103 protein-coding genes, 1 pseudogene and 1 riboswitch (1 of these 105 only partly in view) are annotated in these 113,178 nt (G+C 60.5%); of the genes and pseudogenes, 53 read left to right on the forward strand and 51 right to left on the reverse strand.

Going from position 1 to position 113,178, the window contains the following annotated elements; all coding sequences use genetic code 11:
- Positions 1–650 carry the 3' end of a DUF2207 domain-containing protein gene (locus EDE09_RS02770; protein WP_132408920.1) on the forward strand. Its footprint begins 1,273 nt before the window's first position, so only the last 650 of its 1,923 coding nucleotides appear in the window; the start codon falls outside the window, past its left edge; it ends in the stop codon at positions 648–650.
- Positions 651–739: 89 nt separating this feature from the next.
- On the forward strand, positions 740–3,067 hold the full coding sequence (gene glyS, locus EDE09_RS02775) for a glycine--tRNA ligase subunit beta (RefSeq protein WP_132408736.1): 2,328 nt from the start codon (positions 740–742) through the stop codon (positions 3,065–3,067).
- A gap of 57 nt (positions 3,068–3,124) precedes the next feature.
- Here the strand turns inward: glyS and EDE09_RS02780 are convergent, their stop codons facing one another.
- The 4 genes from EDE09_RS02780 to EDE09_RS02795 all read right to left on the reverse strand — a co-directional run bounded on the left by EDE09_RS02780 (position 3,125) and on the right by EDE09_RS02795 (position 7,375).
- Positions 3,125–4,960: a methyl-accepting chemotaxis protein gene (locus EDE09_RS02780; protein ID WP_132408738.1), complete on the reverse strand. Its 1,836-nt coding sequence runs from the start codon at positions 4,958–4,960 to the stop codon at positions 3,125–3,127.
- A 213-nt stretch (positions 4,961–5,173) separates the two neighbouring features.
- A complete protein-coding gene (locus EDE09_RS02785) occupies positions 5,174–5,677 on the reverse strand; it encodes a plant virulence effector HPE1-like domain-containing protein (RefSeq protein WP_132408740.1) in 504 nt (167 codons plus the stop codon).
- A gap of 102 nt (positions 5,678–5,779) precedes the next feature.
- Complete coding sequence (purD, locus tag EDE09_RS02790) at positions 5,780–7,051, reverse strand: phosphoribosylamine--glycine ligase (protein ID WP_105373297.1); 1,272 nt, start codon at positions 7,049–7,051, stop codon at positions 5,780–5,782.
- A gap of 114 nt (positions 7,052–7,165) precedes the next feature.
- Positions 7,166–7,375, reverse strand: coding sequence for a hypothetical protein (locus tag EDE09_RS02795; RefSeq protein ID WP_105373296.1), 210 nt, complete (start codon positions 7,373–7,375; stop codon positions 7,166–7,168).
- A 224-nt stretch (positions 7,376–7,599) separates the two neighbouring features.
- Between EDE09_RS02795 and EDE09_RS02800 the strand changes: the two genes are divergently transcribed.
- The 3 genes from EDE09_RS02800 (at position 7,600) to ubiA (ending at position 12,330) form a co-directional block, all read left to right on the forward strand.
- Positions 7,600–9,897 (forward strand): Tex family protein, encoded by a 2,298-nt coding sequence (locus tag EDE09_RS02800; RefSeq protein ID WP_132408742.1) that lies wholly within the window; start codon positions 7,600–7,602, stop codon positions 9,895–9,897.
- Positions 9,898–10,057: 160 nt separating this feature from the next.
- Complete coding sequence (locus EDE09_RS02805; RefSeq protein ID WP_132408744.1) at positions 10,058–11,311, forward strand: cyclopropane-fatty-acyl-phospholipid synthase family protein; 1,254 nt, start codon at positions 10,058–10,060, stop codon at positions 11,309–11,311.
- 68 nt (positions 11,312–11,379) lie between these two features.
- Complete coding sequence (gene ubiA / locus EDE09_RS02810) at positions 11,380–12,330, forward strand: 4-hydroxybenzoate octaprenyltransferase (protein ID WP_105373293.1); 951 nt, start codon at positions 11,380–11,382, stop codon at positions 12,328–12,330.
- 84 nt (positions 12,331–12,414) lie between these two features.
- Here the strand turns inward: ubiA and EDE09_RS02815 are convergent, their stop codons facing one another.
- Positions 12,415–12,981: a DUF6101 family protein gene (locus tag EDE09_RS02815; protein ID WP_105373292.1), complete on the reverse strand. Its 567-nt coding sequence runs from the start codon at positions 12,979–12,981 to the stop codon at positions 12,415–12,417.
- 293 nt (positions 12,982–13,274) lie between these two features.
- Between EDE09_RS02815 and EDE09_RS02820 the strand changes: the two genes are divergently transcribed.
- Complete coding sequence (locus EDE09_RS02820; protein WP_132408746.1) at positions 13,275–15,863, forward strand: DUF1217 domain-containing protein; 2,589 nt, start codon at positions 13,275–13,277, stop codon at positions 15,861–15,863.
- Here the strand turns inward: EDE09_RS02820 and EDE09_RS02825 are convergent.
- From EDE09_RS02825 to EDE09_RS02840, 4 genes are read right to left on the reverse strand one after another with little or no spacing between them, the layout of a single operon-like run.
- Complete coding sequence (locus EDE09_RS02825) at positions 15,860–16,264, reverse strand: LysR family transcriptional regulator (RefSeq protein WP_132408748.1); 405 nt, start codon at positions 16,262–16,264, stop codon at positions 15,860–15,862. The two genes, EDE09_RS02820 and EDE09_RS02825, sit on opposite strands and share 4 nt — an antisense overlap.
- Entirely contained in the window at positions 16,261–17,706 is a 1,446-nt protein-coding gene (locus tag EDE09_RS02830; protein ID WP_105373289.1) for an FAD-binding oxidoreductase, read from the reverse strand. Before EDE09_RS02830 ends, EDE09_RS02825 begins: the two co-directional genes overlap by 4 nt.
- A 15-nt stretch (positions 17,707–17,721) precedes the next feature.
- Complete coding sequence (locus EDE09_RS02835; RefSeq protein ID WP_132408750.1) at positions 17,722–18,699, reverse strand: L-threonylcarbamoyladenylate synthase; 978 nt, start codon at positions 18,697–18,699, stop codon at positions 17,722–17,724.
- A 34-nt stretch (positions 18,700–18,733) separates the two neighbouring features.
- Positions 18,734–19,330 carry a DUF6656 family protein gene (locus EDE09_RS02840; RefSeq protein WP_132408922.1) on the reverse strand — a complete coding sequence of 199 codons (597 nt, stop codon included), beginning with the start codon at positions 19,328–19,330 and terminating at the stop codon, positions 18,734–18,736.
- Positions 19,331–19,498: 168 nt separating this feature from the next.
- Positions 19,499–19,714, forward strand: a riboswitch (cobalamin riboswitch).
- 95 nt (positions 19,715–19,809) lie between these two features.
- Between EDE09_RS02840 and EDE09_RS02845 the strand changes: the two genes are divergently transcribed.
- The 3 genes from EDE09_RS02845 (at position 19,810) to EDE09_RS02855 (ending at position 22,298) form a co-directional block, all read left to right on the forward strand.
- Positions 19,810–21,054: an aromatic ring-hydroxylating dioxygenase subunit alpha gene (locus EDE09_RS02845; protein WP_132408752.1), complete on the forward strand. Its 1,245-nt coding sequence runs from the start codon at positions 19,810–19,812 to the stop codon at positions 21,052–21,054.
- Between the two features lie 117 nt (positions 21,055–21,171).
- Positions 21,172–21,594 carry a BA14K family protein gene (locus tag EDE09_RS02850; protein ID WP_132408754.1) on the forward strand — a complete coding sequence of 141 codons (423 nt, stop codon included), beginning with the start codon at positions 21,172–21,174 and terminating at the stop codon, positions 21,592–21,594.
- Positions 21,595–21,791: 197 nt separating this feature from the next.
- Positions 21,792–22,298 (forward strand): BA14K family protein, encoded by a 507-nt coding sequence (locus EDE09_RS02855; RefSeq protein ID WP_132408756.1) that lies wholly within the window; start codon positions 21,792–21,794, stop codon positions 22,296–22,298.
- Positions 22,299–22,321: 23 nt separating this feature from the next.
- Here EDE09_RS02855 and EDE09_RS02860 read toward each other — a convergent pair whose 3' ends face one another.
- Positions 22,322–23,314: a transporter gene (locus EDE09_RS02860; RefSeq protein ID WP_132408924.1), complete on the reverse strand. Its 993-nt coding sequence runs from the start codon at positions 23,312–23,314 to the stop codon at positions 22,322–22,324.
- A 209-nt stretch (positions 23,315–23,523) separates the two neighbouring features.
- On the opposite strand from EDE09_RS02860, the gene EDE09_RS02865 reads away from it, so the two are divergent.
- From EDE09_RS02865 to EDE09_RS02880, 4 genes are all read left to right on the forward strand, one after another.
- Complete coding sequence (locus EDE09_RS02865) at positions 23,524–25,305, forward strand: acyl-CoA dehydrogenase (RefSeq protein WP_132408758.1); 1,782 nt, start codon at positions 23,524–23,526, stop codon at positions 25,303–25,305.
- 12 nt (positions 25,306–25,317) lie between these two features.
- Entirely contained in the window at positions 25,318–26,076 is a 759-nt protein-coding gene (locus tag EDE09_RS02870) for a crotonase/enoyl-CoA hydratase family protein (protein WP_105373284.1), read from the forward strand.
- Positions 26,077–26,156: 80 nt separating this feature from the next.
- Positions 26,157–26,456, forward strand: coding sequence for a hypothetical protein (locus EDE09_RS02875; protein ID WP_132408760.1), 300 nt, complete (start codon positions 26,157–26,159; stop codon positions 26,454–26,456).
- 82 nt (positions 26,457–26,538) lie between these two features.
- Positions 26,539–28,629: a methyl-accepting chemotaxis protein gene (locus EDE09_RS02880; RefSeq protein ID WP_132408762.1), complete on the forward strand. Its 2,091-nt coding sequence runs from the start codon at positions 26,539–26,541 to the stop codon at positions 28,627–28,629.
- Between the two features lie 44 nt (positions 28,630–28,673).
- Here EDE09_RS02880 and EDE09_RS02885 read toward each other — a convergent pair whose 3' ends face one another.
- Together EDE09_RS02885 and EDE09_RS02890 are read right to left on the reverse strand one after the other, a co-directional pair.
- Positions 28,674–29,918: a class I SAM-dependent RNA methyltransferase gene (locus EDE09_RS02885; RefSeq protein WP_132408764.1), complete on the reverse strand. Its 1,245-nt coding sequence runs from the start codon at positions 29,916–29,918 to the stop codon at positions 28,674–28,676.
- The gene (locus EDE09_RS02890) at positions 29,915–30,670 is read right to left on the reverse strand and encodes a TlyA family RNA methyltransferase (protein WP_132408766.1); all 756 of its coding nucleotides are present in this window, start codon (positions 30,668–30,670) and stop codon (positions 29,915–29,917) included. The genes EDE09_RS02885 and EDE09_RS02890 overlap by 4 nt, the downstream gene beginning before the upstream one ends.
- A 153-nt stretch (positions 30,671–30,823) precedes the next feature.
- Between EDE09_RS02890 and EDE09_RS02895 the strand changes: the two genes are divergently transcribed.
- Together EDE09_RS02895 and EDE09_RS02900 are read left to right on the forward strand one after the other, a co-directional pair.
- On the forward strand, positions 30,824–32,764 hold the full coding sequence (locus EDE09_RS02895) for a methyl-accepting chemotaxis protein (protein ID WP_132408768.1): 1,941 nt from the start codon (positions 30,824–30,826) through the stop codon (positions 32,762–32,764).
- Positions 32,765–32,871: 107 nt separating this feature from the next.
- Complete coding sequence (locus EDE09_RS02900; RefSeq protein WP_132408770.1) at positions 32,872–33,867, forward strand: DUF4424 domain-containing protein; 996 nt, start codon at positions 32,872–32,874, stop codon at positions 33,865–33,867.
- Positions 33,868–33,876: 9 nt separating this feature from the next.
- On the opposite strand, the gene dxs is transcribed toward EDE09_RS02900, so the two are convergent.
- The 9 genes from dxs to EDE09_RS02945 all read right to left on the reverse strand — a co-directional run bounded on the left by dxs (position 33,877) and on the right by EDE09_RS02945 (position 43,718).
- Entirely contained in the window at positions 33,877–35,796 is a 1,920-nt protein-coding gene (gene dxs / locus EDE09_RS02905) for a 1-deoxy-D-xylulose-5-phosphate synthase (protein ID WP_132408772.1), read from the reverse strand.
- Positions 35,797–35,897: 101 nt separating this feature from the next.
- Positions 35,898–36,821: a pirin family protein gene (locus tag EDE09_RS02910; RefSeq protein ID WP_132408774.1), complete on the reverse strand. Its 924-nt coding sequence runs from the start codon at positions 36,819–36,821 to the stop codon at positions 35,898–35,900.
- 101 nt (positions 36,822–36,922) lie between these two features.
- Positions 36,923–38,038 carry a hypothetical protein gene (locus tag EDE09_RS02915; RefSeq protein WP_132408776.1) on the reverse strand — a complete coding sequence of 372 codons (1,116 nt, stop codon included), beginning with the start codon at positions 38,036–38,038 and terminating at the stop codon, positions 36,923–36,925.
- Positions 38,039–38,213: 175 nt separating this feature from the next.
- Complete coding sequence (locus EDE09_RS02920) at positions 38,214–38,573, reverse strand: DUF1850 domain-containing protein (RefSeq protein ID WP_105373274.1); 360 nt, start codon at positions 38,571–38,573, stop codon at positions 38,214–38,216.
- Positions 38,570–40,678 (reverse strand): TRAP transporter permease, encoded by a 2,109-nt coding sequence (locus EDE09_RS02925; protein ID WP_105373273.1) that lies wholly within the window; start codon positions 40,676–40,678, stop codon positions 38,570–38,572. Before EDE09_RS02925 ends, EDE09_RS02920 begins: the two co-directional genes overlap by 4 nt.
- Before the next feature lie 175 nt (positions 40,679–40,853).
- Complete coding sequence (locus EDE09_RS02930) at positions 40,854–41,789, reverse strand: TAXI family TRAP transporter solute-binding subunit (RefSeq protein WP_105373308.1); 936 nt, start codon at positions 41,787–41,789, stop codon at positions 40,854–40,856.
- A 184-nt stretch (positions 41,790–41,973) separates the two neighbouring features.
- Positions 41,974–42,513 carry a GrpB family protein gene (locus tag EDE09_RS02935; RefSeq protein ID WP_132408778.1) on the reverse strand — a complete coding sequence of 180 codons (540 nt, stop codon included), beginning with the start codon at positions 42,511–42,513 and terminating at the stop codon, positions 41,974–41,976.
- Positions 42,514–42,528: 15 nt separating this feature from the next.
- Positions 42,529–42,783 carry an exodeoxyribonuclease VII small subunit gene (locus EDE09_RS02940; protein WP_105373271.1) on the reverse strand — a complete coding sequence of 85 codons (255 nt, stop codon included), beginning with the start codon at positions 42,781–42,783 and terminating at the stop codon, positions 42,529–42,531.
- A 2-nt stretch (positions 42,784–42,785) separates the two neighbouring features.
- On the reverse strand, positions 42,786–43,718 hold the full coding sequence (locus EDE09_RS02945; RefSeq protein WP_112801512.1) for a histone deacetylase family protein: 933 nt from the start codon (positions 43,716–43,718) through the stop codon (positions 42,786–42,788).
- Between the two features lie 131 nt (positions 43,719–43,849).
- Here EDE09_RS02945 and EDE09_RS02950 point away from each other — a divergent pair, with 131 nt between their 5' ends.
- On the forward strand, positions 43,850–44,248 hold the full coding sequence (locus tag EDE09_RS02950; protein WP_245505057.1) for a thioesterase family protein: 399 nt from the start codon (positions 43,850–43,852) through the stop codon (positions 44,246–44,248).
- Here EDE09_RS02950 and EDE09_RS02955 read toward each other — a convergent pair whose 3' ends face one another.
- From EDE09_RS02955 to EDE09_RS02965, 3 genes are read right to left on the reverse strand one after another with little or no spacing between them, the layout of a single operon-like run.
- The gene (locus tag EDE09_RS02955; protein WP_105373268.1) at positions 44,249–44,812 is read right to left on the reverse strand and encodes a biotin transporter BioY; all 564 of its coding nucleotides are present in this window, start codon (positions 44,810–44,812) and stop codon (positions 44,249–44,251) included.
- Between the two features lie 31 nt (positions 44,813–44,843).
- Positions 44,844–45,449, reverse strand: a complete 606-nt coding sequence (locus EDE09_RS02960; RefSeq protein ID WP_132408780.1) for an energy-coupling factor transporter transmembrane protein EcfT — start codon at positions 45,447–45,449, stop codon at positions 44,844–44,846.
- Complete coding sequence (locus EDE09_RS02965) at positions 45,446–46,123, reverse strand: energy-coupling factor ABC transporter ATP-binding protein (protein WP_132408782.1); 678 nt, start codon at positions 46,121–46,123, stop codon at positions 45,446–45,448. Before EDE09_RS02965 ends, EDE09_RS02960 begins: the two co-directional genes overlap by 4 nt.
- A gap of 107 nt (positions 46,124–46,230) precedes the next feature.
- Here EDE09_RS02965 and EDE09_RS02970 point away from each other — a divergent pair, with 107 nt between their 5' ends.
- The gene (locus EDE09_RS02970) at positions 46,231–47,421 is read left to right on the forward strand and encodes a winged helix-turn-helix domain-containing protein (RefSeq protein ID WP_132408784.1); all 1,191 of its coding nucleotides are present in this window, start codon (positions 46,231–46,233) and stop codon (positions 47,419–47,421) included.
- Positions 47,422–47,437: 16 nt separating this feature from the next.
- Here EDE09_RS02970 and glgB read toward each other — a convergent pair whose 3' ends face one another.
- The 3 genes from glgB to EDE09_RS02985 are packed head-to-tail and all read right to left on the reverse strand — an operon-like array spanning position 47,438 to position 56,220.
- Positions 47,438–49,645 (reverse strand): 1,4-alpha-glucan branching protein GlgB, encoded by a 2,208-nt coding sequence (glgB, locus tag EDE09_RS02975; RefSeq protein WP_132408786.1) that lies wholly within the window; start codon positions 49,643–49,645, stop codon positions 47,438–47,440.
- Positions 49,645–52,950, reverse strand: coding sequence for a maltose alpha-D-glucosyltransferase (gene treS / locus EDE09_RS02980; RefSeq protein WP_132408788.1), 3,306 nt, complete (start codon positions 52,948–52,950; stop codon positions 49,645–49,647). Before treS ends, glgB begins: the two co-directional genes overlap by 1 nt.
- A gap of 15 nt (positions 52,951–52,965) precedes the next feature.
- Entirely contained in the window at positions 52,966–56,220 is a 3,255-nt protein-coding gene (locus EDE09_RS02985) for a maltotransferase domain-containing protein (RefSeq protein ID WP_132408790.1), read from the reverse strand.
- A gap of 221 nt (positions 56,221–56,441) precedes the next feature.
- Here EDE09_RS02985 and EDE09_RS02990 point away from each other — a divergent pair, with 221 nt between their 5' ends.
- Positions 56,442–57,443 carry a Gfo/Idh/MocA family oxidoreductase gene (locus tag EDE09_RS02990; RefSeq protein ID WP_105373261.1) on the forward strand — a complete coding sequence of 334 codons (1,002 nt, stop codon included), beginning with the start codon at positions 56,442–56,444 and terminating at the stop codon, positions 57,441–57,443.
- Between the two features lie 15 nt (positions 57,444–57,458).
- Here the strand turns inward: EDE09_RS02990 and ribB are convergent, their stop codons facing one another.
- The 3 genes from ribB to EDE09_RS03005 form a co-directional block, all read right to left on the reverse strand.
- Positions 57,459–58,559: a 3,4-dihydroxy-2-butanone-4-phosphate synthase gene (gene ribB, locus EDE09_RS02995; RefSeq protein ID WP_105373260.1), complete on the reverse strand. Its 1,101-nt coding sequence runs from the start codon at positions 58,557–58,559 to the stop codon at positions 57,459–57,461.
- 12 nt (positions 58,560–58,571) lie between these two features.
- The gene (gene aroC, locus EDE09_RS03000; protein WP_105373259.1) at positions 58,572–59,669 is read right to left on the reverse strand and encodes a chorismate synthase; all 1,098 of its coding nucleotides are present in this window, start codon (positions 59,667–59,669) and stop codon (positions 58,572–58,574) included.
- Between the two features lie 129 nt (positions 59,670–59,798).
- Positions 59,799–62,510, reverse strand: a complete 2,712-nt coding sequence (locus EDE09_RS03005) for an EAL domain-containing protein (protein ID WP_132408926.1) — start codon at positions 62,508–62,510, stop codon at positions 59,799–59,801.
- A gap of 390 nt (positions 62,511–62,900) precedes the next feature.
- Here EDE09_RS03005 and EDE09_RS03010 point away from each other — a divergent pair, with 390 nt between their 5' ends.
- Positions 62,901–63,161, forward strand: coding sequence for a DUF1344 domain-containing protein (locus tag EDE09_RS03010; protein WP_132408792.1), 261 nt, complete (start codon positions 62,901–62,903; stop codon positions 63,159–63,161).
- A 47-nt stretch (positions 63,162–63,208) separates the two neighbouring features.
- Here EDE09_RS03010 and EDE09_RS03015 read toward each other — a convergent pair whose 3' ends face one another.
- The 4 genes from EDE09_RS03015 to EDE09_RS03030 form a co-directional block, all read right to left on the reverse strand.
- A complete protein-coding gene (locus EDE09_RS03015; RefSeq protein WP_105373256.1) occupies positions 63,209–63,796 on the reverse strand; it encodes a histidine phosphatase family protein in 588 nt (195 codons plus the stop codon).
- Positions 63,797–63,818: 22 nt separating this feature from the next.
- Positions 63,819–64,637 (reverse strand): enoyl-ACP reductase FabI, encoded by an 819-nt coding sequence (gene fabI, locus EDE09_RS03020; protein ID WP_132408794.1) that lies wholly within the window; start codon positions 64,635–64,637, stop codon positions 63,819–63,821.
- Positions 64,638–64,779: 142 nt separating this feature from the next.
- Entirely contained in the window at positions 64,780–65,859 is a 1,080-nt protein-coding gene (locus EDE09_RS03025) for a DnaJ C-terminal domain-containing protein (RefSeq protein ID WP_132408796.1), read from the reverse strand.
- 239 nt (positions 65,860–66,098) lie between these two features.
- Positions 66,099–66,557 carry an RT0821/Lpp0805 family surface protein gene (locus EDE09_RS03030; protein ID WP_132408798.1) on the reverse strand — a complete coding sequence of 153 codons (459 nt, stop codon included), beginning with the start codon at positions 66,555–66,557 and terminating at the stop codon, positions 66,099–66,101.
- Between the two features lie 56 nt (positions 66,558–66,613).
- Here EDE09_RS03030 and pdxH point away from each other — a divergent pair, with 56 nt between their 5' ends.
- Entirely contained in the window at positions 66,614–67,234 is a 621-nt protein-coding gene (pdxH, locus tag EDE09_RS03035; RefSeq protein WP_132408800.1) for a pyridoxamine 5'-phosphate oxidase, read from the forward strand.
- A 9-nt stretch (positions 67,235–67,243) separates the two neighbouring features.
- On the opposite strand, the gene EDE09_RS03040 is transcribed toward pdxH, so the two are convergent.
- The gene (locus tag EDE09_RS03040; protein WP_132408928.1) at positions 67,244–68,284 is read right to left on the reverse strand and encodes a polysaccharide deacetylase family protein; all 1,041 of its coding nucleotides are present in this window, start codon (positions 68,282–68,284) and stop codon (positions 67,244–67,246) included.
- A 108-nt stretch (positions 68,285–68,392) separates the two neighbouring features.
- The gene (locus EDE09_RS03045) at positions 68,393–69,184 is read right to left on the reverse strand and encodes a sulfite exporter TauE/SafE family protein (RefSeq protein WP_132408802.1); all 792 of its coding nucleotides are present in this window, start codon (positions 69,182–69,184) and stop codon (positions 68,393–68,395) included.
- 126 nt (positions 69,185–69,310) lie between these two features.
- On the opposite strand from EDE09_RS03045, the gene EDE09_RS03050 reads away from it, so the two are divergent.
- Positions 69,311–69,619, forward strand: a complete 309-nt coding sequence (locus EDE09_RS03050) for a pyrophosphatase (RefSeq protein WP_132408804.1) — start codon at positions 69,311–69,313, stop codon at positions 69,617–69,619.
- Here the strand turns inward: EDE09_RS03050 and EDE09_RS03055 are convergent.
- The 3 genes from EDE09_RS03055 to EDE09_RS03065 form a co-directional block, all read right to left on the reverse strand.
- On the reverse strand, positions 69,600–70,046 hold the full coding sequence (locus EDE09_RS03055) for a VOC family protein (RefSeq protein WP_132408806.1): 447 nt from the start codon (positions 70,044–70,046) through the stop codon (positions 69,600–69,602). The genes EDE09_RS03050 and EDE09_RS03055 overlap by 20 nt on opposite strands.
- On the reverse strand, positions 70,043–71,458 hold the full coding sequence (gene tldD / locus EDE09_RS03060) for a metalloprotease TldD (RefSeq protein ID WP_112801548.1): 1,416 nt from the start codon (positions 71,456–71,458) through the stop codon (positions 70,043–70,045). The genes EDE09_RS03055 and tldD overlap by 4 nt, the downstream gene beginning before the upstream one ends.
- A gap of 76 nt (positions 71,459–71,534) precedes the next feature.
- Positions 71,535–72,173 carry an invasion associated locus B family protein gene (locus tag EDE09_RS03065; protein WP_245422951.1) on the reverse strand — a complete coding sequence of 213 codons (639 nt, stop codon included), beginning with the start codon at positions 72,171–72,173 and terminating at the stop codon, positions 71,535–71,537.
- Between the two features lie 407 nt (positions 72,174–72,580).
- On the opposite strand from EDE09_RS03065, the gene coxB reads away from it, so the two are divergent.
- The 14 genes from coxB to EDE09_RS03135 all read left to right on the forward strand — a co-directional run bounded on the left by coxB (position 72,581) and on the right by EDE09_RS03135 (position 83,670).
- Positions 72,581–73,465: a cytochrome c oxidase subunit II gene (coxB, locus tag EDE09_RS03070; protein ID WP_132408808.1), complete on the forward strand. Its 885-nt coding sequence runs from the start codon at positions 72,581–72,583 to the stop codon at positions 73,463–73,465.
- Between the two features lie 17 nt (positions 73,466–73,482).
- A complete protein-coding gene (ctaD, locus tag EDE09_RS03075) occupies positions 73,483–75,186 on the forward strand; it encodes a cytochrome c oxidase subunit I (protein ID WP_132408810.1) in 1,704 nt (567 codons plus the stop codon).
- Positions 75,187–75,254: 68 nt separating this feature from the next.
- Entirely contained in the window at positions 75,255–76,211 is a 957-nt protein-coding gene (gene cyoE, locus EDE09_RS03080) for a heme o synthase (protein WP_132408812.1), read from the forward strand.
- A complete protein-coding gene (locus tag EDE09_RS03085) occupies positions 76,208–76,348 on the forward strand; it encodes a hypothetical protein (RefSeq protein ID WP_162712486.1) in 141 nt (46 codons plus the stop codon). Before cyoE ends, EDE09_RS03085 begins: the two co-directional genes overlap by 4 nt.
- A gap of 9 nt (positions 76,349–76,357) precedes the next feature.
- Positions 76,358–76,963: a cytochrome c oxidase assembly protein gene (locus EDE09_RS03090; RefSeq protein ID WP_132408814.1), complete on the forward strand. Its 606-nt coding sequence runs from the start codon at positions 76,358–76,360 to the stop codon at positions 76,961–76,963.
- 49 nt (positions 76,964–77,012) lie between these two features.
- A complete protein-coding gene (locus EDE09_RS03095; RefSeq protein WP_105373242.1) occupies positions 77,013–77,891 on the forward strand; it encodes a cytochrome c oxidase subunit 3 in 879 nt (292 codons plus the stop codon).
- A gap of 72 nt (positions 77,892–77,963) precedes the next feature.
- Positions 77,964–78,725 carry an SURF1 family protein gene (locus tag EDE09_RS03100; RefSeq protein ID WP_245505068.1) on the forward strand — a complete coding sequence of 254 codons (762 nt, stop codon included), beginning with the start codon at positions 77,964–77,966 and terminating at the stop codon, positions 78,723–78,725.
- Positions 78,726–78,785: 60 nt separating this feature from the next.
- Positions 78,786–79,151, forward strand: a complete 366-nt coding sequence (locus EDE09_RS03105; protein ID WP_132408818.1) for a DUF1304 domain-containing protein — start codon at positions 78,786–78,788, stop codon at positions 79,149–79,151.
- Between the two features lie 4 nt (positions 79,152–79,155).
- The gene (gene ispH / locus EDE09_RS03110) at positions 79,156–80,184 is read left to right on the forward strand and encodes a 4-hydroxy-3-methylbut-2-enyl diphosphate reductase (protein ID WP_132408820.1); all 1,029 of its coding nucleotides are present in this window, start codon (positions 79,156–79,158) and stop codon (positions 80,182–80,184) included.
- 129 nt (positions 80,185–80,313) lie between these two features.
- Positions 80,314–81,294 carry a homoserine kinase gene (locus EDE09_RS03115; RefSeq protein WP_132408822.1) on the forward strand — a complete coding sequence of 327 codons (981 nt, stop codon included), beginning with the start codon at positions 80,314–80,316 and terminating at the stop codon, positions 81,292–81,294.
- Positions 81,291–81,731, forward strand: coding sequence for a ribonuclease HI (gene rnhA / locus EDE09_RS03120; protein WP_105373238.1), 441 nt, complete (start codon positions 81,291–81,293; stop codon positions 81,729–81,731). Before EDE09_RS03115 ends, rnhA begins: the two co-directional genes overlap by 4 nt.
- 21 nt (positions 81,732–81,752) lie before the next feature.
- Positions 81,753–82,481 (forward strand): class I SAM-dependent methyltransferase, encoded by a 729-nt coding sequence (locus EDE09_RS03125; protein WP_132408824.1) that lies wholly within the window; start codon positions 81,753–81,755, stop codon positions 82,479–82,481.
- A 3-nt stretch (positions 82,482–82,484) separates the two neighbouring features.
- On the forward strand, positions 82,485–83,294 hold the full coding sequence (locus tag EDE09_RS03130) for an endonuclease/exonuclease/phosphatase family protein (protein WP_165924100.1): 810 nt from the start codon (positions 82,485–82,487) through the stop codon (positions 83,292–83,294).
- A 67-nt stretch (positions 83,295–83,361) separates the two neighbouring features.
- Positions 83,362–83,670: a Dabb family protein gene (locus EDE09_RS03135; RefSeq protein ID WP_105373235.1), complete on the forward strand. Its 309-nt coding sequence runs from the start codon at positions 83,362–83,364 to the stop codon at positions 83,668–83,670.
- Positions 83,671–83,734: 64 nt separating this feature from the next.
- Here EDE09_RS03135 and EDE09_RS03140 read toward each other — a convergent pair whose 3' ends face one another.
- Positions 83,735–84,220, reverse strand: a complete 486-nt coding sequence (locus tag EDE09_RS03140; protein WP_112801563.1) for a peroxiredoxin — start codon at positions 84,218–84,220, stop codon at positions 83,735–83,737.
- 93 nt (positions 84,221–84,313) lie between these two features.
- Entirely contained in the window at positions 84,314–85,159 is an 846-nt protein-coding gene (locus tag EDE09_RS03145) for a protein-disulfide reductase DsbD domain-containing protein (RefSeq protein WP_112801565.1), read from the reverse strand.
- A gap of 162 nt (positions 85,160–85,321) precedes the next feature.
- On the opposite strand from EDE09_RS03145, the gene EDE09_RS03150 reads away from it, so the two are divergent.
- The 3 genes from EDE09_RS03150 (at position 85,322) to EDE09_RS03160 (ending at position 87,470) form a co-directional block, all read left to right on the forward strand.
- Positions 85,322–85,927, forward strand: coding sequence for a YqgE/AlgH family protein (locus EDE09_RS03150; RefSeq protein ID WP_112801710.1), 606 nt, complete (start codon positions 85,322–85,324; stop codon positions 85,925–85,927).
- Between the two features lie 96 nt (positions 85,928–86,023).
- Positions 86,024–86,215: a CsbD family protein gene (locus EDE09_RS03155; RefSeq protein WP_105373231.1), complete on the forward strand. Its 192-nt coding sequence runs from the start codon at positions 86,024–86,026 to the stop codon at positions 86,213–86,215.
- A 91-nt stretch (positions 86,216–86,306) separates the two neighbouring features.
- Positions 86,307–87,470, forward strand: a complete 1,164-nt coding sequence (locus EDE09_RS03160; protein ID WP_132408826.1) for a putative zinc-binding metallopeptidase — start codon at positions 86,307–86,309, stop codon at positions 87,468–87,470.
- A gap of 32 nt (positions 87,471–87,502) precedes the next feature.
- On the opposite strand, the gene EDE09_RS03165 is transcribed toward EDE09_RS03160, so the two are convergent.
- Positions 87,503–88,657: an acyl-CoA dehydrogenase family protein gene (locus EDE09_RS03165; RefSeq protein WP_132408828.1), complete on the reverse strand. Its 1,155-nt coding sequence runs from the start codon at positions 88,655–88,657 to the stop codon at positions 87,503–87,505.
- A gap of 203 nt (positions 88,658–88,860) precedes the next feature.
- On the opposite strand from EDE09_RS03165, the gene EDE09_RS03170 reads away from it, so the two are divergent.
- Positions 88,861–89,556 (forward strand): helix-turn-helix domain-containing protein, encoded by a 696-nt coding sequence (locus EDE09_RS03170; protein ID WP_205839355.1) that lies wholly within the window; start codon positions 88,861–88,863, stop codon positions 89,554–89,556.
- Positions 89,557–89,558: 2 nt separating this feature from the next.
- Here the strand turns inward: EDE09_RS03170 and EDE09_RS03175 are convergent, their stop codons facing one another.
- From EDE09_RS03175 to thrC, 4 genes are read right to left on the reverse strand one after another with little or no spacing between them, the layout of a single operon-like run.
- Positions 89,559–92,468 (reverse strand): EAL domain-containing protein, encoded by a 2,910-nt coding sequence (locus tag EDE09_RS03175; protein ID WP_112801571.1) that lies wholly within the window; start codon positions 92,466–92,468, stop codon positions 89,559–89,561.
- A complete protein-coding gene (locus EDE09_RS03180) occupies positions 92,465–93,076 on the reverse strand; it encodes a GNAT family protein (RefSeq protein WP_112801573.1) in 612 nt (203 codons plus the stop codon). The genes EDE09_RS03175 and EDE09_RS03180 overlap by 4 nt, the downstream gene beginning before the upstream one ends.
- A gap of 44 nt (positions 93,077–93,120) precedes the next feature.
- Complete coding sequence (locus EDE09_RS03185; RefSeq protein ID WP_132408830.1) at positions 93,121–94,419, reverse strand: pitrilysin family protein; 1,299 nt, start codon at positions 94,417–94,419, stop codon at positions 93,121–93,123.
- Positions 94,420–94,448: 29 nt separating this feature from the next.
- The gene (gene thrC / locus EDE09_RS03190; protein ID WP_207914805.1) at positions 94,449–95,849 is read right to left on the reverse strand and encodes a threonine synthase; all 1,401 of its coding nucleotides are present in this window, start codon (positions 95,847–95,849) and stop codon (positions 94,449–94,451) included.
- Between the two features lie 127 nt (positions 95,850–95,976).
- Here thrC and EDE09_RS03195 point away from each other — a divergent pair, with 127 nt between their 5' ends.
- Complete coding sequence (locus tag EDE09_RS03195) at positions 95,977–96,546, forward strand: PilZ domain-containing protein (RefSeq protein WP_112801577.1); 570 nt, start codon at positions 95,977–95,979, stop codon at positions 96,544–96,546.
- Between the two features lie 13 nt (positions 96,547–96,559).
- Here EDE09_RS03195 and EDE09_RS03200 read toward each other — a convergent pair whose 3' ends face one another.
- Positions 96,560–97,249, reverse strand: a complete 690-nt coding sequence (locus EDE09_RS03200; protein WP_112801579.1) for an HAD family hydrolase — start codon at positions 97,247–97,249, stop codon at positions 96,560–96,562.
- Positions 97,250–97,387: 138 nt separating this feature from the next.
- Here EDE09_RS03200 and EDE09_RS03205 point away from each other — a divergent pair, with 138 nt between their 5' ends.
- From EDE09_RS03205 to EDE09_RS03215, 3 genes are all read left to right on the forward strand, one after another.
- Positions 97,388–98,050 carry a GntR family transcriptional regulator gene (locus tag EDE09_RS03205; protein ID WP_132408834.1) on the forward strand — a complete coding sequence of 221 codons (663 nt, stop codon included), beginning with the start codon at positions 97,388–97,390 and terminating at the stop codon, positions 98,048–98,050.
- A 191-nt stretch (positions 98,051–98,241) separates the two neighbouring features.
- The gene (locus EDE09_RS03210; protein ID WP_132408836.1) at positions 98,242–98,826 is read left to right on the forward strand and encodes a biotin transporter BioY; all 585 of its coding nucleotides are present in this window, start codon (positions 98,242–98,244) and stop codon (positions 98,824–98,826) included.
- A gap of 1 nt (position 98,827) precedes the next feature.
- Entirely contained in the window at positions 98,828–99,301 is a 474-nt protein-coding gene (locus EDE09_RS03215) for a DUF1284 domain-containing protein (RefSeq protein WP_132408838.1), read from the forward strand.
- Here the strand turns inward: EDE09_RS03215 and EDE09_RS03220 are convergent.
- Entirely contained in the window at positions 99,234–99,935 is a 702-nt protein-coding gene (locus EDE09_RS03220; RefSeq protein WP_132408840.1) for a winged helix-turn-helix domain-containing protein, read from the reverse strand. The two genes, EDE09_RS03215 and EDE09_RS03220, sit on opposite strands and share 68 nt — an antisense overlap.
- A 71-nt stretch (positions 99,936–100,006) precedes the next feature.
- Between EDE09_RS03220 and EDE09_RS03225 the strand changes: the two genes are divergently transcribed.
- The 3 genes from EDE09_RS03225 to EDE09_RS03235 all read left to right on the forward strand — a co-directional run bounded on the left by EDE09_RS03225 (position 100,007) and on the right by EDE09_RS03235 (position 101,974).
- Positions 100,007–100,336 (forward strand): NIPSNAP family protein, encoded by a 330-nt coding sequence (locus EDE09_RS03225; protein WP_132408842.1) that lies wholly within the window; start codon positions 100,007–100,009, stop codon positions 100,334–100,336.
- Positions 100,333–100,680, forward strand: coding sequence for an antibiotic biosynthesis monooxygenase (locus EDE09_RS03230; RefSeq protein ID WP_132408844.1), 348 nt, complete (start codon positions 100,333–100,335; stop codon positions 100,678–100,680). Before EDE09_RS03225 ends, EDE09_RS03230 begins: the two co-directional genes overlap by 4 nt.
- A gap of 163 nt (positions 100,681–100,843) precedes the next feature.
- Positions 100,844–101,974: a site-specific DNA-methyltransferase gene (locus EDE09_RS03235; protein WP_132408846.1), complete on the forward strand. Its 1,131-nt coding sequence runs from the start codon at positions 100,844–100,846 to the stop codon at positions 101,972–101,974.
- Between the two features lie 112 nt (positions 101,975–102,086).
- Here the strand turns inward: EDE09_RS03235 and EDE09_RS28545 are convergent.
- Positions 102,087–102,185 (reverse strand): annotated as a pseudogene (locus EDE09_RS28545) (HAD family phosphatase); the annotation flags it as partial.
- Between the two features lie 92 nt (positions 102,186–102,277).
- On the opposite strand from EDE09_RS28545, the gene EDE09_RS03245 reads away from it, so the two are divergent.
- On the forward strand, positions 102,278–102,502 hold the full coding sequence (locus EDE09_RS03245) for an antitoxin MazE family protein (RefSeq protein ID WP_112801596.1): 225 nt from the start codon (positions 102,278–102,280) through the stop codon (positions 102,500–102,502).
- Complete coding sequence (locus EDE09_RS03250) at positions 102,499–102,876, forward strand: type II toxin-antitoxin system PemK/MazF family toxin (protein WP_132408848.1); 378 nt, start codon at positions 102,499–102,501, stop codon at positions 102,874–102,876. Before EDE09_RS03245 ends, EDE09_RS03250 begins: the two co-directional genes overlap by 4 nt.
- A gap of 23 nt (positions 102,877–102,899) precedes the next feature.
- Here the strand turns inward: EDE09_RS03250 and EDE09_RS03255 are convergent, their stop codons facing one another.
- Together EDE09_RS03255 and mutY are read right to left on the reverse strand one after the other, a co-directional pair.
- Positions 102,900–103,514, reverse strand: a complete 615-nt coding sequence (locus EDE09_RS03255; protein WP_132408850.1) for an HAD family phosphatase — start codon at positions 103,512–103,514, stop codon at positions 102,900–102,902.
- Between the two features lie 19 nt (positions 103,515–103,533).
- A complete protein-coding gene (mutY, locus tag EDE09_RS03260) occupies positions 103,534–104,637 on the reverse strand; it encodes an A/G-specific adenine glycosylase (RefSeq protein WP_132408932.1) in 1,104 nt (367 codons plus the stop codon).
- Positions 104,638–104,798: 161 nt separating this feature from the next.
- On the opposite strand from mutY, the gene EDE09_RS03265 reads away from it, so the two are divergent.
- From EDE09_RS03265 to EDE09_RS03285, 5 genes are all read left to right on the forward strand, one after another.
- The gene (locus tag EDE09_RS03265; RefSeq protein WP_112801602.1) at positions 104,799–105,323 is read left to right on the forward strand and encodes a DUF721 domain-containing protein; all 525 of its coding nucleotides are present in this window, start codon (positions 104,799–104,801) and stop codon (positions 105,321–105,323) included.
- A gap of 145 nt (positions 105,324–105,468) precedes the next feature.
- Positions 105,469–106,173 carry a DsbA family protein gene (locus EDE09_RS03270; protein WP_132408852.1) on the forward strand — a complete coding sequence of 235 codons (705 nt, stop codon included), beginning with the start codon at positions 105,469–105,471 and terminating at the stop codon, positions 106,171–106,173.
- A 36-nt stretch (positions 106,174–106,209) separates the two neighbouring features.
- The gene (locus tag EDE09_RS03275) at positions 106,210–109,671 is read left to right on the forward strand and encodes a chromosome segregation SMC family protein (protein ID WP_132408854.1); all 3,462 of its coding nucleotides are present in this window, start codon (positions 106,210–106,212) and stop codon (positions 109,669–109,671) included.
- Between the two features lie 363 nt (positions 109,672–110,034).
- A complete protein-coding gene (gene ppdK, locus EDE09_RS03280) occupies positions 110,035–112,707 on the forward strand; it encodes a pyruvate, phosphate dikinase (protein WP_132408856.1) in 2,673 nt (890 codons plus the stop codon).
- A complete protein-coding gene (locus EDE09_RS03285; protein WP_132408858.1) occupies positions 112,704–113,135 on the forward strand; it encodes a GNAT family N-acetyltransferase in 432 nt (143 codons plus the stop codon). Before ppdK ends, EDE09_RS03285 begins: the two co-directional genes overlap by 4 nt.
- Positions 113,136–113,178: the final 43 nt, after the last annotated feature.

The following is a 113,178-nucleotide window of genomic DNA, read 5'->3' on the forward strand; positions in this document are numbered from 1 at the left end:
TCTTTATCGGCGGTTTTGCCGTGAGTTTCGGAAAGGGAATGAGGCGCGGTTCTTCCCTGCTGTCGAAGGTCGTTTCGGTCGTGATCCTCGGTTTCATCGGCCTGGTCGCTTTGTCGATCGGGTCGGCGGTGATGGTGGCACTCCTGTCCGAAATGACGGGCAACGATCATTGGCCCGTCCTGGTGGCCGTCGGCGGTATCGTTCTTGTCAACGTGATGTTCTTTTTCCTGATGGGCGCGCCGACGCCGCTCGGCCGCAAGCTGATGGACGGCATCGAGGGCCTGCGCACCTATCTGACACTTGCGGAACAGGACCGCATGAACATGGCGGGCGCACCGACCATGTCGCCGCAGCATTTCGAAAAGCTTCTGCCCTATGCGGTGGCACTCGGCGTGGAAAAGCCGTGGAGCCGCGCCTTTGAAGCATGGCTCGCAACGGCCGCGGGTGCCGCAGCGGCTTCCTATGCACCTGGCTGGTACAGCGGCAATTCCCATTCGAACTTCGGCGACCGCATCGGTGGCTTTGCCTCCTCGATGTCTTCCACCATCGCTTCGACCATCCCCGCGCCGAAATCCTCCTCGTCCTCGTCCGGCTTTTCGGGCGGCTCCTCCGGTGGCGGCGGAGGCGGTGGCGGCGGGGGAGGGTGGTAGGCCACTTTCCCCAATACCCCTGATGACTTTTTGCGGTGGGCTTGCTAAGGCCACACCCTGTTGAACAATCATCAAAAAGTTGATTATCGATGCCCGATCTGCTTCTCGAACTCCGCTCGGAGGAAATCCCGGCCCGCATGCAGCGCAAGGCGGCGGGGGATCTCAAAAAGCTCGTCACCGACGCGCTGGTGGAAGCGGGGCTGACCTATGAAGGTGCACGCGAATACTGGACACCGCGTCGGCTCACCCTCGATATCCGGGGCCTGACGGCGCGTTCCGCCGATCAGCGCGAGGAGATCAAAGGACCGTCGACCAAGGCGCCGGAGCAGGCCGTTCAGGGCTTCCTGCGCAAGGCGGGTCTTTCTGCCGTTTCCGAGGCGCAAGTCGTCAACGATCCGAAGAAGGGTGATTTCTACGTCGCGGTCGTCTCCAAGCCGGGCCGTCCGGCGGAACAGATCATCGCCGAGGTGATGCCCGGCATCATCCGCAATTTCCCCTGGCCGAAATCCATGCGCTGGGGCGCGGCTTCCATGCCGAAAGGCGCGCGGTTCTCCGGCGTCGAGGGCAAGGGGTCGGAAAGCCTGCGCTGGGTGCGCCCGCTGCAGTCGATCGTCTGCATGTTCGGCCCGGAACACGAAGAGACGCAGGTCATTCCCTTCGAGATCGATGGATTGGTCGCCGGCAATATCACCTACGGCCACCGTTTCCATGCGCCCGAGCCGATCATGGTGCGCCGCTTCGAGGACTATGTGGCGAGCCTCGAAAAAGCGAAGGTCATGCTGGATGCCGATCGCCGGAAGGATGTGATCCTTCATGATGCGCGCGACCTCGCCTTCGCCAACGGCCTCGATCTGGTCGAGGACGAGGGTCTGCTGGAAGAGGTCTCCGGCCTTGTCGAGTGGCCGCATGTGCTGATGGGTGAGTTCGAGCAGGATTACCTCGAAATCCCCGCCGAAATCATCCGCCTCACCATCAAGACGAACCAGAAATGTTTCGTCACGCGGCCGCAAGGCGGGGAGGGGCTGTCGAACCGCTTCATCCTCGTCTCGAATATCGAGGCGAAGGACGGCGGCAAGGAGATCATCCACGGCAACGGCAAGGTGGTGCGCGCGCGTCTGTCGGACGCCAAGCATTTCTGGACCCGAGACCAGGGCGACCTGCCGGACCTCGAGACGCTGAAGGACTCGGCCGAGAAGTTTGGCCTCAAGCTCGACAAGCCGCTGGACCAGCGCATGGCGAAGCTCGACGCGCTGAACGTTACCTTCCATGCCAAGCTCGGCACCCAGGGTGAGCGCGTGGCCCGCATCCGGGCGCTGGCTAAGGAATTGGCTAGGGTCACGGGCGCCGATCCGGCATTGGTGGATCGCGCCGCTGTACTCGCAAAAGCTGATCTTCGCACCGAAGCGGTCGGCGAGTTCCCCGAACTGCAGGGCCTGATGGGCCGCCGTTATGCGCTGCTCCAAGGCGAAAACGCGTCCGTCGCGGCTGCGATCGAGGATCACTACAAGCCGCAGGGCCCGTCCGACCGCGTGCCGGACGACAAGGTGGCAATCACCGTGGCGCTCGCCGACAAGCTCGACACGCTCGTCGGCTTCTGGGCGATCGACGAAAAGCCGACGGGTTCGAAAGACCCGTTTGCTCTACGGCGTGCGGCGTTGGGCGTGGTGCGCATTCTGTTGGAGCGGAAGGTGAGGCTCGCTCTCCTTGAGCCATGCCAATTTGTAAAGCAGCAGTTCTTTTACGCCAAAATCGTGGATGAATCGAAAAAGCAACAAGAACTCACGAAGGAATTGGTTCAACTTGGTGTTCAGGGAGCAGAAGACATAGGGAGCGCGCCAGCCAGAGGCGAGTATGGCCAAGTTTTAGATGTTAAAGGCCAGTGGATTTATCGAGATGTACTCGACCTCCTCTCCTTCTTCCACGACCGCCTCAAAGTCTACCTCCGCGACCAGGGTGCCCGGCACGACATCATAGATGCGGTGCTGACGCCTGACGCTGACGATCTCCTGATGGTCGCGCGCCGCGCCGAGGCGTTGACGGCCTTCATCACCTCGGAAGACGGCAAGAATCTGCTGGCCGGCACCAAGCGCTCCGTGCAGCTGCTCGCCGCCGAGGAGAAGAAGGGCACTGTGGTTGCCGATGGCGTGGCAGACGAACTGCTGCGGCTCGATGCGGAAAAGGCGCTTTGGTCGGCGATCCAGTCGGCATCGCGGGGAGCGTCGGAAGCTATTGCCCAGGAAGATTTCCGCTCGGCCATGGAGGCGCTCTCGAAGCTCCGTGCGCCAGTCGACCGGTTCTTCGAAGAGGTGCTGGTCAACGACGAAGATGCGGCGATCCGCGCCAACCGCCTGGCGCTTCTGAAGGCCATCCGCGAAGCAACGGCGACGGTCGCCGACTTCTCCAAGATCGTCTCGTAACAAAAAGGCCGCCAGGCTTTCGCCCGACGGCCCGCGGCCCCCAGCCCTGAGGGTCCGTTAGCTTGCCTTGCGCATCTTCTGCGCAGTGTGACGAAGCGCGCTTGTGCCGCCGTCATGCCCGACGCGGAAGCTGCGGATCAGGCTGAGCAGCTCATCGGTATCGGTCGCCAGCGCTTCGGCGGAAGCGGTCGTCTCTTCCGCCATTGCCGCATTGTGCTGGGTCGCTGCGTCGAGCTGGTTCAGCGAGGATGAAATCGACCGCAGCGTCGTATCCTGTTCGGATGCCGAATGGGCGATCTTGCCGACGATCTCGCTCGCGTCCTTGACCTGACTGGAGATGCGTTTCAGTGCCTCGCCGGCTTCGCCCACGAGCCGGACCCCGTTCTGCACCTGACCGGAAGAGCGGGAGATCTGGTCCTTGATCTCCTTCGCGGCCGCTGCGGAGCGCTGTGCAAGCTCGCGCACTTCCTGGGCGACAACTGCAAAGCCCTTGCCGGATTCACCTGCACGGGCGGCTTCGACGCCGGCGTTGAGCGCCAGGAGGTTGGTCTGGAAGGCAATCTCGTCGATCACGCCGATGATCTTTGAAATCTCGCCCGACGAATGCTCGATGCCGCCCATGGCTTCGATCGCCTGGGCAACGATCTGGTCGGAGCGGGTGGCCTCAGTGCTGACCGAGCCGACACGCTGCGCCGCTTCATGGGCACCTTCGGCCGTATGACGCACGGCAACCGTCAGTTCGTCGAGGGCTGCGGAGGTCTCTTCAAGGTTTGCCGCCTGGCGCTCGGTGCGCTGCGAGAGCTCGTTTGAGGCGCGGCGGATTTCTTCCTTCGAGCCGCTGATGTCGATGCCCTTCGCATTGACTTTCGCCATCGCGGCTTCGAGCTGCCCGAGGGCTTCGTTGAAGTTGTGGCGCAGCGCTTCGTAACGCGGCCCGAGATCGCCGCAGCGGATGGTCAGATCGCCGGTGGCGAGAGCTTCCAGCGCCTCCCCGATCGTTGATACGACGCGGGCCTGTGCCACAGCGTCCTGCTGCTGCATGTCGAGGTTCTGCTGGCGCTCGCGGTCCAGCTCCAGCTTCTGCTTCTCTTCCCGCTCCGCCATGGCGTGGCGCTCGCGGATTTTCTCCTGCAGCGCCTGTGTGGCACGCGCCATCAACCCGACTTCGTTGGCCATTTCCGTGTGCGGAATGGTGATGCTCACATTCTCGTCGGCAACGGCTTCCAGCGCGGAATGCACCGCCGCCAGAGGCTTGGTGATATTGCGGATGACGAGGACTGCGACCCCGAGCGCCGCGAGGAATGCAACGAGACCGAAAGAGACGACCTCCATGATCGTCTGCTGGATCTTGGCTTCGAGATCGTCCACGTAGACGCCAGTAGCGACCACCACGTCCCAAGGCTGGAACATGTTGGAGTAGACGGCCTTCTTGTAGACCTGATCGCTCGACAGGCCCGGCTTTTCCCAGTGATATTCCGTGATGCCGCCGCCTGCCTGTGCATTCGCGACGATTTCCTCCCGGAAGAGCTTGCCCATCTTGTCGGGTTGACCCTTTTGGGCGGTGCCGACGTTCTTGGAATTGAAGTGGAAGGTCATGACGATGTCTTTCGTCATGCCGAAAATATAACCTGCCGGCTCGAACTTGATGGCGGCGACAGTGGCGTAAGCCTGGGTCTGTGCCTGTTCGCGGGTCAGCTTGCCCGCCTTTTCCAGTTCGTAGTAGCTCTGAAGAATGGAGATCGCCGATTCCACCTGCGTGCGCAGCATGTCGTAGCGCTCGGCGTAGATCGAGGCGATCGAGGTGCGGATCTGGTAATAGGTCACAGTGGCGAAGGCCACCATAAGGACCGCCACGACGGTCAATAACTGATGAGAAATTTTTAGGTTCTTCATGTTCGCGCGCTTTCACCCGGCCGGATCTCCTGACGGAGCCGGGGCGGAGTAGATGGTCGGAGGGGAATTGCGCTTCCTGCGCTGGTCGCGTGCTCGCATTGCACGAAGCGACCATGCGTCTAAATGATTGAATAAATTTTAATTATCAGGCCAGGATCTGGCACTGGTAGATGGCCGCTGCATTCGACTCGCGGAAGGCGGTCTTGGCTGCAATCAGCGAAGCCGAAGTTCAAACCCATCAAAAGATAGGGGAACGGGAGCCATGGCTGCCTGATCGACTTTCTGTTGAGCTGGACCGATAACCGCCCCGGTTGTCGCCTCGATATCGATGCCATCCTTGGAAGCTTCGATCGTGGCGAGCTGGGTTTCCGTCGAAACCTGGGATGTGGTCTGGAGCGTGGCGACGGCCCTATCTTCGATCATCCACTCTGGAAGTTTGCTGACATGGATGACCGGCGAGCCGCCCAACCAGGCTTCGGTGCGAACGAGCTTCTTCTCGCCGTTGATATCGACGATTTCCATCTTCTGGGTCCCCTGCGCGAGCTCAGGCACCTTGTAGGTGGGCTCTTTCGCTTTCCGCGTAACGTCCGGGCAGTCGGCACAGCGTTTTTCGACAATGCTGGGGCTGGATGGATGCACACCGCCGACGGGCGTAATGGAAGATGCAAAAGTTGCACTGCTGGCAAACACGAGAGCCGTAGTCAGAACAAAACGCATAACCGGAATCCTTCCCTGATCGGCGGGAGGGTAGCGCGGTTTCCTTTCGATCCCGTCAGGACAATCGGTAAATTTTGAATGAATCCCGGGGAGGGGGCGGGCTTAACTCTCTTCGCGCGCCACCGCCTGCCAGCCGATATCGCGACGGCAGAAGCCGTTTTGCCATTCAGTTCGGTCGACCAGCGCATAGGCTCGCGCCTTGGCTTCGGCGACTGTTTTGCCCATGGCCGTCACATTGAGAACCCGTCCGCCGGTCGCTACCAGTGCGCCGTCCTTCAGAGCCGTGCCTGCATGGAAGACTTTTTCACCGGTAGATGTCTGCGGCAGCCGGCTGATCGGTGTGTTTTTTTCGTAGGCTCCGGGATAGCCCTTCGACGCCATGACCACAGTCAGAGCGACGTCATCGCTCCACTCGGCGGAGACCTGATCGAGCGTTCCGGTGGCAGCGGCATAAAGGAGCTCAAGCAGGTCGCTTTTCAGCCGCATCATCAGCACCTGGCATTCCGGGTCTCCGAACCGCACGTTGTATTCGATCAGTTCCGGACCCTTTGCCGTAATCATCAGTCCGGCGAAAAAGACGCCCGCGAACGGGTAGCCGCTTTCCGCCATGCCGCGGATGGTCGGCTCGATGATCTCCTTCATCGTGCGGGACACCATCTCAGGCGTCATCACCGGCGCCGGCGAATAGGCGCCCATGCCGCCGGTATTCGGCCCCGTATCGCCGTCGCCAACGCGCTTGTGATCCTGCGCGGTTGCAAGCGCCAACGCCGTCCTGCCGTCGGAGAGGCAGAAGAAGCTTGCCTCTTCGCCATCGAGAAAGGCTTCGACCACGACTTCCGCGCCGGCTGCGCCGAACGCGCCATCGAAACAGTCGTCGATTGCGGCAAGTGCTTCATCGACCGTCATGGCAACGGTGACACCTTTGCCCGCCGCAAGGCCGTCCGCCTTGACCACGATCGGCGCGCCTTGCTGCTGCACGTAGGCCTTGGCCTCGGCGGCATGTGAAAAGCGGCGATAGGCGCCTGTAGGAATGTCGTAGCGCGCGCAAAGATCCTTGGTGAAGCCTTTCGAGCCTTCCAACTGGGCGGCAGCAGCCGATGGACCGAAAACCATGATGTTCTCGGCGCGGAGGGCATCGGCAAGGCCGGCGACGAGCGGTGCCTCAGGACCGACCACGACAAGATCTATCTTCTTTTCGTGACAGAAGGCTGTCACGGCTTGGTGATCGTCGATATCGACCGCCACGATGGTAGCATGTTCCGCAATGCCGGGATTGCCGGGAGCGGCATAAAGTTGGGTAAGTTTCGAGGATTGGGCAAGCTTCCAGGCCAGCGCGTGCTCGCGTCCACCGGAACCGATCAAGAGAACCTTCATGTCTCGCCCTCGTTTTCTAACCTGACCGGCGGTTAAGGGGCGGGACGGCAAAGGTCAAGTGCCGGGCCACGAGATGCTCTATCATCTCGTGGCCCGGCCGCTGCGATCAAGCCTCTAACGGCGCGACGGTGTCGAGGCCTTGCCTCGCCGAATGTTCAACGTCGTCTGGAAGATCATTCGGTTTCGGTACGCAAGGAAGGGTACCGGCTCGTCTCTTGAGGACGCATTGGCGAGTTTTTCGTCCAAATAGGAAATGGCGGCCTCGAGCTCTTCATCCGCAACCGCCGTGTCGAACGCCAGCACTCTGGCAGCTTTCTTGGGCATTCATACCTCCATTCCTGGCCGCATCATGCGGCGGCTGGAATTTAGGTGCTGATTGCGGCGGGTGAGAGAGTCCCCGTTCTTTTCCACAGGTCCATGGTTAGCGGTCTTCCAACGCCCGTCCCGCTTTGGCACATCCTCGGCAACTTGTGGACCTGTCGCGGCCCACGTTGCCTTGCCACAAACTTTCACTATGGTCACGCCTCCAGTTTTCAAAGAGGACGTTCATGGCCGCCGATATCCGATTCCTTGCCGCCGCGATCGCTGCGGAGATAAACGCCCGCCCCGAGCAGGCCGCCGCCGCAATCGGGTTGATTGACGATGGCGCAACCGTGCCCTTCATCGCGCGGTACCGCAAGGAAGTGACCGGGGGGCTCGATGATTCGCAGCTGCGGACGCTCTCCGAGCGTCTGGTCTACCTGCGTGAGCTGGAAGCGCGCCGATCATCGATCGTCGAATCGATCACGTCGCAGGGCAAGATGACGGAAGAGCTTGGCGCGAAGATTGCGAAAGCCGCGACCAAGGCCGAGCTCGAAGACCTCTATCTTCCCTACAAGCCGAAGCGCCGCACCCGCGCCGAAATCGCCCGCGAGCGTGGTCTGGGGCCGCTCGCCGATGCGATATGGGCCGATCGGACCGCCGATCCCGCAAAACTGGCGGAAGCCTACATAAAGGGTGAGGTGCCGGATCTCAAGACGGCGCTCGACGGTGCGCGCGACATCGTTGCCGAAACGATTTCCGAAAATGCGGACCTGCTCGGAAAGCTGCGGCAGCATATGCGCAATGGCGCGACGTTGAAGGCCAAGGTGGTCGACGGCAAGCAGGAGGCCGGCGCCAAGTTTTCCGATTATTTCGATCATTCCGAACGCTGGGCAACGGTTCCCAGCCATCGCGCGCTTGCCATGTTGCGCGGCTGGAACGAGGAGGTTCTGACGCTTTCGATCGAAGTGGATCAGGACGATCCGTCGCCGGTGAAACCTGCCCAGCGCATCATTGCCCTGGCTTTCGATATCCGCGACCGGGGTGCTGCGGACCGTTGGCTGATGGAAGCCGCCGGCTGGACGTGGCGCGTCAAACTCTCCGTATCGCTGTCGCTGGACCTGATGCGGGAATTGCGCGAGCGTTCCGAGGAGGACGCAATCCATGTCTTCGCCCGCAACCTAAAGGATCTGCTGCTGGCGGCTCCCGCCGGTTCACGTGCAACGATGGGGCTTGATCCCGGCATCCGCACCGGCGTCAAGGTTGCCGTGGTCGATGGCACGGGCAAGCTGCTCGAAACGACGACGGTCTATCCTTTCCCGCCGAAGAACGACATCCGTGGCACTCAGGCCGAGCTTGCTTCCCTTGTCCGCAAGCACAAGGTGGAATTGATCGCCATCGGCAACGGCACCGGCAGCCGCGAAACGGAGAAACTGGTGGCGGATATGCTCGCCAGCCTGCCGGCGCCAAAGCCGACAAAGGTGATCGTCTCGGAAGCGGGCGCATCGGTCTATTCCGCCTCGGAAACCGCCTCGGCCGAATTTCCGAACCTCGACGTGTCGTTGCGCGGCGCAGTTTCGATTGCCCGCCGCCTGCAGGATCCGCTTGCCGAACTCGTCAAGATCGAGCCGAAATCCATCGGTGTTGGCCAATATCAGCACGATGTCGACCAGACGAAGCTATCGCGCTCTCTGGACGCAGTTGTCGAAGACGCGGTGAATGCGGTCGGCGTCGACCTCAATACGGCCTCGGCCCCGCTGCTTTCACGTGTTGCCGGCCTTAGCCGGTTGATTGCCGAGGCGATCGTCCTGCATCGGGATCAGAACGGCGCGTTCGAGAGCCGCAAGGAGCTCCTCAAGGTCGCCCGGCTCGGCAACCGCACATTTGAGCAGGCCGCAGGTTTCCTGCGCATTCCAAACGGCAAGGAGCCGCTGGACGCCTCTGCCGTGCATCCGGAAGCCTATGGCGTCGCCAAGAAGATCGTCGCCGCTTGCGGCCGTGATCTCAGAACCCTGATGGGCGACAGCGCAACGCTCAAGAGTCTCGATCCCCGTAGGTTCATCGACGAGCAGTTCGGCCTTCCGACGGTCAAGGACATCATTGCCGAACTTGAGAAGCCGGGCCGCGATCCGCGCCCGGGCTTCAAGACGGCGACTTTTGCGGAAGGAATCGATGAGATTGGCGATTTGAAACCCGGCATGCTGCTGGAAGGCACGGTTACCAATGTCGCCGCCTTCGGCGCCTTCGTGGATATCGGCGTGCATCAGGATGGGCTCGTGCATGTCTCGCAGCTCGCAGATCGTTTCGTCAAGGATCCGCATGAGGTGGTCAAGGCGGGCGACGTCGTGAAGGTTCGCGTGGTCGAGGTCGATGTAAAGCGCAAGCGCATCGGGCTGACCATGCGAAAGGACGGCGGCGAGGCACCCCCCGTTTCCGGTAGCGGCGCTCGCGACAAGCCGGTCAATTCCAAATACGCGAAGACTGAAAAACAGGCCTCTCAAGGTGCATTCGGGGCGGCTCTCGCGGAAGCGTTGAAACGCAAATAGAAATCGCCAGATGCCTGCAGCCAGATTCAGGCCGTCAAACAAGATTTGACGGCCTGTCTTTTTGTGGCATTTTTGAGGTTCCAATGTGCTTGCATGTTGCGAGGAAAGTACTATTTTTCAAAAATCATAAGGCAGCCTTAGTATCTTTGGAGGTGAGTCTATGGCCTCGTCCCTTCACAATCTCTTCAGCAAGATCATCAGGATAGGAACGCTTGTCGTCAAAGGCTCAGGCGGTGAGCAGCGTTATGGCGGAGGAGGGGGGCGGTCCGTCACCATCCGGTTTACAGACGAGGCAGCCGAGCGGGAGCTTGTCGCCGACCCGCAGCTGAAGCTCGGAGAGCTCTATATGGATGGTCGGCTTCTTATCGAAGAAGGCGACATCTACGAGTTCCTGGCGCTCGTCAAGGACAACACCCTGAAGGAAGGGCTGACCTTCGGCATCCTGTTGCGCTCTTTGGCGCGGATCGCAATAACGCAGTTTCGCAGTCGCGTGCCGATCAACCATAACCGGCGCAACGTCGCCCACCACTACGATCTCAACGCCAAGCTCTTTTCCATGTTCCTCGATGAGGACTGGCAGTATTCCTGCGCCTATTTCAACCCGCCTGGAATTTCTCTTGACGAGGCACAGGTCGCCAAGAAGCGCCACATCGTGGCGAAACTGCGAGCCGAGCCTGGCCAGCGGGCTCTGGAAATCGGCTCCGGCTGGGGCGGCATGGCGATGTATCTGTCCGAGTTCTGCGGGGTCGACGTCACTGGCATCACGCTGAGTGAAGAGCAGCTCAAGGTATCGCGCGAACGGGCGGCCAAGCGTGGCCTCGCCGGCAGCGTCCGGTTCGAGCTGCAGGATTATTATTACCTGCCGCCGCGCAAATATGACCGTATCGTCTCCGTCGGCATGTTTGAGCATGTCGGGCGGCAGAACTACCGCAAGTTCTTCAACAAGGTGAATGACGTGCTGGCCGATGACGGCGTCATGGTGTTGCATTCGATCGGTCAGCCCTATCCGGCGCTGATCAACAACCCGTGGATCGAGAAGTACATTTTCCCGGGCGGCTACATTCCCTCCATCGCCGAAGTCATGCCGGCGGTCGAAAAGGCGGGCCTGCTCGTCTCCGACATCGAAATCCTGCCGATGCATTATGCCTACACGCTCCGCCATTGGCGCGAGCGCTTCATGGCTCACAAGGCGGAAGCTGCTGCCCTTTATGACGAGCGCTTCGTTCGGATGTGGGAATTCTACCTCGCAGGCTCGGAAATGGCCTTTACCCACGAAAACTTCTTCATCTTCCAGATGCAGATCGTCAAAAAGCGGACGGCGGTCCCGGACAACCGTAACTATATCCAGGAACGGGAGGCCGAGTTGAAGGCTTTCGAAGCGAGCCGCATGCCGCTGGACCAGATCGCGGGTTAGGGAAACAAGGAGCCGGCCGGGGTTGTCCTGCTTGACCGCCGGCTTGGTCGAGAGCTAGAACCTCGGCCATGACGAACGCCGACAATTTCAGCGGCCGTGTGGCCGATGCTCCTTCGGACAATTGGGTATACCGCGTGTTGCCGCGGTCGGCCTGGCCCTATGCGCAGCTCGCTCGCTGGGACCGCCCGATCGGCTGGCAACTCCTGATGTGGCCCTGTTTCTGGTCAGCAGCGCTTGCCGCCAATGCCGCGCATGACGAGGGCGTGTTTTCGGCCTCGCTTTTCCTGTTCCACCTGATCGTGTTTTTCATCGGTGCGGTTGCGATGCGTGGAGCCGGCTGCACATATAATGACCTCGTCGACCACGACATCGATATGGAAGTGGCGCGCACCCGTTCGCGACCTTTGCCGTCCGGCCGCGTGTCCCGCTTCGAAGCGAAGACATTTCTGGCCGTGCAGGCCCTGGTGGGTCTTCTTGTCCTGATTCAGTTCAACACCTTCACGATCGTGCTCGGTATCCTGTCTCTGGCAGTCGTTGCGGTTTACCCGTTTGCCAAGCGCTTTACGGATTGGCCGCAGTTTTTCCTTGGCCTCGCCTTCTCATGGGGGGCTTTGATGGGATGGGCCGCGGTATTCGGCAGCCTTTCGGCGGCGTCGATCTGGCTCTATCTCGCCGCGATCGCCTGGACGATCGGTTACGATACGATCTATGCCCATCAGGACAAGGAGGACGATGAGCTGATCGGAGTACGGTCCACGGCACGCCTCTTTGCCGAGAACACCAGGGCCTGGCTCGTCGGCCTTTATGGCTTCACTCTCGTCTTCCTGTTGTTTGCTTTCGCCGCCGCAGGCGTCGGATTTTTCGCTTATGCCGGCCTTCTGGCGGCGGCCGTGATGTTCGCCTGGCAGGTGGTAATCCTCGATATCGACAATGCCGACCAGTGCCTGAGGCTTTTCAAGTTCAACACCCGCATCGGCGCCATCCTGTTCCTTGGGCTCACCCTCTCGATAGTCCTATAGCTCAAAAAGCAAGAAGCCCGATCGGCTGACGATCGGGCTTCTTCGTTATCGCGAGAAGCGGTGGACAAAGGGACAAACAAAGCCCTAGCGGCGCGCGATAATTTCCTTGCCTTCGATCTTCATCGAGATGCCCAGGCTGCCGGTCGTCCTGCGAACCAGGAAGCGCGGCCGGCGGGCTGCGAAATAGGAGTGGCGGCGGCGCGGCTTGGCTCCTTCGGAGCGAATGTCGCCAAGGTGGGTTTCCAGCGGTCGGGCGACGCCGTCGGCCTCCACCATCAGCATGGGTATGCGGAAGGCATTCGCCCAGCTGCGCCAGTCTGCGGCGATGTCGCAGAGGTCGTGGGCGACCAGAAGCGGGATGCAAAGATCAGGGTCTTCATGATGCAATTCCAGCGTAACGGTCACTTCTCCATCTCCGTGATCGATGGCTCTTGCGGCGACGCCTTTGAAAGCCCGAGCGGGAAGTGCGACGGACAGCGGCAGGCCGCTGGCCGGAAGTATTTTGCGGAGAACGGCACCGCGCTTGTCGATGGTAATGGTGACATCTCCTGATGCCTCGCGCAGCGCATAGGTAACCTGCTGCGGGAAACGAGACGGATCGAGCCTCAGTGTCGACCCTGCCCATACGGGCTTCAGAACTGTATTGTTCATCGATATGCTACCCTTGTTTTACCTGAGAGCCGTTGCCGGTTTCTCCACGGGACTTTTGTCCTCTGATAGCCAAAGCATAGGGCGGGCCTGTTCGAGACTGCTTAAAAATTGCGGTTAAAGAAGGTTTGCCTGACCTGATGGTTAGCGAAAACGAACCGCTTTGGGTTTCCGGAATGTGAATCGGCAAAACCTGTGCGGAGGCGGGACAAGAAACGGGGGGCGAAGGAAAAGCCCCGTGCAAGGCAAGTCGGGGATGATTGCACGAGCATCATTCCGACTTGCGGGGCCAGCCCATGGTATCGACCTATCTCACCTTCGATCTCGTCAATCGCGATATCCTGAAGAGCCTGAAGCAGATCTCCGGGCAGACGACGGTCGCAAACGATACCAAGTATTACCAGGACAATATCGGCAAGGTGAAATCCGTCGATGAGTTCCTGGACAACTACCGGCTCTATTCCTATGCGATGACGGCCCACGGGCTTGACGAGATGATCTATGCCAAGGCTTTCATGAAGCAGGTGCTGGAAAGCGATCTCGGCGACGAAAACAGCTTCGCAAACCGCCTGACCGATGACCGCTATAAGAATTTCGCGGCATCCTTCAATTTCGCTTCGTCCGCGTCGGATACCGCCGTTGCCCAGTCGGGCGGCCAGATGGACGAGCTTTTCGAAACCTACGATCAGACGATCGCGGCTCAGGAAGAGCAGATCGAGGACGACACCCGCTACTTCAAGGTCATGCTGAGCGAGACGGGCAACATCAAGAACGTCGACGAATTTCTCCGCAACGAACGCCTGCGCAATTATCTCTTCACCGCCTATGGCATAGACGGAAGATACTACAACTACACAGCTATTCGAGGAGTTCTCGTCAGCGATCCGAACGATCCCGCGAGCTACTACAACACCGCCTATGGCGGTAATCTTGATCAATACAATGCGGCCAAGACGGAAGACACCGAGCTGACGGAACGGCTAAGCCTGAACGGGACGGTTCCCCAGCTGCAAAACTCCATAACGCTCGGTCAGGAAAAAAAGGCCGATCTGGAAAGTCAGATAGCGGCCAAGCAGGCGGAGCTCGATAATGGCGGCGACGCCGCGGTACTACAGCCCCAGATAAATGACCTGCAGACGCAACTGACTGCCACCAACAACCTTCTGCAGGAGGATCAGAATAAGCTCACGACGCAGCAGACACGGCTCGATGAACTGAATGCGAGGCTCGTCCCTGTCGATCAGACGGCCCAGCGGCGTGCAGAGCTTGCTGAAATCATCAATGGTACCAAGGCCGACGCAGCCTATCTCGGTGTCATGAAGGCGTTGGCGGAAGATTTCAACTTCAATGCCGACGGCACGGTGCCGGTCGGGGGCGCCGTCACGGAGGACAAGCTTGAAGCGATCATAGCGGGTTTCTTCAACAAACAGACGCGGGTGACTCATGCCGAAGCCATGTTCAATCAGCAACTGTTCGAAGAGAAAATCGCGACCGCAACGAATGTCACCGACATCACCAGCGATCCGCGTCTTCTGAAATATATCAAAGTCGCATTCAACCTCGACAAGGCGACGGTCGTCAAATCCACGATCGAGCAGATCCTCACGAGCGATCTGGATGATCCGAACAGCTACGCGAACAAGTTCGGAGCAAATAACCCGCAATATCTGGAGCTCGCCAAGGCCTTCAACTTCAATACCGACGGCACGGTCGCAGCTGGAGATGCGCAGACGACGCTGCAGAGCAGCCGCACGCGCGACTACTACATGAGCCGTTGGGACGACAAGCAGGAAAGCGACTACGAGAAGGCGGTCAGGTTCTACAAACTGGATCTGGCGGCCGTCAAATCCCTCAATGACTTCCTGAGCAGCGATGCCCAGACGAGCTATGAATTCGCACTGACCGCAGTCGGCATAGACCCGTCGTCGGTCTCCAAGCTGACTGTGAAGAACGCGCTGAAGAGCGACCTGTCCGATCCCAACAGCTATATCTACAAGTTGAAGGACGAACGGTTCCTGACGCTGGCAAGACTGTTCAACTTCAGCAAGGACGGCGAGGTCACGGCACCTGTTCTGGCCCAATCGAATTCGGCAATCACCAATGTGGCCAAGGATTACATCCTTCGCCAGACCCGCTTTTTGGAAGGCGATGAGCTGGAGGCCAAGAAGAAGAAGGCCCAGGAGGAAGCCAAGTACTACACCGACACGATACAGCGCATCGACAGCCGCGATGAGCTGCTTGCCGACCGCAAGCTCCTCGATATCCTCCTCATCTCCAAGGGCATCGATCCTGCCACGATCACCAACGATGTCCTCAATAAGGCCTTCAATTCCGACCTCAGCGATCCGAACAGCTTCGTCAACAGCCAGCCCGACAAACGGTTGGCCCAGATCGTCGGCACTTTTAATTTCGACGCGAAGGGCGATGTCGATCGCAGCACGGCCGGACGGGCTCAAAACGGCGGCGAGGTCGCGGCAACCCAAAGCCTCTATGTGCGACAGCTTCTGGAGACCCAGCAGGGCGAGGAAAATGCCGGCGTCCGCCTGGCGCTCTATTTCCAGCGCATGGCCGACACCATCACCGATCCCTACGTGATCCTCGGCGACGAGGCGCTGATGGAGTTCTTCCGCATCACCTTCAGTCTTCCTTCGGAGATAGGCAACATGGAGGTCGATCAGCAGGCAAAGCTGATCGAAAAGAAGCTCGACCTGAAAGATCTGGCGGATCCGGAAAAGCTGGAGAAGTTGGTCAAGCGCTTCACAATCATGTACGATATAGAGAACGATACATCGGCAACGGCATCGGCGGCGAGTATTCTCGGCGGCAGCTCAGGTGGGATCAGCGCGGATACGCTTTGGGCGCTGTCCCAGATCAGGATGGGTTAATCCGAGTTCTCAGCGACGCTTTGCGCATCCACGTTTGTCCCCAAGGTCTCGAAATCCGGATCGGTATTGGCGGCCAACCAGTCGAGGTCCTTCTGAATGCTGTTCCGGCTTTCCTCTTCCATCCGTCGGTAGCGTGAAAGCAGTTCCTGTCCGAAGTCCGTAAGGCCGGCGCCGCCGCCGCTCTTGCCGCCGTGGCGGGTGAAGATCGAAGGCTCGCGAAACATTCGGTTGATCTCATCGCCAAGCAGCCAGGCGCGTCGGTAGGACATGCCGATCGCGGCTCCGGCGGCGCGGATCGATCCATGCGCGGCAATGAGCTCGAGTAGCTGCGCCTTGCCAGGCCCCAGTCGCACACCGTTGTCGAGATCGATGCGGATCGTGATTTTCGGTTTCCGGCTCAAGGGATTGCCACCACCTTGTCGGGGTTCATGATGCCGGCCGGGTCGAAAGCCTTCTTGATCCGCCGCATCAGATCGAGTTCGATCGGGGAACGGACGTGAGCGAGCTCGTCCCTCTTCAACTGGCCGATACCGTGTTCGGCCGAAATCGATCCGCCCGCTGCCAGTACAATGCCGTGGACGATCTCGTTGATCTCGCGCCAGCGGCCGATGAAGGCAGCCTTGTCGGCGCCCATGTTGGCACTGATCGGCTGCGAGATGTTGTAGTGGATATTGCCGTCGCCCAGATGGCCGAAGGCGCAGATGCGTGCGCCCGGAATAGCTGCCAGTACAGCCTTGCCCGCTTCTTCCATGAAGGCCGGAATTCTGGAAACGGGTACGGAAACGTCATGTTTGATCGAGCCGCCCTCCGGCTTCTGTGCATCCGAGAGGCTTTCGCGCATATGCCAGAGCGCCTTCTGCTGGGCGACCGACGAGGCGATGACCGCATCACGGATGAGACCTGCCTCAAAACCCTGTTCCAGCAGCGATTGCACCATCGACTGCGCGGTTTCTGCCGAATCTGAGGTGGAGATGTCGATCAGCGCATACCACGGATGCGGTGCGGAGAGCGGGTCGCGAACGCCTTCGATATGGCGGGTGGCGAACTCGACGCCGATGCGGGGCATCAGCTCGAAACCGGTCAATGCCGTGCCGCAGAGGTTGGAGGCCCGTTCGAAGAGCTTCAGCGCATCCTGCGGCGAATTGATGCCTGCAAGCGCGACCTGATGCCCGACCGGCTGAGGGAAAAGCTTCAACACGGCCCCGGTGATGATGCCGAGCGTGCCTTCAGCGCCGATGAAGAGATCGCGCAGGTCATAGCCGGTATTGTCTTTCTTGAGACGCCTGAGGCCGTCCCATATCTCGCCGGTCGGCAGCACGACTTCGAGGCCGAGGCAGAGCTGGCGCATATTGCCATAGGCAAGCACCGCGGTGCCGCCGGCATTGGTGGAGAGATTGCCGCCGATGCGGCAGGATCCTTCCGAACCGAGAGACAGCGGGAACAAGCGGCCCACGGCTTCGGCGGCCCTTTGAACGTCGGCGAGGATCGCACCGCCATCCGCGACGAGGACGTTGGCAACCGGATCGACGTCCCGGATGCGGTTCATGCGCTCCAGCGAGACGATCAGATCGCTGCCGCCGCTGCGCGGCGTCTGGCCGCCGACAAGCCCTGTATTGCCGGTCTGCGGCACGACCGGCGTGCCCGTCTCGCTCGCAAGCTTGAGGATTGCCGAAACCTCCTGCGTCGTTCCCGGCTTCAACAGCATCGGCGACGAACCGACATAGAGCCCCCGGCCTTCGACGAGGTGCGGAGCGAGGTCCTTCTGGTCCCGCAGGACGTGGTTATCGCCGACGATGGCCGCGAACCGGTCGAGAAGCTCTGGCTTTGGCCCGGAAATATCCATCGGCGTCTCCTCCTTCTAGTCCCGCGGTGCCGCTGCGCGGGCCAGCCGGTCGTTGATCGCTTCGCCAAGCCCGTGATCGGGTATCGGGGTGACAGCAATGCGTATCGCACCGGTTGCGTCGGCGCGCTTCAGATAGTCGAACAGATTTGCCGCCGCCTGCGCAAGATCGCCGGAGGGGCTAAGATCAAAGACTTCCTTTGCAAGCTCGATGCCTTTTATCGGGGTGGAACCCAGCCGGATCAAGGCTTCTCCGCTTTCCACATGCTCGGCATTCAGCCGCACTGCGGCTCCCGGAGCGTAGTGGGAGGCGAGCATGCCAGGCGCCTCGATGATCGCTGACGGGCCGTCCGCCCGCGTCACGGCAAGGCCGGTTGCCTTCTCGATCTCTTCGGCTGCAACCCCGCCGGGCCTCAAGAGGCGGATCATGCCGTCCTCGACCCGCACGATGGTCGATTCCACCCCGACGGGAGCTGCCCCGCCATCGATGATCAGCTGCAACTTGCCGCCCAGATCTTCGGCCACGTGCTTCGCACTGGTCGGGCTGACCTTCCCGGATGTATTGGCGCTGGGGGCTGCAAGCGGTTTTCCAAAGGCGCTGATGAGGTCGGCGGCAAAGCCTTTAGGAAGGCGGATGCCCACTGTGTCGAGCCCCGCCGTCGCCAGTGAATGAATGCCGCTCTGCGGCTTCAGTGGCAGGATCAAGGTCAGCGGCCCCGGCCAGAATGCAGCTGCGAGCTTTCGCGAGATGGGATCGAAAACGGCGTAGCGCTCCGCCATGGCGACATCGGCCATATGGCAGATAAGCGGGTTGAAGCGAGGCCGGCCCTTGGTTTCATAGATGCGCGCGATGGCGGCGGGATTGGTGGCATCCGCTGCGAGCCCATAGACCGTCTCGGTCGGGATCGCTACGGGAAAGCCGTCCGCCAGCACCGCGCAGGCGCGCGCTATGGCGTTCTCGTGGTCCGCGGTGATGTCGATGATCTCTGCCGTCATGTCCGCTCGTCAATAGCGCGGACAGCGACCCGCTTCAAAGCTTTTTGAGGATCTCGCGAAGCGCATCGTTCGACGCGCCGAGCAGAAGCACGTTCTTGATGGCCTCCATCGGGTCGCTGGTCTGGAAAAGCAGCCCATTCTTGCGGATCGTTCGGCTGACCTGAAATGGTTGGCCTGGCTCACCTTCGATCGCGACGGCGAAATACATGCGCGAATAGGAGGTGTGGATGCGCTCGAAGAATCTCTCCTCTTCCCCGATTTCGGAAAAGAAGTTCGCGATATAGAAAGACCAGCTGACAGGCACGCGGCGTGCCAGAAGGGTCCGCGCGGCCGTCACGTGGCAATAACCGAGATGCGGGCTTCCTTCGAGCGTTCGATGGAAAACGATCTTTGGAAACTGAATGGAACGGTGAAAGGCGTTGATGCGCTCGTGGCTTTTTTCGCCGGCGGCTTCAAGCCGCTTGCCGGTTCGCTCGGCGACTTCCTCATGGCTGATATAGCGGCGTTCCTGCGGCAGCCAGATGGGTTTGTGGCGGACGATCCGTCCGGTTCTCAGAAATTCAGAATGAGCAGCGGATTTCGTTGCCGCCGGCACGGGAGGGCTTGGCGGGGGAGCTTCGAAATAGCGGATTTTTTCTTTGGCCTGCACTGGCTCCGCTCCGGTTGATGCCGGTATTTTAGAATTTAGCCGTTAATGACAGGTTTCCCTTATGCGAGGCTGGAAGGGCTTTTGGCGTCGTCGTCAATGCGGTTGTCGATGTCGCAATGTCGCCTATGCGACAGCCGGGGCGGATGCTTATATCCGCATCAAGCTCAAGGTGCCGCCCGGCTAGGGAGGGCGGAGAATTGGGAAGCCGGTCGAAGCCCGGCGCTGCCCCCGCAACGGTGGTGGAGTTTAAAGGTTTGGCTAGAGCCACTGGGAAAGAGCCGCAAGGGCCGCCCGGGAAGGCGCCGGACCAGCCCCGAAAGGGGCAACTCCTGAGCCCGGAAACCAGCCTTGGGGAAGAAACGTTACCGATCGCGGCGGGCGTTCGGGGCAGGAACCTGGCAGGCCTGAGCCGGCCGGTTTTTCCATGTCCTTCCGCATGCCCGCAAGACAAGGAAGGCAAGATGGACATTCGCAACCAGGCGCTGCGACAGCTCAAGAACCGCCGCGAAGGCTTCAGTCTCGAACAGGCGTTTTATACCGATCCCAACTATTACAAGCTCGATCTCGAGATGATCTGGTATCGCGACTGGCTGTTTGTCGGCCATGATTGCGAGCTGCCGAAGAACGGCAGCTATTTCACCCTTCAGATCGGCGATTATCCGGTTGTCGTGGTGCGCGGCCGCGATGGCCAGATTCGCGCCCTTCACAATACCTGCCGCCATCGCGGCAGCCGCGTCTGTACCAAGGAAAGCGGTTCGGCGGTACGCCTGGTCTGTCCCTATCATCAATGGACTTACGAACTCGACGGCTCGCTGTTGATCGGGCGCCATATGGGCAAGGAATTCGACAAAAGCCAGTTCGGAATGAAGAAGGTGCATTGCGAAAGCGTCGCCGGCTACATCTTTATCTGCCTGGCTCAGGAAGCGCCGGATTTCGCACCGGTCCGCGCCGCGATCGAGCCCTATATGGCTCCGCACCGCTTGTCGGAAGCTAAGGTTGCGCATCAGTCGACGATTATCGAGAAGGGCAATTGGAAGCTCGTCTGGGAAAATAACCGGGAATGTTATCATTGTGCCGGAAATCATCCGGAGCTCTGCCGCACCTTTCCGGAGGCGCCGACGGTCACCGGCGTTGCCGGCGCGATCGATGATCCCGTCATCATTGAGCACTGGCAGCGGTGCGAGGCGGCCAATCTGCCGAGCGAGTTCCGGATCTCACCCGACGGGCAGTTTCGCGTTGCCCGCATGCCGCTGATCGAGGGAGCGGAGAGCTACACCATGTCCGGCAGGAATGCCGTGCAGCGGAGGCTTTCCGACGACGTGAAAATCGACGGCATCGGCACCATGCTGCTCTTCCATTATCCGACCACCTGGAATCATATGCTGGGCGACCACGCGATTTCCTTCCGCGTCACGCCGCTCGGGCCGGAGGAGACCGCCGTTACCACCAAATGGCTGGTCCACAAGGACGCGGTCGAGGGCGTCGATTACAATCTCGAAGAGCTGACGCATGTCTGGAACATGACCAACGACCAGGACCGCCAGATCGTCGAGGAAAACGCCTTTGGCATTCGCTCTCCGGCCTACGAGCCGGGACCGTATTCGGCCGAGCACGAGGGCGGCGTCATGCAGTTCGTCGAATGGTATTTGAACTTCATGGTCAATCGCCTGCAGGGGGATCAGGCAAAATTCTCGATCGTCGCCTAGCTCAAGGAGCGGCCGATCTCCTCTTCGTGATCGGCTGTGTCACATCATGGCCGGGGATTCTAGGAACAAAATCCTCGATCTGGCGTTGCTTTGCTCAACAACGACAAAGGAAACACCATGATGAAGTACCATCTTCGCCTGACTGCAATGGCCGTTGCCCTTGCTTCCACGTTGACCAGCTTTGCCCCTGCCCAGGCACTCCAGATGCCTTCGGCACCCGCCTTTTCGGCGCATTCCGCCGTCACGGATGTCCAGTATCGCGACCGCCGCGATTGGCGCCGTGATCGTTACGGCTGGTACAGGGGACATCGCGGCTATCGTGAACGCCGGCCCGGATATCGTTATTACAACGGCTTCTGGTTCCCGCTTGCCGCCTTTGGCGCGGGCGCGATCATCGGTGGTGCTATAACGGCCGATCGGGGCGGTTATAGCAGCCGTCATTATGCCTGGTGCGAAAGCCGTTATCGCACCTACCGTGCATCGGACAACACTTACGTTGCCAGTGCCGGTGTGCGTCGGATCTGCCGCTCACCTTACTGACCCGGTAGCATCAAGTTATCGGTCGCGACCTGGTCTCGGGCATGACGCCCGAGACCAGGTTTTTCATGCCTGAAACGTTAATCGCCTATTCAGGATCAATTTCCTAAAGGAGTGTAGAACATCCGGTCTGTCCGATATGGAAATCATCGGCTGCGGCAAAGAATTCGATGCATCGATTGAGGAATGGGGGCTCCAATATGACGTTCAAGAAGATGGCGCTTGCGGGAATCTCCGCCGTGGTACTCATAGTGTCGCTGACGCCGGCCCATGCCATGCCCCTTCCGGCCCGGCCGACGGTGGCAAATTCTGCCGTCACCGAGGTCCAATACTGGGAGCGCGATCGGTGGGAACGTCGCGAGTGGCGCCGTGATGCCTATCGCGATGGATATCGCGACGGCTATTACAACGGCCACCGTGGCTACCGGGAACGCCGACACGGCCATCGTTATTATAACGGTTACTGGTTCCCCTTGGCCGCTTTTGGCGCAGGCGCCATCATCGGCGGGGCGATTGCCGCTCAGCCCCGTTATGTAGAACCCGCGCCGCGATATGTCGAACCTGCTCCGACCTATGTCGAGCGCGGCGACATCAATCCTCGCCATTACGAATGGTGCGCCGACCGCTACCGGTCCTATGACAGCTATTCCAACACGTTCCAGCCGAACTACGGCCCCCGCCGGACCTGCTTGTCGCCCTACTACTGATAGGCAGCTTTTTCTGCGGGCGATCAGAGAATGCCTGCCCGTCTCAACAGCCACCAGGCGGCGAAAACTGAGACGCCCATCAAGCTGAATGCGTAGACCGTACCGTCGCTTCCTTCTGCAAAAGGAAGCGACGAGGTGTTCATTCCGAAGAAGCCGGTGACCAGCGATGGCGGCAACAGGAATGCCGTCATCAGTGACAGGATGTAGAGGTGCCTGTTCGTTTCCGACGACAGCTTCGAGTCGATTTCCTCATGCAGCAGCCGGGCACGCTCCTGCAGTGCATAAACGTCGTGATCCACGGCCTCGAGCCGCGAGATGAGCCGTGAGGCCGCATCGTCGAAACCCGGCGGCATCTCGTCGTCATCGACAGCCGCTGCTCGTCGCATCAGCGTCAGCACGGTCCTCAGATGGCGATGCAGCCTGACGACCGTCCGCCGCACCGGTGCCAGTCTGCGGCGCTCGTCGCGTGGCGCATTGTCGTAGACGAAGTCCTCGATCAGGTTCAGCTCTTCCGTCAGCTCCATCACCAGGCTGATCATCGTCCGTTGGAACTCGGCAAGGAGCGTCTCGAACACGTCAATAGGCTTCTGGTAACGCGACGCGTTCTTCTCGATCGCCGCCCGCACCCGGTCCACCGATCGCAGCGGTTGGAGACGCGTGGTGATGATCACTTTGCCGGACGCGAAGAAATGCAGCCAGCCGATGTCGCGCGTCTCGCTGTCGAACTCGCGCTGGAAATCAACGAGGGTTCCGTAGACGACCTGTTCGTCGAGAGTGACGGCCTCATGCGTGTCATGGGTCGTGAGTGCGGCGACCGCGGGCGGCGGGAGGTCGGGAAAACTTTCCAGGAAGGCAGCGACCCGCGAGTCGGCGAGGTTCAGGTGGAGCCAAAGGAAACCATCGGTTACTTCAAGATCGCTGCGGCCCGCATCAAGCGGCAGTCGGGTGCATGGCGCACCAGGCCGGAAATGGTAAGCCCAGACGAAACCGGGTACGACGGGCGCTATAAGAGACATCGGCGTGGCATCCGGAAGCATGAAAATCACTCCATAGGTTCCTTTTGTAACGCCAGTTCAACAAAACTTTCTGAAGCGCCTTCGCACAAGCAGGAACCTAGCAGCAATTGACAATCACATTTACGTTTACGTAAAAAGCAAACAGGCATGCGGCCGTGTTGGAATCGGGTAGCATCAGGCAGGCGGAGCTGCCGTGGGAGGAGAGCATCATGTATAAGGCACCGGTCGAAGAGATCGCTTTCACATTGAATCACGTAGCAGGCCTGGCGGAGGCGGTGGAGATCGGCAGATTTGGCGATCTCAGCGCCGATCTCGTCGAAGCCATCCTCGAAGAGGCAGGCCGTTTTGCTGGCAACGAAATGGCGCCGCTGGGAGAGATCGGCGACAGGCAGGGCGCGCGGTTGACCGACGGGAAAATTAAAACGCCGGACGGGTGGCCGGAACTCTACCGCCACTGGCGGGAAGGGGGCTGGAACGGGCTGACGGCGCCGGAAGCCTTCGGCGGTCAGAACCTGCCGCATATGCTGAACGTGGCGGCGCTCGAAATGTGGAATTCCGCTTCCATGGCTTTCGCGCTTGCCCCGACGCTGACCATGGGCGCGATCGAGGCGCTCGTCACGCACGGCAGCGACGCGTTGAAGGAAAAATATCTCGCAAAGATGGTATCCGGCGAATGGACCGGCTCGATGAACCTGACCGAACCGCATGCGGGCTCGGACCTCGGCGTCCTGAAAACGCGCGCCGAGCGTCGCGACGACGGCACCTACCGCATTTTCGGCCAGAAGATCTTCATCACCTGGGGTGAGCATGATGTGGCCGACAACATCATTCATCTGGTCCTGGCGCGGCTTCCCGACGCACCGGCGGGCACGCGCGGCATCTCGCTTTTCCTCGTCCCGAAATTCCTGGTGAACGAGGACGGTTCACTTGGATCCCGAAACGACGTCTTCTGCCACTCGATCGAACACAAGCTCGGCATCCACGGCTCGCCGACCTGCACGATGATCTACGGTGATGGCAAGTTCGGTGACGAGAAGGGAGCCATCGGCTGGATCGTCGGCGAGGAGAACAAGGGGCTCGCCTGCATGTTCACGATGATGAACAATGCCCGCCTAGCGGTCGGCATGCAGGGTGTTGCCATCGCCGAAGCCGCAACCCAGAAGGCGCTCTCCTATGCCCATGAGCGTACCCAGGGCAAGGCTCCCGGCTGGTCCGGTTCCGGCATGAGCCCGATCATTGAACATCCCGACATCGCCCGGACCCTGATCACCATGAAGGCGCTGACGCAAGGCGCGCGCGCCATCTGCTATGCCTGCGCCCATGCGACCGATATGTCGCACCACACCGATGGTGATGAGGCCCGCCATTGGGCCGAGCGGGCAGCACTTCTGACGCCGATTGCCAAGTCCTTTGCGACCGACATCGGGGTCGAAGTCGCTTCGCTCGGCATCCAGGTACATGGCGGCATGGGCTTCATTGAGGAAACCGGAGCTGCCCGCTACCTGCGCGATTCTCGTATCGCTCCGATCTACGAAGGCACCAACGGCATCCAGGCGATCGATCTGGTGACACGCAAGCTGCCGCTCTCTTCGGGTCAACAGGTGCAAGGCTTCATCGGCGAATTGAAGCAGATCGCCGAGAGGATTTCGGCTTCGAACGACACGGCTTTCGGTGAGACCGGCGACCGGCTGCGTGCCGCGATTGCGGCTCTTGAAACCACGACCCATTGGCTGCTGGAGACGCAGGCTGCCGGAAATGCGGCTGACGCTCTGGCTGGCGCGACCCCCTATCAGCGCCTTTTCGGCCTGACTTTGACCAGCTGCTATCTTGCCAAGGGCGCGCTTGCCAATACCGGGGACGGCGGAGCTGAAAAGCGCGTCGCGCTATGCCGCTTCATGGCGGAGAACCTCCTCGCCGAAACATCGGCCTTGAAGGACCGCGTCGTTTCCGGCGCTGCAAGTCTCCAAGCTGCCCGCGCAATCCTCGCCTGAAGGAGCTTTTCCGTGAGCGACAACCATATCCTCGTCGAGCGTCCGGAAGCCCAGCCGGGCGTGATGGTCATCCGGTTTAACCGGCCGGAAAAGAAGAACGCCATTACTTCGGCCATGTATAACCGCATGACCGCAGCGCTGAACGAGGCAAACGAGGACGAAGCGGTGAGAGCCGTTGCATTCCTCGGCACGGAGGGGTGCTTTTCTGCCGGCAATGACATGGGCGACTTCCTCGCCTATGCCATGTCCGGTTCGAAGGAACCACCTGCCGCCGCCGTCTTCATCAAGGCGCTGGCGGTTGCGGAAAAGCCGTTGGTGTCAGGCGTTGATGGGTTGGCGATCGGCATCGGTACCACGCTCAACCTCCACTGCGACATGACGATCGCCTCCTCCCGCAGCCTGTTCAAGACGCCTTTCGTCGATCTGGCATTGGTGCCGGAAGCAGCTTCGAGCCTGCTCGCTCCGAAAGTGATCGGACATCAGCGCGCTTTCGCCATGCTGGTGGCAGGAGAGGGCTTTTCTGCCCGGGCAGCGCTCGACGCCGGACTGATCTGGAAGATTGTCGAGCACGATGCAGTGGAAACGGAGACGCTGTCACTCGCCGCAAGCCTTGCAAAAAAACCGCCGCAGGCTTTGAAGATCGCCCGCGATCTGGTGCGCGGGCCGCGGGAGGCTATTCTTGCGCGCATGGACGAGGAACTGGTGCATTTCTCAGCACAGTTGAAGAGTGCCGAGGCGCGCGCCGCCTTCGAAGCCTTCATGCGGCGTTAACGCTGACAATCAAGAGAACGGGCGTCCCGACTTCTTTTGGGGCACGGCCGGGAATAGATTGTGTCGCAAGGAGAGAACTCATGCGCACTATCTTGCTTGGTCTGATGATCCTGTCGGCTGCCTGTTCAACGACCTCTGCCGGGACGTCGCCGCTTGCAGGCTCTCAGACGCCATGGAGCTTCGCCCAGTATCAGGGTGACACCCATACCCGGACTGATGACCGGCCTCAACGACCTCAGCGCTACGTCTGCGTGGTCCCGCCGCCACAGAGCGATGATCGCGACCGGCCGTATGTTTGCCGCGCCGACGCTGGACGGGTGGGTGGACGCTGCCGCTGCCCGAATGTTGTCGGCAATGGGCGTCTTGATCTCGACTATTGAGCAAGTGTCGGTTTTCTAAATTCAATTAAATCTTAATAAGCCATCCCTAACTCTTGCTGTAGTACAAGAATCGGGGACGTGCATGCGTAAGAGAACGAATCTGATGACCCGCATCCTCATTGCGGCATCGGTTGTTGTAATGGTCGCGTTGGCAGCTTTTTCGGCGCATATCTATTGGGTTCAGCAAACTGCGACGACAAGGGCCGTCCATGACAACATGAGCTCTTCGGGCCGGCAGGCGGCGGAAAGTCTTGCAAACTGGATGAATGGCCGCATCGTGCTGACAAGCATGGTGGCCGATGCCATTGCGGCAAATTCCGCAGACGTTCTTAAGGTCCTCGACAATCAGGTGCTGACGAAGCAGTTCGTGAGTACCTATTTCGGCGACGAAGCGGGCGTATTCACCATGTGGCCGAAACTGCCGATGCCGGAGGGTTACGATCCGCGCAAGCGCCCGTGGTACAAGGACGCGGTCTCAGCAAACGGACCGGTGTTGACCGAGCCTTATGTGGACGCCTCGAGCGGCGATCTGATCGTGAGCGCTGCAGTGCCGGTCAACGCGGGTGGAAAACTGGCAGGTGTTGTCGGAAGCGATTTCGCGCTCGACGCCATCGTCAATCTCATCAAGTCCGTCGATGTCGGGGTTGAGGCCACAGCCTTCCTGGTCAATAAGAACGGCACCATCCTTATTCATCCCGACAGCAAGCTGATCGGAAAGACGCTTGCCGACATGTTCCCGCAGGATACGCCGAAGCTTGGGGCCGATCTCGTCGATACCCGCCTTGCGGGCAAGGACGTGCTGGTGAGCTTTGTCCCCGTCGCCGGCCTGCCGAGCGTCGAATGGTCCCTCGGCTTTGCCGTCGACAGCGACGCTGCCTATGCGTCGTTGCGCGATTTCAGAAACAGCGCGATTGTCGCCACCGTTCTGGCGGTCGCCTTGATGATGGCCGCGATGGCGTGGGTCCTGAACCGGTTCGTCGTTCGCCCCGTGACCGACATGACGAGAGCCATGGAAAAGCTTGCCGCCGGGCAGCTCTCGATTGCCGTTCCCGGCGAAGAGCGTCGTGACCAGATTGGCGCCATGGCTGCTGCCGTCGCAGTCTTCAAGGCTAACGCGATGGAACGCGAGCGGCTGGAAGGCGAGGCGGAAACCGGCCGCCGTCTGACCGAAAGCGAACGGCGTGAACGGGAAGCGCAGAAGGCCCGCGAGGAAGCCGAGATACGTGCTGTCGTCGAAGGCCTGGCCGAGGCGTTGAAGGCGCTTTCTGCGGGCGATCTTGCCTATCGGATCGAAAAGCCGTTCCCGCAGCATCTCGATCGCCTCAGGGACGATTACAATACCTCTGTTGCCCAGTTGCGCTCGGCTCTTCAGACGGTCGGAGCAAATGCCCGTACGATCGATGCAGGTGCGGCGGAAATTCGCCATGCGGCCGATGGGCTTGCTCACCGCACGGAGCAGCAAGCGGCCTCCGTCGAGGAGACCGCCGCCGCGCTGGAGGAAATCACCACCACCGTCCGTGATACCGCTCATCGAGCCGAAGAGGTCGGTGCGCTGGTGACACGAGCCCGCGACGGTGCTGAGCAATCCGGCAATATCGTTGCCAAGGCAGTCTCTGCGATGAACGAGATAGAGGAGTCCTCGGGCAAGATTTCCAATATCATCGGAGTGATCGACGATATCGCCTTCCAGACGAACCTTCTGGCGTTGAACGCCGGCGTCGAAGCTGCCCGCGCGGGAGAGGCCGGCAAGGGTTTTGCCGTTGTCGCCCAGGAAGTGCGCGAACTTGCACAGCGCTCGGCTCAGGCCGCCAAGGAAATCGAGGCACTGATCAGCGCATCCAATATGCAGGTCCGTTCCGGCGTGACACTGGTCGCCGATACCGGCACTGCGTTGAAGAGCATCATGACCCAGGTTCAGGAGATCAGCCGGCATGTCGGCGCGATCGTCACGGCGACGCGCGAACAATCCACCGGCCTCAACGAGATCAATCATGCGGTCAATGCCATGGACCAGGGTACGCAGCAGAATGCCGCAATGGTCGAAGAACAGACGGCGGCAAGCCATGGCCTGGCGGCGGAAGCGGCAAAGCTGATGGAATTGCTCTCGCAATTCAATCTTGGCGGCAGCGAAGGGGCCACAGAATGGTCACATGGCAGCCGCCACGCGGCGTGATTGCCGATTTTGAGATTGGTGCCCGCCCGGTGAGGCGGGCATTTTCATTTCCGAAGTAGCGCCACCGTTTCGACATGCGGAGACCAGAGGAACTGATCGATCGGAGTCACTGAGGTGATGCGGTAGCCCCCATCGACGAGGATCCGAAGATCGCGGGCAAGCGTGCCCGGATTGCAGCTGACGGCGGCTATGCTCTTGATGCCGGAGCGGGCAAGTTCCTTGACCTGCGCCTCGGCTCCGGCGCGCGGCGGATCGAAGACCACCGCGTCGTAGTTCTTCAATTCCAGGAGCGTCATCGGCCGGCGGAAGAGATCGCGTTTTTCCACGCTTACCGGCTTCAGGCCTTGTGTGTTTCGAGCGGCATGATCGAGGGCCTTCAGCGATTTTTCCTCGCCTTCAACCGCATGCACCTTGGCCATGCGGGCAAGCCTCAGGGCAAAGGTTCCAGAGCCCGCGAAGAGATCGAGCACGCGTTTGGCTTTTGCCAGATGGGAAAGCACCAGATCGGCCATGGCGTCTTCGGCGGGTTTGGTCGCTTGGGTAAAGGCTCCCGGCGGCGGCGAGACCTTGACGCCGCCGAAGTCGATCAGCGGTTTTTGTGGCTCGATGAGGACCTCGCCATTGACCGAGACACGAGCGATCCCCTTGAGGCCCAGGACGGTTTCAGTCGCGGCGCGACGCTGCTTGTCGGAAAGTGGCTTCAGGTCATGGGCGGCGAGATCGAGTCCGGAAAGCGTTTCCAGCACCGTAATGTGAAAGGTATCGGAGCCGACCGCCAACGCTTGTCCGACCGCCCGGATAGCTTCGAGCCGCGCCATGATGCCGGGTGAGGCGATCGGACATTCCTCGATCGAGACGATATGGTTGGTCTCGGCACGGTTGAAGCCGAGCAGAAAATCCTTTTCTGTCTTGCGGGCCGAAAAGACCGTCCGCCGCCGCTCGCCGGGCTGCGCGACGACAAGCTCGCCCACCTCCGGCGCAAGACCCTTGGATTTCAGCGCCTCGACCACCAATTCACGTTTGAAATCGCGATAAGGGGTCTCGGCCAGATGCTGAAGCGAACAGCCGCCGCAGGCGTCCCGGTCAGGGTCGAAATGGCGACAGAGCGGCGTGATGCGGTCCGGCGAAACCTGCGTGATCGACATCAGTGAACCATGGTTGCCGTTGCGGGCGATTGCCACCGTCTCGCCTGGCAGCGTATGCGGCACGTAGACCAGGCCTTGATCGCTTTCCGCAATGCCATGGCCCTGCGCACCGAGCCGCGTGATCTGGACTGTTTCTGTGCTCATTCCGGTTTCTTTCCTGCGAGCAGGAATTCCTGATTGCCATCGCCGCCCGCTATTGGGGAAGGGATCAGGCCAAGGCTCGTCCAGCCCATATCTTCCGTCAGCCAGCGTTCCAGTTCGGCCGCAACCTGGGGCGCCGTCTCAGGCTCCCGCAGCAGACCTCCCTTGCCGATCGCCTCACGGCCGGCTTCGAATTGCGGCTTGACAAGAAGCACGCATATGGCCCCTGGCGTTGCGAGGTTCAACGCCGGCGGCAAGGCAAGCTTCAGCGAAATGAAAGACACGTCCGAGACAACGAAATCGATCGCACGGCCGCCGATATCGTCCGCGGTGAGATTGCGGGCGTTCAATCCCTCTATATTCGTCACGCGCTGATCGTCGGCAATCTTCTCGTGCATCTGCCCGTGACCGACGTCGAGCGCGGTGACATGGAACGCGCCACGTTCGAGCAGCACCTGCGTGAAGCCGCCGGTGGAGGCGCCCACGTCGAGGCAATTCGTGCCGCGTGGGTCAAGCGAGAAATGATCGAGCGCTGCGACGAGCTTGAGGGCCGCCCGGGATACGTAATGCTTTGCGGGGTCATCGACAGCAATCCTCACATCCGGTGAGAGCAGCTGGCCCGGTTTGGTCACCACCTGGCCGTTCACCGTAACCGTGCCGCGTGCAATTGCGTCGCGCGCCCGGGAGCGGCTGTCGAACAGTCGAAGGGACACCAGGAGTTGGTCGAGGCGTTGGTTTTCTGCGGTTTTGGACATGATGTTATGTCAATGCCCGCCCCGCATGATGCTGGCAAGGCCATCGGCTATGAAAACTTGGGAGACGGTTCAACGTAATTTTAATCGACTTGCGGTTTTCTGCGGATGGAGGAGACGCCCAGGCTGTGTCATCCGGAAAAAGCGAAAGTCGTCATGTCACTAAAAAATCTCTCCCTCAATAAAAAACTGATCATTACCTTCGTGGCTCTGATGTCGGTCTGCCTGCTCGCTTCGGCGGGCGTCTATTGGCAGTCCTTGAGGTCTAACCGCGCCTCCGTGCAGCAGATCACTGCGCAGGAAATCATGATGAATGTGGATGCGGCGCTCGAAGCGATGCTGGAGCAGGCCGTCAATCAGCGCGGCTTCCTGCTCTTCAAGAGCGACAGCACTTACAAGGATGTGTTCGTCAACCGCGACAAGATGATTGCCGCCATCGATGCTGGCAAGAAGGCAGCTGCAGGCATGCCGGACCTCATCGCTTCGCTGGACGCCATGCGTGCCGCGGCCGACGTCTTCCACACCCAGCTGACCGAGCCGCAGCTTGCTGCCCGCAAGAATACCGATATGCCGATCGACCAGGTGATCGAAATCGGCCGCAACCAGGCCAAGGGCCAGCTTGACGGCTTCCGCGACGCCGCGGCGAAGATCAAGAAACAGGCCATGGACCTGACGACGGGTACGCGCATCGAGCAGGCCGACGCGTTTGGTGACCTGCTGATGGCGCTCCTCCTGGGTGGCGGCCTCGCCGGCGCGATCGCAGCGGGCCTGGTCTGGGCTTTGTCGCGGGCGATCGTCACCCCGATCATCGGCATGACGGAGGCCATGACCTCTCTCGCCGGCGGCAACCATAACATCGACGTTCCCGCTCTTGATCGCGGTGACGAGGTGGGCCTGATGGCCAAGGCCGTGGCCGTCTTCAAAGATGCCGCGATCGAAAAGCAGCGGCTTGCCCATGACGCCGACGCGCTGCGTGAGACCAATGAGCGCGAACGTCTTTCCAACGATGCGCAAAAGGCCAAGGAAGCCGCCGAGATTGAATTCGCCATGGACTCGCTCGCATCGGGCCTCGCAAGCCTTGCCAATGGCGATGTCGCCTATCGGCTTGAAAAGCCGTTCTCCGGCCGTCTGGACCGGCTACGGACCGATTTCAACCAGGCGCTCGAGAAGCTCCAGGCAGCCCTCCGCGCAGTTGGCGACAACGCATCCGCAATCAGCGCGGGCGCCGTCGAAATCCGTGCCGCTGCCGACGACCTCGGCCGCCGTACCGAACAGCAGGCGGCTTCTGTCGAGGAGACCGCGGCCGCACTCGAAGAAGTGACGACGACCGTCCGGGAATCGGCCCGTCGCGCCGAAGATGTCGGCCAGCGTGTGCAGCGCGCCCGATTCGGTGCCGAGAAATCGGGCGAAGTGGTTCGTCGCGCCGTCTCCGCCATGGAGCAGATCTCAAAGTCCTCCGGCGAGATCATCAATATCATCAGCGTCATCGACGACATCGCGTTCCAGACGAACCTGCTTGCCCTGAACGCCGGCGTCGAAGCCGCCCGTGCGGGGGATGCGGGCAAGGGCTTTGCCGTCGTCGCGCAGGAAGTTCGCGAACTCGCCCAACGTTCGGCCAACGCGGCAAAGGAGATCAAGTCGCTCATCACGACCTCCAGCCAGCAGGTCGATGCCGGGGTGGCTCTGGTCGGGGAAACCGGTCAGGCGCTGGAAGCGATCGTCGGCGAGGTGCAGCAGATCAACGAGCATCTGAGTGCGATCGTCATTTCCACCCGCGAGCAGTCCACCGGGTTGCAGGAGATCAACACCTCCGTCAACACCATGGATCAGGGCACGCAGCAGAACGCGGCCATGGTGGAAGAGCAGACTGCCGCGAGCCACAAGCTCGCCCATGAAGCCGAGGCATTGGATGCGCTCCTGAAGCAGTTCAATCTCGGAGGACCTTCCACTGGCCGCATCGCACGACCGATGGCCGCTCCTGCCGAAGCCCGCCCCGCAGCATCGCCCGTCAATGCATTGCGCTCGACGGTCGCCCGTGCCTTCTCCGGCAAGACGGCAACCGCAGCCGCGGTGAGGGAAGACTGGTCGGAATTCTGATCCCCGAACAATAAAATGCCAAGGCAGGCCGGAATGCTTTTTGGCCTGCCTTTTCTGTTTAAAGGTTCCGGTCTATCGTCCGGCCCAACCAGGCTGGAGGGATGGAAATGCGGTGGACCTTTTTGTTGGGCGGGCTTTTATTGGCCTCCAATTCGGCCTTGGCCAATGATACGACCGCCGAACTGACGACCGGCGGTCTCATCTACGCCCAGACCTCCGAAGTGACCATGGAAGAGGAAAACCTCTACATTTCCCAGGACGAGGTTCTGGTGGACTATGTCTTCAGGAATAGCGGCAAGTCTGATTTTGAAAGCATCATCGCTTTTCCCATGCCGGATGTCGTCGGCGGTTCGCAAAGCGACATTGCTTACGGTGATCCGGAAAGCGACAACTTCCTTGGTTTTTCGGTCATGCAGGACGGCAGACAGATCACGCCGCAGCTGCAGCAGCGGGTGATCGCGATGGGCATCGATCGCACCGAGGAATTGCTGGCCCAGCAAGTTCCGCTTCTGCCCTATAGTGAAAAGACCGGCGAGGCGCTCCAGAACCTGCCCGAGGACGTCAAGAAGCGTTGGATCTCCGAGGGCTTGGTCTATGTCGATCGCTACGATGCCGGAAAGGGCTGGCAGGAGGATCTGCGGCCGGTCTGGACGCTGCGTTCCGTCTATTGGTGGAAAACCACGTTTCCCGCCGGGAAACCAGTACGCGTCAGCCACCGCTACAAGCCGAGCGTCGGCGGCACGGTTGCCATGAGCTTCATCGAGGATGGCGAGCCGGGTTTCAACTACGACACCTACGTGGATCGCTATTGTCTCGATACCGTCTTCATGAAGACCGCCGCCAAGCTGGAAGCGGCCGCAGGCAAGTCCGGGCCGCACTATACCGAGCAATGGGTGTCATACATCCTCACGACCGGCGCCAACTGGAACGGACCGATCGGCAAATTCAAGCTGACCGTCGACAAAGGGCGCCCGCAAAACTACGTCAGCTTTTGCGGCAATGGCGTGAAGAAGGTCGGTCCAACGACCTTCGAGATGACGGCGACGGATTTCTATCCGGAAAAGGATTTGCACGTCCTGTTTCTGACGGCCGCCGACAACTGAGCAGATCCGTCACCCCGCGAAACCGACGCCGATCCGGGTTTGGCCGAGCGCGTTGAACACCGTCGAGACGATGCCGGCGCGGTCGAGGCCGGCCTTGGCATACATGGCGTCCGGACTCGCTTGTTCCATCCAGATGTCCGGCAGGACCATGGAACGGATCTTCAGCCCGTTGTCGAGCAATCCCTCGGAGGCGAGGAATTGCAGCACGTGACTGCCGAAGCCGCCGACGGCGCCTTCCTCGATGGTGATCAGCACCTCGTGATGGCGGACGAGCTGACGGATCATGTCGTGGTCGAGCGGCTTGGCGAAACGGGCATCCGCGACGGTTGTTGAAAGTCCGGCTGCGTCGAGATCTTCTGCCGCCAGCAGACAGTCCTTGAGCCTTGTGCCGAAGGAGAGGATCGCAACCTTTGCTCCCTGCTTCACGACGCGGCCCTTGCCGATTTCGAGGATCTCACCGCGCTCCGGCAGTTCGACACCGACGCCTTCGCCGCGCGGATAGCGAAACGAGATCGGGCCTTGGTCATAGGCTGCGGCAGTGCGCACCATGTGCTTCAACTCGGCTTCATCGGCGGCAGCCATCACCACCATGCCAGGCAGGGTGGCGAGGACGGTCGTGTCGAACGATCCCGCATGGGTCGGCCCGTCGGCGCCGACGAAGCCGGCACGGTCGATCGGGAAGCGGACGGGAAGGCCCTGGATTGCCACGTCATGTACGACCTGGTCGTAGCCGCGCTGCAGGAAGGTCGAATAAAGGGCACAGAACGGCTTGTAGCCTTCCGCGGCCAGACCGGCCGCGAAGGTCACCGCATGCTGCTCGGCGATGCCGACATCGAAGGTACGCGAGGGAAAAGCGTCAGCAAATTTGTCGATGCCGGTGCCGTTCGGCATGGCGGCGGTGATTCCGACGATCTTCTCATCGAAACCTGCTTCCTGCACCAGTGCTGCGCCGAAGACGCTGGTATAGCTCGGCGCATTCGGCTTCGATTTTGCCTGCGCGCCGGTAATGACATCGAACTTGTTGACGCCGTGGTATTTGTCGGCTGCGGCTTCCGCCGGGGCATACCCCTTGCCCTTCTGCGTGCAGACATGGATCAGGACAGGGCCCCGGGCATTGTCGCGGACATTGCGCAGCACGGGAAGGAGGTGGTCGAAGGAATGGCCGTCGATCGGGCCGATATGATAAAAGCCCATCTCCTCGAACATGGTGCCGCCCGTTACATAACCGCGAGCATGCTCAACGGCGCGGGTTATCGCCCGGTCGATCCCGCGGCCGAGATAGGCGGTCAGTTTCTTGCCGAGGTCGCGGAAGCCCATATAGGTGCGGCCCGAGGCAAGCCGCGCCAGGTAGGCGCTCATCGCGCCCGTCGGCGGAGCGATCGACATGTCGTTGTCGTTGAGGATGACGATCAGCCGGGCATCGAGCGCGCCGGCGTTGTTGAGAGCTTCATAGGCCATGCCCGCAGACATCGCGCCATCGCCGATCACCGAAATCACGTTGCGCTTTGACTTCGAAAGATCGGCTGCCACCGCCATGCCGAGGCCGGCGGAAATCGAGGTGGAAGAGTGCGCGGCTCCAAACGGGTCGTATTCGCTCTCGGCCCGCCGCGTGAAGCCCGAAAGCCCGCCTTCCTGGCGGAGTGTCCGGATACGGTCGCGTCGGCCGGTGAGGATCTTGTGCGGATAACATTGGTGGCCGACATCAAAAATCAGCCGGTCGTCGGGCGTGTTGAACACCTTGTGGATGGCGATTGTCAGCTCCACGACGCCGAGACCCGCACCGAGGTGCCCCCCGGTCCGCGACACCGCATCGATCATCTCATCGCGCACTTCACGGGCAAGCTGCGGCAGGTCGCGGTCATCGATCTCGCGAAGATCAGCGGGAAGCATGACCTTGTCGAGCAACGGCGTGATAGGCGTTGATGTCACAGGGGCTGGCCTTTTCTGCTCTTGTCCGGAAGTCTGTCCTTCCACAAGATGAGAAGAAAACAGGCTTTTTCAAGTTGTCCAAACCCCGGTTCTAACCGATTTTAACCCATCGGCAAGGGGACAAACTCCTCCTCGTCGCCCGGCACGATATCAAAACGGCCCGTACGCCATTCCTCCTTTGCCTTTTCGATTCGCTCTTTCGAGGAGGAAACGAAGTTCCACCAGATATAGCGTTTGGAATTGAGAGCAGCGCCGCCGAACAGCATGAGGTGACAGCCCTGCGGGCCGCCGTCGAGCGTGATCGGGTCGCCGGGGCGGAAGACCAGAAGCTGATCGGCAGCGAACCGGTCGCCGGCGATGACAAGTTCGCCGGACAGGATGTAGATGGCTCTTTCCTCGTGCTGAGCGGCGAAGGGAAAGCGACGCCCGGCTTCCAGCCGCAGGTCGACATAGAGCGTATCTGTAAACATCGGGACCGGAGAACCAAGTCCTTCAAACGAACCAATCACTACCCGTCCCCTGGCGCCGTCCGCATCGATCACGGGCATGGCTTCTTTGCCGGTGTGGGCAAAGGCCGGGTCGATCTCCTCCTTGTCGTCCGGCAGCGCCAGCCAGGTCTGCAGGCCGGACACCGAAAGCGGATGGCCGCGCAGGTTTTCCGGCGTGCGTTCCGAATGGACGATGCCGCGGCCGGCCGTCATCAGGTTGATGTCGCCGGGACGGATGACGAGTTCGGTGCCAAGGCTGTCACGATGCTTGATCTCGCCGTCGAAGAGATAAGTAACCGTGGAGAGCCCGATATGCGGGTGCGGCTTGACATCCAGAGCCTCGTCGGCGCGCAGCAGTGCAGGCCCCATCCGGTCGAAGAAGATGAACGGCCCGACAAGTCGCCGCTGCCGGGTCGGCAGGGCGCGCCTGACGGCAAAGCCGCCAATATCGCTGGTCCGTGGAATGATCAGGTTCTCGATCGCATCGCAGGCGAAAGCATCACCGGCAACCGGGTCTGTTCCGGGAAAGAAGGACATGGGCTGATCTCCGTCTCGATTGATGGAGAAGCTAGCCCGAGATTGAGTATTCGAACAACCGAAACCGGAGAAACAGTGTGTTTCTCATCCGAGGGTCTGGTTTACCCGAAATGCCCGCCGATCAGGCGGCTCCATTGTTCGCCTGCCAATCCGTTCAGAAAACCGTCCCCGGACTGGATGGCCTGCCGGATGTGGGGGTCTCGACAATGAAGCACGCTTGATGCGCTGTTGATGAATGCGATCCGCTTGCCGAGCATCGCTTCCATCAGGAAAGGCTGCGTTCGCCCGCGCACCGCATTTGCGCCCTTGGTTGCTGCATGGGCGATTACCGCATCCACAACTGTCTCCTCCTGCGAAGGGGCGGCAAGCATCTGGACGATCCGGGCGGTGATCTGGGGGCGCCAATGGTAAAAGAAGCCTCCGATAGGCTCCTCCACGCGATTGAGAACGGCGCAAAACGCCGGGTGCCCGAACTCGGGTTTCTCCAACGTCTTCGAAATCACCCTCAAAACCTCCTCGCGAGACCAGCCGGGCCTCAGGAGAAAGCGTTCGGTCATCATTGCAAAAAGGTCTGCAAAAGCCTCTTGACCGATTTCCCGGATGGAAATCCCGCCCTTTGTGGAAAGCGTGGCTGAGACACCAAGCCAACGCAGCCGGTCGGGCGACGTACGGCGCTGGAAGAGATTGTCCGCGCGCGACGCGATCTGCTTGAAAAGGCCGAGCCTCGGGTAACGGCGCTCGGCATTCTCCAGCGCGAAGGCGGCGGGCCGGATGACGCGGACCCAGTCGAGACTGTAGGACGGCAAGGCAATTCCGCCGAGATGTTTCCACATCCGCATCGAGACTTCGCTGGCGGTTTCACTGAAAGAGAAATCCTGCGGGCCGTTCAAGGCTGCTCTGAGCATCTTTGCTCCAGCGAGGGGATTGCCGGAGCGCTCGTCCACCATGATGGAGGTCAGGAGCGCGGCTCTGACAGGCCGATCTTCGAACCGCATGGGTAGAACATGCCGTCCTACAAACCCGGAAATCTCGCCGCCCTCGGCAACGTGGACGAGAGAGGGAAGGTCGGCTGCACAGGCTTCATCCTCGATATAAAGTTCCTGGAGGTATCCGATCAACTCCGGTGAGGGGTCATGGCCAGACTGGCGGAATATGCGCTGGAACAGCGCAGCCACGACTGGAATATCGGTGCCCGTCAGCGGGCGTATATGACCCATCCTGTTTCTCACGCCTGCGCCGGCATCCGATCGGCCGCAGGCCCGTTATGGGCAGCCGGCACGTCCTCAGCATATTCATAAGGCCGGTGATAGCGACATCCGGTGAAAAGAGGTTCAAGCGGGAGGCTAAACCTTTAAGGAACTGGTTCTTTTCAGAGCGGCCTCAGATCATCCATCATGGACAGGGCGAAAGAACCGCCGCCTCTCCAGACGTCGCACCGATCGTCAGGCAGCCGCGCTCATGGCACAGCAACCATCCGCCGCCCGTCGCTCCGGATGCGGCGAGCATAAGGCGCGGCTGAGGCGGTAGCGTCGGATGCCACACCCACCAGCCGTCCTGCAGTCTGGCATCCGGTCCTGGTTCCATCCCGGCACCGGAACCTTTGATGGCTGCTTCGCGAATCTCTAATCCGTCGGGCGTCACAGCCCAAGTCTCACGCCATTCGGTCTTCTGGACCGAATGGCTCCAGGACAATGTAAAAAGCATAGCGGCGACGGTAGCCAGTTTGCCGCCGGCAAGGATGCAGAGGCTCATGTAAGCGCTGGTGCGGCGGGCGCTCCGCGATTGCGCCACCAGTGCTGAGCGACCACGATGATGCCGAGCGCCCAACCCAGTTCGTCTGTCCAGGGCAGAGCCATGACGAGGCTCGCGCCTGCGACAAAGGCAAGCAGCCGCTCCCAGATCGCCATGCGCGCGAAAAGAAAGCCGACCACCGCCGTGCCCCACAACGCGATGCCGAAGCACGCCTTCAGGAAGACGTAGATCACCTCTACCGGATACCCCCAGGTGGCTGCTATCGTCCCGGGATCCTGCAGCATCAAAGCCGGGGTATAGACAGCCATGAAGGGTACGACAAAGCCTGACGTAGCGAGTTTTGTCGCTTCGATCGAGATCTTGAAGCCGGAGGTTTTTGCCATGGGGGCTGCAGCAAAGCACGCAAGTGCCACCGGCGGTGTCAGGTCAGCCATGATGCCGAAATAGAAGACGAACATGTGGCTGACGATCAGGGGCACTCCGAGTTCCAGGAGCGCCGGACCGGCAAGCGACGAGGTGATGATGTAGTTCGGGATCGTCGGAATGCCCATGCCGAGGATCAGGCAGGTGATCATCGTCAGCACCAACGACAGGAACATGCTGTGCTCCCCGACACGGATGATGGCGCCGACGAAAGTCGACGCGATGCCGGTGAGCGTCAGTGTACCGATGACGATGCCGACGATGGCGCAGGCAATGCCGACGGGAAGCGCATTCTTTGCGCCTTCCGCCATGGCATCCCGGCAGATGGCAAGCGTTTCCTTGCCGCCTTTCACGAAAAGACAGCCTGCGATCAGCGCCAGGATGACGATCGCCAGAAAATCGACCCCGTAGCGCAGGAAGGACGCGGCGGCGAGGCCGAGAACAATCCAGAAGACGATCCGGAAGGCCAGTGGACCGATACTCGCAGCCAGCGGCATTCCAAGGATGAGCACGATGACCAGCGCCAGCCCCATGGTTCCGGCGAAGATGGGCGTATATCCCGCAAAAAGCAGATAGACGAGTGCGGCAAGCGGAAGAATGAGCGGCCAATGTTCCCTGACTGCCGCCCAAGGGTTCGGGAGATCTGCTCTGCTCATCCCTTTCAGCCCGGCTTTGCCGGCTTCCAGGAAAACCATCCAGAAGCAGACGCCGAAATAGAGGATCGCCGGGATGATCGCCGCCTTGACGACTTCCGCATAGGAAACGTTCAGGGTTTCGGCCATGATAAAGGCAACCGCGCCCATGACAGGCGGCATGATCTGCCCGCCCATCGAGGAAGTTGCCTCGACACCGCCCGCAAAGGCGGAGCGGAAGCCGAAACGCTTCATCAGCGGGATGGTAAACTGCCCTGACGCCACCACGTTGGCGACGCCGGAGCCGGAGATCGTGCCCATTAGCGCTGACGACATGACGCAGACCTGTGCCGGTCCGCCGCGCCAGGTGCCGACCAGGCCCAGCGCAAAGTCGTTGAACAGCGCCAGCATGCCGGCTCTCTCGAGAAAGGCGGCAAACACGACGAAGATGAAGATATAGGCGGCCGAAACGTAGATCGGCGTACCGTAGATGCCTTCGGTGCCGTAGGCGAAGTTTTCGACGATCTGCTCGAAATCGTAGCCGCGGTGGACGAAAGGTCCCGGCGCGTATTGACCGAGGAAACAGTAGGCAAGGAAGATGCCGGCGATGATCGTCAACGGCAGGCCCATCAGCCTTCGCGCGGCTTCGAACACGAGGATGACGAGTGCAGTTCCGACGATGAGGTCCGGCGTCGTCAGGAACCCGGCCCTTTGTATTAGATCCTCGTAGAAGACCCAGTTGTAGACCCCTGTAAGGAAGCCGAGAACACCCAGAGCCCAGAACCAGATTTTACCGGCCTTGGTCTTGGCGACGAGATTGCCGAAAAGCACGAAGCCTAGCAGCAGCAGGAAACCCACATGCATGGCGCGGACGATCTGGCTGGCGAGCGTGCCGTAGGCGGCTGTCCAGAGCTGGAACAGGCTAAAGGTGAAGGCGATCCAGAAGGCTGCGCGTCCTGCCCAACCTTCGCCGAAGCCTGCCGGCAGGCCCTCGATTGCTTCTTCCGCGCTCTGCGGTGCCATTGATTGATGCATTGCGGATTGGGACATCGTCTCTCCGGAATCGGCCGCTTATGGCGAACTCCCACGTCTCCCTTGCGGAGAGAGGTGGGAGCAAATGCAAAGACAATAAGGGAGCCAGGAAAACGCCTTAGTCGCTGTTTGGCTTCTCATCGTCCTTCGGACTGCCTCCTCCGCATCGAGGAGAAGGCAGGCGCGCCGCCTCTTATTTCAACAGGCCGGCTTCCTTGTAGTAGCGCTCAGCGCCCGGATGCAGCGGCACCGGCATGCCGTCTAGCGCCTTCTTCGCATCGATCGCCTTGGCGGCGGCATGTGCCGCGGTAAGCTTTGGCAGGTTTTCGAAGAGAAGCTTGGTCATCTGGTAGACCGTTTCGTCGGAGACGCCGGAATGGGTGATCAGGAAGTTTCCGACCGCTGCGGTTTCCACGTCAGCGGTCTGGCCTTCATAGGTGCCCGCCGGAATGATGGCGGAAAGATAGGGCGCGCCGATTTTCTCGACTTCTGCCTTCGGGATCGCCACGACATTGATCTTGAGTGAGGTGGCGAGGTCGCGGATGGAAGCTACGCCAAGGCCCGCCGACTGCAATGTCGCGTCCAACTGCCGGTTCTTGATAAGCTCGACAGATTCGGCGAAGGGCAAGTATTCGGTCTTGCCGAGATCCTTGTAGGACATTCCCGCTGCCTCGAAGATCGCCCGCGCATTGAGCTCGGTACCGGATTTCGCCGCACCGACGGACAGGCTCTTGCCCTTAAGATCGGCAAGCGTCTTCACGCCGGAGTCGGCGCTGGCAACCACCTGGATATAGTTGGGGTAGATGGCGGCGATGCCGCGCAGCTTGTCGAGCTTGCCGGGAAAGCCTGCTTCCTTGTTGCCCTTCCAAGCTTCCTGCACCGAATCTCCAAGCGAGAATGCGATCTCGCCGCGTCCGGCCTGTAGCAGGTTCAAGTTTTCGACCGATGCCTTGGTGGCCTGCACCTGCGTGCGGACATCCTTGATGTTCTGGCCGTAAATCTCCGAAAGCGCGACGCCGAGCGGATAATATACACCCGACGTCCCGCCGGTCAGCACGTTGATGAATTCGGCAGCCCTCGCGCCGGAAGCCGAAAGCACCGTCGACATGGCCATCGTTGCGGCAAACATCAAATTGATTTTGTTGGATTTCACGCCAAACGTCACGATTGTCTCCTCCCAAAGCAACCCTTCAGATGACGGCTATCATGGGGAGGCGGCCACGGGGCGTCAATCGCTTTATGACGTGATCGCGGCGATGGTCGTAAGACTTTGGTTTTAGAGTGCGTGGTCGTTTCCGAGGCACGCAGCCACCTCAAGGATATCCAAAACCCGGACCAAGCCCGGCCTTTACCCGGTCGATGAACGCGCTTTTGAGCTCATTGTAACGCGCCCGGCTGTCGGGGGCGCTGGCAACAGCATTTTCCTTGATGGCGATATAGCTTTCACGCAGATTTTGATCGCTGCGCAACGCATCCCTGAGCGCCAGGTTCGAAACCCACGAATATCCGCCGAGTTGCACAAGATGGACGAGGTGCGTCCGCTCGGTGTGGTCCCGTCCCCGCCCGAAGATATGATGGCCCGGCACGCCGGCATGCGCCGCATAATCGTATCCGAGCGCCAGAAGCGGGTCATAGCAGGCTTGCCAGTCTGAAAGGGGGGCCAGGCCGATGATGATGTCGAGGATCGGTTTGGCGCGCATGCCGGGTACGGAGGTCGAACCGTAATGCTCTATCTCCTTCGCCAAACCGCCCAGTGCAACAGAAATTCGCTGATGTTCCGCCGCGAATTCCACCGGCCATTGCGGATCGTAATCGACGAGGACGTTCGTGTTGTGCTTGAGGCCAAGCACCATGTCCTCTCTCCGCAATTATTCGCCGTCAAGCGGCTCGACGCCCTGCGGCTTGCCGGCGCGGTCCAGGCGGATCTTTTCAATCCGGTTCTCGGCAGCGGCCAGCAGCTTTTCGCAATGCTTTTTCAAGGCTTCGCCGCGCTCGTAGATGGCGATCGATTCATCGAGCGCCACATCGCCGCGCTCGAGCCGCGCGACGATGCTTTCGAGCTCGGCCACCGCCTTTTCGAAGGAATAGCCGCTCACATCGACGGTCTCGTTGCTCTCGGTCATTTCTATCCCCTCATCAGTCTGCAGATATGCATGCCGGCCGATTCGGCCAGTCCTTCCAGATCATAGCCGCCCTCCAGCAGGCTTACGACCCGGTTGTTTGCGTATTTGCCGGCGATCTCCATCAGCCGTCCCGTCGCCCAGTCGAAATCGTCGCCGACGAGGTTGATCTGCGCCAGCGGATCGCGGTGGTGGGCATCGAACCCCGCCGAGATCAGAATGAAATCCGGGCGGAAGTTTTCGAGTGCCGGCAGCACCCGGCTCTTGAAGGCTTCGCGAAAGTGCTCGCTGCCGGTGTCGGGCGAAAGCGGAGCGTTGACGATATTGCCGTCCTTGCCGCTTTCGTCCTTGGCGCCGGTGCCGGGATAAAGCGGCATCTGGTGCGTGGAGCAGAACAATACCGACGGGTCGTCCCAGAAGATGTCCTGAGTGCCGTTGCCGTGATGCACGTCCCAGTCAACGATCGCGACGCGTTCCAGCCCATATTTTCGCTGCGCATGACGCGCGGCGATCGCGACGTTGTTGAACAGGCAGAAGCCCATATATTTGTCTTTTTCGGCATGATGGCCCGGCGGACGAGCCGCGACGAAGGCATTGTCCACCTTGCCGGTGAGCACGTCGTCCACGGCCGCCATGGCTCCGCCGATGCCGGTCAGTGCCGCCTGCAGGCTCTTCGGCCCCACATAGGTGTCCGCCTCGATCTGGCGAATGGTGTCTTCCTCGGGAATTTCCCGCATCACGGCGCGCAGGTAGCTTTCGGGATGGGCGAGCAGCACCGTATCCTCGTCCGCCTGAGGGGCCTGCTTGCGATCCAGCTTTTCGAAATTCGGGTGCTGCAGGGCGATCGCTAGCGACCGCAGCCGGTCTGCACGTTCCGGATGCCCTTCGGGCGTGCGGTGTTCGAGGAAGATGTCGTGTTCGTAAAGGCGCGTGGTCATGCGGCGGCCTCATGAGGTTGTCTGCCCGACATGGCGCAGATGGCGTGATTTTTCAAGCATGCTCCTTTTGTCTCGGAGCTTGTTTCGAATGAAAGAATGGTCTTACATGGGAATACAAGCGAGGAAGTAAGGTGGCCAAGGACACAGTAAAATCGCAGGAATTCCGGGTGCCCTTTCGCGATGTGGACATGAATGGGGAGATGTTCCGTGCTGCCTATGTCGTTCGCGCCGAGGAAGCGCTCACCGAGTTCTGGCGGCGGCGTAAGCCGCAGAAGGACGATCCATTCTTCGCGATCGGCAAGATTACCTGTACGTTCCACGCTGCCCTGAAGTTCGGTGATCTTGTGCATACGCATGTGGGGGTCAGCAAGATCGGCGGAAAATCGGCCGGCTTCCTGGTGCATATGTTGCGTGGCGATGAAGCCGTGGCGGAGGCTGAAGTCGTCTGGATCGCCTGCGATCGGGAAAGCAAGGAGCCGGTCGCGCTTCCGGAAGACCTGCGCGACTGGCTCTACGGTTTCCTGGATTGATCAGGCCCTCTGCGGCAGCAGCGGATAACCGACCATTACCGCGCGGCCTGCAAGTGCTGCGATCAGCGCCTTGAAGCAATCGCCCGGGATGAAGGCAAGCGATCCGAGGAAGGCCTTGGAAAAGCCAAGCCCGGTGACGAGCGCCAGATAGGTGATCCCGAAAGCATAGAGCACGACGACGCCGCCGATCAGCGCAGCCAGGAAGAAATTCACGCCCTGGACGAGGCCGGTCTGGCCCCGGTCCACGAAATGTTCGGCGATGTAGCCCGTCACGAACGCCGCGAAGACCCAGCCGATGAGATAGCCGGTGGTTGGCGCCGCAAAGACTGCAAGACCGCCGCGGCCGCCGGAGAGCACGGGCAGGCCGATTGCGGCAAGCAGAAGAACCAGGAGGACGGCGAAGGTACCGCGCTTGGAACCCAGAACCACGCCCGCAAGCATGACGCCGAGCGATTGGGCGGTGATCGGTACCGGAATGAAACCGAGCGTGATCGGCGGCAGCAAGCCGAGCGATACGATGATTGCGGCGAACAAGGCGGCCAGGACGAGATCCCGCGTGGTCATGCTTTGTGATTCCTTAATACCGGATAACGGGTCATCTCTGCGCACGAATACCCCGTGCGTCAATGGCTGCGGCGATCTCGTCGGCATTCTTGAGCGTCAGAATGATCAGCGGAACCGCGAGCGTCAAGACGCGAGGCTTCAGCCCGCGGGCTCGATGAGCATCCTGAATGGCATGGTAGCGGTCCAGTATTTCCGGCACGAAACGAATGACGAGGCCGATCGACAGGCCGATGTCGGCTGCCTTGACGAGGCCGAGACGCTCCAAAGGCCAGGCGGCGAGCGTGATTTCGTCGATAAACTCGCCAATCCCGGTCGTAGCCGTCACCGCTGCCGCGAGCAGCATCAGGCTCGTCAGCCGAAGCAGCACGGTTGCAGCCTCTTCGACAGAGCCGACGAGCAGCGTGAACAGGGCAACGACGGCAATGGTCAGGAAGATCGGGCGGAGACGGGCGAGCGACTGACGTAGGCCGATCCCGAGCGATGCATATATCGCGACACTTATCACGGCGGCCAGCGCCAGCGGCGGGATCGACCTGAACAAGAACAGAGCAATGCCGGCGGCAGCGAGGCCGAGAAGTTTGGTGCGCGGCGGAAGCCGATGCAGCAGGCTGTCGCCTTCGACGTAAAGCGTCTTCATCGGGTAAGCTCCCGGTAGCGCCTGATCGTATCGGCAGGCCGGCCATCGGCGGCAAGCCGGCCCTCGTGAAACAGCAGGACGCGGTCGAAATCTTCGATCAGCTCCAGATCATGGCTGATCACCATGATGTTCTCGTCCAGGCCTTCGATAGTCCGCTTTACCAGCTCGCGGTTTTTCAGATCGAGCTGATTGGTGGGTTCATCCATGATCAGGATGTCCGGCTCCGTCACCAGAACCGAGGCCAGCGCCGCAAGCTGCAATTCGCCGCCCGAAAGCTCGTGAGCCCGGCGGCCAGCCAGATGACTGATGCCGAACCGTTGGAGCACTCTGGCCACGGCGACGTCGGTCTCCTGTCTGGAGAGCTTTCGATTTTTGAGACCTAACGCGATGTCTTCCTTCAGGATCGGCAGGATGATCTGGTTCTGAGGGTTCTGAAAGATGAAGCCCGTTTCGGCGCGGACCTTGTCACCATCCTTGCTCGTGTCGAAGCTGTTGACGACGACGTGACCTGAGGAGGGGATGACAAGCCCGTTGATCATCCGCGCAAAGGTCGTCTTGCCTGAACCATTAAGACCGATGATCCCGATGCGCCGCTCGCTCAGCGAAAGGGTAAGGGGATGGAGGACGATACGCCCATCGAAACGCGCTTCTGCTTCCTCGAAACGAATATCCAAGCCGGTCCCTCGCTTTGAGCCGTCTATAGACCGGAAAAGGAGGGAGGGGAATGCAGAACCGAACGTGAACATTGAAACGGCGGCGAGCGCGGTCTACTCTGCCTTTCATGGCGATTCTCATTCCGAACGATCTAGCCCGAAAGATATTCCTCGAGCGGCAGCGGCTTTCCCAGCCGCCCGGCCGCGCTCTCACCAAGGCGGGGCTCCTGCAGCTCATCGATGATCTTGGCTTCGTCCAGGTCGATAGCATCGCGACGGTCGAGCGCGCCCATCACATGATCCTCTTCTCGCGCAATCAGACCTACAAGCGCGACCATCTGACAGCGCTACTGGAGAAGGACCGCGAACTTTTCGAGCACTGGACACACGACGCTTCGATCATTCCGTCGCGGATGTTCCGTTACTGGAAGCATCGCTTCCGCCGTCGCGAGCCGATCCTTGCGGAACGCTGGAGGAAGTGGCACGGCGATGGGTTCGATTCCGCTTTCGAGGAGACTTTCCGGCATATCGCGGAAAACGGCGCAATCATGTCGCGGGACATGAAGGTCGAGGATCACAAATCCGGCGGCTGGTGGAACTGGCATCCGAATAAGACGGCACTGGAATATTACTGGCATATCGGAAAGCTCGCGATTGCGGGTCGGGTGAATTTCCAGAAGATCTACGACCTCGCTGAAAGGGTCATTCCGCCGCATCACCATGAGCCGGAGGTGAGCCACGAGGAATTTATCGACTGGGCTTGCCGCAGCGCGCTTGAGAAGCTCAGCTTTGCAACATCGGGCGAGATTGCCGCGTTCTGGGATATCGTCACGCCCCAGGAAGCCAAGGAATGGGTCACGGATCATCGCGACGAATTGACGGAAGTTCTGGTGGAACCTGCCGACGGCGGCAAGCCGCGCGCCTCCTTTGCATTTGCAGGGTTTCCCGAAAATCTGGGTGATCTTCCCGAGCCGCCTGCCCGGGTGCGCGTGCTCAGCCCATTTGACCCGCTGCTGCGGAACCGGGACCGCGCAGAACGCCTTTTTGACTTCTTCTACCGCATAGAGGTTTTTGTGCCCGAGCCGAAACGGCAATACGGCTATTATGTCTTCCCGCTGCTTGAGGGCGAGCGGATGATTGGCCGGATCGACATGAAGGCCGACCGAAAATCGAATATGCTGGACGTGAAGCGCCTGTGGCTGGAAAAAGGCGTTCGCCCGTCTGCCGGCCGTCTGGAAAAGCTCGAGGCCGAGCTTCTCCGGGTGGCGCGCTTTGCCGGCGTGGAGAAGATTTCATATCAGCAGGGCTGGCGCGGCTAGCTTTCAGGGCGGCGCGTCAGCCTGTCCATCGCAAGAAGACGGTAGCGAGCGGCGGGAGCGTCAGAGAAATCGAAAATTCCTTTCCGTGTGAAGACTGCCTCTCTGTCCAGACTTCCGTCTGTCCCAGATTGGCGCCGCCGTAGAGGCCGGCATCCGTGTTGAGGATGACTTCCCAACGCCCCTCCGCTGGTACGCCGACCCGGTAGGCATGCCGAGGCACCGGCGTCATGTTCGACATCACCAGGATATAAGAAGATCTGTCCGCGGCGCTACGCAACATGCCGTAGATCGAGTTTTCCGAATCATCCGCAACGGCCCATTCGAAGCCTTCGTGGTGCAGGTCGCTGTACTGCAAAGCCGGTTCCTGCGCATAAACCCGGTTCAGGTCGGCGATCAATTTCTGAACACCCGCATGCTCGGGCCGATCAAGCAGGTCCCAATGAACCGAGCCGTCATGGCTCCACTCCGTTTCCTGGGCGATCTCGCATCCCATGAACAGCAGCTTCTTTCCGGGATGCCCCCACATGAAACCGTAGTAGGCGCGAAGATTCGCAAACTTCTGCCAATGGTCGCCCGGCATCTTTCCAAGCAGCGAACCTTTGCCATGCACCACTTCGTCGTGGGAAATGGGAAGCATGAAGCGTTCGGAATAGGCGTAAATCATCCCGAAGGTCATCGCGCCGTAATGATATTTGCGATAGACCGGATCATCCTGCATGTAATGCAGAGTGTCGTGCATCCAACCCATGTTCCACTTGAAGTCGAAGCCGAGGCCGCCGTCTTCCGGCTTCTTCGTGACGCCCGGCCAGGCTGTCGATTCTTCCGCTACGGTGAAGGCATGCGGGCAGCGATCATGGATGATGCTGTTCAGGTGCTTGAAGAATTCCACCGATTCCAAGTTTTCCCGGCCGCCGTATTTGTTGGGTATCCATTCGCCTTCGTTGCGGCTGTAGTCGCGGTAGAGCATGGATGCCACGGCATCCACGCGCAGCCCGTCCACGTGATAGTGTTCGAGCCACTCAAGTGCCGAGGCGATCAGGAAGCCCTTCACTTCGTTGCGGCCGAGATTGTAGATGAGGGTATTCCAGTCCTTGTGGAAGCCCTCGCGCGGATCCGCGTGCTCGTAAAGCGCAGTGCCGTCGAAGCGTGCGAGTCCCCAGACATCGGTAGGGAAATGCGCCGGAACCCAATCTAGGATGACCCCGATGCCGGCTTCGTGGCAACGGTCGATGAAATAGGCGAAATCTTCCGGAGTGCCGTAACGGCCGGTCGGGGCGAAGAGCCCAAGCGGCTGATATCCCCACGAGCCTCCGAACGGATGCTCCATGATTGGCAGCATTTCGATATGGGTGAAGCCGAGATTTCGCACGTATGGAACAAGACGTTGGCTGAGTTCGACCCAGTCCAACACCCGGTTGCTCTCTTCGCTGACCCTTACCCACGAACCGAGATGGACCTCGTAGACGGACATCGCGCCTTCACCGGAACGGTCGGCGCGGCGTGCCCTCATCCACTCATCGTCGGTCCAGCGGAAAGGCTTGGAGGATGCCACGATGGAGGCGGTGGAAGGTGCCGCTTCGCTGGCGCGCGCGACCGGATCTGCCTTTTGAGGCAGCAAATTGCCATGCGCGTCAATAAGCTCGAATTTATACCGTTCGCCGTGGGTCAGGCGCGGGATGAAAAGCTCCCAGACGCCAGCTTGGGGGCGAAGCCGCATCGGGTGACGGCGCCCGTCCCAGATATTGAAGTCGCCAACCACGGAGACGCGCTGGGCGTTGGGAGCCCAGACCGAAAACCGCACGCCCGCTGTACCCTCGATCTCCATCGGGATTGCGCCGAGCGTTCGCCCGAGGTCGTAATGCGTGCCCTGGCCGATCAGATGCAAGTCGAGATCGCCGAGCAGCAGGGGAAAAGAATAGGGGTCTTCTGTTTCCTGGACCGTGTCCGGCCAGGTGATGCGAAAGAAATACGGAGCTGTGCTGCCGGTGACGCCGGCAAACAACCCGCCTTCATGAATGGATTCGAGCTGCGCCAGTATTTTGCCGGTTGCCGCTTCTACAACCTCCACCGCCACGGCGCCGGGGAGCAGGACGCGGACAATCGTCAGGTCGCCATATTGGTGGCGGCCCAGAATGGAAAACGGGTCGCCATGCCGCCCTTCCACCAGGGCCTGCAAACCCTCGCGGACAGTGCCGATCATCAGGTCTGTACGCTCGTATCTCATCAGGGGTTCTCCAGAAGTCTTGACGCGATCGCCGAGAAGCCGGCAAGGGGAAGAGGCAGCCAGTGCGGGCGGCTGCGCACCTCGTACGCAATTTCATAGGCCGCCTTTTCGAGCAGGAAGAGGTTGAGAATGCTGTTGCGGGCCTCATCGGGAATCCGCAATGCATCAGATGCTTCGGTGGCGTCGAAATAGGCCCGCAGGAAGGCCGGTTCTGCCTTCTCCATAAAACGGGTGACGAGCGCATTGTGGCGGTGGTGGTCCACTTCGTTCACCACTTCCCGGTGGAGATCGGCGGAAGCGGCCAGATAGCTCAGCGAGCGCAGCAGGCCGGCGACGTCGCGCAGCGGGTTGGTCTTCGCGCGGCGGCCGGCAAGGTCCCGCGTCGGTTCGCCTTCGAAGTCGATGATGTAGGCGTCGCCTTCCGCCACGAGGATCTGCCCTAGATGGAAATCTCCGTGATTGCGCGTCATCACCGTGTCCTTGGCCGCTTCCGCCAAGTTTGCCGCCAGGTTCAGCAGCTCGTCCTTGCGTTCGAGCAACATCTTGGCTTCCCGCTGTGCCTCGCCCTCGAGCAGCTCTGCCTTTGCTTCGAGCAGCTCCAGGCTTTGAGAAATCTGGCGTGTTGCCGCCTCGCGCCATTGCAGCACGTCCTCATCCGTGGCTCTCACCGGCGTAAACGCTTCGTCATCGGTCTGCTGGGCCAGGACCACATGCAGCTCGCCAAGCCGTTTCCCGATCATGATCACGAAATCGATGAGCGGCTTGAAATAGTCGTCGGTGGCCTCGCCATCGAGACCGGTGACGACAATCTCGTCTATCACCCGGCGAAGATTGCCCAGCATCCAGTTCCAGGCATCACCTTGGTTGCGGATCGCGGCTTGAACGATGATCAGCGTGTACCGGTTGCCGTCCGGCGCGATCCGCGCCACCTCGCCAAGCAGTTGGGCAGTGTTTTTGTAGCCTGCGAGCGTGAGATATCGCGTCATCTCCACCTCCGGGTGAGTGCCGGGGAAGATGTGGCGGATGAGTTTCACCATCGCCATGTCGCCGAGGATGAGCGAACTGTTGGACTGCTCCGCTGAAAGCCAGTGGACCTGCATATCGTCGTTGACATTCACGCAGTCGAGATGGTCGGTTCCCAGGAACTCGAGCGTGCCGCCCCGGCCGGAAATCACCGCTCGCTCGCAAAGCCCCCGTATCACGCCGCGAGCCAGGGTCTCCATGGCAAAACCGTCTGTCAGGAAGCCGACGCGGCGGCCCTGGCGAATGCGGGCAAGGGCGAGTTGCTGCGCAAGTGCGCTGGGCTGGTTGTCGTCCCAGGAGACGGCCAGCGGCAAAAGATAGGTATCCTTGCGCCCTCCGAGATCGACCTCGAGTTCTCCGAGCAGGATATTGTTGGCGAAGGCGATCGGAGTTGCGGTCGTCAATCTAGCGGAGTGCAGGATCTCACCCTTCGAGCCGAACCAGCGGCGCTTGCCGAGATAGGGCGGCAACACGTCCTGCGACAGCGTGTTTGTCAGCCTTGGTTCGTCCATCAGCTCTTGCAGGTCGCGACGGATCACCATCGTTACCATGTCCTGCATCTGCTCGGGTGGCTCCGTTCGCCACACCGGCCCGTCAGCCTCGGTGGCGAGCTGGAACCAGAAGAAGCCATAGGGCGGCAGTGTCAGCAGGTAGGTCAGCTGGCCGATCGGAGGAAACGGCGACATGCCCGTCAGCTCGATCGGCACGCGGCCTGCAAATTGCGCGAGGTCGAGTTCGACCGCCTGCGGCAGCCGCGAGAGGTTGGCGACGCAGAGGATCGTCTCGCCGTCGTATTCGCGAAGGTAGGCGAGAATCTTGCGGTTTCCGGGTGACAGGAACCTTAAGGAGCCGCGGCCAAAAGCCATGTGCTTGTTGCGCAGCGCCAGCATCCGCCTCGTCCAGTTGAGAAGCGAATGGGCATCGGCTCCCTGCGCCTCGACATTCACCGCCTCATAACCGTAAAGCGGGTCCATGATCGGCGGCAGGACGAGCCGGGCGGGATCTGCCTTGGAGAAGCCGCCGTTGCGGTCCGGCGACCATTGCATCGGAGTGCGAACGCCGTCGCGGTCCCCCAGATAGATATTGTCGCCCATACCTATCTCGTCGCCATAATAGACGACCGGTGTGCCGGGCATCGACAGCAGAAGCCCGTTCATCAGTTCCACCCGACGGCGGTCCCGTTCCATCAGCGGCGAGAGCCGGCGTCGGATACCGAGGTTGATGCGGGCACGTCGGTCCGCGGCATAGATATTCCAGAGGTAGTCGCGCTCTTCGTCCGTCACCATTTCCAGCGTCAGCTCGTCATGGTTTCGAAGGAAGATGGCCCATTGGCAGTTCTCGGGTATTTCCGGAGTCTGCCGCATGATGTCGGTGATCGGGAAGCGGTCTTCCTTGGCGATCGCCATGTACATGCGGGGCATCAGCGGAAAATGGAAGGCCATGTGGCATTCGTCGCCGTCGCCGAAATATTCCCGCGTATCCTCCGGCCATTGGTTGGCCTCGGCGAGCAGCATCCTTCCGGGATGGGTGGAATCGAGTGCCGCGCGGATCTTTTTCAGGATTGTGTGGGTCTCCGGCAGGTTCTCGTTGATCGTGCCTTCGCGCTCGACGAGATATGGGATGGCATCCAGTCGGAAGCCGTCGATGCCGGTCTCGAGCCAGAAGCGCATAACGCCCAGCAGTTCCTCCAGCACCAGCGGGTTGTCGAAGTTCAGATCCGGCTGGTGCGAATAAAAGCGATGCCAATAATAGGCGCCGGCGACGGGGTCCCAGGTCCAGTTCGACTTTTCGGTATCGAGAAAGATGATCCGGGTTTCCGGGAATTTATGATCGGTGTCCGACCATACGTAGAAATCCCGTTCCGGCGATCCGGGCGGTGAATGCCGCGCCCGCTGGAACCACGGGTGCTGATCTGAGGTGTGGTTGATGACGAGTTCGATGACGACCCTGAGACCCCGTTGATGGGCGGCTTCGACGAACGCCGTGAACTCCTCTATCGTGCCGTAGTCGGGGCTGACATTGGTGTAGTCCGCGATATCGTAGCCGTCGTCTCGGCGTGGCGAGGGGAAGAAGGGTAGAAGCCAGATCGTGTTGGCGCCGAGCGATGCTATATGATCGAGCTTTTCGTGCAGCCCCTTGAAATCGCCGATGCCGTCGCCGTTGGCGTCGAAGAACGATTTGATGTGAAGCTGGTAGATGATCGCGTCCTTGTACCACAGTGGATCGGCCTCATGAGGATGAAGTTGGTTCTGCGATTGGCCGCGGCTGCCCGTCATATCCATCTTTTCGTTCCTCCCTTACCTCACGCGCCAGATCGCAAACGGCAGGCCGTGATGCGGATCGAGCCGGATGCGCTGGACCTTCCCGGTCAATGTGAATTTCTGGCCGGTAATCAGATCTTCGACGTCAAGTGCGCCATGGTCCGGGAGGTTCCATGACCAGAGCGGAATTTCGACATCTGCCTCCTGGGCGTTATGAGGATCGAGGTTGACGGCAATCAGCAAAGCGTTCTCGCGCCCGGGGCTCGTCTTCTCATAGAACATGATGTTGTCGTTCCAGGCGGTGAGAAGTTGCAGACCGAGATGCGAATGGAGCGCAGGGTTCTCGCTTCTGATCCGGTTCAGCATGGTAATTTCGGACTTGATATTGCCCGGACGGTCATAGTCCCAGGCGCGGATTTCGTACTTTTCAGAGTCCGCGTATTCCTTGCGTTTGGCATCCGGCCGGCCTTCGCAGAGTTCGAAACCGTTATAGACACCCCAGAGCCCCGAAAGCGTCGCGGCGAGCGCTGCCCGGATCAGATAGGCAGGGCGCGGGGCGTTCTGCAGGAAGTCCGGGTTGATGTCGTGGGTGTTGACGAAGAAGTGCGGCCGGAAGAAATCCTTCGGCTCTTCTGTGGTGATCTCGCGCATGTACTGCTCGAGTTCCCATTTGGCGTTCCGCCAGGTGAAGTAGGTGTAGGATTGCGAGAAGCCGATCTTCGCCAGCCGGTACATGACTTTCGGCTTGGTAAAGGCTTCCGAGAGAAACACGACCTCGGGATGCCGCGAGCGTATGTCGGCGATCAGCCACTCCCAGAAGGGGAAGGGTTTCGTGTGGGGATTGTCGACCCGGAACAGCTTGACGCCATTGTCGACCCACTTCTGCACGACATCGCGCAGTTCGACCCACAGGGAAGGGATCGCATTGCTGGCGTAGAAATCGACATTGACGATGTCTTCGTATTTCTTGGGCGGGTTTTCGGCATATCGGATCGTGCCGTCCGGCCTCCAATCGAACCACCCGGGATGTTGCTTCAGCCAGGGATGATCGGGCGAGCACTGGATAGCCAGATCGAGCGCGATCTCTAAGCCTTCGCCCTCGGCGGCCTCGACCAGGCGGCGGAAATCGTCGAATGTACCAAGCTCGGGGTGTATTGCGTCGTGGCCGCCGGCATCCGAACCGATCGCATAGGGGCTGCCGGGATCATCCGGCCCGGCGTTCAAGCTGTTGTTCTTCCCTTTGCGGTTGGTCTTGCCGATCGGGTGGATCGGCGGAAAATAGAGAACATCGAAGCCCATCGCCCGGATTGCCGGCAGGCGGCGGATGACATCGTCGAAAGTACCGTGCCGGTTCGGATCGCCGCTCTGGGAGCGTGGGAAAACCTGATACCAGCTGGCAAAGGCTGCGGCGGTCCGTTCCGCATCGATGGGGATCACCTGCGAGCGGACGCGATGAGGCCGGCGGTCCGCCTCGGCCATTAGCTCGGCGGTCTCCGGCGCGAGCAGGATTTCGGTCCGCTGCTGGTCCTGAGCCGCCGTCAGCTTGTCGAAGAGGGCCTGCAGGCGGGATTTGACCTTGCCCTCTGCATAGTCGAGCGCGTCCAGAACGAGATTGATCCCTTCCTGGATTTCCAGCCGGAGATCCAGTCGAGCCTCATGTTTCTTGGTGAACTCGTAGCGGAAGATGGCGAAAGGATTGCGCCATCCCTCGATCGCAAATTCGTGCCGCCCAACGCGCTTTAAGGGGAATTCCGCCTGCCAGCGATCGTTGAGTATCAGTTGCATGGGCACCTGCTGCCATGCCGTATCGTCCGCGGCGCGCCAGAGCAGCGCCGCTGAAAGCGGATCGTGTCCATCGCCGAAAATATCGGCTTCCACCTTGACCGTTTCGCCGACCACCCGCTTCACCACAAAGCGGCCCTCGTCGACGCATGGCGTAATTTTCTCAATGGCAAGTCTTGGGGACGCCGCTGCCGTGTTGACATTCGGTGCGGGGGCCGCATCGATGATGGGTATGGACGCCCGTCCTTCGAAGACCCGCAGTTCTCCCGGCTTCAGCTTGAGCTGAGGGGCGAAGATTTCGTTCTCGTTTTCGCGCGATGTCAGCGGCAGGAAGGGGGCGGCGGCCTCTCGCAACACGTTGTATGGCGCGTTCGTGACCCGACGCAGGTCCCGGTTCAGAACCACGACCCTGATCCTCTCGGAGGTACGCGGATCCTCGCTGTCGGTCTGCAGCAGCGCGACGGCAGGCGCCTGGCTGGTGGAAATGAGCCTGAGCGGCTGGCGGGCAAAACCCGCGGCGGTCTTGTTTGTGCTTGCATTGGTCGCGCGGATCTCGCCCGAGAGATCGAAAGATCCTCGTTCCCGCAGCCCCCGCAGGCCGAGCCCGTCGCCGTGCATTGGATCCAGAGGAACCGCCGCGCCGTATTCGAAGCCCATGGGGATCATCAAGCCGCTGGCGAAGGTCGATGCCAGCTTCAGCGCCCGGATTGCCTTGCGCTGGAGTACCTCGCAGCTGTCCGTCCCGTGCGCCATGCGCTTGGCGAACGGAGCCTCGGGGAAGGTGATCTGATAACCGAGCTCCCGCTGGATCTGGTATTCGTCCATGATCCAGCGCTCTTCCAAATTCCACCACGCAAACGAGGAGAAGCTGCCGTCGAAACCGGTTCCCTGCAGAGCCTTGCGGTCCTCGAATGCACTGCCGGGCGTCCAGGCGAGGAAGGTGGTTTCCGGCGCGGTCTTGCGCGTTGAGAAGATGAGATCATACCAGGCTTCCGGAGCGATCCGGCCGATGCCAAGGCAGCGGAAGCCTGCAATCCCGATTTCCGCCAGCCAGGCAAGCCGGCTCCGCCAGTCTTCGATATGCCGGACTTCACTCAAAAAATCGATGCGGCGGCTGCAGCTTTCCTGCGGCGCGAGGCGCGGGTCTGCGATGACCGGCCTCGCCTCGTCGGCACCGACAGCCACGCGATCGATCACGACGTCGAGCATCAGCTTAATGTTGTTTTCGCGTGCGGCGGCAATGAGAGCCTTGAAGCCGTCTTCCGGTGATTGTCCGAGGCCCAGACGAGTATCCAGGCGACCGAAATCCTTCGTCACGAAGACGCTTGTATTCGCGCCCCGTTCGAATAAAGGCGCCGTCAGCACCGTGTCAAAGCCCAGATCCCGCGCATGGGCGAAGACTTCGCGCCACGCATCAAGCCCCTTTAGCATCAATGGGTGGACGTAGTAGATCTGGGGCGGCAACTGCGAGAGCGAGATTCGCGAAGCGAATTGGGGACGCGTATTCATCGGTGGGACCTCGCCGTGAAGGGTTTGCGGGGTCTAACTGCAAGGCAGGGCGGCTTGTTCCGCTAAAGTTGGCGTGATTGCCAACTTGCAAGCTTTTGCATGTCCGCATGTGGCTTCGTCGGGATAGACGCATGCCGCTAGAAAACTTGCGATGTTCCTGCTTCGCAAAAGCCGCCCGCCTCGATAAACAGGTCCGGAGGAAGCGCGCTGGGAGGCACGGGATGGCAAAGCTGAAAGTAGCGATGATCGGGCTTGGAATGGCAGCAGGCCATCATGCCCGCAGCCTGCTCGACCTCTCCGACAGGATCGAATGTGTCGCGGCCTATAGCCCTACCGCAGCAAGGCGGGAGGCTTTTGCTGCCCAGTACCCCATCCCGACCAGCGGTGATCTCGATGCGATCTTCGAGGATGCAAAAATCGAAGCCGTGCTGATCCTGACGCCGCCGAACACCCATCTCGAACTTGTCCGGCGTGCCGCTGCCGCAAAGAAGCATATTCTTCTCGAAAAGCCGCTCGATATCACGTTCGAAAGATCCGAAACGATCGTTCACATTGCCAAACAGGCCGGCGTCCTGTTCGGCGTGGTGCTGCAGAACCGGTTCCGTGCAGCGGTGCTGGCGCTCGACGAGATCGTCAAGAGCGGGCGGCTCGGACATTTGGTCGAAGCGTCTGCCGCGATCCGCAACTGGCGACCCCAAAGCTACTACGATGTGGAAGGGCGAGGTACGCGGGCGCGAGACGGGGGCGGTGTCTTGCTGACGCAGGGCATTCATACCATCGATTTGCTGTTGAGCTTTGCCGGCCTTCCCCAGGAGGTCGCATCCTTTGTGAGGACCAGCCCTATTCATTCCATGGAAACCGAAGATCTGGTTGCTGCCACCTTCTCATTTCAGGGCGGGGCGATCGGCACGTTGAACGCCACGACCTGCGCCTATCCCGGTCTGCCGGATCGCATCGAACTGATCGGCACCAAGGGAACGGCCGTCTTTTCAGGAGACACGCTTCAGGCAGCCTTCATGGATGGTACGCAGATTGCTGCTGGCGGAGACAATTCCGGCAGCGGTGCAGGGGCCAACCCAATGGCCTTCGGGCACGAATTGCATCGCGCCCTCATCGAAAATTTTTGCGACGCGATCCGTGATGGAGCCCGCCTGCGCGTCACAGGCGAGGACGCACTGAACGCTCATCGCTTTATCGAGGCGATCTTGGCCGCCGGGCGATAGCGGCAAGCTCTCCGTTCAGCAGATGATAGTCTCGGCGATCTTGATTCCGAACCCCTCGAGACCGACGTAATGGCGCTCGCTGCGGGTCAGAAGCTTGATCGAGGTGACGCCGAGGTCCTTGAGAATCTGGGCTCCCAGGCCGATTTCCAGCCATTCGCTTTCACGCGCTTGAGCTTCCGCATGGCCCTCCTGATCCTGCCGGAGCTTGCGGCCGTGGTCCTTCTGGCCGACGCCGACCGAACCTTCCCGGAGATAGATGATCACGCCGCGGCCTTCTTCTGCGATCTTCGCCATATAGGCGTCGAGCGGTCGCTGGGCACCGAATACGTCGCTGGCGACATTTTCGAGATGCAGGCGGACCGGAATTTCCTCGCCGTCACGGATGTCGCCGAAGATGATGGCGACATGCTGCATCGGGTCCCAGGGAAGCGAATAGGCATGCGCCTTCGCCTTGCCGTGAGGCGTGTCGATGTCGAACTTGGACTGCAGCTCGATCAGCGTTTCCTTGCGCTGGCGGTAGGCGATCAGATCCGCCACCGAGACCTGCTTGATGCCGTTCTTGACAGCGAAATCGGCAACCTGCTGGCCGCGCATCACGGTACCGTCGTCGTTGACCAGTTCTGAAATCACACCGACCGGCGGCAGGCCCGCGAGTCGGCAGAGATCGACAGCCGCTTCCGTATGGCCCGAACGCATCAGGACGCCGCCCTCCCGGGAGATGAGGGGGAAGATATGGCCGGGCCGCACGAAATCCGAAGGGCCGGCATTCGGGTTGGCGAGGTTGCGGACGGTGAGTGTCCTGTCGTCGGCGGAAATGCCGGTTGTCGTGCCGTGCTTGAAGTCGACGGTGACGGTAAATGCGGTCGTATGGGCGCTGTCGTTTTCCGCCACCATCGCGTTGAGGTTCAGGCGCTTGGCCTCCTCGCGCGGCATGGGGGCGCAGACGATACCGGAGGTGTGGCGCACGATGAAGGCCATTTTCTCCGGCGTGCAATGCACGGCCGCGACGATCAGGTCGCCTTCGTTCTCGCGATCGTCGTCATCCGTAACCACGACGATTTCCCCAGCCTCGAAGGCTCGGATGGCATCAACAACGCGTTTCTGGTCATAGGCCATGGGTGATTGTTCCTAAAGGGTCTGCCCGGTCTGGGCCCGATGGCGGAGGTAATGATCGGCGATCGCGCAGGCAACCATCGCTTCGCCGATCGGTACTGCACGAATGCCGACACACGGATCGTGCCGTCCCTTGGTGCGTACTTCGACATTGTTGCCGTCGGCATCGATTGATCGTCTTTCGGTGAGGATCGAGGAAGTTGGCTTGATGGCAAACCGGGCGATCAGGGGCTGTCCGGTCGAGATTCCCCCTAAAATTCCGCCCGCATGGTTGGAGAGAAATATCGGGTTTCCGTCGTTGCCCATGCGCATTTCGTCGGCATTTTCTTCGCCGGAGAGTTCGGCCGAAGCGAAACCCTCGCCGATTTCGACGCCCTTCACGGCGTTGATGGACATCAGGTAGCTTGCAATGTCCTGGTCGAGCTTGCCGTAGACCGGGGCACCGAGACCAGCTGGGACGCCTTCGGCGACGACTTCCACAACGGCACCGATCGATGAGCCGGCCTTGCGAACCGCATCGAGATATTCTTCCCATACGGGCACGATCTCCGCGTCCGGAGAAAAGAAGGGATTGCGGCCGACCTGGTCCCAATCCCAGTTCGCCCGGTTGATCTTGTGCTTGCCGATCTGGACGAGCGCGGCGCGGACGTTGGCGCCCGGCACCACCTTGCGCGCCAGTGCGCCCGCGGCAACGCGAGCCGCAGTTTCGCGGGCGGAGGAGCGGCCGCCGCCACGATAGTCGCGGATGCCGTATTTGACGTCATAGGTATAGTCTGCGTGCCCGGGGCGATAGCGCTGGGCGATCTCGCCATAATCCTTGGAGCGTTGGTCGGTGTTCTCGATCAGCATGGAGATCGGTGTGCCGGTCGAGATCATGGTCTCGCCGTCGGCATCCATCATCACACCGGAGAGCACTTTGACGATGTCATCTTCGCGTCGCTGTGTGACGAAACGCGACTGGCCGGGCTTGCGCTTGTCCATCCAGGCCTGGATTTCGGCATGGGTGAAGCGGAGACCGGGCGGGCAACCGTCCACGACGCAACCGAGCGCCGGACCGTGGCTTTCGCCCCAGGTGGTGACGCGGAAGAGGTGACCGAACGTATTGTGCGACATGGCAATGCGGAACCGTTTGTGGCGGAGTAGGCCCCCCGCCGACTTCTGACGCGGTTGTCATATGGAAAAGGGCGTCAGGCGACAAGCCTTTCTTGTTTGAACGGTTATCCAGCCGGGCTGGGGCGAGGTCTATGCCGCCGCTTTGCGCCAATTCGTGAGCGCCGCCTGAGTGAAATCGTTAAAGGAGAGCGGTCGCGAGAAGGCATAACCCTGCAGGAGATCGCAGCCCAGCTCGCGCAGCAGCGCGGCGTGCTGCATCGTTTCGATGCCTTCCGCCACCGTCTCGACCCCGAGCGACCGTGCGATATCGATGATCGAACGGACGAGCGCGCGTTCCTGCGGTGAATCGAGGATCGGCATGACGAGTTGCCGGTCGATCTTCAGGCGCTTCGGCTTCAGCTTCAAAAGGCTGACGATGGACGTATGACCGGTTCCGAAATCATCGATTTCAATGTCGATCCCGAGCTCCTTGATGCGCTTCAGGTTGTCGATGACGACGTCCTCACTTTCATCGAGGAAGATCGATTCCACCAGTTCGAAGGAAATCTCGCCGGGAATGATCTCCAAAGGCTTCAATCTGTCGATCAACCTCTCGTCGTGCAGGCGCTTGGAAGAGACGTTCACCGAGACCTTTGGAATCTTGAGGCCGCGGGCAATCCAGCGCAGTTTGTCCCTCATGGCGGTCTCGAGCACGATCTGGTCGAGCGTTGCCGAGACGTTCAAATCCTCTGCGATCTTTAAGAATTTGTCCGGAGCGAGGACCCCGTGATGGGGATGGTTCCACCGGATCAGCGCCTCGACGCCGACAAGCTCGTTGGTTTGCGCGTCGAACTGCGGCTGATACCAGCTTGTGAACTCGTCGTTGTCGATACCCGCAAGAACCTCATCAGCGGTGCGCTTGTGGCTGACGATCTCGGCCTGCAGGTTCTGAGTGAAGAATTCGTACCGGTTGCGGCCCAGACCCTTCGCCCGATAAAGCGCGAGGTCTGCGTTGACGAGAGTGCGGCGGGCGTCGACATTCATGCCGTTTGCCTGCGCAATGCCGATCGAAACGCCGCAGCGGCAGGAAAAGCCCTCGAAATCGATGGGCTGATGGAATTCGACAATGATCCGCTGTGCAAGCTGTGCCATCTCCTCGGCGCTCGCATTGTCGACCGCCAGGATGACGAATTCGTCGCCGCCGATGCGGGCCACAATATCCGTGCCGCGGACGTTGCGCGACAGGACGCGTGAAGCATGCACGAGCATGGCGTCGCCTGCCGCATGGCCGAGCGTATCGTTGATCTGCTTGAAACGGTCGAGATCGAGGTGCAGGAGCGAGAATTTCTGCCGTTCGGTCTGGCTCGCACGGGAGAGCCGGTCCAGCTCCATGTCAAGCTTGCGGCGGTTTGCAAGCAGCGTCAGCGGATCGTGCAGCGAATTGTGCTCGATACGGCTCTTGGCAAGCTCGAGTTCGGCGTTCTTGGCGTCGGCTTCATCCTTGGCGGCCTTGAGCTGCTGGGTGAGGATCGCGTCCTGGGTTACGTCGAAGGCGATGCCGACCATCTTCCGCGCCCCGTCGCGGGTGACATGCAATTTCCCGATGGACCGGATGTAGCGAGAGGATCCGTCGGGCTGCAGAACGCGGGCGACGAGCGGCGGGGGCTGCAACCCCTCGCTCAAATGATGCGATTCCTGTTTGGCACGTTCCCGATCGTCCGGGTGGAGGAGGTTGATCCATTGATCGCGATGGATGATCCCGTCGGTATAGGGAATGCTGTGCAACTGACACATACGGGCATCCCATATTTCCGTTTGCGTGACCGGATCGGACTCCCAGATGCCGCAGTTGTAGGAGGCGAGGGCGAGATCGAACCTGGTGGAGAGCTCCTCGAGCTCCTGCTCGCGGTTCGAAAGTTCATCGAGCGCGAGTTCCAGCTCCGCATTCTTGATGTCAGTATTTTCCTTGGCGCTCCTCAAGCGCTGCGACAGCTCCGTGAGGTTGAGTTCGCGCGCTTTCAGTATGGCGATGTGGCGATTGCGCTCCGAAATGAGCGACGCAGCGATGAATATCGGCACGATGACCATGCCTACCGCCAGAGCAATCCCAAGGCGGAAGCGCGACTGGTTCGGCGGTGTTATGTCCCAGCCGGAATGCGGGCTGGCAAGCATGGTCCAATTGGCACCCTTGAGGGGGATCGCCCATTCCATCGGGGATTGACCCTCGATGGAATCGTCGCCGTAGAAGGCGAAATATTCGGGCCTGTCGGCATCGCGAAGAACGACGTTCAGCCAATCCAGATTGAGGAGGTTCGTTCTAGCAATCGGATTTGGTGAAAAGGTCACGCCGGAGGCTTCGATGAAGCCTCTTTCCTCTATCAAAATGGCAATTGCGCCCCACAATCCCCCTCCGTCTTCGCTTTTCGGCACAGGCATGACCAGCGTCAGGTGGTCGTCCTGTGTTCCGCTCAGGAAAGACAGACGGCCGCGGCCGTCCACCGATTTCAGGCTGCTTGCAAGACGCGAAAGATCGACGCTACCGATTTTTCCCGATGCGCCGTTGACGATCCCGTCGCGGGTAATGACCTGGGTCAGTTCGAAATTAGGCGCGACCGCGACCGCAAAAAAGTGCCGCCCCTTTTTGAAAGCGTTGTCGATGTAGTGCTGGAACCGTTCGATCGAGCCTTGCGCATCCTCTTGCAGGACATGGACCAGGTGATCGGCGGCCAGGATGTCGGTCTCGGCCTGGGATGAAAAACGCTGGGCCAGCAGCGCCGCTGTCCTTTCGGTCGTCCCTCGCAGTTCGGTGCGGTAACTTTCGGTATGGCGCCCATCTATGATGATTGCGATCGCAATCACCATCAGGGCAATGACAAGTGCGATTGCAGCGGGAGCCTTCGGATGCCGAAAAAGGTGTAGAGTTTGAGAAGCGGAGGAACGCCGGAATTTCAATCGCCCGAACCCTTTTCGTTAACTTTTATGACTTGCGGGAAAAGCCTAACGGATGGGAGTTAATTTCCGATTGCCCCGGCTGCCCGCAAATTTGGAGGCGATTTCCGAGGTGAGCACGCGGGCCAAATCCGGGCGATACGGCTGCGCCGCCTTCGAACCGGCTGGAGCTCTTGAAAAGCGTTAACAATCAAGTCATTACTTATACCGAAAATGTCATGGTAGCGGGCGATTTTCGCCACAATCGGGAGGCTATCTGTGCGTCGTAACGAAACAACGTCGACCTCATCAAGGCCTAAACCCATGCGTATCCTGATTGCTGCTCTGCTTGCCACTGCAAGCATGTTTTCGCCCCTGAATGGCTGGGCGCAGAGCGCTGATGTCGAGGCGACGATCAAGACGGTGGATGTGAAGGCGCTGAGCCTGACACTGGATGACGGAAAGACCTACAAGGTGCCGGAGGAATTCAATTTCGAAGGCCTCAAAGCCGGCGTCAAAGTCCTTGTCTTCTTCACCGAAGTCGACGGTCACCGGATCGTGGACGATCTTGAGATCGTCCAGTAGTTCCTAAACCCTTTCGGGTGATCTGAGCCCATGCCGCCGCTTGCTGGTCAAAGCCATTCCAGGCGGCCGCAATCCCTGTCGATCCTGAGAATGCGATCCTGCGGCGTCGGCGCGGCTGCCGCGTCGTCTTCGGAAAGATTGCCGATCAGGCGGAAGAGCGAGCGGATGACGCCGCCATGGCTAATGCATACCGTCGGTCTTTCAACCGCCTGCAGCCAGGCGCCGATGCGCCAGCAGAGGATTTCGTAGCTTTCGGCGAATTCCCCCGGCGGAATAAAGCTCCACTTTTCCTGTGCCCGGGCCATCAGGCGGTCCGGCGACATCAGGCTGATTTCCGCCAGCGTATGGCCCTCCCAATCGCCGAAGGAGAGTTCCTTCAGCCGCTCGTCGATCAGATAAGCGTTCGGATCAAGGCCCATGGCGGCGCGAAGCCGCTCCATGGTTTCGCGTGTTCGCGACAAAGGGCTGGCGATGAAAGCGAAATCTTCCGCTCTCCCGATCAGTTCCCGAAGCTTTTCGCCATTCCGGCTGGCTTGCGCCCGGCCAAGCGCGTTGAGCGGAATATCCCGCTGTCCCTGCAGACGCCCTTCGGCGTTCCAGTCCGTCTGCCCGTGGCGGATCATGTAGATAAGCACGGCAGACGTTTCCTGGTGTCGATCAGTCCTTGATGACCGAGATGTCCGGGGCATCGACGGCCTTCATGCCGACGACATGATAACCGCTGTCTGCATGATGGGTTTCGCCGGTCACCGAGCGCGACAGGTCCGAAAGCATGTAGAGCCCGACATCGCCGACTTCCTCAATGGTGACGGTGCGGCGCAACGGCGCGTTGTATTCGTTCCATTTGAGGATGTAGCGGAAATCGCCGATGCCGGAGGCCGCCAGCGTCTTGATCGGGCCAGCAGAAATCGCATTCACACGGATATTCTTCGGGCCGAGGTCGACCGCAAGATATTTTACGCTCGCTTCGAGCGCAGCCTTGGCGACACCCATGACATTGTAGTTCGGCATGACCTTCTCTGCACCGTAATAGGTGAGCGTCAGCATGGAGCCGCCTTCGGTCATCAGTTTTTCCGCCCGGCGTGCCACCGAGGTGAAGGAATAGACCGAGATCTGCATGGTCTTGGCGAAATTTTCCGGCGAGGTATCGACATAACGGCCGGTCAGTTCGTCCTTGTCGGAAAAGCCGATTGCGTGCACGAGGAAGTCGATCTTGCCCCAATGTTTTTCGAGATTGGCGAAAACCTCATCGACGGAGGCCTCGTCGCTGACATCGCAGTGGCCGGCCATGAAGGCGCCGAGTTCTGCCGCAAGCGGCTCGACGCGCTTCTTCAGCGCATCACCCTGGTAGGTGAATGCCACCTCTCCGCCTTGGCTGTGAATGGCTTTGGCAATGCCCCAAGCGATGGAACGATTGTTGGCAACACCCATGATGATGCCACGTTTGCCTGCCATGAGGCCGGAAGCCTGAACCATACATAGTCCCCTGAAACTTTGACGAATGCTGCCTATGACATAGGCAGCCCAAGGGTTCAAGCTGACTTGGATCATCTCATGTTAAAGGTCGTAATCAAGGGTGCGCGCCGGTGAAAACCGACGCAAAACTGTCATACTGGTATTAGACGTATAGCCCGTGACGCATGTGCCGCATCAGGTCGGTGACCTTCTCGTTCGGCTTTTCCCACAGCATGATCCTCAATTCGACCACGAGGTCGCCGCGTCCGCCCGCGCCGTCATACAGCCCAAGCCCGCTCATCCGTATCGTCTGGTCCGAGCCTGACCAGGCGGGAACGGAAAGACTGCGGCTGCCCTCGAGCGTTTCCACCGTAGCCTCAGTACCCAAAACCGCATCCTCGAGCGAGATCGGCAGGGTGGTATGGAGGTCGAAACCTTCGATGTGGAAATGCGGATCGCGCGCGGCCTTGAGCGCGACGAGGAGATCGCCCTGTTTCATCCCGGCCACTTTCAGGCCCTGGCCTTTCAGCCGCACCACATGCCCGTCTGTCATACCTCTTTCGAGTGTAAACCGGACCTCTCGTTCGTCCGCGAGCTTTACCGTCACCGAGGCCTGCTTCAGCAGATCGGCAACGGTAACAGCGGCATCGACGGAAAGATCCGGAACTTTTTCAGGTAAAGGGGCAGTCCCGCGAAAGCGCCGGACGAGCGAGGCGATAAGATCGACCGCCATGACGGGCAGGGGGGCTCTTTCACCGGACTGCTCGGCCTTCACACCCTCGGATGCATCCTCCGAGGTTCGAGCCTGGTTCTGCGCCTTCACCTGCTCGGCAGCCGCCGCGCCGAATATGCGCTCGATCATGTCTTCGGGGGTCTCGCCCGTCGCGCCTTGAGGATTTTCCGCCTGGCTCTGCGTGCGCTGGGCATTGGCGCGGGCAAGCTCTTCCATGACCTTTTCGGCATTGGCCTTGGCCGCCTTGGCCCGCTCGGCTGCTTCGCGCGCGGCCTGACGTTGTTGCATGATGGTCTGGTGCATCTCGGCTGCTCGATCGTAGCGTTTGCGGCGGTCGGGATCCTTCAACACCTCATAAGCCTGGCCGATTTCGGCAAAACGGCTGGCGGCGGACGGATCGTCCTGGTTGGCGTCGGGATGGACGGTCTTTGCCTTGGCGCGCCATGCCGCCTTGATTTCGTCAGCATCGGCGCTGCGCTTCACACCAAGCAGAGAATAGGGATCACGCATTGTGGGACCACCGGTTACCTGAAGCGGCGGGCCCCGCCAAAATCCTTGGACCCCCCGATACTCGTCACAACTCCGACAGCTTTCGTCAGTTCCTCGCGTCACTGAGTACAGCGTGCCTGTTCGAGGAAATTTAGGTCGGAACTCATGAATCAGAGGTTACAGGCCAAAATTCGTATTCGTTAAGGTAAACGAATCGTTTCTGCCGGCTCGTAGAGCAAGGTGATGTGCTGAAGAGGGCCTTACTGTCGGTCGAAGGCGGTCAGCATCCAGTCACCGCTGCCGGTCATGCAGGCCTGGCCGGAAAACATGGCAATGCCTTCGTAGGAATGTCTCGTGGTCGTGAAGTCGCGGCAGAGATGGCCTTCGTTGCGAGCCTCGCGGATTTTCGAAACGACGCCTGCGCTGCCGGTCACGGCATTCGCCCACGGGACCGAGGCAGCGCCGACTTTTGCAAGATCGGCAGACGTGACGGCATTGCGGACCGTCGCCTCGTCGGAAAGGTTCTCGCCGGATTCCTGCTTCGGACCGGGAACGGTTCCGGTTGAGATGCTGCGGTCTACCTTGGGGGAACTGCCGAAGAGGTCCAGGCTGCTGGTGCATCCGGTAAGAGACAATCCGGCGAGACAGATGACGGCTGCACCTCGACCAAGCGCGATGGACCTCTTTGTGCGGCTCTTCGACTTTGCTATCACTACCACCTTGCGTCCTGTACGGCCAAAAAACTCGGGGCACTTTAGGGAGTATTTTATTCAATATGTCTGAAAGCGGGTTAACAACCGGTGACTTCACCGAGGAGAACGAACCTTTTGCACTCTTCGGCTCCTGGCTGAAGGATGCGGAAAAATCGGAACCCAATGATCCGAATGCCGTCGCCCTTGCCACCGTCGACGAACACGGCATGCCGAATGTCCGCATGGTGCTTCTCAAGGGTTTCGACGAGGACGGCTTCGTCTTCTACACCAATTTCGAGAGCCAGAAGGGACGTGAAATCCTCGGTCAGAAGAAGGCGGCGATGTGCTTTCATTGGAAGTCGTTGCGCCGCCAGGTCCGGCTGCGGGGGGAGGTGGACGTGGTGAGCGACGCCGAGGCCGATGCCTATTATGTGACGCGGGCGCGCGGCAGCCGGATCGGCGCCTGGGCATCGAAACAGTCTCGACCGCTGGAGGGCCGTTTCGCCCTGGAAAAGGCTGTTGCCGAATACACGGCCAGATATGCCATAGGCGACATCCCGCGACCGCCTTATTGGTCCGGTTTCCGAATCAAGCCCGTCTCGATCGAATTCTGGCACGACCGGCAGTTCCGCCTTCACGACCGGGTCGAGTTTCGGCGTGGGGTGGCGGACGGTCCCTGGGAGAAGGTGCGAATGTATCCCTGACCCAGACGGTCAGCGTGCCAGGGCGAACGGGATTCCCGAAGCCAGCGCGGAAACGTAGCGCGGCTCCTGATAATAGCCGTTGAGCGAAATGCGCGGCAGCCCCGTGAGGCGATGCCTGCTTTTATCGCAAAGCGTGCCGGGCTGCGTGGTCACCGCAACCGAGAAGCCCAGTTCGCTTGCAATCAGGTGATCGCGCTCGGAAACGGCATGCCGTGTGCCGTAGGGATAAGCAATCGTTTCGGGCCGCCTGCCGGTCAGTTGCTCCACATAGTCCGCCGATTGCCGCATTTCGTCGCTGGCCTCCTGCGGGGAAAGGCGGCCAACTGCCCGGTGGCTGATCGTATGTGCTCCGAGCGACGCCAGCGGATGCGCGCCAAGCAAGCGCAATTCCTTGGGCTCCATCGTCAAGTCGCTGGTGATCTCCAGCGGATCGATGCCATGTTTCCTCGCCAGCGCATCGATCCTCGCAACGGCCGCCGCCTCGTCGACACCAGCGACATAAGCTGAAAAGCGATCGAAGGCATCGAATTTGCGCGCTTCGGAGGTAAGGTCCATCGCCTCCGCTCCGTCCCCGAAATCAAATGTGACCTCCCGCTCCCTGCCCAGCAGTTCGGCAAGCGTTTCCCACCACATGGAATGCGTACGTTCCGCAAAGCCTCGCGTGACGAAGACGGTGAACGGCACACCGTGGCGGGCAAAGACGGGAAGGGCGTATTCGGCGTTGTTCTTGTAGCCGTCATCAAGTGTGAAGGCCGCAAAGGGTTGCTTCGCCGGCGCCGCAAGACGCCCCGGTACGTCCGCAAGCGGTATGAACTCATAACCTTCCGCAGAAAGCCTTTCGATAGCCTCGCTGAGGAAATCGGGTGTCACTTCCAGATGGCCGCTCGGTTGGAGCGGGCGGTTTTTTTTCGGTCGGACATGATGGAGCGTGAAGATGGCGCCGCGGCCCCGTGCATTGGGAAACATTCCGGCCCGCGCAAGGGCAGCGGCCATGTCGAGGCCTCCGGCCACAAGGCGCCGCTTGACGTCCCGGCGCCAGAGCGCCTTCAGCCTCTCCCTCGTATTCCCCACGGTGATCACGCTCACGTCACTTCTGAGAGCGTGACCCTACTGTGTTCCGGGTTAAACCTTGCTGAAGAAAGGCAGGCAAGATTGCCGTCAGGGGCGCAAGGTGTCGAAGAGCGGAAGGCCGATGAGGGCGGCGGTCGCAATCAGGACGAAGCATATCCGCCGGAACGTCGCTTCGCTGGCGATGCCGAAAAGCCTGGAGCCGAGAAACAGACCGAGTCCGTAACCGGGACCGGCAAAGAGGGCGATCAGAAGCACCTCGACAGTCAGAATCCCGCCGACGAGATAGGATGTGGCCGAGAGGATGGTCGAGAGCGCGAAATAAAGGACAAGGTTGGCCCGCACGATCGTCGGGGGAATTGCGCCGCCGAGCCAATAGGCGACGACCGGCGGTCCCGACATCTGCGCCGCACCGCCGAAAAGGCCGGCGAGGCCTCCCACTCCGATTGTCAGGTAGGTCTTCGGCCGACCATGGTAGCGCCAACCGGAGATCAGGAAGGCCAGCAGGAAGAGCACGACGATCGAGATGATCCACCGCAGCGTGACCGAGGGCAGAAGGGCAAGCAAGGCTGTACCTGTCGGCACACCCACCACGGCACCTGCAAGCATGGTTGCCACCTCCCGCCGATTGGCGCGTCGCCAACTGTCCGGCACCATGCCGAGGGTCATGATGCCGTCGAGCACGAGGAGCAGCCCGGAAGCGATCTTCGGACCCATCGCCGCGCCGGCCAATGGCACAAATATCAGCGCCCCGCCGAAGCCGGAAAAGCCGCGCGCCAGACCCGCGATCATTGCCGCCAGGAAAACAAAGGCGAGTTGATAAGACGAATGACCCGGTAGCCATGCTTCCAGAAAGGCGGCAAACAGATCTTGGGTTTCCATCGGGGAGGCCGTGATACGGATTTGAGGGATCGCCGCAACTTTCGGAATTGGTCGCCGGGTGTCAAGTAATGGCGCTGGACCTGAGGGTAGAATCGGTGCCACTTGTCGGTACAAATGGAGAACGTCATGCTGGACAAACTCGCCGGTCAGTTCGAAGCTGCCTCTGCCGGCTATGCCGAAACCCATGCCATCAGGCGCGATTCCGATTGGTTCCTCCTGAAGCTTCAGGAGGAGATGGGTGAACTCACCCAGGCCTGGAACCGATTGACCGGCCGTGGGCGCACGAAGGGACGGAGCAAGGAAGAGTTAAGCCGCGACCTGGCGGACGAAACCGCTGATCTTTTGGGCCATGTCCTGCTTTTCGCCCGCAAGAACCAGATCGATCTGGCCGCGGCGATTGAGCGGAAATGGCTTTTTAGGCCGGATGCCCATTGAACGACCGCTCGCCAAGATCCTCGAAGAATCGTAGAAGGTAACCATCGGGATCGGCGACGATGAACTGTCGATTACCGACTTCCTTATCGTCCCGGCGATACCATTTCTCTTCCGGCGCCAAATAGAGTGGGATATTCGCCGCAGCGAGCCGGACGAGAACCGGTCGGAGCGCCGGCACTTCGATCTGTAGGTTGATGCCTCGCCCGAACGGATGTTCGCGGGGAGCTTCGGGAAGGTCAAAATCGCGGCCAAGGCCAATCTGGTCGATCATCAGTTGCGCCTCCCCGAGCGCCAAGAAGGCGAAACCTTCTTCCCGCCGATCGTAGACGACCGAAAAACCGATCAAGTCACAGTAGAAATCTCGGCTTTTTTGCCAATCACTGACGGAGAGCTCGGGAATCAGCGCATTGAAGCGATGTAGATTCAAGCCTTGGTGCCGCCGACGGTGATCTGGTCCATTCTCAGATGCGGCTGGCCGACGCCGACGGGTACCCATTGGCCGCCCTTGCCGCAATTGCCGATGCCTGTGTCGAGCTTCATGTCGTTGCCGACCATGGTCACCCTTCGCATCGCGTCGGGACCGTTGCCGATCAGCATGGCGCCCTTGATGGCAGGCCCGATCTTGCCGTTTTCGATCATGTAGGCTTCCGTACAGCCGAACACGAACTTGCCGGAGGTGATGTCGACCTGGCCGCCGCCGAAGGAGACGGCATAAATGCCCTTCTTGACCGAGGCGATGATCTCGTCCGGGCTCTTGTCGCCGCCGAGCATGTAGGTATTGGTCATGCGCGGCATCGGCGTATAGGCATAACCTTGACGGCGACCGTTGCCGGTCGGCTGAACGCCCATCAGCCGAGCATTCTGCCGGTCCTGCATGTAGCCGACCAGTTTGCCGTTCTCGATGAGCACATTGTAGCCGGACGGCGTGCCTTCATCGTCGATGGTGATTGAGCCGCGGCGGTTGTCGATCGTGCCGTCGTCGACAACCGTAACACCCGGAGCTGCAACCATTTCTCCCAGAAGTCCGGCAAAGGCGGATGTCTTTTTGCGGTTGAAATCACCCTCGAGCCCGTGACCGACGGCTTCATGCAGCATTACGCCCGGCCAGCCTGAGCCGAGTACGACGTCCATGGTGCCGGCCGGCGCGTCGATGGCGGTCAGGTTGACCAGTGCCTGGCGAAGCGCCTCGTCGGCGCCGGTCTGCCAGTTTCCTTCCGTTACGAAATCGCCGAACCCGATGCGGCCGCCGGTGCCGAATGAACCTGACTCCTGCCGGTCGCCGTCGCCGACGACGACGGAGATGTTAATGCGGGTCATCGGTCGGATGTCCTGTACCCGGTGGCCGTCGGCCCGCAGGATATCGACCACCTGCCAGCTTGCCGAAACGGTGGCCGTCACCTGCCGAACCTTGTCATCCTTGTCGCGCAGGTAGGCGTCGATGTCGGTCAAGAGCTTGACCTTTTCCTCGAAGCTCGGGGATCCGATCGGGTTCTCGTCTCCGTAATATTTCTTGTTGGTGCGCTGCGGAGCGGCCGCATAGGAGCCGGAATAGCCGGCCGTGACGGCCCGCACGGCATCGGCGGCGCGCGATAGTGCTGCGGCCGAAAGCTCCCCCGCATGCGCATAACCGACCGCTTCGCCGGCCACCGCGCGCAGCCCGAATCCTTGATCTGTATTAAAGGAGCCGCCCTTCAGCCGTCCGTTGTCGAAGGTCAGCGATTCCGCCTGGGCATGCTCCACGAACAACTCGCCGTCGTCGGCCCCGGCCAGCGTCTCGGACAGGATCGAGCGTAACTTGACCTCGTCGCAGTCGAAAAGGTTGAGAAGATCGGTATTCATGGAAGGCTCCTTCGCCGGGGTCGGGCCCGAACTTTGTTCGGTCCGATGTAGGTCCCCGGGACGCCGGAGGCAAGTGTCAGGGGAGGGCGTCGTAACCCGGAGCGAAGCCGGAAAGCTCGATCGGAATGCCGACGCGATCCTGGTCGGCCGATTCGCGCAGTGCAAAGACGGCGTTTTTGCCCGCACGAAGGATGCGCATCAGCTCGTCGTCGATCTCCACCTCCACATAACAGCCTTCGGAGAAGCAGCGGGTGAAATAAGCGCGGCCGATATTGTTGTTATCGACGTAGAGCTCCATGCCGTCCTTCAGGAGAACACCGAGCGGCGCGAGGATGCGCAGGATCTTCGCCTTGCGGTCGGCGGTTTTCAGGACGACGACCGACAGTCCCACCTCAGGCCGGTCTTCGGCGATCACGTTCTGCATCAGCGCACACTGTTCGGCAGAAGCGCCCGCCGGCCGGTCACAGATGATCGACCAGGCGCCGTGATTTTCCCGGACATTGCCGGGCGGCTGCGGCTTCTGGGCCGGTTGCGGCTGAACTCCCGGCACCGACTGGGCCGGTCCGGGGGGCTGGGGAGCCGCTGGCGAGGTCGTGCCTTGGCTTGGTTGGGGCGTCGGGCGCGGGCCAGGTTGCTGCTGCGCGAATGCCGGAAGAGATACGGCCGTCGCGAGCATTGCTGCAAAACTGGCGCGGATCAGGGAGGGACGGCCCATGGAAACCTCGGTAAGACGAATCAGTGCGGCTATTCTTGTCGCTGGCCGAACCAAATGAAAAGCCCCGCCCTCTTTCCAGTGGAGTACGGCGAAAATGGGACTCCATGACCGATGCCTTCTCCATATTGATTCACAGCTTCATAAATCTGCGGCGTTGCGCTGAATATAAGCTATGATGCATAAAAAGAGATGGGAGGCCGGCCCAATCGCCGTTCGATGCCGGAGTTTCAGTCGCACGAGCTTGCAATCGTGGCACGATTCAGCGCTCTCCGCGAGGCGCAAAAATGCCGCACGGGCTTTTCCTGCCAGATATTGCGGCGGCAGGCAAACTGTGATTGAAGCACACCATATAGCTTGGATTCTGCGTTGGGTTTGTTCTGGATCAAACGCATGGGGAGAAATTAGTGATGAACAGAGCTTTTGCAGTGATGACGGCGCTCATCTGTCTGCTCTTTGCTTCTGCCGGTTTTGCGGATCAGCCGCGTCCCTGGCAGCTTGACCTTCAGGCGCCCGCCACGCCGATCATGCACCAGATCCGGTGGTTCGAGCATTATACGCTCTGGTTCATCGTGCCGGTCACACTTCTGGTCCTGGTGCTCCTTGTCATCGTGGTGGTGAAGTTCCGCGCGAGCGCCAATCCGGTGCCGTCGCGCACCAGCCACAACACGATGATCGAAATCATCTGGACGCTTGGCCCCGTTCTCATTCTCTTCTTCCTCGCCATCCCCTCCTTCAATCTCCTGAATGCCCAGCTGCAGATTCCGCAGTCGGACATGACGGTGAAGGCGACTGCAACGCAGTGGCAGTGGAATTACGAATATGAAGGCGGGCAGGCTCCTGTCGCCTTCGACAGCTTCATGCTGAAGGAACAGGACCGCGAAGCTGCCGGCAAGACCGATATCGGCGCCTATCCGCGCCTGCTGGCGGTCGACAACGAAATGATCGTCCCCGTCAACAAGACAGTCCGCATGCTCGTGACGGCTGCTCCGTCGGATGTCATTCACGCCTTTGCGATGCCGGCTTTCGGCCTGAAGATCGACGCGGTACCGGGTCGCCTCAACGAAACCTGGTTCAAGGCCGAGCGTGAAGGCCTCTATTACGGTCAGTGCTCCGAGCTTTGCGGCAAGGATCACGCCTATATGCCGATCGCCATCCGCGTCGTCTCGGAAGACAAATACCAGGCTTGGCTTGCGCAGGCGGCTTCGGACCTGCCGGGCGCCTACAAGGCGCTCGTCGCTGCGGTCGACAAGCCGGCCGGCAATTTTGCCGTCGCCGAAAACCTATCCAAGTAATTAGAGGAGTGAGGATAATGGCTGGACATTCCGCTCACGACGATCACGCCCATACCCGCACCTCTCACGATGCGCATGGTCACGACCATCATCACGATCATTCGCACACGCCGACTTTCGCTCAGCGTTGGCTGTTTTCGACCAACCACAAGGACATCGGCACGCTCTACCTGATCTTTGCGATCATGGCAGGCATCGTCGGCGGTCTTCTCTCCGTCGCCATGCGCATGGAGCTGCAGGAACCCGGGATTCAGATCTTCCATGGTCTAGCTTCCATGGTCTACGGTTTTCAGGGTGACGCAGCCATCGACGGCGGCAAGCACATGTTCAACGTGTTCACCACCGGTCACGCGCTGATCATGATCTTCTTCATGGTCATGCCGGCGATGATCGGCGGATTCGCCAACTGGATGGTGCCGATCATGATCGGCGCGCCGGATATGGCGTTCCCGCGCCTGAACAACATTTCCTTCTGGTTGATCGTCCCGGCCTTCCTCCTGCTGGTCCTGTCGATGTTCGTCGAAGGTCCTGCCGGCGCGTTCGGCGTTGGCGGTGGCTGGACGCTTTATCCGCCGCTCGCGACCATGGGGCATCCGGGTCCGGCCGTCGACCTCGCGATCTTCTCGCTGCATGTCGCCGGTGCCTCTTCGATCCTCGGTGCGATCAACTTCATCACCACCATCCTCAATATGCGTGCTCCCGGCATGACGCTGCACAAGATGCCGCTCTTTGCCTGGGCCGTTCTGATCACTGCCTTCCTGCTGCTGCTTTCTCTGCCGGTTCTGGCAGGCGGCATCACCATGCTTCTGACCGACCGCAACTTCGGCACGACCTTCTTTGCGCCGGAAGGCGGCGGTGACCCGATCCTCTACCAGCACCTCTTCTGGTTCTTCGGTCATCCGGAAGTCTACATCCTGATCCTGCCCGGCTTCGGCATCGTCAGCCATATCGTATCGACCTTCTCCAGGAAGCCGGTTTTCGGTTACCTCGGCATGGCCTATGCCATGGTGGCGATCGGTGCCGTCGGCTTCATCGTCTGGGCCCACCACATGTATACGGTCGGCCTGTCGCTCGATGCGCAGCGCTACTTCGTCTTCGCGACGATGGTCATCGCAATTCCGACCGGTATCAAGATCTTCTCCTGGATCGCCACGATGTGGGGTGGCTCGCTCACCTTCACGACGCCGATGGTCTGGGCGATCGGCTTCATCTTCCTGTTCACCGTCGGTGGCGTCACCGGCGTCCAGCTTGCCAATGCCGGTCTCGACCGTTCGCTGCATGACACCTATTACGTCGTGGCTCACTTCCACTACGTTCTGTCGCTCGGCGCCGTTTTCGCGATCTTTGCTGCCTGGTACTACTGGTTCCCGAAGATGTTCGGCTACATGTACAACGAGTTCATCGGCAAGCTGCATTTCTGGGTCATGTTCATCGGCGTGAACCTGGTATTCTTCCCGCAGCACTTCCTGGGTCTCGCCGGCATGCCGCGCCGCTATATCGACTATCCGGACGCCTATGCCGGCTGGAACTACGTGTCCTCGATCGGCTCCTACATCTCCTTCGCCGGCGTGATCATCTTCCTCTTCGGCGTATGGGAAGCTTTCGCCAAGAAGCGCGTTGCCGGCGACAATCCCTGGGGTGAAGGTGCAAGCACGCTCGAATGGCAGCTTTCCTCGCCGCCGCCCTACCACCAGTGGGAGCAGCTGCCGCGCATCCGCTGAGCGGCCAAGGAACAAGATGGGGCATCGCGGCACCCGCGATGCCCGGAGATGTTAAGCAGGACGGTTCAATGACGGTTATGAGCAATCACGATGTTCTCGGCTCCGATGGAGGCGTTCGCCTCTCGGAAGCGGGTGCGCGCGATTTCTTCGAGCTCATGAAGCCGCGGGTCATGTCGCTCGTGGTGTTCACGGCATTCGCCGGTCTGATCCTCGCGCCCGGCCACATCAATCCCGTGCTCGGCGTGATCGCAATTCTCTGCATAGCAGTCGGCGCCGGCGCCTCGGGTGCGCTGAACATGTGGTATGACGCCGATATCGACGCCGTTATGACGCGCACAGCGAAGCGACCTATCCCGGCGGGCCGCGTCCTGCCTCAGGAGGCTCTCGCATTCGGGCTGACGATGTCGGTCTTTTCCGTCGCTATCCTCGGGCTTGCGGTCAACTGGTTTGCCGCGGCCCTGCTTGCCTTCACCATTTTCTTCTATGCCGTCGTCTACACGATGTGGCTGAAGCGTTCGACGCCGCAGAACATCGTCATCGGCGGCGCCTCGGGGGCTTTCCCGCCAATGATCGGCTGGGCCTGTGTCACCGGAGGCGTATCGCTCGACAGCATCCTTCTGTTCCTCATCATCTTCCTGTGGACGCCGGCGCATTTCTGGGCGCTGGCCCTGTTCAAGATGCGCGATTACGGCGCGGTTGGCATACCGATGATGCCGAATGTTGCCGGAGAGGCTTCCACGAAGATCCAGATCGTAATCTACGCGGTGTTGACCGCTGTGATTGCCGTTGCGCCGACCTTTACGGGGCTCGCCGGCTTTGGTTACGGAATTTTTTCATCGCTGCTCGGCGCGGTTTTCGTCTACTGTTCCATCGCCGTCTGGCGGATGCCGGATGGCGACCAGAAGATGATCCCGGCGAAGAAGATGTTCGCCTATTCGATCCTCTATCTGTTCGCTATCTTTTCGGCCCTTTTGGCCGATCGGATGTTCGAAGGGCTGCCCACCATTCTTGGAGGCCTGCTGTGATCGAGACCGTCAAGCTCAATGAGGCGCAGAAGAAGTCACGCCGCAACCGCAACATCGCGCTCGGCGTGCTGCTGGCCGGTCTTGTCATTCTCTTCTACATCATCACGCTTGTCAAAATCGGCGGGCTTGGGAACTAGGAGCGGGCGATGACGCAAGCCGGTCGGAATGCACAGGCAAAACGGGTAAGCAACGGCGCGATCTTCGCCGGCTGCGCCGTTTTCGTCGCCGGCATGGTCGGTATGGCCTATGCGTCGGTTCCGCTCTACCGCTTGTTCTGCCAGGTGACAGGCTACAACGGCACGACGCAACGGGTCGAGCAGTATTCCGACAAGGTCCTGGACAAGACGATCCAGGTCACCTTCGACGCCAATATCTCGCCCGGCCTCAACTGGGACTTCAAGCCCGCCAAGGCGGTGGATCCGAAGATCGGCGAGACGCTGCAGATCGAATATACGGCGACCAATCGCTCGTCGAGCGCGACGACCGGCACCGCCGTCTTCAATGTCACGCCGATGGAGGCTGGCGCCTACTTCAACAAGGTCGAGTGCTTCTGCTTCACCGAGCAGACGCTGCAGCCCGGCCAGTCGGTCACGATGCCTGTGGTATTCTTCGTCGATCCGGAGATTGCCAAGGCGGAGGAGACCAGGAATATCAAGACGATCACACTGTCCTACACCTTCTATCCGAGTGCGCCCGGCAAACCGGTCGCGGCTCTGCCGGAAGGCGGCAAGACAGTGGACAAGAAACTTTAAGAGGGTTCGCCGGTTTCGGCGAAGCAGGCATTCATCCGGGGATTCTGACATGGCCGATGCGCATCAGAAACAGCACGACTACCACATTATCGATCCGAGCCCGTGGCCGATTCTGGCTTCGCTCGGCGCCTTCGTCCTGACCTTTGGCGGCGTAGGTTACATGCGCTATCTGCATGGCGGCGAGTTCAAGCTTTTCGGCCTGAATTTCGCGACGCCCTGGCTCTTCTTCATCGGCCTCGCCATCGTCGTCTACACGATGATCGGCTGGTGGTCGGACACCATCAAGGAAGGCCGCGAGGGCGCCCATACGCGCGTCGTGTCGCTGCATCTGCGCTACGGCATGATCATGTTCATCGCCTCCGAAGTGATGTTCTTCGTTGCCTGGTTCTGGGCCTTTTTCGATGCCAGCCTGTTTGCCAACGAGGCCATCCAGGCGAGCCGCGTCGAGGCCGTGGGCGGTCAGTGGCCGCCGAAGGGCATCGAGGTTCTCGATCCCTGGCACCTGCCGCTTTACAACACGATCATCCTGCTCTTGTCGGGGACCTGCGTGACCTGGGCGCACCATGCGCTGCTGCACAATGATCGCAAGGGTCTTATCTCCGGCCTGTCGCTGACAGTTGCGCTCGGCATCCTGTTTTCCTTCGTCCAGGCCTACGAATACATGCACGCTCCGTTCGCGTTCTCGAACTCGATCTACGGCGCGACCTTCTTCATGGCGACCGGCTTCCATGGCTTCCACGTGCTGATCGGCACGATCTTCCTGCTGGTCTGCCTGGTCCGCGCCATGCGCGGCGGCTTTACGCCCCAGAAGCATTTCGGCTTCGAGGCTGCTGCCTGGTATTGGCATTTCGTCGACGTCGTCTGGCTGTTCCTGTTCTTCTCGATCTACATCTGGGGCGGCTGGGGCGCACCGCTTTCCCACGGGTGATCCGGGAAGGCATGAATTTGGGAGGGCGGCGAAAGCCGCCCTTCTGCTTTTAAGGATTGGAATTCCATGGCGATGAAGGCTTCTTCCGAGATCACGACTACCCCTACGCGGCGCAGTCGCGGCTGGAGAATTGGCAGCGCCATCATCGTTCTTCTGGCACTCGCCACGCTTCTCTCGCTCGGCACCTGGCAGGTGGGACGGCTGCAATGGAAAGAGGGGCTGCTTGCCGATATCGCCGCGCGCCGGGCTGCGTCACCCGTGGCACTCTCCGAGATCGAGATGCTCATGAGGTCTGGCAGCGATATCGAATATCGCCGCGTCTCGGTAACCGGTACCTTCGACCACCGGAAGGAGCGGCATTTCTTCGCGACATTCCAAGGCCGCACCGGCTTCTACGTCTATACGCCGATGACGCTGACCGATGGCCGCATCCTTTTCGTCAATCGCGGCTTCGTGCCCTATGAGATGAAGGAACCGGCAACGCGACCGGCCGGAGAGGTGACGGGGGAGCAGATGGTCACGGGTTATGCCCGCAGCCGGCTTTCCGCAAAGCCGTCAGCCCTCGTTCCGGACAACGATACCACGAAGAACATCTTCTACTGGAAGGATCTCGACGCCATGGTTGCAACTGCGGGCCTCGACGCGTCCAAGGCCGTACCGTTCTTCGTGGATGCCGATGCATCGGTCGCCAATCCAGGCGGCTGGCCGAAAGGTGGGGTGACGCAATTCGACCTGCCGAACAGCCACCTGCAATACGCGGTGACGTGGTACGGCTTGGCTGCAGCGCTTGTTGCGGTCGTGATCGGGATGTGGTTTCGGCGCAAGCATGCTTGAGGCGGTTGGCGCCTGTGCTTGAACCGCGTTATGTTACAACCGGGTTGAACGGGGGTTGGGATGAGTCTGCTGGCAAATCTCTTCGTCGCGCTGGCGGCGCTGCTGCATGTGGGGTTTCTGGTCCTGGAGATGTTCCTTTGGACTGGTCCGACGGGAGGAAGGGTGTTCCGCATGTCGGAGGAACGGGCGCAGGCAACGAAGGTTCTGGCCGCCAACCAAGGGCTCTACAACGGCTTCCTTGCGGCCGGGCTGTTCTGGTCATTGCTCCATCCGGATCCGGCTTTCGCGTTCCAGCTAAAGCTCTTCTTCCTTGTGTGCGTCGTCATTGCCGCTATATATGGCGCGTGGTCGGTCAAGCCGCGGATCCTGCTGGTTCAGGGCGGTCCGGCCCTTATCGCTCTGTTGCTGACATTCCTGGCGTCCTGATTTGATGGCATCCTCACTCCCCGCAAAAAAAACTCCGCTTTCGATCCGCCTCTGCGGCCCGCGCGGTTTTTGTGCCGGCGTCGACCGCGCCATCCAGATCGTCGTGCTGGCGCTGAAGGCCTATGGCGCACCCGTCTATGTCCGCCACGAGATCGTCCATAACCGCTACGTTGTGGAAGGGCTGGAAGCAAAGGGCGCGGTTTTTGTCGAGGAACTGGAAGAGATTCCGGCCGAGCATAGGGAGCAGCCGGTTGTCTTTTCCGCCCATGGGGTTCCCAAATCGGTGCCGGAGGACGCGCAAGCGCGCAATCTGTTCTATCTTGATGCGACCTGCCCGCTCGTTTCGAAGGTCCACAAACAGGCGATGCGCCACCAGCGGCTTGGCCGCCATGTGGTGCTGATTGGCCATGCCGGCCACCCGGAAGTGATCGGCACGATGGGCCAGCTTCCGCCAGGCACGGTTTCCCTAATCGAGACGATAGAGGATGCCGACCGCTATGAACCGGCCGACACCGAAAACCTCGGTTACGTCACCCAGACGACGCTTTCGGTCGACGACACGGCGGGCGTCATCGCACGGCTGATGGAGCGGTTTCCAAGCCTCACGGCACCTGCCGCCGATTCCATCTGTTATGCCACGACAAATCGCCAGGAGGCGGTAAAACAGGCCGCACCCGGCTGCGATCTTTTCCTCGTCGTCGGAGCGCCGAATTCTTCCAATTCCAAGCGTCTGGTGGAAGTCGCCCTGCGTGCCGGTGCCAAACGTTCTCTGCTGGTGCAGCGGGCCTCCGAACTGGACTGGAACGAGATCGGCGATATCCGCACGCTCGGGCTTTCCGCCGGCGCCTCGGCTCCGGAAGTGATCGTCGATGAGATCATTGCAGCCTTCAAGGAGCGTTTCGACGCGAAGATCGAGCTCGCCATCACGGCGGAGGAAACGGAAAACTTCCTTGTCAACCGCGAGCTTCGCGGCGTGCCGCTGACCGTAGAGGATATGGCCTGGGTGAACGGCGCGAGAAGCGTGCCGGCGTAACGGCCTGGGATAGATCTGTGAATCGATTTTCGCTCGGGCCGACCGGGAGGTCTAGCGGTAGGGCGGGGGAGACGCTAGGAAGAGGCTATGCGCCGCTGCAACACGGCAGAATCATAGCGGGATGGACTCTTGGCCGTTTACACCGACATCACCGAAGACGACCTTAAACAATTCCTGACCGGGTATGATGTCGGTGAATTGACCTCCTACAAGGGCATTGCGGAAGGCGTCGAGAACTCGAACTTCCTGCTGCATACGACACGCGATCCGTTGATCCTGACGCTTTATGAGAAGCGCGTGGAAAAAGCGGACCTGCCGTTTTTCCTGGGGCTGATGCAGCATCTTGCGGCACGTGGTCTGTCCTGCCCGCTTCCGCTGCCGCGGCGGGACGGCCAGTTGCTCGGCGAACTCTCAGGCCGTCCCGCCGCGCTGATCTCCTTTCTCGAGGGCATGTGGCTGAGGAAGCCGGAAGCCAAGCATTGCCGTGAAGTCGGAAAGGCGCTTGCCCAGATGCATCTCGCGGCGGATGGCTTTTCGCTGACGCGTCCGAATGCACTGTCGCTCGAAGGCTGGAAGACCCTTTGGGCGAAATCCGCAGACCGCGCCGACGAGGTGGAGGCGGGCCTGCAGGACGAGATTTCTTCGGAGCTTGAATTTCTGGCGAGCCATTGGCCGAAGGATCTGCCGGCCGGCGTCATCCATGCCGACCTTTTCCAGGACAACGTCTTTTTCCTGGGTGACGAGCTTTCCGGCCTGATCGATTTCTATTTCGCCTGCAACGACCTGCTTTGCTACGACGTCTCGATCTGCCTGAACGCCTGGTGTTTCGAGAAGGATCATTCCTATAATCTCACAAAAGGGAAGGCGCTTTTGGAGGGTTATCAGAGCGTCCGTCCACTATCGAAGGACGAGATCGCGGCTCTGCCGGTTCTGGCACGCGGCTCGGCCCTGCGCTTCTTCCTGACCAGGCTTTATGACTGGCTGACAACGCCCGCCGGCGCGCTCGTGGTGAAAAAGGATCCGCTGGAATACCTGCGCAAGCTGCGGTTCCACCGGCAGATCGGCTCGGCTGCTGAATACGGGCTGGCACCGGAAGCGGCACTGTCATGAAGCATGTCGATATTTTCACCGACGGCGCGTGCTCCGGAAATCCCGGACCCGGCGGTTGGGGCGCCATCCTGCGTTACGGCGAAACGGAAAAGGAAATGTTCGGCGGCGAGGCCGACACGACCAACAACCGAATGGAGCTGATGGCGGCGATCCAGGCGCTGAACGCCTTGAAAACCCCGTGCGAGGTCGATCTCTACACCGACAGCGCCTATGTGAAGGATGGCATTTCCAAGTGGATCTTCGGCTGGAAAAAAAACGGCTGGAAGACCGCAGACAAGAAGCCGGTCAAGAACGCTGAACTCTGGCAGCAGCTGGAGGAAGCACGCAGCAAGCACAAGGTAACCCTGCATTGGATCAAGGGCCATGCGGGTCATCCGGAAAACGAGCGGGCTGATGAACTCGCCCGCCTCGGCATGGCGCCATTCAAGAAGAGATAGCGACTGACCCAGGAGGGGGCCGTGGCTCAGAACGTCTACGATAGGTCCGAGTTTTTTGCCGGTTACAGCCAGCTCGGCCGCTCGGTGCATGGTCTTGCCGGAGCCGCCGAATGGCCTGCCATACGCGCTCTTCTTCCACCATTGAAAGGCTTGCGGATTATCGATCTCGGCTGCGGTTTCGGCTGGTTTTCGCGTTTTGCGGCGGATGAAGGCGCGGCTGCCGTGCTGGGCCTCGATCTTTCCGAAAACATGATTGCCCGCGCAACGGCGGAAAACGCCCATCCTGTCATCAGCTATGATCGCGCTGATCTGGAGCAGGTCGAACTGCCGCAAGCACGGTTCGGCCTTGCTTACAGCTCTCTTGCCTTTCACTACCTTGAAGATTTCGGCCGATTGGTGCGGCAAGTGCACAGGACCTTGGTGCCGGGCGGCAAGTTCGTCTTCACCATAGAGCATCCAATTTATATGGCCTCCTCCAATCCCGAATGGCGAATGGACGGGGACGGCAATCGCTTTTGGCCAGTGGACAACTATTCCGTTGAGGGTCGGCGCATGACCGACTGGCTGGCCAAAGGCGTCGTTAAGTACCATCGGACGCTTGGCACGACCGTAAATACCTTGATGGACGAAGGCTTTGTCATCCGCCGTTTGCTTGAGTGGCACCCGACACCAGACCAGATCGCGGCCAATTCCGATCTCCAAGAGGAAATGGACCGTCCGATGATCCTGATGATTTCGGCGGAGCGCTGATCGGTGTCGCTCAGGGTGATTTCTCTCAATGCCTGGGGTGGCCGGGTACACGAGCCCTTGATGCGGTATCTGCAGGAGGCCGATCCGGACGTACTCTGCCTGCAGGAGGTTACCCGTTCGCCGGATGCGGCATCCGACTGGCTCATCTATCGCGACGGCACGTTCGAACTGCCGCAGCGCGCCAACCTCTATGAGGATGTGAAGGCGATCCTGCCTCGTCACGAGACGATGTTCGCGCCGGTGGCGCGAGGCACGCTTTTCGAAGGAGAGCGGGAGGTGACGTCGGAATTCGGTCTCGGCACTTTCGTCCGCGACACGTTGCCGATCATCGGCCAAGGGCTCGGCTTCGTGCATGCGCAATTCTCTGCCGATGGCTGGGGGCCTCATCCGCGCTCACGCAATGCGCATGGCATCCGCATGTTCCGCTACGATGCGGGTTCTGCAGTGACGATCGTCCAGATGCACGGACTTCGCGATCTCGCCGGCAAGGGAGATACTCCGGCTCGATTGGCGCAAGCTGATGCTCTCGCCGCATTGATCGAAAAGGTCTGGCAGCCCGGCGAACCGCTCGTCCTCTGCGGCGACCTGAACCTGCTGCCGGACAGCGAGACCTTCGCAATCCTGCGGAGCTTCGGTCTCATCGATCTCGTCACGACGCGCGGCTTCACCGACACGCGCACCTCCTGGTATCCGAAGGAAGGACGTTACGCTGACTATCTGCTGGTGACGCCGGATGTGAAAGTCGAAAATTTCGACGTGGTCGCCGACCCCGAAGTATCGGATCACCGCGCCCTTCTGCTGGAAATCGCCTGAGCCCCGTTGCGCTTGCCGCCTTAGCCACTATTCTGCCGCAAACAAGAAAATCCGGGAGGGCCGGCCAATGATCCTGCACTGCGTATTCCTTCGCTTCAAGGCGGCGCTCCAGCATGCCGAGAAGCAGGCCATCTATGATGCAATTGCTGACTTGAAGAACGTTATCCCCGGCATCCTCGACTTGAAATACGGTCCCAACGTCTCGCCCGAAGGGCTGAACGGCGGATTTCTCGATGGCTTCGTCGTAACCTTCGAGAACCCTGAGGCGCGGGATGCTTATCTCGTCCACCCGGAACACGTGGCTGTCGGTGAGCGGATCGTCGCATCTACCGACGGTGGATTGTCCGGCCTGATGGTCTTCGATCTCGCCGTGTGAGCCCGCCGGCAAAGCAGAAGGGGCGCCATAAGGGCGGCGCCGCTTGCTGGCCTATTCAAAGGGTTCAGAGCTGCTCCAGCATTGCGGCGGCTCCGGAAACCGTCGCCTGGCCGGGTGTTTCCTCGACGTTGAGCGACTTTACCACACCATCTTCGACAAGCATGGAATAGCGCTTGGACCGCACGCCGAGTCCTCCCGCTGAGAGGTCGGCTTCCAGTCCCAGCGATTTGGTGAACGCGCCATCCCAGTCGGCAAGAAAGTGGATCTTGCCCATGCCGCCGGACTGCTGCGCCCACGCGCCCATCACATGCCAGTCGTTGACTGCAACGACGGCAATGTCATCCACGCCCTTGGAAAGGATCGCATCGCGGTTCTCGATATACCCTGGGAGATGGTTCAGCGAGCAGGTGGGCGTGAAGGCGCCGGGGACGGCAAACAGGACGACCTTCTTGCCTTTGAAAAGCTGCTGGGTGGTGATTTCCACTGCACCGTCCGCGGTCTTTTCCTTGAATGTCGCTTCTGGCAGCTTATCGCCGACGGTAATGGTCATGGGAGCTCTCCTGGGTTTGGATCGGGCTGCCTCAGCCCGCCATTTGCCGCGCACTATAATGGCGACTTGACACAAGACAAGTGAGGAGCTGGTCTACTCGAAGGCAAGGGAGGTTTCCATGGCTCGGCTGCCGGCAATCACGAGGATGCCCCAGCGCTTGCCCTTGATGTCATAGCCCTTTGGCAGCTTGCCGATCGGCATGTCGAGTTGATAGCTGTCCTCGTCCCGCCGCCCGTTCACGCTCTCAAAAAGTACATGCCCCTGGGGACCGGTAACGATTACCTGCGGTTCGGTTGTTCCGGCGGGCAGCTTCAGTTTGAGGCTCAGCCTGTCGCGGGTCATCACATATTGGGTAACCGCGAAATCGTTCGAGGGAGCTTCCGGCAGCTTCGAGGCTGCCGCATTGAGGATCATCGCTTCCTCGACCGGCGTTCCCTTGGTCGGCGCAAGCGCCAGCGAAAATTCCGCTTGGAAAGGAATGCAGATATTACGGCAGAGACCGACGAAAGCCGAAGCTCCGATAGTCAGCGGCTTGTGGGGTGCGTCTGCCTTGAGTTCGAAGGGCAGCGCCACCGATTGATCGTAGCCGATGTCGCGCAGCTTGCCATTGTTGATCCGCTTCGGAACCGGAAAGGAGATGTGGTTCAGCTTGACGCCGTCGGTCTCGGATAACACCATCTGCGGCGGAATGCCCGCGTCGCCCGGTTCTTTCCAGTAGGTGATCCAGCCCGATTTGGGCTCGATTTGCAAAACGCCACGAACAGTGCCATCCGGCTCGGGCGGCAAGGCGACGATCCGCATCCGGCCGCCTTCATTGATGGCCCAGGGCGTTATCTCAGCGATACTTGGGGTAGCAAAGGCCACCGCCGCGCCAGCAAACAGACCGGCGAGTATGGCAGATGCGCGATCGGAAAAATGGCTGAGCGAAATTATCTTCATGCGGCAAGCATTTAATCGATTACGTGGAGCCGGACCAGTCACAGACCCCCAAAAGCCGATCATTTTCGGTTGATTGATTGGATATACTGCCCCATCTTGATAAAAGATGGATTGAAGCCTCACTCGCCCGGAGGCCGGGCCGGCAGGCAGGTTGGAGGCATGATGGTTTTCTCGACCCTGAGGGACAAGAGCGAACGGGGGTTCCTGGACGGTCAGTTCCTGATCGCCATGCCTGGCATGAAAGACGGCAATTTTGCCCGAGCCGTTGTTTATGTCTGCGCCCATTCGCCGGCCGGCGCGATGGGCTTCATCATCAACCGGCCGCAGCCGATTTCATTCACCGACGTTCTGCTTCACCTGAAACTTCTGGACCAGACTGAAGCGATCATGTTGCCGAGCGATACCCGCGATTTTCCCATTCTGTCCGGCGGGCCGGTCGAAACGGGCCGCGGCTTCGTCCTGCATACGGATGATTTTGTCAGCGAGTCGTCGATCCCCGTCAGCGACGAGATATCGCTTACCGCAACGCTGGATATCATTCGCGCGATCTGCAAGGGTCGCGGACCGGCGCGAGCTACCATGCTGCTCGGTTATGCCGGTTGGGGAGCCGGTCAGCTTGAGTTGGAAATATCCAACAATGGCTGGCTTAATTGTCCAGCCGACGACGACCTGATCTTCGACCGAGCGCTTGATGGAAAATACGAGCGGGCACTGGCATCGATGGGGGTCAGTCCGGAAATGCTGTCCAGCGAAGCCGGCCACGCCTGACGGGAAATCTGGATCTGCCCCGGAACGAAGCTCACTGACGCGGCGTTCTCCTGTTGCAAGACGCTGGACGCGTCAAACGAACAAGGAGAAAGATCCATGGGCAGCACCAGTGACAAAATGGCCGGCAAGGCCAATGAAATGGCTGGCAAGGTTAAGCAGGCAGCCGGCGACATGACCGACGACGATGAAATGCGGGCTAAGGGATCTGCTCAGGAGGCTAAGGGCGATGCCCAACAGGCCAAGGGCCATCTCAAGGACGCCGCGAAGAACGTGGTCGACCGCATGTAAACGAATTGCGCCAGCAAGCGTATTCGAACCTGTTCCGGCTTGGGTCGGAGCAGGTTTTCTCTATTAATCCTGCTTTTCCACGGTATCTCCCATGCGCCTCTACGACTGCGACCATTGCGGCCAGCCGATCCATTTCGACAACCGCTCCTGCGTCAACTGCGGCCACAGGCTTGCCTTTGTGCCGGAAATGCTGGCGATGCATGCGCTTGCCGAAGATGAGGACGGAACTTGGCATCTGGTCGCCAGACCCGAACGCAAGGTTAGGCTCTGTGCCAACACAGCCCTCGATGTCTGCAATTGGACGGTGGCGGCGGAGGAGGTGCACCCCTTTTGCCCGGCCTGCCGGCACAATCGGCTCGTTCCCGATGCATCCACAGAGGTCGGACTCAATCAGTGGCGCCGGATCAGTCAGGCGCAAAGGCATCTCTTCTATTCGCTGATGCGCTGGAACCTGCCGCGTACCACACGCCAAGAGGACCCTGAGAACGGTCTCGTCTTCGACTTTCTCGTGGACGAGGTGAGGGAGGATGGCACGATCGTACCAGCGATGACCGGTCATGAGGACGGCTTGATCGCCATTCGCGCCGCCGAGGCAGACGATGTCACCCGGGAACAGGTGCGGGTCTCGATGAATGAGCCGTATCGGACCCTACTTGGCCATTTTCGCCATGAGATCGGTCATTATATGTGGGACAAACTCGTGCGCGACGGCGCTAGGCTAGCCGAGTTTCGGGAAGTTTTTGGTGACGAGACGGCGGATTACGGGGAGGCGCTTAAGCGCAACTATGAAGAGGGGCCGCCGCCTGATTGGCAGGAGAAGTTCATCAGCACCTATGCGAGCAGTCATCCTTGGGAAGATTTTGCCGAAACCTTTGCCCACTATCTTCACATTGTCGATACGCTGGAGACGGCAAGGGCTTATGGGATCTCAATCGAGCCGCGGCGGCATCAGGAACTGGCGGCGGAAGTGGCATTCAATCCGTACAAGGCCGAAAGTTCCGAGCAGCTTGTAGCCGCCTGGGTGCCTCTGAGCCTCGCGATCAACGGCATCCACCGGTCGATGGGCGTGCCGGATCTTTATCCATTTATCCTTACTCCATCGGTGGTGACGAAGCTCGAATTCATCCATCAGCTCGTTCACCAGAATACCCAAATCGATCTCAAGCAGCCGTCTGAAGTGGAGCTTGGCTCTGCCTCCATTCAAGGTCGGGACGGGCGCATTGCGCCCGCTCCTCCGGCGGGGCTTGCTTCCTGAATAGTGCCTCGTGAAGCAAGCCAGCCCTCCGATCAGAACGTCGTCGAAATGTCGAGACCGAGGGCGGTGCGACCGGAAAACTCCTGCTGTGCTCCCACCCTCATCGGATGATAACGGGCGCCCTGGACATCGCGGAACCGCCGTTCCAGACCGTTGTCGCGATAAAAGGCGGCTCCGCCCGCTGTCTCCATAGCAAGCTCGGTCGCGGCGATGGCGTGGCGGGCAACCAGCGAGCGGCCGATCATGATCTCGTTCGTCGTCGCCGGCGAGGGATCGCCCCGTTCCGCTGTCGCGATCATGCTGCCAAGCGCATACTGAGCGGCGCGCAACTCCGTCTCCATCTGCCCGGCGAGGCTGATCACATGCGCGTCCGGCTCGCGTTTCTTTGCCAGGTCTATGGCGATATTCCGGGCGCTTTCGGCAACTCCAAGATAGGCCGAATATATCAGCGGGAAGGCGATCATGGAGATGATATGGAAGAGCATATGCCATTCGCCTTGATTACGTTTCAGGGCGACCGCCTCCTCCGGCACCACATGGCCGTCAACCATCACGTCATGGGAGCCTGTGCCGCGCATGCCCATCGTTTTCCAGGTGTCGAGCACTTTGACATGCGGGGATTTCATCGGCAGGCCGAAATGGATCACTTTCGGTCCGTCGGGTTCGTCCACAACGGCACCTGTCATCAGGAGGTCGCCGATGGGCGAGCCTGAGGTAAAGATCTTGCGTGCGGTGATACGATAGCCGCCGTCCACTTTTTCAGCCTTGCCGGATCCGCGGATCCAGTCCGATCCCCCGCTCGAAAGCAGAATGATCCGTTCCGCTGCGACGCGTTTCAAGAGCGGTACGACAGGCTGTGCCTTCTGGTGCGTCCATCGCCAGGCGGGGATCGCCACCTGATGGGTGTGCATGGAAAAGGCAAGCGCGGTGGAACCGCAATGGTGGGCGAGTTCCTTGATCATGGCACAAAGTTCCGCAATGTCCGCGCCCCCGCCACCGAGGTCCGCTGGCACGCCGGCCTCCACCAGGCCGGAATGGCGTAGGTCGCGGTAATTGTCCGCAACGAAGGTGTCGCCTTCGTCGGCCGCGGCTGCACGCCCGGCGAAGACTGATCCGAGTGAGCGGGCAATGCCGGCGAGCTCGGGATGAACTTTGCTGAACGGCAAGGTTCCGGTTGCTGTCGTCATGTTGCAATCCTCCTCCTGTTGAGAATGCAGGGAGTGTTTGCCCGGGACCGAAAAGCCGCAAGTACAGGAAGTGTACCGCGCATGGCGCGCCGGAAGTCTCATGGATAAGCGGAGAAGGACTAGTACAAAAAGTGTACTTGGCGCTTATGGGCGATGGTCCTATTCTGGGTAGTTCAATCACGCAGGGGTTGCCTATGCCGGAAATGACCGCGAGTTACGGCCAGTTCTGTCCCGTCGCCATGGCCGCCGAAGTCTTCTGCACGCGTTGGACACCGCTGATACTGCGGGAACTGCTCTGTGGCAGCCACAGATTCAACGACCTCAGGCGCGGAGTGCCGCGCATGTCGCCCACCTTGCTTTCAAAACGGCTAAAGGAGCTTGCAAAGGCGGGTGTCATCGAGACACGCAAGGCAGCAGACGGTGTCATTGAATACCATCTGACGCCGGCCGGCGAGGAGCTTCGCGACGTCGTGATGACGCTCGGCTTTTGGGGGCAGCATTGGGTGGAAACCCAGCATGCCCTCGAAAAACTCGATCCGTCGCTGCTGATGTGGGATATGCGCCGCCATCTTGATCCGGAACCGCTGCCTCCCAGCCGCTGTACGGTGCAGTTTCTTTTTCCCGATCAACCGCCGGCGCGGCAGCGATACTGGCTTGTCATCGACGGGCGCGATGTGGACGTCTGTTCGACCGATCCGGGCTTTGAGGTCGATCTCTACGTGACCTGCGCTTTGCGTATCATGACAGCGATCTGGATGGGCATCGCGACCGTGCGAGCGGAGGTGAGGTCCGGCCGGCTGGAGCTTGACGGTAGTCCCGAGATGGCGAGCTCGATGCAACAATGGCTCGGACTAAGCCCCTTTGCCCGTGAGCGTCAGAAGACCGGGCAGGCGGCGTGACGTCACGCCCGCTTGGTCAGCGGAAAGCGTTCCTTGAGCAACTTCAGCACCACATCCGCAGCGGCCGGCGGGCCGAACAGATAGCTCTGGCCGAAATGGCAACCCATCTTGGCAAGTTCGGCGGCGTCCTCGTCGGTCTCTATGCCTTCCGCGACCACCGCCATCTCGAGCGCACGGGCCATGGCAATGACGGAGCGTAGAAGAATGGCGCGTTTATCCGTGGCATCCTTGACGAGTGCCTTGTCGAGCTTGATCGTGTCGAACGGAAACTTCGTCAGGTAGGCCAGTGAAGAATACCCGGTGCCGAAATCGTCCAGCGCCAGGCCCATACCCGTTTCCTTGAGCTTGGCGAGCACGAGGCGTGCCTGCTCGGGATTTTCCATCATCAGCGACTCGGTGAGCTCCAGCTTGAGCTGATGCGGGCTGACCTGGGTCTTCTGCAGCAAGGCCCGTACGTCGTTGTAGAGGTCGGCGTTGAGGAGCTGAGCGCTGGAAAGGTTCACCGAGACGAAGATCGGCAGTTCACCCGTCTGGTTCTGCCATTTCATCAGGTCGGTGCCGGCGCGGTCCAGGGCGAACAAGCCGAGCGGGCCGATCAGGTCCGACATCTCGGCGATCGGGATGAATTCCGATGGCGGAATGCTGCCGCGCTTGGGATGGTCCCAGCGCATCAGCGCCTCGAAGCCGGCAATTTCCCCATCCTTCAGCCGGATGATCGGCTGGTAGGCAAGCGAGAGTTCCTTGCGCTCGATGGCGCGACGCAGGTCGGTTTCGATCTGCAGCTTGTCCGTACCGGAGGCGCGAAACGCCGGTCGGAAGGGCTCGACACGGTTTCCGCCTGCGCGCTTTGCCCGGTACATTGCGAGTTCCGCGTCGGCCAGCAGGCCGGCTGCACTTTCCTGCTGGTCCACCCAGGAGGCGAGCCCGATCGAAGCGGTAAGGATGATTTCGCGGTTGGCGAAGTTGATCGGCACCATGATCGCCTTGGATACCGCATCCGCAAAATCGGCAACTTTGGCGGGATCGCGTTCAGACACCAGGATCAGTCCGAATTGGTCGCCGGCGATACGTGCCAGCGTGTCCTGCGGTTTCAGCAGACGGCGAAGCCGCCTGGTCAGCGCGATCAGGATGTTGTCGCCCGCCGCGATGCCGAGACTGTCATTGACCTGCTTATAGCGGTCGATATCGATCGTCATGACCGTCGGGCGTACCATGTCGCCGCTCGGGGCGAGTGTCAGAACCGCTTGCAGGCGGTCGAGAAAGAGCTGGCGGTTCGGCAAGCCGGTCAAATTGTCGTGGAGCGCATCCTGCAGCAGGCGCTCGACGGAATTTTTTTGCTCCGTGACGTCAATGATCGTGCCCACGCAACGAATGATTTCGCCGTTGGAGCCGAGCACCGGCCGGGCGCGAATCTGCAGCCAGTGGAAATGCCCGTCCTCCGCCCGGATGCGGAATTCGTGATGCAGGCGGCCGCGGCGATGTTCTAAAAGCACGTCGAGCGTGGCGCGGAAACGGTCGCGATCATCGGGATGCAGCCGCGGCACCCAGTTGCGAACCGGGCCATGCATTGTGCCGGGATCGAGGCCGAGGCGGGCGGAAATATCGGGCGTGGTGACGACGCGGTCGCGGGCCACATCCCAATCCCAGACGGTGTCGCCGCTGCCCGTCAGCGCCAGAGATTGCCGCTCGAGATCGGAAAACAGGCCTTGCTGGTAGGCGCCGCCGGCAAAGGCGTGCTGCATGACGGTGAAGCCGATGAGAAGCACGATCAGGACGAGACCGCCGCCAAGCGCCGGCTGGATGATGTCGTTGTCGAGCTTGCCCGTCACCGTCAGCCATCCCCCGAATAGCCATACGAGGATCAGCGCCCAGGTCGGAACCAGCAGGATGGCCCGGTCATACCGGTTGAAGCCGAGATAGATGATCAGCAGGATGCCGACCGTGCCGGTCAGGGCGAAGGAGATGCGGGCAATCCCTGCGGCAACCGAAGGGTCGTAGATCGCTACGCCGCCGAGAAGCACGAGGCCGACAACCCAGGCAAGCGTCGCGTAACCAAGATGGACGTGCCAGCGGTTCAAGTTGAGATAGGTGAAGAGAAAGATGACGAGCGAGGAGGCAAGCGCCACTTCCGCCGCCGCCCTCCAGATCCTCTGGTCGCTGGAGGTGATGGTGATGAGCTTGTCGAGGAAGCCGAAATCCACGCAGATATAGGCGAGGACTGCCCAGGCAAGGGCGGCCGCTGCAGGCAGCATGGACGTGCCCTTGACCACGAACAGGATCGTCAGAAACACGGCAAGCAGGCCGGCGATGCCGAGCACGATTCCGCGATAGAGGGTGAAGGAGTTCACCGTGTCTTTGTATGCGTCCGGCTGCCAGAGATAGATTTGCGGAAGCTGCGGCGTTGCAAGTTCTGCCACGAAGGTGATCGTCGCTCCCGGATTGAGCGTGATGCGGAAAACGTCCGCATCGGGGCTCGGCACCCGGTCGAGCGCGAAGCCTTCCGACGGTGTAATCGAGATGATGCGCTGCGAACCGAGATCCGGCCAGAACATCTTGGAATTCGCCAGCCGGAAATGCGGCGCGACGATGACCCGTTCGAGCTGTTCTTCCGAAACGTTGGCAAGTGCGAATACTGCCCAGTCCCCCTGATGACGCGGCGAACTCGCCCGCACTTCGATGCGGCGGCGGATGCCGTCGGCACCGGCTGCGGTCGAGACCTGAAACGCTTCACCCTGGTTTGTATAGATATCGGTCGTCTTGGTGAGATCGAGTGCGGTGTCGTCACGGGAAATCTTCACCGGTTCGGCGGCGCTTGCCGAGGGAGCGGCAGCCAGGATGGCGACGGCAAGGGAAAGTATCAGCGCTGGCACCCAGCGGATCAACGACGCAAAACGCAACACAGGCACTCTCATGGCTTCGGCGTCTTCCCGAAATCGCCGTCTTCGGGTAGCCGGGAGAACATCAGGTGGTCGCGCCACTCGCCGTTGATTTTGAGATATTTCCTCAAAAGACCTTCCCGCTCGAAGCCGGCTTTTTCGAGAAGCCGGACGCTTTTCCAGTTTTCCGGAATACAGGCTGCTTCAATCCGGTGCAACTGAAGTCCGCCATAGACATACGGGATAGCCACCTTCAATGCGGCCAACATATGGCCTTGGCCGGCGTGTCTTTCCCCCATCCAATAGCCGATCATGCAGCTCTGCGCGGCACCCCTGCGGATATAGCCGATAGTGAGACCGCCGAGCAGGACATTGTCCTGCCGGCGGAAGAGGAGGAGCGGCACGGCGAGGCCCGAGCCATATTCCTGGCCGCTGCGGACGACACGCGCCCGGAACGAACTCTCGGTGAGTTCGTCAGGCCGCCAGATCGGCTCCCACGGCTGTAGGAAAGCCCGGCTTTCCGAGCGCAGCGCATACCACTGCTTGTAGTCGGAAAACCGCGGCAGCCGGAGGAAGTGTTTCTCTCCGTATAGCTCAGGGGTGTCCGGCTGTTTTGACAGGAACCGAAACACCGACTTCGCCATGCTGTTGCTGCTCCGCGCAGGGCAGCCGGGTGCGGGTCTTCGACCTAACCGGCGGCCTTCTTGGTCTCCACGTTCGGCGAGGAAAGCGCCGCTGAAATGTCGGCCATCGGCGCGAGCTGTTCGATCGGACCGACGGCGGACAATGTCGGAACTGTATCGAAAAACAGCCTTCCGGCAAGGTCGGTAAGGCGTTCGGTGGTGATGCCCTCGAGACGCTCCATCATTTCGTTATTGGGGATCGGCCGGCCGTAAAGCATCATCTGCCGGGCGATCTGGCCGGCACGCGCCGCAGGGCTTTCCTGGCCCATGAGAAGCTGCGCACGGATCTGCGCGCGCGCGCGGTCGATTTCCTGCTGGTGAATGGTTTCCGATGCCTTGTGCAGTTCGTCGATCACCACCGGCATCAGCTTCGGCAGGTCGTCCCCGCCGGTCGCCGCATGAATGCCGAAGATGCCGGTATCGGAGAAGCCCCAATGGAAGGCATAGACCGAATAGCAGAGCCCACGGTGCTCGCGCACTTCCTGGAACAGGCGCGACGACATGCCGCCGCCCAGGATATTCGCAAGGATCTGCGAACAGTAGAAATCACGCATGTGATAGGCTTTGCCTTCGAAGCCGATCAGGACCTGTGCGTCCATCAGGTCGCGCTCTTCGCGAACGTCGCCGCCGAGGTAACGGGCGGTTTCCAGGACCGGCGGCGCGCTCGGCATCAGCGGCAGTGTGGCAAAACGCTCTTCCACCTGGCGGCAGAAGGAGGCATGGTCGACGGCGCCGGCCGCCACCACGAACATCCGGTCGGTGGTGTAATTGCGCGACAGGTAGTTGCGGATCTGGCCGGGCGTGAAGCCGTTGACGGTTTCCGGCGTCCCGAGGATCGGTCGACCGATCGTCTGGCCCTTGAAGGCGATTTCCGAAAAGCGGTCGAAGATCACGTCGTCGGGCGTGTCGTTCGCGGCGCCGATTTCCTGCAGGATGACGTGTTTTTCGCGCCTGAGTTCCTCTTCGTCGAATTCCGACTCCGTCAGGATGTCGGCCAGGATATCCACGGCGAGCGGTACGTGATCCTTGAGGACGCGGGCATAATAGGACGTGGTTTCCGTCGAGGTAGCGGCATTCAGTTCACCGCCGACATTTTCGATTTCCTCGGCGATGTCGCGGGCGCTGCGCCGCTTGGTGCCCTTGAAGGCCATATGCTCGAGGAGGTGAGCAATCCCATGTTCGTCTTGGGTCTCGTTACGCGACCCGGACTTGATCCAGACGCCGAGGGCAACGCTCTCCAGGTGAGGCATGGTCTCGGTGACGACTGTCAACCCGGAAGAAAGCCGGGTGATTTCTACATTCATGTTACGTCTTTCCGGCGCCGCCGAGAACTTCAAGCGCGGGCATGCTGGCCGATGAAGGTTTCGACGGCCTTAAGCTCAGGCTCCAAGATATCGAAGCGCTCCTCCCTTTGCATAAGATCAGCAAGCCATGATGGAAGCGCCGGATCAATTCCGCAAGCGGATTTTACCGCGGCCGGGAATTTGGCCGGATGCGCGGTGGCGAGCGTGACCATGGGACTTGTGGCTCTCAAATTCTTTTGAGCGACGAAAACGCCGGTCGCCGTATGCGGATCGATGAGATAGCCAGTGGCGCTGAGCGTCTCGCGAATGGTGGCCGCAACCTGCTTTTCGGTGGCGCGCCCGGCGCGGAATTCGCGGCGGATGGCTTTCAGCGCGTCCGGCTGGACCTCGAAAGCACCGGACTGCTTCAGCCCGGCCATGGCCGAGCGAACGGATGCCGGATCGCGATTATAGGATTCGAACAGTAACCGTTCGAAATTCGAGGAAATCTGGATGTCCATGGAAGGCGAAGTCGTGGCCTTGACGCCGCGCATCTCGTAGCGGCCACTTTTCAAGGTGCGGGCCAGGATGTCGTTGTCATTGGTGGCAATCACCAGCCGGTCGATCGGCAGGCCCATCTTCTTTGCGACGTAACCCGCAAAAATGTCGCCGAAATTTCCGGTCGGCACGGTGAAGGAAACCTTGCGGTCCGGTGCGCCGAGCGACAGTGCGGCCGTGAAGTAATAGACGACCTGCGCCATAATGCGGGCCCAGTTGATCGAGTTGACGCCGGAAAGCTTCAGCCGGTCGCGGAAGGCCGCGTCGTTGAACATCTCCTTTACGAGGTTCTGGCAGTCGTCGAAATTTCCCCTGACCGCCAGCGCGTGCACATTCGCCGCATTGGACGTCGTCATCTGCCGCTGCTGCACCGGCGAGACCTTGCCATGTGGAAAAAGAATGAAGATGTCAGTCCGCTCGCGACCGGCAAAGGCATCGATCGCCGCGCCCCCCGTATCGCCCGAGGTCGCCCCGACGATGGTGGCCCGTTCGCCGCGCTCTGCCAGCGCATAATCCATCAGTCGCGCCAGCAACTGCATCGCCACGTCCTTGAAGGCGAGCGTGGTGCCGTGGAAAAGTTCGAGTACGAAGTCGTTGGGCCCGGTCTGCACCAGCGGCACAACCGCCGGATGCCGGAAGGTCGCATAGGCTTCCTCGATCATGGCCTTGAACTTGTCGGCGGGAATTTCGTCCTCGACGAAATGCTTCAGCACTTCGAAGGCGACATCCTGGTAGCGCTTGCCGCGCAGCGCACGGATGTCCTTTTTCGTCAGGGTGGGCCATTCGCGCGGCACGTAGAGACCGCCGTCGCGCGCAAGACCTGCCAGCATGGCGTCCCGGAACTTAAGGGACGGGGCTTCGCCCCGGGTAGAAATGTAGTCCACGACGTTCAATCCCCAATCGATTTTTATTCGCGCCGCTGATATAGACCAGGAAAATGGGTGGTGAAAGGCCGGAAAATGACGTTCCGGTTCTCGTGAAGACATGACCCAGCAATCGGGATGGAAGAGGTTGAGTACGGTGTTAGGCAAGATTTCGCGTAGTGTTCTGGCAGTATCGCTCGTGGCAGCTCTGGCAAGCTGCAATTCATCCTCGACCGCCGAGGGACTATCGCCGACCGCCGAGGCTGCGTCCGCCCAGCAGCCCGCAACTCCCGTTGTGCAGGCCTATTGCCCACAGGTGGTGATGCTCGAGCAGACGGCCGTCCATCGCGTCTATGCTCGCGGTGGTCAGGACAATCCCGAAAAGCTGCTCTACCAGGCCTCGCTGGCCGATGCGACGCGCCAGTGCACCGCCAACGAAACGACCCTGACCATCAATGTCGTGGCCCAGGGCCGTGTCGTGCAAGGCCCCGCCGGGCAGCCGGGTCAGGTTACGTTGCCGATTCTGGTTGAAGTCGTAGATGGCGACAACGTCATCTACTCGCAGAAGGTCGCCTTCCCAGTCGAAATGCCTGCCGGCGGCACCCAGTTCATCTTCAACAAACCGGATGTGCAGATCCCGAACGCCCAGGGCGGCGCATCCCGCTTCACCCGCGTGCGTCTCGGTTACGATACCGGCCCGGCGAAGAAGCCCGCCCGCCGGGGATGACGGCAGCGACTGTTCAGAGCGCTCCGCCCCATTCGCCAAGTGCCGCGACGACTGCCGGAAAGTCCATCATCCGGGAAATCACCGTTTCGGCGCCGGCATCGGTCAGTCGGTCGGCATGGCTCGGATAGGTATGCGAGGCGCCCGTAAAACCGACGACGCGCATGCCGGCTGCCCTGGCGCCGTGGATGCCGTGAACGGAATCTTCAAGCACCAGCACCTTGTCCGGTGAGACCTTGAACTGTTCGGCGGCGTGCAGGAAGATGTCCGGCTTCGGCTTTACCCGGTCCGCCCCAAGATCCTTGGCGGAATAGATATGGGGAGCGAAATAGGGCTTGAGCCCTACCTTTTCGAGCATCATGTCGAGCCGATGGCTGCTGGAATTGGAACAGATGCAGCGCTGCGTGGCGAGGCGCGCAAGCGCGAACTTCACGCCGTCGATGATCTTCACGTCGCGGGCGAGGCGGGCATCCAGCAACTGTTCCGACTTATCGAGCAGCGAGGCGGAAAGCGGAATGTTCGCTTCCTTCTCGACCGCCAGCAATATGTTCTTCCAGGTCATGCCGGCAAAGCGTTCGCCCATTTCCTCGACGCTGATCGGATAGCCGGCCTCGGTCAGAAGTCGCGACTCGACCTGCGCCGCGATGATTTCGGAATCGACGAGCACGCCGTCGCAGTCGAAGATGATGAGGTCGAAACCGCTCATGATAGATGCCTTGTACCGGAGGTGAGGCCGGCCTTTTATACGACAGTCGCGCCAAGCTCAACCGACGAGGCTGCATGGCTGAAGCGAGCAGGGCGGGCGGCTCTCGACAAGCCCGAAACACCGCTCTAAGGAAGCATCATGGGCAAGGAGCCGGAAGACACGATAGCCAGTCGCATCAGCCGGGTGCTTGCCGATCGCATCGTGCGCGGTGAGCTCTCTCCGGGCGCGCGTCTTCGCCAGGACCATATCGCCGAGGAATTTCAGACCAGCCACGTGCCGGTTCGCGAGGCCTTTCGTCGGCTCGAGGCGCAGGGGCTGGCAATCAGCGAACCTCGTCGCGGCGTGCGCGTTGCCTCCTTTGATCTTGCCGAAGTTCGTGAAGTGGCGGAAATGCGTGCCGTGCTGGAGGTTCTGGCGCTGCGGCATGCCGCCCGCCATCTTACCCCCGCCATTCTCGATGAGGCGGAAGAAGCCGCCCGTGAAGGCGACGCCGCCGCCGACGTGCACGCCTGGGAGGAGGCCAACCGCCGCTTCCATCGGCTGCTTCTGACGCCTTGCGGCATGAAACGGCTGCTGGCGTCGATCGACGACCTGCATGCAGCAAGTGCACGTTTTCTTTTTTCCGCCTGGCAATCCGGTTGGGAAAAGCGCACCGATCACGACCATCGGGCGATCCTGAGCGCTCTTCGCCAGGGCAGGAGCGAGGAAGCAGCGGCCATTCTCCAGAAACATGTGCAATGGATCGGCCGCGGCCCGCAGCCCGCTGGGCCTTCCCGCGAGACTTTCACGATCGTCGGCTGAGTTTTTCAAAAATTATAGATAATTTTATCAGGCTGTTTCATAAGGCTTTTTTCGGATTGATCCGAGATCGCGTGCATCCCTAACGCGCTTTCCAGAGCGGTTGAGGCGGTAAGGCACTTGTCTCGACGGGCAATTCCTTTCATAAAATAGATGAGAATCGAAATTATCTATAATTTGAAAAGGAGAATTTGATGTCCGCTGCTGACTCCCGCCAGATCCTGGTATTCGACCCTCTGCGGCTTACCGGCCGTTCGCTTCTGACCAAGGCTCTTTTCGTTCTTGCCGGCACGCTGGCACTGGCGCTCGCCTCGCAGATTGCGGTGCCCATGTATCCGGTGCCGGTCACGATGCAGACCTTCGCAATCACCATGATCGGCGTGCTCTACGGATGGCGGCTCGGTGCCTTGACGGTTCTCCTATGGCTCGGCGAAGCGGCACTTGGCGCTCCGGTTCTTGCCAATGGTTCCGGTGGCCTGGCGCCTTTTGCCGGTCCGACAGCGGGATATCTGGCATCCTTCCCGATTGTTGCGGCGGTTGCGGGTTACCTGGCTGAAAAGGGCTGGACCGGCGAACGTTATGTAAAGAGCTTTGCCGCTCACCTTGCCGCTAACGTCCTGTGCCTCGCTATCGGCGTCGCTTACCTGGCCTACCTGCTCGGCGCGGAAAAAGCATGGCTGCTTGGCGTTGCTCCCTTCATTCTCGGCGCCGGCCTGAAATCCGCACTCGCCGCGGCGCTGCTCAAGGGCCTGCAGCAGTTTCGCACCAAGGATGCCTGAATTGGTCGTCCGCCTGCGGCCGCATCACCTGCTCTGTATGCTGACCTTTATCGGAAAGGGTTACAATGCCGCGTTTGTGGCCAACTACATTGCCATTGCGCGGCGGCTTTCCGAGGGTGAGGCGATTGAGATCGTCTCGGGGCCGGATGATATCTGCCGGCCGCTGCTGAGCGGCGATAAAGCGCATTGCCGCTTGGAAAGCGTTGTCAGGCGCGACGATCTGGCGACGGCTGCCGTCGCCCGCCTGCTGGGTCGTTCGGTTCGTCCGGGCGATCGCATCTACCCGGGCCGCACGCTCATCAGGCGTTTCCGGGAAGCATTCGCGGACGGAAGTCTTCGCACTGCCTGCCACGGATGCCGGTGGTCGGAAATCTGCTCGGTGGTGGCGGCATCCGGCTTTGCCGACGTCAGGGTTCTGGGCTCGGCCGTTCCAGCGGAAACAGCGACAGGAACTTGCGCTCCCCTTCCGGCGTGAACAGCACGGCGCGGCTCTCGCTGCTGCGGCGGGCCCAGCCCTTTTCCAGGAAATGCGAAAGCAGAGCCTTGCCGAGCGTGCCGGCAAGGTGCGACCGGCGCTCGCTCCAGTCGAGACAGGATTTGCAAAGCGGCCGGCGGCTAGAGACAAGCGGTGCGACATCGATGCCGATCCTGCCGATATCGACCCGGCCCTGTTCGGTCACCATCAGGTTTTCGCCGTCGGTGCGGATGACGCCGCGGCTTACGAAACTGTCGAGCATCCGTACGCCATAATCGCCGGCCAGATGGTCGTAGCAGATCCGCGCCTTGCGTAGCGCCGGATCCTTCGGCCCGGGCTGATGCCTGAGATGCCCCCGGCTTGCCGCAAATCCCATGATATTTTCGAGAAGCGTCCCGGCAGCACCGTCGGCCAGTGTGAAATACCGGTGCCGGCCCTGCTTGCGTTGGGAGATCAGCCCACCGTCCTCAAGCTTGGACAGATGTGAGCTGGCGGTTTGCAGCGTCACCCCGGCCGCCTGCGCCAGTTCGGTCGCCGTCAGCGCCTGTCCGCCCATCAAGGCGGTCAGCATGTTGGCGCGGGCGGGGTCGCCGATAAGCGTGCCGATGCGAGCAATGTCCGGTCCTTCTTTCATACTTCGATCCTAACCGAAGCATATTCGTTCCGCAACATGGCAAAACAGGCTCGCAAGCATTGGAGAAAGTCATGATCACCTGTTTCATCCGTTATGAGATCGATCCGTTCAAACGAGCGGGATTCGCCGAATATGCCCGCAACTGGGGCCAGGCCATTCCCCGTTGCGGCGCCGACCTGATCGGCTATTTCGGGCCGCATGAAGGTTCGTCGACCACTGCCTACGGGGTCTACAATATCGAGAGCCTGGCAGCCTACGAAGCCTATCGTGCCCGCTTGGCGGTCGATCCGCTCGGGAAGCAGAATTACGAGTTTGCCAGTCGCGAGCGCTTCATCTTCAAGGAAGACCGCATTTTCCTGAAGAACATCTCCATACCGCACGGAGCTTTGATAAAGCCATGATCGCCGTCATCTTCGAAGTCGTGCCCTATATGGGCGAGCGCCACAAATATCTGGATCTAGCAGGCGACCTGCGTTCCGAACTCGAAACGATCGACGGCTTCATTTCGATCGAGCGGTTCGAAAGCCTCACCATGCGAGGAAAGCTTCTCTCGCTCTCCTTCTGGCGGGACGAGGAAGCTGTGCGCCACTGGCGCAATCTCGAATCCCACCGCGCCGCGCAAAGGGCAGGGCGCAACGGCATCTTCGCAGACTACCGGCTGCGCATCGGCCACGTCTTGCGCGACTACGGCATGTTCGAGCGCGACGAGGCGCCGACCGACAGCCGCGCGGCGCATGCCGCTTAGCAAATCTAGGCAGTTTGAGGTGAAGCCGATGAGCCGGCTTCACCGTTCGGCCGCCTGCGTAAATTTTTCTCGAAATCGTCCAGCGCTTCAGGCTTTGGTAACCAAAGTAGGTAACCATAACAGTCAGTAAATTCGTACCGAGTACAGCGTAGCGAGTAAAAAAATGGCAGCAGTTCTTCCGCTGGCCGACCTGAAGCAACAGGTCCGTCCGGACACCTGGCTCAACTCCATCATCAAGGGCGATTGCGTCGCCGCTCTGGAAGCCCTGCCGGATCACTCCGTCGATGCGATCTTTGCTGATCCGCCCTATAATCTTCAGCTCGGCGGCACCTTGCATCGCCCTGATCAGTCACTGGTGGATGCCGTCGACGATGAATGGGACCAGTTTGCCTCGTTCGAGGCCTATGACGCCTTCACTCGCGCCTGGCTGCTTGCCTGCCGCCGCGTCCTGAAGCCGCATGGAACGATCTGGGTCATCGGCTCCTATCACAATATCTTCCGCGTCGGCGCGATGATGCAGGATCTGAACTTCTGGCTGCTGAACGACATCGTCTGGCGCAAGAGCAACCCGATGCCGAACTTCAAGGGTCGCCGATTCCAGAACGCCCATGAGACGATGATCTGGGCGAGCCGCGACGCGAAGGCCAAGAGCTACACGTTCAACTACGATGCCCTGAAGGCATCCAACGACGATGTGCAGATGCGTTCCGATTGGCTTTTCCCGATCTGCTCGGGCAACGAGCGCCTGAAAGGCGAGGATGGCAAGAAGGTCCACCCGACCCAGAAGCCGGAAGCGCTGCTCGCCCGCGTCATCATGGCCTCGACGAAACCCGGCGACGTGGTCCTCGACCCGTTCTTTGGTTCCGGCACGACTGGTGCGGTGGCAAAGCGCCTCGGCCGCAATTTTGTCGGCATCGAGCGCGAACAGGACTATATCGATGCGGCCGCCGCCCGTATCGAAGCTGTCGAACCGCTGGGCAAGGCCGAACTGACGGTCATGACCGGCAAGAAAGCCGAACCCCGCGTCGCCTTCACCACGCTGCTTGAAGCAGGTCTCGTCCGGCCCGGCCAGGTTCTGACCGACGAACGCCGCCGCTACAGCGCAATCATCCGCGCCGACGGGACGCTCGCGGCAAACGGCGAGGCCGGATCCATTCATCGCCTTGGCGCCAAGGTGCAGGGCTTTGACGCGTGTAACGGTTGGACCTTCTGGCACTTCGACGACGGCCGGTCCTTGAGGCCGATCGATGCGCTGAGGGCCATCATCCGGAATGATCTGGCAAAATTGGACTGATCCACCAGTCCCTGTCAGATCCACCATTCCTTGTCCGGTTTTGTACCTCTAGTCCCGGACGAGGATAATTGACGCCCGGGGAGGCTGACCCCGGGCGTCATTATCTTTTTGGTCAGACCCCCAAGCCGCGAGCGGCGAGATCTTCTTTCAACTGATCGGCATCCGTGAAATGCACCGCCTGCCAGCCGGCAGCGCGGGCGCCTTCTGCGTCGACCTGACCGCGTTCTCACGCTGATGGGAGGAGTGGCGTTCGGCTGGTAGTTCTGATATGTTACATGTAACCAGCGTTCAGGAGCCCTGACCATGGCGACAGTATCAAAATCCAAGCCCGGGCGGGTGAAGGTGCGTGAGCATCGCGACCGGCTGCGCGCGCAAGGCTTGCGGCCTATTCAGATTTGGGTGCCGGATGTTCGTGCTCCCTCTTTCCGGGACCAGGCACATCGACAGTCTGAGGCAGTTGCCGCAAGCGCTCACGCCCATGAGGATCAGGCATTCATCGACGCGGTGTCGAACTGGGGCGATGAATGAGACGCGGTGAAGTTTGGACTGTTTCCGGAGGCAAGGATTATGCAGCAAAGCCGCGCCCCGTTGTGATCGTGCAGGACGACAGCTTCGACGCCACCGACTCGATTACGATTTGCGCTTTCACAACCGACCCTACCGACGCGCCGCTGTTTCGTCTCATCGTCGAGCCGAACGAGCGCAACGGCCTGCGCTCGGTCTGTCGCCTGATGGTGGACAAGATTACGACAGTCCCCCGAGTGAAGCTGGGTGTGCAGGTCGGACGGCTCGATGATGAGGATTTGTTGCGACTCAATCGGGCGATGACCGTGTTCCTCGGCATGGCGGTTTCTCCCGGGCTGGCAGGGCGAAGGAATCATGAAGAGCCTTTAAGCAAGTGAAGAGCTCTGCCAGGTCGACCGTTTTAGATGTCGATGTTCCTGCTCCTCAAGTCTTTTTCCAATTGCTCCGCATCCTTGAAATGCACCGCCTGCCAGCCGGCGGCGCGGGCGCCTTCCACATTCGCGACGGAATCATCGATGAAGATCGTCGCTTCCGGTTTAAGGCCGAAGTCACGGGCATGTTTTTCGTAGATCGCTACGTCCGGCTTGATCAGGCCGATCTCGCCTGAAACCGTTACTCCGCGCGGCTTGTTCAGGAAGGGGAACAGTTCCCTGGCATGGGTGAACGTGTCGGCCGCAAAATTCGTCAGCATCGTAACGTCCCGGCCCCTGTCGATCAGGTCTTCCATGATTTTGACGGAGCCGTCGTAGGCATGCGGCACCATCTCGTGCCAATGCTTGCGGAAGGCACGGATCTGCTCTTCGCGTTCGGGATATTTCTTAATCAGCAGCGCCTCGGCTTCCTCCCACCTGCGGCCGCGGTCCTGCTCGAGGTTCCATTCATGGGTGCAGACATTGAGGAAGAACCATTTGCGTTCTTCCTCGTCCGGTATAATGCGGCTGTAGGGGATGTTCGGGTCGTAGTGGATCAGCACCTTGCCGATGTCGAAAACGATGTGCTCGATCTTGGCCGTCATATGTCTCCCCGGATGAGAATCAGTTCGGAAGTTTTTCGAAGGCTCGTGGGATAGCCTCTGCGATGACTTTTTTCATGACGGTCGGCAGTGCCTGGGCCTCAAGATTTGTGACCGGCTCCCACCATCCGTCATCTGCCGTTGTCTTCTCAGTTTGCGTCCGGAAGACGGAAAGCCTGAGCTCGAAATGGGTAAAGACATGGACGACCGTGCCGCAGGCCTGCCAGTCGGCGGGGAAGGGGGCATGGTCGGGGCTCGTCCCGCCATCGAGACGCGCGGTCCACGAGGTGGTCGGCACCTCGGTCATGCCGCCGAGCAAACCGCTTTCGATCCGCCGCCGCAGCAGCACCTCGCCCTTAGGCGTCACCGCCACGAAAGCCGCGCCCACCCGCACCGGTTTTTCTTTTTTCGCGGCCTTCACGGGAAAGCGTTCCGGATCATGTTTTGCGAAGGCGAGACAGTCTTCGCGAAAGGGGCAGAGCGCACAGGCCGGTCGCTTCGGCGTGCAAATCGTTGCACCGAGATCCATCATCGCCTGGGCGAAATCCCCCGGCCGGTCGGCAGGCGTCAAATCAGCAACCTTCGCCTTCATCAAGGGCTTTGAGCCCGGTAGCGGCGCATCGATGGCGTAAAGCCTCGAAATCACACGCTCGACATTGCCGTCCATGACTGCGGATCGCCGGTTGAAGGCGATTGCCGCAACCGCCGCGGACGTATAGTCGCCGATGCCGGGAAGTGCGCGCAGGCCTTCCTCCGTATCGGGAAAGATGCCTTGGTGCTCGGCGGCCACCGCCTCGGCGCACTTTTTCAGGTTTCGGGCACGGGCATAATAACCAAGCCCTGCCCAGGCGGCCATCACGTCCTCGGCAGGCGCTGCGGCGAGATCCGTGACCTTCGGCCAAAGCGCCAAGAACTTGGCGAAATAGGGTTTGACCGCCTGCACGGTGGTCTGCTGCAGCATGACCTCCGACAACCAGACACGATAGGGATCGGCCCGCCCGCCCGCCTTCGCCGCAGCCGGTGTCACCCGCCAGGGCAGCTCCCGATGGTGCCGGTCGTACCAGGCAAGCAGCTTTTCGGGGAGCGAAAGCGGGATATCGGCAGAAAGGACAGGAGAGCTCGTCATTTCAACGAAGATAGTGGCTGCGCCTGTGTCCGCCAATCGCCATACCGAGGAAAGCTGGGGAGATAGGGATATAAGAACCTTCGAAGGCCTGACCGACGATCGCTTTCTTAATCGCATTGCGGTCTCTATAATGACTTTCGATCAACTGGATCGGATTTTGCATGAACAGCCCGGAAAAGACGCGCAGCCAGAGAGGAAAACGGGAGTTTCAGATTTCCGAAGTGGCAAACGGCATCATCGATCCGGTGCTTGCCCGCCGCGCCGGCATCTCGACGGCACTGCTCGGCTCCTGGGACGAAATCGCCGGCGAGGATTTTGCAGACTGCACCCGACCGGAAAAAATCGCCTGGCCGCGGCGCGACGAAGGTTTTGCCGCAGGCGGCGGCTATCAGGCCGGCGTCCTGACGATCGCTTGCGAAGGCGCCCGCGCCCTTTTTCTGACCCACGCCCAGGGCGAGTTGATTGCGCGCATCAATGGCTTTTTCGGCTTTCCGGCCGTCCGCCAGATACGTATCGTCCAAAAGCCCGTCTCGCAAACCTTCAAGCATCCCCGCAAGCCTCCGCCGCTGAAGGGCGAGGCAGCCAAGCGGCTTGAAACGATGATGGAGGGCATCGAAAGCGAGGCGCTGAAAAAGGCTGTCGAGCGGCTTGGCACCGCCGTGCTCCAGAAGAAAAGCAAGCGGTGACCTTAAGAAGCTTGCGTTCATCCTTGATACATCTCTGATTTGTCACAATTCTTTGAAGAGATTTGCCTATCGACAGCTTGTTCCTGTTCGGGCGTCGCGTTACGGAATGTCAAAAATATTGAGACCTCTCGCTTACAGGTGTTCCATGCAGATGAACGATGTCACCATGACCAGACGCGCGCTTTTAGGCGGTGTTGCCGTAGCCGCCTTGGCGCTGGCCTTGCCGCTCGGCGTTTCCGAAGCTTTTGCGCAGGAACTCCCCGAGTCCCAGGGCGACGTGGACATGGCAGCTGCCATCAAGCCGGGTCCGCTGCCGGAAATGGCGCTGGGTGAGGAGAAGGCGCCTGTGACGGTCATCGAATATATGTCGATGACCTGCCCGCACTGCGCCAACTTCCACAACAAGACCTTCGACACGATCAAGACCAAGTATATCGATACCGGCAAGGTGCGTTTCATCATCCGGGAATTCCCGTTCGATCCGGTCGCGACGGCGGCCTTCATGCTGGCCCGCTGCAATCCGCAGAACCCGCAGGAGCTTTCCGCTCCGGCCCAATATTTCCCGATGGTCTCGATGCTCTTCAAGCAGCAGCGCGCCTGGGCGGCTCCGGCAGATGGAAATGTGCGCAATGCACTGCTGCAAAGTGTTAAACTGGCAGGTTACTCACAGCAGAGTTTCGAAGCTTGCTTGACGAACCAGAAGCTTCTCGATGAAGTAAACGCGGTCGTAAAGCGGGGAGCTGACGACTTCGGTGTGAATTCCACCCCGACTTTCCTGATCAACGGCAAGAAGTATTCTGGGGACCTATCGGTTGAATCCATGTCAGCGCTCATCGACAGCCTGTTGTGAGCTTATCTTCCTTAAAGGGAAGATGAGGGGCGCGGCATGAAGTTCACCAAGCTGCGCCTCGTCGGATTCAAGTCTTTCGTCGAGCCGATGGAATTCGTCATCGAACGCGGGTTGACCGGTGTGGTCGGCCCGAACGGCTGCGGCAAGTCCAACCTTGTCGAAGCGTTGCGCTGGGTGATGGGCGAGAATTCCTACAAGAACATGCGCGCGTCCGGCATGGACGACGTGATCTTTTCCGGCTCCGGCAACCGCCCGGCCCGCAACACTGCCGAAGTCGGCCTTTATCTCGACAATTCCGACCGCACCGCGCCCGCCGCTTTCAATGATGCCGATGAAATCCAGGTAAGCCGCCGGATCGAGCGTGAAGCCGGATCGATCTATCGCATCAACGGCAAGGAGGCGCGCGCCAAGGACGTGCAGTTGCTCTTTGCCGATGCGTCGACCGGCGCGCGCTCGCCGTCCATGGTCGGTCAGGGCCGGATCGGGGAGCTCATCCAGGCGAAACCGCAGGCTCGCCGTCAGCTCTTGGAAGAGGCAGCTGGTATCTCCGGCCTCCATTCCCGCCGCCATGAGGCCGAGCTTCGCCTGCGCGCCGCCGAAACCAATCTCGAACGCCTCGACGACGTGCTGAGCCAGCTCGAAAGCCAGATAGAGAGCCTGAAACGGCAGGCCCGGCAGGCTAACCGCTTCAAAACGCTTTCAGCCGATATCCGCTCGCGCGAAGCGCAGCTTCTGCATATCCGCTGGACGCAGGCCAAGGAGGCCGAAGCCGAAGCGGAAAGCGCGCTGAACCAGATCACGGTCGTCGTGGCCGAGAAGGCGCAGGCGCAGATGGAGGCGGCAAAAGAACAGGCGGTCGCCAGCCTGAAGCTGCCGGAACTGCGCGAGGAAGAGGCAAAGGCGGGGGCCGCGCTCCAGCGCCTGCAGATCGCCCGCGGTCAGTTGGAGGAGGAGGTAAACCGTCTCCTGAAGCGCCGCGATGAACTGACACGCCGCCTTGCACAGCTCGGCGAGGATATCCGCCGCGAAGAGCAACTGGCCGCTGACAATGCGGTTTTTTTGGAAAAGCTCGACCAGGAAGAGGCCGAGCTCAGCGAGATTCTGGCCGAGTCCGGTGTGCAGGCCGAAGAGCTGCATGCGGCGTTTGAGGCTGCGGCGGCCGAACTTGGCGAAAGCGAGAAGCTGTTTTCCGCCATCACCGCCGAGCGAGCGGAAGCGGCTGCTGGACGCAACCAGCTGGAGCGGGCAATCCGCGATCTTGCCGAGCGCCGCCAGCGTCTCGACCGGCAGCTTGGCGACTCCAGGCGCGAGCTCGACTCAATCAACGATCGCCTCTCAGGACTTGATGACCCGGCCGAAAAGCGCGAAGCGGTGGAGGCAGCCGAATTCGCGGTCGAGGATGCAGCCGCGGTTGCCGAGGAAGTCGAAGCCGCACTCGCGTCGGCGCGTGCGGATGAATTGGCAGCCCGCGGCCCGGTGGAAGCGGCCCGCTCCGCACTGAACGGCTTGGAAACCGAAGCGCGTACGATCTCCAGGATGCTTGCGGCCGGCGCCGCTTCTGGCGATTTCGTTGCTGTTGCCGAAATGATCCGCGTCGACCGCGGTTACGAGGCAGCACTTGGAGCCGCATTGGGCGATGATCTGGAAAGCCCAGTCGATGCCAACGCACCGACCTATTGGTCGTTGAACGGCGATGGCTCAAGCGATCCGGACCTACCGCCGGGCGCAAAGCCACTGATCGCCCATGTTACGGCTCCGCCGGAACTTGCTCGCCGCCTGGCGCAGATCGGCCTCATTTCCGAAGCTGATGCCCCGAACCTAATCCGGCTCCTGCATCCCGGCCAGCGTCTGGTGACGAAGGAAGGCGCCGTTTATCGCTGGGACGGTCACGTCACCGGTTCGGAAGCGCCTGGCGCCGCCGCCCTGCGCCTTTCTCAGAAGAACCGGCTCTCCGAGCTTGAGGCGGAAATCGACGAGGCACGGATCGTCCTGTCGGAAACCGAGGTGGCACTTGCCGCCGCCGCGTCCGAAATCGGGGCTCGGGAGCGCCAGCTTGCCGATGCCCGCGAAGGCGGCCGCCTTGCTGCGCGGCAGCTTTCCGAAGCGCGCGATGCACTTGCTTCGGCCGAACGCGCTGCTGGCGACCTGATGCGCCGCCGTGACGTGATCGCCGAGGCCGTCAATCAGATCAGCGGGCAGATTGAGGATCTGGGCGTTCAGGAGGAGAATGCGCGCGTTGAACTGGAAGATGCTCCGGATATTTCCGATATCGATAACCGGCTGCGCGAGCAGCAGTTGGTGGTTGCGACCGATCGCAGCTTGCTCGCCGAGGCACGTGCCCGCTACGAGGGGCTGAGCCGCGAGGCGGAAGGCCGCAAGCGCCGCCTGTCGGCGATCGCTCAGGAACGCGCCGCGTGGACCACCCGAGCGGCGAGTGCTGCCGGTCACATCGCAAGCCTGCGTGAGCGCGAGGACGAGGCCCGCGAGGAAATCGCCGATCTCGAAGCCGCTCCCGAGGAGCTTGACGACAAGCGGCGCGCGCTGCTTTCGCAGCTGCAGAAGGCCGACGACATGCGGCGCGCTGCCGCTGACCGGCTTGCCGAGGCTGAAACGCGTCAGCGTGAGGCGGATCGAATTGCTGTCACCGCGCTGTCCGAACTGGCCGAAGTTCGCGAAAGACGCGGCCGCGCCGAGGAACGTTTAGTCTCCGCTGCCGAAAAGCGCCACGAAAGCGAAAGCCGCATCCGCGAGACCTTGAACGTTGCGCCCCATGACGTCCTGCGCCTTGCCGGACTGAAACCCGATGCGCCGATGCCCGATATCAGGGAGATCGAGCGGGAGGTCGACCGGTTGCGGATGGAGCGCGAGCGGCTGGGAGCCGTCAATCTTCGTGCCGACGAAGAGCAGAAGGAGCTTTCCGACAAGCTCGATACATTGATGCGCGAGCGCGCCGATGTGATCGACGCGATTCGCAAGCTGCGCGGGGCGATCCAGAGCCTGAACCGTGAAGGTCGTGAGCGTCTGCTGGCGGCTTTTGATGTGGTCAACGCGGAATTCCAGCGGCTCTTCACGCACCTTTTCGGCGGCGGCACGGCGGAACTGCAGCTTATCGAATCGGACGATCCGCTTGAAGCCGGGCTTGAAATCCTTGCGCGCCCGCCGGGCAAGAAACCACAGACCATGACGCTGCTTTCAGGCGGCGAACAGGCCCTGACCGCCATGGCACTGATCTTTGCGGTTTTCCTCACCAATCCCGCGCCGATCTGCGTTCTGGACGAAGTGGATGCGCCGCTCGACGACCATAACGTGGAGCGTTACTGCAATCTCATGGACGAAATGGCGGCGTCCACCGAAACCCGCTTCATCATTATCACGCACAACCCCATAACCATGGCGCGGATGAACAGGCTTTTCGGTGTTACGATGGCGGAGCAAGGTGTCTCCCAGCTTGTGTCCGTCGACTTGCAGACGGCGGAACTGTTGCGTGAGGCAAGCTGAGCAAATTTAATGTGCCTAGGAAAAATGCTCACCAATTAAGTAGAATCACCCATATGGGTGATTGAAATTTTCGGCTATTGTTGTCTTGTTGAATTCGGAGGAAGTCCATTGAACTTCCTGGTGCTCCGGCGCTCACGTCGGAGCCTTAGACCCCCCGTCCGGGTTTCCTGTCTCGGACGGAAGGCTTTGCGGGGCCGCCTGTGATCCGGCCCCGCAAAGCTTGTTTTCCAAGAAACCTGCTATCCATCCGCGCTGCAGCTTTTATTTGCTGCGTTGCAACATAATCCTTGCCTACTGCGTTTCCAAACCGTCGTAAAACCTGTAGTTATGGCGAAAAACAGACTGCATCGGGTGGAGGGCAGCATGATGAAGTGGGTCTATCGCTTCGGCGGTGGCGAGGCCGAGGGCCGCGCCGTCGACCTTGAGCGGTTAGGTGGAAAGGGCGCAAATCTCGCCGAGATGGCGAGCCTTGGCTTGCCTGTGCCGCCGGGTATGACCATCATCGCAAATGCTTGCGCCCATTATTTTGAACATGGCCAGACCCTTCCCGATGACCTGAAAAGCCAGGTTCTCGAGGGCATCGCTGCCATGGAGGGCCTGACGGGGCGCAGCTTCGGGGGCTCGACCAAGCCGCTTCTGCTCTCCGTCCGCTCCGGTGCGCGCGCCTCCATGCCTGGCATGATGGATACCGTCCTCAATCTCGGCCTTAATGACGAGACGGTGCAGGCGCTTGGTCACGACGCCGGCGATGCCCGCTTTGCCTGGGACAGCTACCGGCGGTTCATCCAGATGTATGCCGACGTCGTCATGGGCCTTGATCACGAAGTGTTCGAGGAGATCCTGGAGGACGAAAAGGCCCGTTTCGGCCATGATTACGATACCGATCTTTCCGCGGTCGAATGGCAGCATGTCGTCGGCCTCTACAAGAAGATCATCGAAGAGGAGTTGGGAGAGAGCTTTCCGCAGGATCCGCATATCCAACTGTGGAAGGCGATTGCGGCGGTGTTTTCGAGCTGGATGAACCCGCGTGCGCTGACCTACCGGACCCTCCACCGCATTCCCGAAGAATGGGGTACGGCCGTCAACGTCCAGACCATGGTGTTCGGCAACCTCGGCTCGTCGTCGGCAACGGGGGTTGCGTTCACCCGCAACCCCTCGACAGGCGAAAGGGCGCTTTACGGCGAGTTTTTGGTGAATGCCCAGGGCGAGGATGTCGTCGCCGGCATCCGCACGCCGCAGTCGATCACCGAAGAGGGGCGCATCGCGTCGGGCTCCGAAAAGCCCTCGATGGAAAAGCTGATGCCGGAGGCTTTTTTAGAATTCAAGGCGATCTGCGAACGGCTGGAAGCCCATTACCGCGACATGCAGGACCTCGAATTCACCATCGAGCGGGGAACGCTCTGGATGCTGCAGACCCGTTCGGGCAAGCGCACCACCCGCGCGGCGATGAAGATCGCTGTCGATATGGTGGAGGAGGGACTGATCTCCGAGGAGGAGGCGATCTGCCGGATCGAGCCTCCTTCTCTGGATCAACTGCTGCATCCCACCATCGATCCGCGGGTTGAACGTCATATAATCGGTTCGGGCCTTCCGGCGTCGCCGGGCGCGGCCACCGGCGAGATCGTCTTCACCGCCGAAGAGGCGGTGGCAGCGGAATCGGAGGGCCGCAAGGTCATCCTGGTTCGGATCGAAACGAGCCCGGAAGACATTCACGGCATGCATGCGGCCGAAGGAATTCTCACCACACGCGGCGGCATGACCAGCCACGCAGCGGTGGTCGCCCGTGGCATGGGTATCCCTTGCGTGGTCGGCGCTGGTTCGATGCGTGTCGACCTTCGCAACGAACTTTTGATCGGCGTCGGCGGCATCACGCTGAAGCGGGGTGACACGATCACCATCGATGGCTCGTCCGGCCAGGTGTTGCAGGGAACGGTGCCGATGATTCAGCCGGCGCTTTCCGGCGATTTCGGCAAGCTGATGGCCTGGGCCGACAAGAACCGCCGCATGACCGTACGCACCAATGCCGATACGCCTCAGGATGCACGGGCTGCCCGCTCGTTCGGCGCCGAAGGCATCGGCCTTTGCCGCACCGAGCACATGTTCTTCGAGGGTGACCGCATCCATGTGATGCGCGAGATGATCCTTGCGGAAGACGAAAACGGCCGCCGGGCAGCTCTTGCGAAACTCCTGCCGATGCAGCGCTCGGATTTCACCGAGCTTTTCACCATCATGCACGGCCTGCCGGTGACGATCCGCCTGCTTGACCCGCCGCTGCACGAATTTCTGCCTAAGACGGAGGCCGAGATTGCCGATGTCGCCAAGGCCATGGGCATGCCGCCGGCATTTCTGGCCCGACGCATCGACGCTATCCATGAGTTCAACCCGATGCTCGGCCATCGTGGCTGCCGTCTGGCGATCTCCTATCCCGAGATTGCCGAGATGCAGGCCCGCGCTATTTTCGAGGCTGCCGTGGCCGCCGCATTAGAAACCGGCGAGCCCGTGGAGCTTGAAATCATGGTGCCGCTCGTCAGCCTTCGCACCGAACTCGATTACGTGAAAGGTGTCATCGACCGGGTTGCCGATGATGTTGCCAAGGAAAGCGGCACGCCGATCGCTTACCTCGCCGGCACGATGATCGAGTTGCCGCGGGCTGCGATCCGTGCCCATGTGATTGCCGAGACAGCACAGTTCTTCTCCTTCGGCACCAACGACCTTACCCAGACGACGTTCGGGATTTCGCGCGATGACGCGGCGACCTTCATCCCGACCTACCAGCGCAAGGGCATCATTGAGCACGATCCGTTCATTTCTCTGGATTTCGACGGCGTTGGAGAACTGATCAGACTGGCCGCCGAACGCGGCCGCAGGACACGACACGACCTGAAGCTCGGGATTTGCGGCGAGCATGGCGGCGACCCGGCATCGATCCGCTTCTGCGAAGACGCCGGGCTTGACTATGTCTCCTGTTCGCCTTTCCGCGTGCCGATTGCCAGGCTTGCGGCGGCCCAGGCGGCGATAGAGGGGAAAAAACCATGAACCCGGTTACCGTGCTTGCCGTGCCGGTTTTCAGCACGCTCTGCAACGAGGGTTTTCGGCTGCGTCGCGAGGTCTTCATCGTCGAGCAGAACGTGCCGGCGGATATGGAGTTCGATGCCGACGATCTGACGGCCTTTCATTTCGTGGCGATCCTCTCCGGCGAAGTTTGCGGCACGCTCCGATTGATCTACGCCGACGACTTCGTCAGGATCGGACGGGTTGTCGTCAGCCATGCCTGGCGCGGCAAGGGAATTGCAAGCGCCATGATCCGCCATGCCATGGATGTCCACCGGACTGCGCGCGACAACCGTTTTTGCCTGTCGGCGCAAAGCGACAAGACAGCAATGTACGAACGCTTCGGCTTCAAAACCTTTGGCGAGGAGTTCTTCGAAGTCGGCATCCCGCATTACGAGATGAGAAATTTCTGACCGACCTCAGCCTGTTCATCTGCCGGAGGTCTTTGGCCGGAAT

It is taken from the genome of Neorhizobium sp. S3-V5DH, from assembly GCF_004343065.1.
In the GTDB taxonomy this organism is placed as follows: Bacteria; Pseudomonadota; Alphaproteobacteria; order Rhizobiales; family Rhizobiaceae; genus Neorhizobium; species Neorhizobium huautlense.

Excerpts from the sequence above, each read along its gene's own strand:
- glyS (WP_132408736.1), top strand. The coding sequence starts at position 740 with ATGCCCGATCTGCTTCTCGAACTCCGCTCGGAGGAAATCCCGGCCCGC.
- EDE09_RS02780 (WP_132408738.1), bottom strand. The coding sequence starts at position 4,960 with ATGAAGAACCTAAAAATTTCTCATCAGTTATTGACCGTCGTGGCGGTC.
- EDE09_RS02785 (WP_132408740.1), bottom strand. The coding sequence starts at position 5,677 with ATGCGTTTTGTTCTGACTACGGCTCTCGTGTTTGCCAGCAGTGCAACT.
- purD (WP_105373297.1), bottom strand. The coding sequence starts at position 7,051 with ATGAAGGTTCTCTTGATCGGTTCCGGTGGACGCGAGCACGCGCTGGCC.
- EDE09_RS02795 (WP_105373296.1), bottom strand. The coding sequence starts at position 7,375 with ATGCCCAAGAAAGCTGCCAGAGTGCTGGCGTTCGACACGGCGGTTGCG.
- EDE09_RS02800 (WP_132408742.1), top strand. The coding sequence starts at position 7,600 with ATGGCCGCCGATATCCGATTCCTTGCCGCCGCGATCGCTGCGGAGATA.
- EDE09_RS02805 (WP_132408744.1), top strand. The coding sequence starts at position 10,058 with ATGGCCTCGTCCCTTCACAATCTCTTCAGCAAGATCATCAGGATAGGA.
- ubiA (WP_105373293.1), top strand. The coding sequence starts at position 11,380 with ATGACGAACGCCGACAATTTCAGCGGCCGTGTGGCCGATGCTCCTTCG.
- EDE09_RS02815 (WP_105373292.1), bottom strand. The coding sequence starts at position 12,981 with ATGAACAATACAGTTCTGAAGCCCGTATGGGCAGGGTCGACACTGAGG.
- EDE09_RS02820 (WP_132408746.1), top strand. The coding sequence starts at position 13,275 with ATGGTATCGACCTATCTCACCTTCGATCTCGTCAATCGCGATATCCTG.
- EDE09_RS02830 (WP_105373289.1), bottom strand. The coding sequence starts at position 17,706 with ATGGATATTTCCGGGCCAAAGCCAGAGCTTCTCGACCGGTTCGCGGCC.
- EDE09_RS02835 (WP_132408750.1), bottom strand. The coding sequence starts at position 18,699 with ATGACGGCAGAGATCATCGACATCACCGCGGACCACGAGAACGCCATA.
- EDE09_RS02845 (WP_132408752.1), top strand. The coding sequence starts at position 19,810 with ATGGACATTCGCAACCAGGCGCTGCGACAGCTCAAGAACCGCCGCGAA.
- EDE09_RS02850 (WP_132408754.1), top strand. The coding sequence starts at position 21,172 with ATGATGAAGTACCATCTTCGCCTGACTGCAATGGCCGTTGCCCTTGCT.
- EDE09_RS02855 (WP_132408756.1), top strand. The coding sequence starts at position 21,792 with ATGACGTTCAAGAAGATGGCGCTTGCGGGAATCTCCGCCGTGGTACTC.
- EDE09_RS02860 (WP_132408924.1), bottom strand. The coding sequence starts at position 23,314 with ATGTCTCTTATAGCGCCCGTCGTACCCGGTTTCGTCTGGGCTTACCAT.
- EDE09_RS02865 (WP_132408758.1), top strand. The coding sequence starts at position 23,524 with ATGTATAAGGCACCGGTCGAAGAGATCGCTTTCACATTGAATCACGTA.
- EDE09_RS02875 (WP_132408760.1), top strand. The coding sequence starts at position 26,157 with ATGCGCACTATCTTGCTTGGTCTGATGATCCTGTCGGCTGCCTGTTCA.
- EDE09_RS02880 (WP_132408762.1), top strand. The coding sequence starts at position 26,539 with ATGCGTAAGAGAACGAATCTGATGACCCGCATCCTCATTGCGGCATCG.
- EDE09_RS02885 (WP_132408764.1), bottom strand. The coding sequence starts at position 29,918 with ATGAGCACAGAAACAGTCCAGATCACGCGGCTCGGTGCGCAGGGCCAT.
- EDE09_RS02890 (WP_132408766.1), bottom strand. The coding sequence starts at position 30,670 with ATGTCCAAAACCGCAGAAAACCAACGCCTCGACCAACTCCTGGTGTCC.
- EDE09_RS02895 (WP_132408768.1), top strand. The coding sequence starts at position 30,824 with ATGTCACTAAAAAATCTCTCCCTCAATAAAAAACTGATCATTACCTTC.
- EDE09_RS02900 (WP_132408770.1), top strand. The coding sequence starts at position 32,872 with ATGCGGTGGACCTTTTTGTTGGGCGGGCTTTTATTGGCCTCCAATTCG.
- EDE09_RS02910 (WP_132408774.1), bottom strand. The coding sequence starts at position 36,821 with ATGTCCTTCTTTCCCGGAACAGACCCGGTTGCCGGTGATGCTTTCGCC.
- EDE09_RS02915 (WP_132408776.1), bottom strand. The coding sequence starts at position 38,038 with ATGGGTCATATACGCCCGCTGACGGGCACCGATATTCCAGTCGTGGCT.
- EDE09_RS02920 (WP_105373274.1), bottom strand. The coding sequence starts at position 38,573 with ATGAGCCTCTGCATCCTTGCCGGCGGCAAACTGGCTACCGTCGCCGCT.
- EDE09_RS02925 (WP_105373273.1), bottom strand. The coding sequence starts at position 40,678 with ATGTCCCAATCCGCAATGCATCAATCAATGGCACCGCAGAGCGCGGAA.
- EDE09_RS02930 (WP_105373308.1), bottom strand. The coding sequence starts at position 41,789 with ATGTTTGCCGCAACGATGGCCATGTCGACGGTGCTTTCGGCTTCCGGC.
- EDE09_RS02935 (WP_132408778.1), bottom strand. The coding sequence starts at position 42,513 with ATGGTGCTTGGCCTCAAGCACAACACGAACGTCCTCGTCGATTACGAT.
- EDE09_RS02940 (WP_105373271.1), bottom strand. The coding sequence starts at position 42,783 with ATGACCGAGAGCAACGAGACCGTCGATGTGAGCGGCTATTCCTTCGAA.
- EDE09_RS02945 (WP_112801512.1), bottom strand. The coding sequence starts at position 43,718 with ATGACCACGCGCCTTTACGAACACGACATCTTCCTCGAACACCGCACG.
- EDE09_RS02955 (WP_105373268.1), bottom strand. The coding sequence starts at position 44,812 with ATGACCACGCGGGATCTCGTCCTGGCCGCCTTGTTCGCCGCAATCATC.
- EDE09_RS02960 (WP_132408780.1), bottom strand. The coding sequence starts at position 45,449 with ATGAAGACGCTTTACGTCGAAGGCGACAGCCTGCTGCATCGGCTTCCG.
- EDE09_RS02970 (WP_132408784.1), top strand. The coding sequence starts at position 46,231 with ATGGCGATTCTCATTCCGAACGATCTAGCCCGAAAGATATTCCTCGAG.
- glgB (WP_132408786.1), bottom strand. The coding sequence starts at position 49,645 with ATGAGATACGAGCGTACAGACCTGATGATCGGCACTGTCCGCGAGGGT.
- treS (WP_132408788.1), bottom strand. The coding sequence starts at position 52,950 with ATGGATATGACGGGCAGCCGCGGCCAATCGCAGAACCAACTTCATCCT.
- EDE09_RS02985 (WP_132408790.1), bottom strand. The coding sequence starts at position 56,220 with ATGAATACGCGTCCCCAATTCGCTTCGCGAATCTCGCTCTCGCAGTTG.
- EDE09_RS02990 (WP_105373261.1), top strand. The coding sequence starts at position 56,442 with ATGGCAAAGCTGAAAGTAGCGATGATCGGGCTTGGAATGGCAGCAGGC.
- ribB (WP_105373260.1), bottom strand. The coding sequence starts at position 58,559 with ATGGCCTATGACCAGAAACGCGTTGTTGATGCCATCCGAGCCTTCGAG.
- aroC (WP_105373259.1), bottom strand. The coding sequence starts at position 59,669 with ATGTCGCACAATACGTTCGGTCACCTCTTCCGCGTCACCACCTGGGGC.
- EDE09_RS03005 (WP_132408926.1), bottom strand. The coding sequence starts at position 62,510 with ATGGTGATTGCGATCGCAATCATCATAGATGGGCGCCATACCGAAAGT.
- EDE09_RS03010 (WP_132408792.1), top strand. The coding sequence starts at position 62,901 with ATGCGTATCCTGATTGCTGCTCTGCTTGCCACTGCAAGCATGTTTTCG.
- fabI (WP_132408794.1), bottom strand. The coding sequence starts at position 64,637 with ATGGTTCAGGCTTCCGGCCTCATGGCAGGCAAACGTGGCATCATCATG.
- EDE09_RS03025 (WP_132408796.1), bottom strand. The coding sequence starts at position 65,859 with ATGCGTGATCCCTATTCTCTGCTTGGTGTGAAGCGCAGCGCCGATGCT.
- pdxH (WP_132408800.1), top strand. The coding sequence starts at position 66,614 with ATGTCTGAAAGCGGGTTAACAACCGGTGACTTCACCGAGGAGAACGAA.
- EDE09_RS03045 (WP_132408802.1), bottom strand. The coding sequence starts at position 69,184 with ATGGAAACCCAAGATCTGTTTGCCGCCTTTCTGGAAGCATGGCTACCG.
- EDE09_RS03050 (WP_132408804.1), top strand. The coding sequence starts at position 69,311 with ATGCTGGACAAACTCGCCGGTCAGTTCGAAGCTGCCTCTGCCGGCTAT.
- tldD (WP_112801548.1), bottom strand. The coding sequence starts at position 71,458 with ATGAATACCGATCTTCTCAACCTTTTCGACTGCGACGAGGTCAAGTTA.
- EDE09_RS03065 (WP_245422951.1), bottom strand. The coding sequence starts at position 72,173 with ATGGGCCGTCCCTCCCTGATCCGCGCCAGTTTTGCAGCAATGCTCGCG.
- coxB (WP_132408808.1), top strand. The coding sequence starts at position 72,581 with ATGAACAGAGCTTTTGCAGTGATGACGGCGCTCATCTGTCTGCTCTTT.
- ctaD (WP_132408810.1), top strand. The coding sequence starts at position 73,483 with ATGGCTGGACATTCCGCTCACGACGATCACGCCCATACCCGCACCTCT.
- cyoE (WP_132408812.1), top strand. The coding sequence starts at position 75,255 with ATGACGGTTATGAGCAATCACGATGTTCTCGGCTCCGATGGAGGCGTT.
- EDE09_RS03090 (WP_132408814.1), top strand. The coding sequence starts at position 76,358 with ATGACGCAAGCCGGTCGGAATGCACAGGCAAAACGGGTAAGCAACGGC.
- EDE09_RS03095 (WP_105373242.1), top strand. The coding sequence starts at position 77,013 with ATGGCCGATGCGCATCAGAAACAGCACGACTACCACATTATCGATCCG.
- EDE09_RS03100 (WP_245505068.1), top strand. The coding sequence starts at position 77,964 with ATGAAGGCTTCTTCCGAGATCACGACTACCCCTACGCGGCGCAGTCGC.
- EDE09_RS03105 (WP_132408818.1), top strand. The coding sequence starts at position 78,786 with ATGAGTCTGCTGGCAAATCTCTTCGTCGCGCTGGCGGCGCTGCTGCAT.
- ispH (WP_132408820.1), top strand. The coding sequence starts at position 79,156 with ATGGCATCCTCACTCCCCGCAAAAAAAACTCCGCTTTCGATCCGCCTC.
- rnhA (WP_105373238.1), top strand. The coding sequence starts at position 81,291 with ATGAAGCATGTCGATATTTTCACCGACGGCGCGTGCTCCGGAAATCCC.
- EDE09_RS03135 (WP_105373235.1), top strand. The coding sequence starts at position 83,362 with ATGATCCTGCACTGCGTATTCCTTCGCTTCAAGGCGGCGCTCCAGCAT.
- EDE09_RS03140 (WP_112801563.1), bottom strand. The coding sequence starts at position 84,220 with ATGACCATTACCGTCGGCGATAAGCTGCCAGAAGCGACATTCAAGGAA.
- EDE09_RS03145 (WP_112801565.1), bottom strand. The coding sequence starts at position 85,159 with ATGAAGATAATTTCGCTCAGCCATTTTTCCGATCGCGCATCTGCCATA.
- EDE09_RS03150 (WP_112801710.1), top strand. The coding sequence starts at position 85,322 with ATGGTTTTCTCGACCCTGAGGGACAAGAGCGAACGGGGGTTCCTGGAC.
- EDE09_RS03155 (WP_105373231.1), top strand. The coding sequence starts at position 86,024 with ATGGGCAGCACCAGTGACAAAATGGCCGGCAAGGCCAATGAAATGGCT.
- EDE09_RS03160 (WP_132408826.1), top strand. The coding sequence starts at position 86,307 with ATGCGCCTCTACGACTGCGACCATTGCGGCCAGCCGATCCATTTCGAC.
- EDE09_RS03165 (WP_132408828.1), bottom strand. The coding sequence starts at position 88,657 with ATGACGACAGCAACCGGAACCTTGCCGTTCAGCAAAGTTCATCCCGAG.
- EDE09_RS03170 (WP_205839355.1), top strand. The coding sequence starts at position 88,861 with ATGACCGCGAGTTACGGCCAGTTCTGTCCCGTCGCCATGGCCGCCGAA.
- EDE09_RS03175 (WP_112801571.1), bottom strand. The coding sequence starts at position 92,468 with ATGAGAGTGCCTGTGTTGCGTTTTGCGTCGTTGATCCGCTGGGTGCCA.
- EDE09_RS03180 (WP_112801573.1), bottom strand. The coding sequence starts at position 93,076 with ATGGCGAAGTCGGTGTTTCGGTTCCTGTCAAAACAGCCGGACACCCCT.
- EDE09_RS03185 (WP_132408830.1), bottom strand. The coding sequence starts at position 94,419 with ATGAATGTAGAAATCACCCGGCTTTCTTCCGGGTTGACAGTCGTCACC.
- EDE09_RS03200 (WP_112801579.1), bottom strand. The coding sequence starts at position 97,249 with ATGAGCGGTTTCGACCTCATCATCTTCGACTGCGACGGCGTGCTCGTC.
- EDE09_RS03205 (WP_132408834.1), top strand. The coding sequence starts at position 97,388 with ATGGGCAAGGAGCCGGAAGACACGATAGCCAGTCGCATCAGCCGGGTG.
- EDE09_RS03210 (WP_132408836.1), top strand. The coding sequence starts at position 98,242 with ATGTCCGCTGCTGACTCCCGCCAGATCCTGGTATTCGACCCTCTGCGG.
- EDE09_RS03220 (WP_132408840.1), bottom strand. The coding sequence starts at position 99,935 with ATGAAAGAAGGACCGGACATTGCTCGCATCGGCACGCTTATCGGCGAC.
- EDE09_RS03225 (WP_132408842.1), top strand. The coding sequence starts at position 100,007 with ATGATCACCTGTTTCATCCGTTATGAGATCGATCCGTTCAAACGAGCG.
- EDE09_RS03230 (WP_132408844.1), top strand. The coding sequence starts at position 100,333 with ATGATCGCCGTCATCTTCGAAGTCGTGCCCTATATGGGCGAGCGCCAC.
- EDE09_RS03235 (WP_132408846.1), top strand. The coding sequence starts at position 100,844 with ATGGCAGCAGTTCTTCCGCTGGCCGACCTGAAGCAACAGGTCCGTCCG.
- EDE09_RS03245 (WP_112801596.1), top strand. The coding sequence starts at position 102,278 with ATGGCGACAGTATCAAAATCCAAGCCCGGGCGGGTGAAGGTGCGTGAG.
- EDE09_RS03250 (WP_132408848.1), top strand. The coding sequence starts at position 102,499 with ATGAGACGCGGTGAAGTTTGGACTGTTTCCGGAGGCAAGGATTATGCA.
- EDE09_RS03255 (WP_132408850.1), bottom strand. The coding sequence starts at position 103,514 with ATGACGGCCAAGATCGAGCACATCGTTTTCGACATCGGCAAGGTGCTG.
- mutY (WP_132408932.1), bottom strand. The coding sequence starts at position 104,637 with ATGACGAGCTCTCCTGTCCTTTCTGCCGATATCCCGCTTTCGCTCCCC.
- EDE09_RS03265 (WP_112801602.1), top strand. The coding sequence starts at position 104,799 with ATGAACAGCCCGGAAAAGACGCGCAGCCAGAGAGGAAAACGGGAGTTT.
- EDE09_RS03270 (WP_132408852.1), top strand. The coding sequence starts at position 105,469 with ATGCAGATGAACGATGTCACCATGACCAGACGCGCGCTTTTAGGCGGT.
- EDE09_RS03275 (WP_132408854.1), top strand. The coding sequence starts at position 106,210 with ATGAAGTTCACCAAGCTGCGCCTCGTCGGATTCAAGTCTTTCGTCGAG.
- ppdK (WP_132408856.1), top strand. The coding sequence starts at position 110,035 with ATGATGAAGTGGGTCTATCGCTTCGGCGGTGGCGAGGCCGAGGGCCGC.
- EDE09_RS03285 (WP_132408858.1), top strand. The coding sequence starts at position 112,704 with ATGAACCCGGTTACCGTGCTTGCCGTGCCGGTTTTCAGCACGCTCTGC.